Here is a 110,707-nt window from a genome sequence, read left to right as displayed (position 1 = left end):
AAGGAAATATTAACCATATGATGAGGGTGCCACGGGGCAGCCATTTTGTTGACGGATCAAAGGGATGGTAGTGAGAGTGTGAACTGGTGAAAGACGTGGCAGAACGACCCTTGGGGATCCCTTCCGGGATGGGTCGGGACGTCCGGAGTTTGGGACCCAGAAGGGGCCTGGTGGGGATCGTGCGGTAGCGCATGGGGTCGATCGACAGGTATATTTTCCGCACGACGCTGGCGTCGTTTGCGCTGGTCCTGGTCAGCCTCACCGGCGTGATCTGGATTACGCAGGCGTTGCGCGGCATCGACCTGATGACGAGTCAGGGGCAGACCATCCTGACCTTCCTCGGCATCACCAGCCTCGTGATTCCCGCGCTGGTGCTGATCATCTCGCCGATCGCGCTGATGATCGCGATCTCGCACACGCTGAACAAGCTAGCGACCGATTCCGAGATCATCGTGATGAATGCCGCCGGCTTCTCGCCGTTCCGGCTATTCTATCCGTTCTTCTACGCCACCTGCGTGGTGGCGCTGCTGGTCGCCTTCATCGCCGCCTATCTCGCCCCCGACGGCATGCGGCGGATCAAGCAATGGGACGCCGAGATCACAGCGGACGTCCTCACCAACATCCTCCAGCCCGGCCGCTTCGCCCAGCTCGACCAGAACCTCACGATCCGGATTCGCGAGCGCCAGCCCGGCGGCATCATGGCCGGCATCTTCATCGACGACCGCCGCGATCCGAAGGAGCGCAACTCGATCGTCGCCGAGCGCGGCACGGTGGTGAAGAGCGGCGGCGAGACGATTCTGGTGCTGGAGGACGGCAACCTGCAGCGCTTCGAGGCCGGCAAGCGCGATCCTGCGCTCGTGACCTTCGCCCGCCACGGCTTCGACATGTCGAAATTCTCCAACCAGGGGCGCGACGTCACGCTCGGGATTCGCGAACGCTATCTCTGGGAGCTGTTCTCGCCGTCCGAGGACGATCCGGTCTACAAATCGGTGCCCGGCCAGTTCCGCTCCGAGCTGCATGACCGCATCATGGCGCCGCTCTATCCCTTCGCCTTTGCGGCGCTGACATTCGCCTTCCTCGGCGCGCCGCGCACCACGCGCCAGAGCCGCAATTTCTCGATCGGCAGCTCGATCCTCGCGGTGTTCGGCCTGCGCATGGCGGGCTTCGCCTGCTCGGTGATGGCGGTGAAGTCGCCGGCCGCCCCGATCGTGCAATATGCCATGCTGGCGGTCGCCATCGGCCTCGGCGTCTGGATGATTGTCGGCGGCGTGGTGGTGGAAGCGCCGCCTGCGCTGCTGGAAGCCATCAACAGATCCAATGCGCGCATTGCGCGGCTGTTCCGACGTCCGGTCGCCGCATGAGCATGCTCACCAACACCCTCGGGCGCTATTTCGCGGGCCGCTTCGTCGTCGCCGCCCTCGGCGTGTTCGCGAGCATTTTCCTGCTGCTGGTGCTGGTCGACTATATCGAGATGGTGCGCAAGACCTCTGGCCTGGCGTCCGCCTCCGCGATCATGGTGGCCGAAACCTCGCTGTTCCGCGTACCGCAGCTTTTGGAAAAGCTGACGCCGTTCTGCATGCTGATCGGCGCCATGACCTGCTACCTTGCCCTCTCCCGCCGGCTCGAGCTTGTCGTGGCACGCGCCGCCGGCATTTCCGCCTGGCAGTTCATCTCGCCCGCGCTCGGCAGCGCGCTGCTGATCGGCGTGATCGCGACGGTCGCCTACAATCCGATGTCGGCAAACCTGCGCGAGCTGTCCAAGCGCATGGAAGCGGAGCTGTTCGGCTCGGCGCCCGGTGGCGGCATCCAGGACGCCTCCGGCTTCTGGCTCAACCAGGTCACCAGCGAAGGCCAGATCATCATCAACGCCGCGCGCAGCGAGCAGCAGGGCATCCGGCTGACCGGCCTGACGCTGTTCCGGTTTGATACGGAATTTCACTTCAAGGAGCGCATCGAGGCGCGCGAGGCGACGCTGGAAGACGGCCGCTGGGTGTTCAGGACCGTGCGGCGCTTCTCGCTCGACGCCCCCCCTGTCGATCAGGACCGCCTGGAGATTCCCACGACGCTGACCGAAGCGCAGGTTCGCAACAGCTTTTCCACACCCGAGACTGTGTCCTTTTGGCAACTACCGAGCTACATCCGTTCGTCCGAAAGCTCGGGCTTCGCGACAGCCGGATATCGACTCCAGTACCATAAGCTTCTGGCACAGCCGTTTCTGCTTGCAGCGATGGTGATGCTGGCGGCTTCCGTATCGTTGCGCTTCTTCCGGATGGGCGGCGTACAGAAGATGGTTTTGAGTGGCGTGGGCGCAGGCTTTCTGCTCTACGTGCTGTCCAAAGTTACTGAGGATTTGAGCAAGGCTGAGTTGATGCATCCGATCGCTGCGGCGTGGCTGCCCGTTGTGGTGGGCGGCCTCACCGGCTTTTTGGCCTTGCTCTATCAGGAGGACGGATAGTGACTGCCGTCCGCCGAGGGCATGTGTCTGAATTGGCGCTGCGCACCGTGGTGCGCGCGAACGGACGCGGCTTGCCTGCCCGCAGCCTCCTGCTAGCCTTCCTGGCCGCGCTCGCGCTGGGTGGATTGCTCGACCTTGCCGCGACCGCGCCTGCGGCCGCGCAGAGCTTCACCTACAATCCGCTGCCGCCGCGTCCGAAGCCGCCGAAGGCCGCCAACGACAACCAGATGCTCGTGCAGGCGACCGAGGTCGACTACGACTACAACAATTCGCGCGTCTCGGCGGTCGGCAACGTCCAGCTGTTCTACAACGGCACCAGCGTCGAGGCTGACAAGGTCATCTACGACCAGAAGACCAAGCGGCTCCATGCCGAAGGCAACATCCGCATGACGGATGCCGACGGCAAGATCACCTATGCCGAGATCATGGATCTGTCGGACGACTACCGCGACGGTTTCGTCGATTCGCTGCGCGTGGACACCGCCGACCAGACCCGCATGGCCGCGAGCCGCGCCGACCGCTCCAGCGGCAACTACACCGTATTCGAGAACGGCGTCTACACGGCCTGCGCGCCGTGCAAGGACGATCCGAAGAAGCCGCCGCTGTGGCAGGTCAAGGGTGCCCGCATCATCCACGACCAGCAGGAGAAGATGCTATACTTCGAGACGGCGCAGCTCGAATTCTTCGGCGTGCCGCTCGCCTACATGCCGTACTTCTCGACGCCCGACCCGACGGTGAAGCGCAAGACCGGCTTCCTGATGCCGGGCTTCACGTCGAACACGCCGTTCGGCTACGGCGTTGAAATTCCGTTCTACTGGGCGATCGCGCCCGATATGGACGCGACCTTCAGCCCGCGCATCACCTCCAGGCAGGGCGTGCTGTTCCAGGCCGAGTTCCGCCAGCGCCTGATGGACGGCGCCTACCAGATCCGCGTCTACGGCATCGACCAGCTCGATCCGGGCGCGCTCGCCGGGCAGCCCGGTGACCGCCAGTTCCGCGGCGCCATCGACACCAAGGGCCAGTTCGCGCTGAACGACAAATGGGTCTGGGGTTGGGACGGCGTCCTGATGTCCGACTACTATTTCTTCTCGGACTACCGGCTGTCGGCGTACCGCGATCCCTTCTCCTCGTTCCTGAGCCTGCCGACCGAAGCGATCTCCCAGCTCTATCTGACCGGGGTGGGCAACCGCAGCTTCTTCGACGCGCGCACGATGTATTTCCTGAGCTTCTCGGGCAATCAGCAGCAGGTGCCGGTCGTCTACCCCGTGATCGACTACTCGAACGTGATCAACTATCCGATCTTCGGTGGCGAGGTCTCCTACAAGACGAATTTCGTCAACCTGACGCGTAACGACGCGGTGTTCGATCCGATCACCACGACCGCCAACACCCTCGGCCTCTGCACCACCACCTCGGCCGATCCGCTCGCGCGCACGCCCTCGCAATGTCTGTTGCGCGGCTTCCCCGGCACCTACACGCGCATGACGGCTGAGGCGCAGTGGCGGAAGTCCTTCACCGATCCCTTCGGTGAAATCTGGACCCCGTTCGCCATCCTGCGCGCGGACGCGATCAACTCCTCGGTCTCGAACCAGCCGGGCGTGTCGAACTTCCTGCCTGTCGGCGACACCCAGGCGCTGCGCCTGATGCCGATGGTCGGCCTCGAGTACCGCTATCCCTTCATCAACGTGCAGCCGTGGGGCTCGACGATCGTCGAGCCGATCGCGCAGGTCATCATCCGTCCGAACGAGACCTATGCCGGCAAGTTTCCCAACGAGGACGCGCAGAGCATGGTGTTCGACGCGAGCAATCTGTTCAGCGTCGACAAGTTCTCGGGCTACGATCGCGTCGAGGGCGGCGGCCGCGCCAATGTCGGCGTGCAGGCCACCACCCAGTTCGACAGGGGCGGCGCCGTCAAGGTTCTGTTCGGGCAGTCCTACCAGCTGTTCGGCCTGAACTCCTTCGCGGTCAAGGATGAGATCAATACCGGCCTGGATTCCGGTCTCGACAAGCCGCGGTCCGACTATGTCGCGAGCGTCGGCTATTCGCCGAACCGGACCTACACCTTCAGCGTCCGCGGCCGCTTCGACGAGCAGACCTGGAACGTCCAGCGCTTCGAGGCTGAAGGCCGCGCCAATTTCGATCGCTGGTCGGTCAGCATGATCTACGGCAATTATGCGCCGCAGCCGGAACTCGGCTACCTGACCCGCCGCGAGGGCATCCTCACCAGCGGCTCGGTGAAGGTCGCGGCCAACTGGGTGGTCCAGGGCTCGGCGCGCTGGGACCTCGAAGCCAACAAGATCAATCAATACGTGGTCGGCGCAGGCTATGTCGACGATTGCTTCGTGCTGGCGGCGAACTATGTAACGTCCTATAGCTACTCGGCGGGCAGCAACCCGCCTGTTCTGAGCCACGCGTTCATGTTCCAGATCGGCCTGCGAACGCTGGCGAACTCCTCGGGAACCAGCAGCTCCGCCGGCTTGCAGTAAACAGATTTGACGCTGCGGGGCTTGTTCGGATCGCAAGCATGCGAGCGACGACATCCATGACGACCACTTTGCGAGTCCATCGCCTTCTCCTCACCGCACTCGGCACGGCCCTGCTCCTGATCGGCGGCGCCGCCCCGTCACAGGCGCAGACCGTCGTCGTCATGGTCAATGGCGAGCCCATCACCGATTTCGACATCGAGCAGCGCGGCAAGCTCGACGTCCTGACGACCCAGAAGAACCCTGGCCGGCAGGAGGTCATCAACGAGCTGATCGACGAGAAGGTGAAGATCAAGGAAGGCAAGAAATACGGCGTCGAGCCTACCAGCTCGGACATCGACCAGTCCTTCTCCGGCATGGCGCAGCGCATGCGCATTACTCCGGACCAGCTCGCGAAATCACTCGAGGTGAAGGGCGTGCGGCCGGAGACGTTGAAGAACCGCATGCGCGCCGAAATGGTCTGGACCAGCCTGGTCCGGGGCCGCTTCAAGGAACAGCTGCAGGTCGGCGAGCGCGACGTCGCGGCCGCCGTGCAGGCCCAGAACGGCGAAAAGCTGCAGGTCGAGGGCTTCGAATACAAGATGCAGCCGATCGTCCTCATCGTGCCGCGCGGCTCGTCGCAGGCCGCGACCGAGGCACGGCACAAGGAAGCCGAATTGTACCGCAGCCGGATCACGAGCTGCGATGAAGCCAATACGCTGTTCCGCTCGACGCCCAACGCGGCGATCCGCGAAAGCGTCACCAAGACCAGCGCTGATCTCCCCGAGGCGCTTCGCAAGGTGCTCGACGATACGCAGGTTGGCCATCTCACCCCGCCGGAGGTCACCAAGCAGGGCATCGAAATGGTCGTGCTGTGTGCGCGCAATTCGACCATGATCGACACGCCGAAGCGGCGCGAGGTCCGCGAGAAGATGTACGTCGAGAAGTACGAGAAGACCTCGAAGCGGTATCTGGCCGAAATCCGCAAAGCGGCGATGATCGAATATCGTTGATGGCAAGGCCCCTCGCACTGACCCTGGGCGAGCCTGCCGGCATTGGCCCCGACATCACGATCGCGGCCTGGCTGCGCCGCAACGAGCTGAAGCTGCCCGCGTTCTACCTGCTCGGCGATGACGCCCTGATCGCGCGGCGCGCCAAGGCGCTCGGCGCCGATATCAGGATCGCGCGTGTGCGCGCCGAGGAAGCAGTCGCCACCTTCGCCGACGCCCTGCCGGTGGTCGCAACCGGCGAGGTCGCAACGGCCGAGCCGGGCCGGCCCGACGAGAGCAGCGCGCCCGCGGCGCTCGCCTCCATTCGCCAGGCCGTCGCCGACGTCCGCGAAGGCCGCGCCGGCGCCGTCGTCACCAATCCGATCGCCAAGAGCGTGCTCTACCGCGCGGGCTTCCGCCATCCCGGTCACACCGAATTTCTCGCCGAGCTCGCCGAACAGGACGGACGCGTGCCGCAACCGGTGATGATGCTGTGGTCGCCGCGCCTTGCGGTGGTGCCGGTGACCATTCACCTTTCGCTGCGCGATGCGCTGGCGCAGCTCTCGCGCGAGCTGATCGTCTCGACGGTGCGCATCGTCGCAGCCGAGCTGAAATCACGTTTCGGCATCAGCCGGCCGCGCATCGCGATCTCCGGCCTCAACCCGCATGCCGGCGAGAACGGCTCGCTCGGCCACGAGGAGCAGACCATCGTCGCGCCGGCGATCAAGATCTTGCGCAACGACGGCATCGAGGCCAGGGGCCCCTTGCCCGCCGACACCATGTTCCACGACGCCGCGCGACAAACCTATGACTGCGCGGTCTGCATGTATCACGACCAGGCGCTGATCCCGATCAAGACGCTGGCCTTCGACGACGCGGTCAACGTCACGCTCGGCCTTCCCTTCATCAGGACATCGCCGGATCACGGCACGGCATTCGACATCGCAGGCACGGGCAAGGCCAATCCCGCAAGCCTGATCGCGGCGCTGCAACTCGCAAGCCGCATGGCCGCGCAACCGGCATGAGCGCGATCGACGACCTCCCGCCGCTTCGCGAGGTCATTCGCCAGCATTCGCTATCGGCCCGCAAGTCGCTGGGCCAGAACTTCCTCCTCGACCTCAACCTGACAGCGCGCATCGCGCGTGCCGCCGCGCCGCTCGAGAATTTGACGATCGTCGAGATCGGTCCCGGCCCGGGCGGATTGACGCGCGCCCTGCTCGCGCTTGGTGCTGCGCGCGTCATCGCGATCGAGCATGACGAACGCGCGATCCCCGCCTTGCAGGATATTTCCGTGCGCTATCCCGGGCGCCTCGAGATCGTGCATGGCGATGCCATGACCTTCGATCCGAGACCCCTGCTCGGCGGCGCCAAGGCAAAGATCGTCGCCAACCTGCCCTACAACATCGCGACCCAGCTCCTGATCGGCTGGCTCACCGGCGAGCCGTGGCCGCCGTGGTACGAGATGATGGTGCTGATGTTCCAGCGCGAGGTTGCCGAGCGGATCGTGGCGCGCGAGAACGAGGAGGCCTATGGCCGGCTCGGCGTGCTCGCCAACTGGCGGGCAGAGACCAAGATCCTGTTCGACATCTCGCCCTCCGCCTTCGTTCCGCCGCCGAAGGTCACCTCCTCCGTCGTGCGCCTCGTGCCGCGCGCGGCGCCTCTGCCCTGCGACCGCCGGCTGCTCGAACAGGTCGCGGCGGCCGCCTTCGGCCAGCGCCGCAAGATGCTGCGCCAGAGCCTGAAATCACTTCAGGCCGATCCGGCGCGCCTCGCCGCTGCCGCCGGCGTCGATGCGACGCGGCGCGCCGAGACCATTCCGGTCGCGGGCTTTGTTGCCATGGCGCGTGAATTGGCCGATATACGCAGCCAAGCCTGAAGCATGATCCGGACTCGGAGGGCCGCGCCGGCGCAAAGTGCGCAGCGGCTTTCCGAAGAGATCATGCTCGAACAATAAGCTTAAGCGCGATGATCGCGCTTAAGCGAAAATTTCGGAGGAAGGAAAATGGCGTTGATGCGTCGGCAGTCCCTGGTCAAGTTCGATGCGCCGCTGTGCGAGACCATCATCGACACGCCCAAGCCACAAGGACGCGAGGTGCTGGTGCGCATCGAGCGCTGCGGCCTGTGCCATTCCGACCTGCACATCCAGGACGGCTACGCCGATCTCGGCGGCGGCAAGAAGCTCGACACCACGCGCGGTATGACGCTTCCCTTCACGCTCGGCCACGAGATCGCGGGTGTCGTGGAGGAAGTCGGCGGCGATGTGCCGGCTGGCCTCATCGGCGCGAAGAAGGCGGTCTTCCCCTGGATCGGCTGCGGCCAGTGCCGCGACTGCGCCAATGGCGATGAGAATCTCTGCGCCAAGCAGCGCTTCCTCGGCGTCTCCATCGACGGCGGCTTTGCCAGCCATGTGCTGGTGCCGGATGCAAGATACCTGCTCGACTACGATCCCCTGCCGGTCAATCAGGCCGCGACATTGATGTGCTCGGGCGTCACCGCCTACGGCGCGCTCAAGCGCCTCGTCGACCGTCCGCGCCAGCGCAACCTGCTGCTGATTGGTCTCGGCGGTGTCGGCATGATGGGCCTGTCGTTCGCGCAGGCCATGTTCAGGCAGCCGATTGCAGTCGCCGATCTCAGCCCGGCGGCGCGCGAGACCGCGCTGAAGAATGGCGCGGCGACCGCCTACGATCCGGCCGAGCCGGAGGTCGTCAGGCGCATCCTGAAAGAGACTGACGGCGGTTTCGACGAGGTCGTCGATTTCGCCGGCAACGAGAAGTCGATGGCGTTCGCCGTTTCCGTGCTCGCGCGCGGCGGCAAGGTCGTGGTCTCCGGCCTGATGGGCGGCCAGTTCACCCTGCCCATGGTGCAATGGGTGTACAAGCGCATGACCATCGAGGGATTCATGGTCGGCACGCTTGCCGAGGCCCACGAGTTGATGGCGCTCGCCAGCGCCGGCAAGATCAAGCCGACGCCGATGCAGGAAGAGCCGATGGGCGATGTCCAGAAGTGGATCGACTCTCTGCGCGCCGGAAAGGTCGTCGGCCGGATCGTGCTGAAGAACTGATCCGCCGGCGTCGAGGCCGCGCGCGTCCGAAGCTATTTCAAGCTGACGAACCGCGACGGTCCAGGCACCACAGTCTTTGCAAGGTCCGCGACGAGCGGCGCCGCGTCGGGTAACGCGAGATCGGCGCCACCAGCGGCGAGCAGGCGCATGATCTCCCAGTCCTGTCGCGCCAGCGCGTACCGCAGCGGCGCGATGCGCTCCGCGTAAAACTGCAAGAACAGCGGCCGCGCCACCGGCTCGTTGAGGTGGTGACCCGGCACCACTGCATTGACGTCGATCAGGCCTGCGGCAAGCGCCCTGCGCAGGAGCTCGAGCGCCTGGGAGCTCGGGGGATTGGCTCCCTCGTCCCGATAGCCTGCAGTGGCGATGCAATCGAGAAACGCCCAGGCTTGCGCGGGTTCGAGCGGCTGGGCCGCAGCAGCGCGTCTATCGACATCAGCGGTCCACTGAAAGAGCTCGCGCGCGAACGCATCATCCCGTTGCTGTTGTTCGGCTTTGCGCGTGGCCTGCTCCACGGCCCTGACGCGGGATTCGATCATCCCGGGCACGACACCGCAGAGAGCAGTCAATCCGATCAGCACAAGCCCAAGTCCCGCACGCGGCGGAGTCAGTGCCGTCACGCGCCAGCAGAGAACGAGCACGGCGGCTGTCGACACGGCAGCCACGGCCAGCCCCGCGAGGGTCAGACGGTCGAGCTCAGCCGCCCGCTCCAGCAGCAGGTTGTCGAGCCGGAAACGGATTATGTTGAAGGCACTCGCCAGAGCGACGAGGAGTTGCAAGATCGTAAGTAGCCACCGCATGCGGATTTGGTCGGCGGAAACGACCTGTCGGTTCAGTATTCGGGAAAACGCGCCCCGCGAGGCCGCCCATCAGGCGCCAAGACCGAAAACGAACTCAGATAGCGATGGACATGAACCGGATCACGCCCGCCGCGCTTTCGTTTATCCTTCCGATCCTTCGTAGTGCCCCGGCTGGTAGATCGCTCCGCTCGGGGCTCGTGGCTCCTGCGCCAGCCGCGTGAGGATGAAGTCGCGGTGCGCGACGTGCTGAACCTGAGACTGCCGAAACGTGTCGAGCAGTGCGAGCGCGTTCCTGACATCGTGGCCATCGCGGTCCAGTTCGGCGACAATCCGCTCCTGCTTTGCGATGTGATGCTCGCCCAAGGCGATCCGCTCCTCTGCGTCAGCAAGGTGCGCCAGCTCCATTGCCCGGTCCACGTCCGACCTCCGCTGAGTTTTCTCCCCTTATCCTCGCACGATAAGCCGGCCGGCAGTTGACGCAGATCAACCCGCGTGAACGCCGATCTTCGGCCCCTGTCGAACGCCGCGGCTGGGTTCAGCTCGTTCGCCCCTGGCGACCCATGAGGAGGCCATAGAGGACGAGCAGGATCACTGCGCCGACGATGGCGCCGATGAAGCCCGCGGATTCGCCCGCCCGGTACCAGCCCACCGACTGGCCCAGGAACGTCGCGACGAACGCGCCGACGACTCCCAGGATCGTGGTCAGGATGAAGCCCTTCGGCTCATTGCTCCCCGGCATGATGAATTTTGCGATCAGGCCGACGATAAAGCCGATGATGATAGTCCAGAGGATCCCCATCTCGCTGCTCCTGTCATGAGCCGGCACCTGCGGCAATCGGCATCCTGAGAGAGATCGCACGGCAGCGCCTTTGACATAGATCAACGTAGGCCGGCGTTCTCGGGGCGGCCCTGACTGCGCAGGACCGTCATCAGGTCGCGCGAGGGAGGTCGGCATGGCCATGCTGGGCGAGATCACGCACACCACCACCTACAAATATGCAAAGCCTGTTTCGTTCGGGACGCATCGGGCGATGTTCCTGCCGAGGCGCGGTGCGTCTGCGCGACTGCTCGGTTGGTCGGCGAAAACCGACCCATCTTCGAAGATCCACTGGATTACTGATTCCCGCTCCAACACCGTTACGGTGATGGAGTTCGCGGAGCCGAGCAGCGAGTTGACCTTCACCTTCCAGGTCCGCGGCGTGTTCTTCGGCATCAAGGGCATCGAGTCCTTTCCCCTGGCGTCGCGGGCGGACGAGATTCCCGTGCAGTATTCGCCGGACGAATGGACCGACCTCGCCGGCTATCTGCGCCCGCATGCCGAGGACCCCGACGGCACCCTCGCAGCATGGACGAAAAACTTCGTCGCCGGCGACCAGGACCAGACGATCGACGTGCTGCGCCGGATCCTGCGCACGTTCCGTGAAGGCTTCAGCTACCGATCCCGGGAGTCCGAGGGTACCCAGACGCCCAGCGAAACCTTGCGTACCAGGTCCGGGACCTGCCGCGACTATGCCTGGCTGATGATCGAGGCGCTGCGCCGTCTCGGCCTCGCCTCGCGCTTCGTCAGCGGCTACCTCTATGACCAGGCGCTGGATGGCGGCGCCGTGGGCATGACCGGCTCCGGCGCCACGCACGCCTGGCTCCAGGTGTTTCTCCCCGGCGCCGGATGGCTGGATTACGATCCGACCAACCAGATCAATGCAGGGTTCGATCTCATTCCGGTCGCGGTCGCCCGGCATCCCGGCCAGGCCATTCCACTGGAGGGATCATGGTTCGGGGATGCAGGGGACTACAAGGGCATGTCGATCAAGGTCGCGGTTCACAAGATCGGCGAGATCCGCGATCCCTCCGAGGGCTGAGCGGGCCCGGAACGGATCAGTCGTCGGACCGTGGTGCGCTTCTTGGAAAGATCAGCCGCACGTACGTCCCTGCCCCCGGCTCGCTGTCCAGCCTGATCCGGCCGCCAAGGCGTTCGGTGACGACGGCATGGACGACGTGCAGTCCAAGACCCGTCGCCCCATGATGACGCCGCGTGGTGAAAAACGGATCGAAAGCGGAGAGCTTGACGTCCGGGGGCATTCCACAGCCATCGTCGGACACGACGAGCTCGACCTGATCATCACCCGCAGATCTCAGATCGACACGGATCCGACCTCCCGCGCCATCCGGCCATGCATGGGTCATGGCATTCATGACCAGATGGGTCAGAACCTGCCCGAAGGGACCGGGATAGCTGTCCATTTCGAGAGCTCGCGCGAGCCGCAGCTCGAGCGCGATACCGCGACGACGGCATTCGCGATCAAGATGCAACAGCAATTGTTCCGAGAGCTCGGCAGCGTTGAAGCGACGCAGCGTGGACTGGCCCGGATCGAGCGCGCCCTGCTTGAAGGATTGGATCCGCTCCGCCGCGCGTGACAGGTTGGCGATGAGTTGAGCGGACGCATCGCCGGCGAGGCTGACGAACTCGTTGAGGCTCGAGCGTCGAACCTTGCCGCCTGAAACTTCCGAGGCGAAGGCCTCCGACTTGCGCTGGAGCGTCGAGGCGATCGTCAGGCTGTTGCCCACGGGACCGTTGACCTCGTGTGCAACGCCGGCAACCATCCGGCCGAGTGCCGCGAGCTTTTCAGCTTCCACCAGCGACTCCTGGGTTTCCCGCAAGCGACGCAGCGCGGTTTCGGCAGCATCTCTCGCCTCTCGCAGCTCCAGTTCAGCGCGCTTGCGTTCGGTGATCTCCTCGGCAGCCACGTTGACCGCAACGATCTTGCCGCCGGGCGCACGCAACGGATGCCAATAGGTCACCCAGTAGCGCTCCTCGGCCTGATCGGCGCGCTGGCCGGCAACCTCTATGCCGACAACCGGTTCTCCGGTTTCCATGATCGAGCGGACGATCTGTGCGACGGAATCCGCCAGGGCCGGAACGCAATCCCGCACGAAGCGGCCGAGATGGTTCTCGACAGAGATACCGCAGATCTCGGTGAGGCGCTGGTTGATTTGCAGATAGCGGCAATCCGGAGAGAGACAGGCAAGTCCAATCGGCGCGGTGTCGTAGATCGCTTTCAGGGCGGGCTGCTCCGGAAACAGCAACACCTCGGATGCGAGCGCTGATTTTGACGCCTGTGCCATGACCGCCTCGACATTGTTTTTGTAGGTTCGGGTCGCATCCTCTTTGGCTGAGCCGGCCCCCTCGCTGCTATCGTCCCAGGACGACACACAACGTCTTTCCGGCTTCGGCAAAACCGCGGCATACTGTCCAAATCCTGCAAAATTGAGATTGCGGCCGTTTAGCCTCAATGCGCGTGTCCATCCCTGCCCGTCAGCCTCGCCAACTCGCGCGCCGTCTCCAGGATCATGTCGATCCGCTGCTGCAAGCGCTGCTGCAAATCGGGGATGTTGACCTTGTCGGTGACACGGTAGGCATTACCGATCCGCTCCGCGTACCCCTGCTTGATCATCTCCTCGAGCCTGCGCAGCACGGTTGCGCGCGGTAGCTTCAGCGCGGCCGCAACCGTGCTCGCTCGCACCGGCGAACACATCGCGGTTCGCAGGAACAGGTAGATGCCGATGGTGCGGAACGTGGCGCTGTCATTCTGCCTGACGAAGTCTGCGCCGTAATCGTCGTTGAGGCTGCGGATCAGGCCGAGATAGAGCCGGCTGAGCAGCATGCGCTCCCTTGCCATCGCGATGCGGGCCGGCGGCTGGACGGTGTCGAGCAGAACGAACTCGTCGCCCGCGGCGGCCCAGGTGGACAGGTCGGCGGGAGTGTTCTTGGCGGGCGTGCTCTTGTCGGAATGATCCTGAAGGGCCATGGGCATGCTCCCTCAAACGACATCGACAGGACAAGTTTACCGCGCATGTGCGCCGTCCGCATCGGCGTTCTGTGCCCGCGCCAGCAGACTGCCGGAATCGTGATGTTGGGCGCGGCTGAACCTCATTATCCCCAGCGCCGACCCCAACAACCCGTGCCGCAGCGGCTCGGGAACCTTCCACCGCTCCGACGGATATTAGCGGATTTCGGGCTTGCGGCAGTCGCAGCCGAAAATCGTTCATTTTCGCGGCGGAACGAACGCTGCGCGGGCCCGATTTAAGCCTCATCCTCTCCGGATTTGCGGCTCATTGCCACCCAACTCTTTGACGAGAAAGGCGACAGTGACGTGTTGCGTAAGGCGTAGCCGGGAGACCAGGATGGGCAACCGAACCGCGAAATTCATATCCGCCCTGTTTGCAAGCGTACTCGCCGGCATACCCTTGAGTGCGGAATCGCAAAACGCGGCGAACGTCCCGGCCGCAGCAGACGCGCAGAATGCGTCGCAAGATTCGCCGAACGCTACCGATGATTGTCTTAGCGCTCCGAAGGGCACAACGCCCGAGGGGCAGCATTGGTATTACCGTGTCGAACGCGGCACCAAGCGGCAGTGCTGGTATCTGCGCGAAGAAGGCGCAAAAACGGCCCAGAGCGCGCAGGCGACGCAAAGCGCGCCGGCGACCCAGGGCGCGCCGGCGACCCAGGGCGCGCCGGCGACCCCGAGCGCGCGGGCGACCTCGCCCGCGCAGAAGGTCGACAAACCTGCGCCGCTCTCGGTGCAGAACGCGCACGCCGAACTCACGGCACAGAGCCCCGCGCCCGACACGACCGCATCGATCCCAGCGCCGAGCGCACCTGGCACCCCGCCCGCGACGCTTCAGCGTCCGGTCGCGGTGGCCGATGCCGGCGCAGGTCAGCCGACCGTCGATGCGCGCTGGCCCGACCCGAACGTCTCGCCCTCGCCCGCCCCGCAAGCCGCGCCTGCGCCAAAACTCGCCGATGCGCGGCCCGCACCGAAACCTCAGGCTTCAGCGTCCGCCGGCACGATGACGCTCGCCGCGGCCGATGCCCCGGCCGAAAAGCCGACCGGCTCGCTCCAGACTCTGCTGCTTGTCATCGGCGGTGCGCTGGCGCTCGCCGGCATCACCGGCAGCGTCATCTATCGCTTCGCCGGCTCGCGCAGGCGCGTCCAGGTTGAAGGCGGACGCCGCCGCATCAACTGGGAGCACGCGCAGGACGACAAGAGCCACGCGCCGTGGATCGATGCGGCCGCAACTGCCGCCCCGCGCGCGCAGCGGCCGCGCCCGGTCGATTTCGGTGCTGCGCTGGCCACGGCGGCCAACGCCAACGGCAAGACCGCCAATGGCAAGACCAATGGCACCTCCACGCCGCACGTTGATCAGCGTCTCGAGGATGCAACGAGCGAGTTCGAAGAGCTGGTCCCTGAGGATCTGGACCGCAACGACCTGCACATCGCCTCGGCCGCGGAAACCGCCGAACCGCATGTCGCGGCTGTCGATGCAGCGGCGGATGACGGCGACGACCGCGATGCCGACGCAATCGATATCGATGCGATCACCGCGATCCTGGAACGGCTGGCGAAGGAAGGTCCGCGGCTGGCGCCGTCTAGCCCTGAAGCTGACCTTGCAGACCTCGTACAAAGCCAACGACGCCAATCCGCCGCTCGCGCTTGAGGCGCTCGGCCTTCAGGATCGACTGCACCTCGGCAAAGGCCTCATCGACGTCGTGGTTGATGACGATGTAGTCGTACTCGGCCCAGTGGCTCATCTCGTGGCTGGCGCGGCTCATCCGCTTGCGGATCACCTCGTCGGAATCCTGCGCGCGCGAGCGCAGGCGCTTCTCGAGATCGGCCGCCGAGGGCGGCAGGATGAAAACGCTGACGACGTCGGCGCGCGCCTTTTCACGCAATTGCTGCGTGCCCTGCCAGTCGATGTCGAAGAGCACGTCCTGCCCTGCCGACAGCGCGGCCTCGACCGGAGCGCGCGGCGTGCCGTAGCGGTTGTCGAACACGGTCGCCCATTCCAGCAGTTCGTTACCCTTCACCATCGCCTCGAAGCGCGGCTTGTCGACGAACAGATAGTCGCGGCCGTCGACCTCGCCGGGCCGCTTCGCGCGCGTGGTCGCGGAGACCGACATCTTCAGCCCGGGCATCCGCTCGATCAACAGGCGCGACAGCGTCGTCTTGCCCGCACCGGAGGGTGAGGACAGCACGAACATCAGTCCGCGCCGCTCGACACCATCAGTTCCGTGCCCGTCCGTCGTCATCGATTACTCCAGATTCTGGACCTGCTCGCGGAATTGCTCGACCACGTTCTTCATGGCGAGCCCGGTATTGGTCAGCTCGATGTCGTTGGACTTCGAGCAGCAGGTATTGACCTCGCGGTGAAACTCCTGCGCCAGGAAATCGAGCTTGCGCCCGATCGAGCCGCCCTTGCCGATCAACTCGCGCGCCTGCGCGACATGGGAGGCGATGCGGTCGAGCTCCTCGCGGATGTCGGCCCTGGTCGCGATCAGGATCGCTTCCTGCATCAGGCGATCGGAATCGAAGCGATCGGAGGTGTCGAGCAGCGTCGCGATCTGTTCGGCGAGTTTTGCCTTGATCGCCTCGGGCTTGCGCCCGGGCGCGGCTTCCGCCTTCTTCGCCAGCGCCTCGATCTCGTCCACGCGCTGGGTCAGGATCTGGCCAAGCGAGGTGCCCTCGCGCTTGCGCATGTCGACGAGCTCGGCGAGCGCCCTGTCAAAGGCTTCGGCCGCGGCGGTGCGCGCCGCCTTGTCCTCTTCCTCGTTGCCTTCGGGCTCGGCGACCTCGATCACGCCCTTGATGGCCAAAAGGCCGTCGATGCTCGGCGCCACCGCATCGACCTTGCCGGCGATCTGCGAGGCAGCCTTCAGCACGGCTGAGAGCACGTCCTCGTTGATCCGCACCGTGGCCGCCGCGTTGGTGCGCTTGACGTTGAGATTGGCGTAGACGGTACCGCGCGACAAAACCTCGCCGGCGCGTTTCTTGGCGTGGGCCTCGAGCTCGTCAAAGCCCTGCGGCAGCCGCACGCGCAGGTCAAAGCCCTTGGCGTTGACCGACTTCAATTCCCATTCGAACGTATACGGCCCGCTAGCGCCGTGGCTTCGGGCAAAGCCGGTCATGGACGACAGCGCCATCGGGTGAACTTCTCCAGACAGATGAGATTCGCAAGAGCCATCAAGGCACGCGAATCTTAAGACTATTTTGCCGCAAAGTGGAATCCGTAACCACCGCAGGTGAGCCTTGCGGCTTTAGCGCACGGATCTGCTCTAGCGCTGGATAACCTGCGGCGAGGGTTGCACGGCCCCCTGGCGGGCCGGGGCAGGATTGGCCGGGCGCGTCGCAGGCGGCTTCTTCTGCTGGGCCGGCGGCTTGGTGGTCGCGGTCGGAGCCGGGTCGGCGGGCGCGGCGGCGGCCGGCGCCTGGGCGTCATCGGCCGGCTCCACCGTGTCGTTCTGAATCTGCTTCTCCATCGCGCGCAGCTTTGCGACGTTCTTCTGGTGCGCGTCGTAGGTTTCGGTGAAGGCGTGGCCGCCGGTGCCGTCGGCGACGAAATAGAGGTCGCGGGTGCGGGCCGGATTGGCGGCAGCCTCCAGCGAGGCGCGGCCGGGATTGGAGATCGGCCCCGGCGGCAGGCCGTCGATGACATAGGTGTTGTAGGGCGAGGGCTGGGTGATCTCGCTGCGCTTGATCGGGCGGCCCAGTGTGCCCTTGCCGCCGACAAGACCGTAGATGATGGTCGGATCGGACTGCAGCTTGATCTTTTGCTTCAAGCGATTGACGAACACGGCAGCGACACGGCTGCGCTCGTCGGGCTTGCCGGTCTCCTTCTCCACGATCGAGGCGAGCGTAACCAGTTGCTCAGGCGTCTTGATCGGAATGTCCTGGCTGCGGCGTTCCCAGATTTCAGCGAGCACGCGCTTGTGTGCCTGCTGCATGCGCTGGACCACCTGCTCGCGCGTGGTGCCACGCGGGAACTTGTAGGTCTCCGGCAGCAGCGTGCCCTCACGTGGCACTTCGCGCACGCTGCCGGTGAAGATATCGTTGTCCGACAGCCGCGCCACGATCTGCTCGGAGGTCAGGCCTTCGGGGATCGTCACCGCATGCTGCACCACCTTGCCTTCGACGATGGTGGCGATGACGTCGCGCAGCGAAGCGTTCTTCTGGAACGAATATTCGCCGGGCTTCAGGTCCGAGCTCGCTTTCAGCGCAGCCACGCTGGCGATGAAGATCCAGGGATTGACGTCGGTGACGCCTTCCCTGTTCAGGGTATCGGCGATGTCGCGCTTGCCCGCACGCGAGGGGATGTTGACGATCTTGTCTTCCTGGAGAGGCCCCGGCGCCTCGAGCACCTGCCGGCCGTAATAATAGACCGCACCGGCCCCGAGCATTGCGATCAGGAGGATGGTGATAATGGCGTTGCCGATTACCACGAAGGGATTGCGCGCGCGGTCCGACCGCTTCGGCGGCGGCGGCACCTGTTCAGGCTCCAGCGCAGCACGCGGACTTCGGGGCGAAATGGGCGGCCTTTCACTCATCGAAAACCTGAATCCTGCCGGTTCAATCGCAGCCTGACAATCGTCTGCCCGGCTAATAGCACACGCCCGCAACTATGACTTAGGCAAAACGGTGAATTCGTCTCAAACGCAAGCTAATCGGCCAGACGCCTGACGATCACCGATGCGTTGGTACCGCCAAAACCGAAAGAATTCGACAACGCTACGTTGATCTCGCGCTTCTTCGCCGCCTGCGGCACGAGATCGATCGCGGTTTCGACCGACGGGTGCTCGAGGTTGATGGTCGGCGGCGCGATGTTATCGCGAATCGCGAGCATGGCGAAAATCGCCTCGATCGCGCCCGCTGCGCCGAGGAGATGCCCGGTCGAGGATTTGGTCGAGGACATCGCGACCTTGGACGCCGCGTTGCCGAGCAACCGCTCCACCGCGCCGAGCTCGATCTCGTCGCCGAGTGGCGTCGAGGTGCCATGCGCGTTGATATAGTCGAGATCGGCCGGCGTCAGCCCGGCGCGCTTCAACGCGGCCGACATGCTGCGGAAGCCGCCATCTCCATCCGGAGATGGTGAGGTGATGTGATAGGCATCGCCTGACAGGCCGTAGCCGATCACCTCGGCATAGATCTTCGCGCCGCGGCGCCTCGCGTGCTCGAGCTCTTCGAGGATCACGACGCCGGCGCCCTCGCCCATCACGAAGCCGTCGCGATCCTTGTCATAGGGACGCGAGGCCTTCTCGGGCGTCTCGTTGAAACCGGTCGACAACGCGCGCGCCGCGTTGAAGCCGGCGATGCCGATGCGGCTGATCGGCGATTCCGCGCCGCCGGCGACCATCACGTCCGCATCGCCCAGCGCAATCAGACGGGCGGCATCACCGATCGCGTGCGCGCCTGTCGAACAGGCTGTGACCACGGAATGGTTCGGCCCCTTCAGCCCATGCTCGATCGAGACGTAGCCGGAGGTGAGATTGATCAATCGCCCCGGAATGAAGAAGGGCGAGACCCGGCGCGGCCCGCGCTCCTTTAGCAGGATTGCAGTCTCCGCAATGCCGTTGAGGCCGCCGATGCCGGAGCCGATCAGGGTGCCGGTCGCACACTTGTCCTCTTCGCTCTCGGGATGCCAGTTGGCATCGTTGAGCGCCTGCGTCGCCGCAGCCATGGCGAAGATGATGAAGTCGTCGACCTTGCGCTGGTCCTTCGGCTCCATCCACTGGTCGGGATTGAAAGTGCCGTTCGAGCCGTCGCCGCGCGGCACGACGCAGGCGATCTTGGTCTGCAGATCGGACACATCGAACGTCTCGATCTTGCGCGCCCCGCTCTCGCCGTTCAGGATACGCTGCCAGGTCGGCTCGACACCGCAGCCGAGTGGCGACACCATGCCGAGGCCCGTGACGACAACTCGTCTCATATCCCAAAACTCCGGTTCTCAAGGAATCGCGGCCGATAATAAGAAACCGGTGGACCGCTGGCACGATCCGTCCGGTTTCGTCGTTCGACCGCGGATTTTGGAGCCTTAGCTCTTCGCGTTCTTCTCGAGAAACTTGGTCGCGTCGCCGACGGTGAGAATCGTCTCCGCGGCGTCGTCCGGAATCTCGCAACCGAACTCTTCTTCGAACGCCATCACCAGCTCGACGGTGTCCAGACTGTCGGCGCCGAGGTCGTCAATGAAGCTCGCGCTGTCGATAACCTTCTCGGGCTCAACACCAAGGTGTTCGACCACGATCTTCTTAACCCGTTCGCCAATGTCACTCATTGCTTAACCTCGTGTTGTTCCCTGTAGACCCGACCCCCCGGGACGATACGAGCCGTCGTGGTCGTTTTACTGCCTTTGCGTACGAACTTGATTTGGCCCCATCCTAGCCGATGCAGGGCCCGGCGAACGACGGCCAAGGCTCCGCATCGCCAATATACAGGGTTTCAAAAACCTGCAATGGCGTTCTTTGCCCATCCGTTGAAGGTCCGGTTATCATACTTCAACTGCCTTGACTACAAGCCTCAATTCGCTTTGGAAACGGCCGTTTGCCGCATCCGGTCCGCCCGGCCCTCGGCCGGACGGATTACGTTCAGATCATGGCCATGCCGCCGTTGACGTGGATGGTCTGGCCGGTGACGTAGCCTGCTTCGTTGGAGCTGAGATAGACCGCAGCTGCAGCAATATCCTCCGGCGTGCCCAGCCGGGCGGCCGGAACCTTGGTCAGGATCGTCTCGCGCTGCTTGTCGTTGAGCGCATCCGTCATCGGCGTCTTGATGAAGCCGGGCGCGATGCAGTTCGCGGTCACGCCGCGCTTGGCGTATTCGGCGCCAAGCGTCTTGATCATGCCGATCAGGCCCGCCTTCGACGCGGTGTAGTTGCCCTGCCCCGGATTGCCGGTGACGCCGACCACCGAAGTGATCGCGATGATGCGGCCGAAGCGCTTGCGCATCATCAGCTTGGTCGCGGCGCGCGCGAGGCGGAAGGTCGCGGTCAGGTTGACGTTGATGACCTCTTCCCAGTCCTCGTCGCGGAGTTGCACGAAGAGATTGTCGCGCGTGATGCCGGCGTTGGCGACGAGGATGTCGACCTGTCCCATCGCGGCTTCCGCTGCGGGCACCAGCGCCTCGACCTCGTCGGCCTTGGAGAGATTGCACGGCAGCACGTGCACGCGCTCGCCGAGCTTGCCGGCAAGCTCGTCCAGCACCTCTTTCCGCGTCCCCGAAATCGCAACCGTGGCGCCCTGCGCATGCAGCGCCAGCGCGATCGCGCCGCCGATACCGCCGGTCGCGCCGGTAACGAGCGCCTTCCTGCCAGTCAGATCGAACATCGATAGCTCCTCAACCCTGCTTCGCGGCAGCCAAGGCGTCCTTGGCCGCGGCAATATCGTTCGGCCCGCCGACGGCCACGCCCACCGCGCCGTCCGCAATGCGCTTGACGAGACCCGTCAGCACCTTGCCCGCGCCGATCTCGAAGAAACGCGTCACGCCCTGACCAGCCATATAGGAGACCGACTCGCGCCAGCGCACCGTGCCGGTGACCTGCTCGACCAGGCGGCGGCGGATCTCGTCGGGGTCGGTGATGGCGCTCGCCAGCACGTTGGAGACCAGGGGCGCCGCGGGCGCCTTGATCGTGACCTTGGACAGCGCCTCGGCCATGGCGTCGGCGGCGGGTTGCATCAGCTTGCAATGGAACGGCGCGGATACCGGCAGCAGCATCGCGCGCTTGGCGCCCTTGCCCTTGGCGATCTCGACCGCGCGATCGACCGCCGCCTTGTCGCCGGAGACCACCACCTGACCGCCGCCATTGTCGTTGGCGGCCTGGCAGACCTGCCCCTGCGCCGCCTCACGGGCGACCTCCATGGCCGCCTCGTAGTCGAGGCCGAGCAGCGCGGCCATCGCGCCGGCACCGACCGGCACGGCCTTTTGCATTGCGAGACCACGGGTGCGCAGCAACCGCGCGGTATCGGAAATCGTCAGGCTCCCGGCCGCGGCCAGCGCCGAATATTCGCCGAGCGAGTGCCCGGCGACGAAGGCGGCATCCCGCCCCACGGAAAAACCGGCCTCGGCCTCCAGCACGCGCAGGGTGGCGAGCGAGACCGCCATCAGCGCCGGCTGGGCGTTTTCGGTGAGCTGGAGGGTCTCCGCCGGGCCATCCCAGATGGTCGCCGTGAGCTTTTCCCCAAGCGCGGCATCGACTTCGTCGAACACGGCGCGGGCCGCAGGAAAGGCTTCGGCCAGAGCCTTGCCCATGCCGACCGCCTGGGACCCCTGCCCCGGAAATGTGAATGCTGCCGTCATCGGCGCTCCCTGGCTTGCTAGGATCGGGCGGCCATTCTACGCCGGGGCGCGGGCCGTTGTTCCCCATCATGCTCCAAAGGGGGCCGTAGACACTGACCGGGGCCGGAATGTCAAGCCGCGACCACGTTCGGGACGGGGGATCGCCGACGGATTATGCCCCACCGGTGGGCCCCGATACAGCCCGCCTCAAGAGAGCCTCCCGGCCCGCAGCGCGGTCGTGGGCTGACGGTGCAGTCAGCAGGCAGTCAAACGTTTACGCTGTCTGGAACTCGCCGGTTCGCTTTAAGGCGCCTTAAATACCGGCTCTCGAAATTGCGGCCATGGCATCCCTAGTTACCCCCACTTCGACAGCTTCCACCGCTGCCGCGCGACCGCGGCTGTGGTGGCACGGCTGCGTCAACTGGTTGCTTGCCAGCCCGACCTCGCAGCCCGACGACATTCATAACGAGTTTCTTCAGCAAAGGACGAACAAGACGAAGACGCTCGCGGTGGCGGTGCTCGCATCCCTGCTGATCGCATCACTCGCCGCTGCCCTGACCGGCGCCACATGGGCCTATGCCTGGGTGCTGGCAGAACTGGTCCTGGGCAGCACCCGAATCTACCTGATGATGAAAGCCTCCGCGCGGGCAAAGGCCGACGGGCCGAGTGCAGCGAGCGGCACGCCAGTCTGGGTCGGCCTGCTATCCGTGATCCTGATTTCCGCGGGCTGCTACCAATGCGTCGCATCGGGACAGCTGCCGCTGGTCCTTTCCGCAGGCGTCGGCCTCGCCAACCTGATCGGTGGAATTGCCTCGCGCAACGCCGGAACGCCGCGTTATGGAATTCTCATGATCTGCATCCTGACGCTGCCTTTTGCGGTGGCCACGATGCTGTCGCCGATCCCCTTCCTGTTCATCGTCGGCCTGCAAACCCCGGTCTACACCGCGGGGATGATTTTCCTGCTACTTGAAAATCACAAGATCCTCCTCAACCTGCATCAAACCGAGCGCAACAATCGCCAGATGGCGCACCACGACCTGCTCACCGGTCTTCCCAATCGCGCCCTGAACCGGAAGCTGTTTTCGGAGCTACTCGACGGTCCATGGCCGGAAGCTGCATCACCATCAGCCGCGAAGCTCACCGTGTTTTGCGTCGATCTCGACAACTTCAAGAGCGTCAATGACCGGCTCGGACATGCGGTCGGCGACGCCGTCCTGGTCGCCGTCGCGGACCGCCTGCGCGCCAGCGTGCGCGAGGCCGATGTCGTGTGCCGCGTTGGCGGCGACGAATTCGTGATCCTGTTGCCCGACATCACGGACACCGAGGCCGCCGACATTGCCCGGCGGATCACCGCGCGGGTTGCTGAACCGTTTGAATTTGCGCCGGCGGCGCGCGTCGGCGCAAGCATCGGCCTTGCAACAGCGCCCCAGGACGGCATGACCGCCGACGAGCTGCTGAGCGCCGCCGATCGCGCGATGTACGAGGCCAAGCGCCGCGGCAAGGGCAGCTTTGTGATCCACACCCTCGGCGTCGAAGAGGTCACCGAGGTGGTGCCGCTCGTCCCCACGGTGAAAGCTCCGGCGCTGGCCGACTAGAACCCGCCGGCCTTCTGATCTGCGCCGACCTCGGCACCCGCGTGTGCGCGGCGAACGCTGCTGACCAATTGCCCGGGACGATCATCGCGGTTTGGCTTGGCGGTCGCGAGCCGCAGCACGGCGAGATAATTCGGCTGCACCTCCATGCGGCCAGCATGTCGGCTCTCGCTCAGCAGGCGATGCACCTTCGGCAAATTGTAGCAGGGCACGTAGAACAGCAGATGATGTTCGAGGTGGTAGTTCACGTAATACGGCGCGATGAACAGCCGCTCGATAAAATTGGCATGCGTGGTGCGGGTGTTGCGCAAGGGATCGTGACTGTCGGGAACGACCGCATGCTCGGCGATGTTGCGGATACGTGTGATGACCATCTGCCAGGTCAGAAGCGGCACCAGCCATAGCAACGGATAGGCCCACCACACGCCGGCGGCCGCGAGCACCGCAAACAGCAGCGCGTTCGTGACGCATTGCGGCCCGAGCTTCTCCCAGAAATGCGCGGCGCGCTGCGACGACGGCCAATCCTTCGGACCGAGCGCATTGAGCAGTTGTGCCTTGCGCTGCTGGTAGCCAGTCTGCCCGGTGAGATCGCGGATGAACTTGCGGCGGTAGCTCAGCCTGGTGATCGGGAACGGCGCCGACAGCACGAGGTCGGGATCGTCCTCCTGCTGCGTGCGCGCGTGATGTTGCAGATGATAGCGACGGTAGCTGCGCGTCTCCGCGAAGATCGGATAGGCGCAGAACCACTGGCTCAGCGCCAGATTGGTCTTTTCATCCGGCGACAGGCAGCCATGCGCGCCGTCATGCATGAGGATCGCTAAGCCCAGCTGGCGCGAGCCGATGATCGCGACCGCGAGAATGTAGGTCAGCGGATTCGGCCACCACGCCACCAGTGCGATCGCAGCCGCGATCAGCGCCCAGGCGTGCGCGATCAGTGCTATGCCCTTCCACGTGACGCGCTCGCGCACGTCGACGAGCTGGTCCTCGGTCAGGAAATCGCGGGCACGCATGCGAAGCGCGGTCATGACCTAGCTCTCCTCATCCGATTGTGTTGATGCGTCGCGATCCCCGACGAGCCGCAGGCGCGCCGCATCGCCTGCCGATTTCGCCTGCTCGCCCAGCACGCGCAGCATCTCGGCGCACAGCTCATCCGGCGAGCGGCCCATCGCATAGCCTTCCACGATGACGCCGATCGCCACCGCCCAGAACCTGCGCGAGCTCTCGTCAGGCGCGCGCAACGTCCGCCAGCCGTGGCGCTCGACCTGGGCAGCATAGGCGCGCGCGCCCTCGGCGTGCAGGCGCTCGATGGTACGCTCGACCAGCGGCGCGAGATCCTGCCGCCGCCGCGTCAGCGTCAGCGCTTCGGCGAAGAAAGCCACCGAATCGGTCGCCGTGACCGTCTGCGCGAGCGCATATGTGTAGGCCTGTGGCGTGTGCGCCTTCAGCGCCGCCTGCTCGGTGGTGCGCGCCAGATACAGGAGATCGCGGCAAGCGCATTCGACGAACAGCGCCTCCTTGGTGCGGAAGTAATAGGTGATCTGGCTCGGAAACGCGTTCGCGGCAGTCGCGATGTCGGAGATCGAAGTCCCGGAAAGCCCCTGCTCCTTGAACAAGGGACTTGCCGCATCGAGGAGCAGCGAGCGCATCTTGCGCCCCGCCGAGCGGGTCGCCCGGGCAGCATGCTTTGGGTCGCCCCGAAGCGCTTCCACCGGACCCTTGACGGATTTGGCCATCAGCTCCTCCCGTCATTTATTTGTATGACATACAAACAAATAAATCAAGACCGAAAGGACGTGTGGCTTTGGCTTGCTCTGGAATCGAAAGGGGCCGCTCCTGAGAGCGGCCCCTTGCCGGTAAAAATGGTTTCGAGATGAAATTCAGCCCCGGCAGTCAGAAGCCTACAACTTTTCATAAATTCTGGGGATTCCGTACAAGCGCGGTGTTCCCGCACCGGAACCGCCACAACCGGTTCGCCGACGCGACGTCCTCAAAACCCCTCTGCCAACCTTGCCAAGCCGGCCAAAATCCGTATAAAGCGCGCCATCCGCAGACCCCGGCCGGGAGCTGAACGGACGGTCTCAGCAAATTCACTTGTTGATTTTGATGTGGCAGGGCCAGTCGGCCCGTCGTCCCGTGTTTCCGCCTTCTGAGCTTAACCCCAGAGTCCTTTCCGAAGGCCTCGAAGGGCTTGACGCCGGGTGAAGCGCCAACATGAGGAAAGGACTTCCATGCCTCTTTACGAGCATGTTTTTCTCGCGCGTCAGGACGCGAGCCCGCAGCAGGTTGAAGAGCTGACGACCCAGATGACCGGTATCGTCGAGGGTCTCGGCGGCAAGGTCACCAAGACCGAGAACTGGGGCGTGCGCTCCCTCACCTACCGCATGAACAAGAACCGCAAGGCGCACTTCGTGCTGCTCAACATCGACGCGCCGTCCGCGGCGATCGCCGAGATCGAGCGCCAGGAGCGCATCAGCGAAGACGTGATCCGCTATCTCAGCGTCCGCGTCGAGGAGCTGGAGGAAGGTCCCTCCGCAATGATGCGCAAGGCCGATCGCGATCGCGAGCGCGATGACCGCGGCGGTGGATTCCGCGGCGAGCGTGAAGGCGGCTTCCGTGGCGACCGCGAAGGCGGCTTCCGCGGTGACCGCGGCCCGCGCCGTCCGCGCGAAGAAGCTGAAACGACGGATGGGGAGTAAGAACAATGGCTGAAGCTGGTGCACGCCGTCCGTTTTTCCGTCGCCGCAAGAGCTGCCCGTTCACGGGCGCCAACGCGCCGAAGATCGACTACAAGGACTCCAAGCTCCTGATGCGTTACGTCTCCGAGCGCGGCAAGATCGTGCCGAGCCGCATCACGGCCGTGTCCGCCAAGAAGCAGCGTGAGCTCGCCCGCGCCATCAAGCGCGCGCGGTTCCTCGGCCTCTTGCCCTACGTGATCCGCTAAACGACGTTCCGACCGGCGGCCCCAGAGACCGCCGGTCGAATCATTCAAACTCATAAGGCTTCCGGGTCGTCCGGTTGCCGATGGTTGGGGCGAAATGCCTCTAACCGCTCGAAGGGAGCGGGACAGCTGATGATGGCACTTGTACTCATTGCCCTGATCGCCGGCGCTGCGTCGGCCCTGATGTTCGCCTCGATCATCTCGGGCGCGCTGATCTCGCTCGTCCTGTTCTACCTCTCGCCCCTGCCGCTGATGGTCGCCGCGATCGGCTGGGGACCGCTGTATGCGAGCCTTGGCGGCATCGCCGCCGCGATCGGCCTCGGCGCCATTTTCGGCCTGCCCTACTGCCTCGCCTTTGCCGTCACGGTCGCGCTGCCGGCCTGGTGGCTCGGCCATCTCGTGCTGCTCGGACGCCATACCACTCCTGCCGTGATCGCCGCGGGCGGAGAGCCGCCGGCCGAACCTGAGATCGAATGGTATCCGGTCGGGCGAATCCTGCTCTGGATCGCGGGCTTTGCCGCGCTGATCACGATCGCGGCGCTGCTCACGCTCGGCAGCGATGCCGAGGGCATCACGACCTCGCTGCGCCGCGGCTTGATGCGCATCCTCCGCGCAGCCGATCCGCAAGTCTCCGGCGATACCGACCAGTTCATCGATGCGCTGGCGACCGTCGCACCGGCCGTTGCCACCATCGTCTCGATGATGACGCTCACCCTCAACCTCTGGCTCTCGGCCAAGGTGGCGGCGACGTCGGGACGGCTACGCCGTCCCTGGCCCGCGCTGATGACCGCCGAGCTGCCGTCGATGACGCTCGCCGTGCTGTGCATCGCCATCGCCTTCTGCTTCGCCGGCGGGCTGATCGCGATCGCCGCGCAGATCATCACGGCGGCGCTGATGATGGCCTATGCGCTGACCGGCTTCGCCGTGCTGCATACGCTCACGCTTGCACTGAAGAGCCGCGCGTTCTGGCTCGGCTCGACCTACGCCGTCGTCGTCGTGCTCGGATGGCCCGTGATCGCGATGATCGCGCTCGGGCTTGCCGATGCCGTCTTCGGTTTCCGCGAGCGCTTCCTGCGCAACCGGCCGCCGCCACTGCCAACCCCTTAAGTCCAACCCAAAAGCCAACTCACAACACTTCAAAAGGAGAACGATTATGGAAGTCATTTTGCTGGAACGCGTCGCCAAGCTCGGCCAGATGGGCGAAGTCGTGAAGGTTCGCGACGGCTATGCCCGCAATTTCCTGCTCAAGCGCGGCAAGGCGCTGCGCGCCACCAACGACAACCGCGCCAAGTATGACGGCATGAAGGCCGAGCTCGAGGCGCGCAACCTCAAGGCCAAGGGCGAGGCGTCCAAGGTCGCCGAGAAGATCGAGGGCAAGAACATCACCGTGATCCGTCAGGCCTCCGAAGCCGGCCAGCTGTTCGGCTCGGTCACGGTGCGCGATATCGTCGTCGCCTTCGAGGCCGACGGCATCTCGCTCGCCCGCCCGCAGGTGCAGCTCGACGCGCCGATCAAGACCATCGGCAAGCACACCATCACGATCGCCGTCCACCCGGAGGTCGAGATCGAAGTCACTGTGACGGTTGCGCGCAGCCAGGAAGAAGCCGAACGCATCAACCGCGGCGAGGACATCTCGACCCGCAACGAGGACCGCGACGCGGCCGCCGAGGCGATCGCCGCCGCCGGCGAGTTCTTCGATCCGGAAGCCCAGCACGACGACGTGCAGCCGGCGCCTGCCGCGACCGAAGAGTAACGCGCGCTCGCTAACCTGTTCGACGAACGGAAGCCCGGCCCTCAGGCCGGGCTTCTTTGCTTATGGCCGTCGTCTTCGCCGCCGCCGAGCTTGAATACCCGCTTCGCGTTTTCGCCGAGGAACAAATTCGCGACACTGTCGTCGAGATCAAGCTGGTCGAAGCCTTCAAGAGCCTTCGCCGGCGTTATCATGGGATAGTTGGTGCCGAACATCACCTTGGTACGGCCATGCGTGCGGATGTAGTCGATCAAGACGGACGGATAGCGTTTGACCGTATAGGCGGAGGTGTCGATGAAGACGTTTTCGTGTTTGGTGGTGACCGCGATTGCCTCCTCGGTCCAGGGATAACCGATGTGGCCGGCGACGATGCTGAGCTCGGGGAAATCCAGCGCAACACGATCGAGATAGATCGGGCGCCCTACTTCCGATGACATCAGGGGGCCGGTATGTCCGATCTGCGTGCAGAACGGCACGTTCAATTCGCAGCACGCCGTATAGACCGGATAGAAACGACGATCGGTCGGCGGCAAATCCCAGAGCCAGGGAAGGACGCGAATTGCCTTGAAACCGAGTTCGCTGACACAGCGGCGGATTTCCCTGACGGCATCCATCGGCCTCGATATATCGACCGACCCGACGCCGACCAGGCGGTCGGGCGCTTGCGCCACGAATCCAGCCACCTCGTCGTTCGAGATCATGACATTTCGCGGGGCAACCCACGCCGAAATCAGCATCTTGTCGATTCCGCGCTCCTCCATCGCGCGGACCGTGGCCGCGACAGGAAGCTCGTGAGTTGGACTATCGCGTTTGGTCCAGCGTCGCAGCGACGCGAAGATGTCGTCCTGACTGTGACGCAGCGTCGGGTGCTGCCCCCATGCGTCGATGATCATGGCCCATCTGTTCCCGCGCTAGAGACGTTCGGCGTGACCACTGCGCGGATGGCGCATGCGATCAGCATGTCGGTCTGGTCTCTCGGATCGGAGCGATCGCGGCCCGACAGCCAGGCGCGACAGAAAATCTGCGCCGGTCCGATGATCTGGCTGAAGAACAGCGCGGCCGTCATCGGCAGCAACTCGCCGCGCGCGACCAGCGGCGCGCGCCAGCGTTCGACGGCTTCCGCAAGACGCGAATTCTGCGCACGCTGCGCGTCGCGGACATCTTCGGTCCATTCGCTGCGGGAGATCTCGAACAGGTAACGCGCTTCTCGCCTGGAGTTCACCACCCAGTCCAGATGAGCGCGTATCAATCGCGCCACACCTTCCCGCGCGCCGCAGGACTCATCGACCGAATTCAGCACTGCTGCGTGATACCGGGCGAGAATTTCCAGAAACAGCGCGCCGGCGAGCTCCTTCTTCGAGGCGAAAAAATGAAAGAAGCTGCCATTGGAGGCACGCGCCCGCGCGCGGATCGCGGCCACCGTCGCGCCCTCGAAGCCCGCACGATCGAAGATCGCCAGCCCCGCGGCTAACAGATCGTCACGCACGCCAGCCGACATCGGCACCTCCTAGAGTAATACTCTAGAGCAGTACTCTAGCTGGTCAAGACGACGCGGAGGCCGCGATGAGCGGCCTCCGGTGCAATGACGAGATGGAAGTCTCGTTAGCGGGAGATCGGCGGGGCCGGCGAGCCGGACGGCTCGGCCGGAGCCGGCGGGGCGGCCGCGGCCGCAGGCGGCGCCGCGTCCTGCGGCTTGGCCGCCGCCGGCGCAGAGGCGCCGCTGCCGTTTGAAGAGGCATCGGCGGGCTTGCCCGCGGTGTCTGCTGGCTTCTGCACGGGCGCATCTGCCGGCTTGGCAGCAGCCGACGGGGCCGGCGTCACGTCCGGCACCGGATCGGGCCGCAGCGCTGGGGTCTGGCTGGTCGAAGGCTCGATCTTGGCGCTCTCGGGCTTGTCGGCCGGCTTCTCCGCCGGCTTGTCCTTCGCGCTGTCGGGCTTGGCCTCGGTATCGACCTTGGCGCTGTCGTTCTTCGTATCGTTTTTGGGTTCGCTCTTCTCGACCGGCGGCTCGGCTGCGGCGGGCATGTCTTTGGGCGTTTCGCCCTTGGGGGTGTCAGCCTTCGGAGCTTCCTCGGGCTCGGGCTTGCCGCGCTTGCTCAGGCGCTGCTTGGACTTGCGGCCCTCGGGACCGCGCTCATTGGTCGCTTGCCCCTCGGGCTTGGCGCCTTCCTTTGCACCCTCTTCGCTCGGCCGCGCCATCCGCCTCGAACCGGCCCGGCCGGTCTCGGATGCCGGAGCGCCCTCACCTTCCGGCTTCGCCGCGTCCTGGCGCTGGCGCCGGCTGGAAGGCTCGGGCTGTTGCGTGGCGCTGGAATTGGCTTCTTTTTCCTTCTCCTTGGCGCCGTCCTTCTTGTCCTTGCCGTCCTTGGCCTGGTAGCGCGTGTCGGTCGCACCATTGGAGACGAGGTAGGAGGAGAGCACGCCCGCCATGTCCGAGCTCGTGGTGTAGTGCTGGCGCAGGAAGCTAGGCAGCGAGCCCGGCGGCACCGACTTGAGCAGCCCCCGCGGCGACTTGTGGCAGGCATTGCAGGTCTGGGCGAAGATCTGGGACGGACTCTTGCCGGCCTCGAGGTTCGTCGCCTGCGCAAACGCAGCCTCCGGAGCGCCAAGGCCGATCAGAAGCAACACCGTCGCGAGGCTGAGCGCTCGGCTCGACATCCCGTCATCTCCATTGAAAAACGCAAGAAGGCCAGCCCGCACGCGTGGGCGGCGCTGGCGGCGGGTCACCTTTTAGCCGATTGCGCTGCAATTGGAAGCACGCTCATGACGCAAGGATGTGATCGCGCGTTTTGCGAATATCGGCTTTGAACACAACGCAATAGCAGGTCCGGAACCAGCTGATTACATTCCCATGCAGATGCATAGGAACCAACGCAGTTCCGAAGCGTCGGTGTGATGGCGGGGGTTAGTCTCATCTTTTCGGGTTCGCTCGACAGGGTGGTTCTATGGACCGTTTGTTGCGTAGCTTCCTGACCAAGTTCATCCGGCGCGGATGGATGACGGTGACGACCGTAAGCGGCGCAAAATTCACATGCGGTGACGGCTCTGGCCAACGTGTGGCGGTCCGCTTCGCGACAACCGATGCGCAGCGAAAGATCCTGCTCAATCCCGAGCTCGGGCTCGGCGAGGCCTATATGGACGGCGAGTTCGTCGTCGAGCAAGGCTCGATCGCTGATGCCCTGGCGATCCTCCTGGATCAACCCGGAACATTGCCACAGTGGGCCAAACCCCAGTGGCACTTGCGCTACCTGACGCGACATTTGAAGCAGTTCAACCTGCGTGCCCGCGCGAAGACCAACGTCGCCCATCACTATGATCTGGACGGCCGGCTCTATGCGCTCTTCCTCGACGCCGACAGGCAATATAGCTGCGCCTATTTCGAGACGCCGGACACTTCGCTCGACGACGCCCAGCTCGCCAAGAAGCGGCATATCGCAGCGAAGCTCGCCATCAAACGTGGCCACCGGTTGCTCGATATCGGCTCCGGCTGGGGCGGGCTCGGCCTCTACCTCGCCGAGATCGCAGACGCCGACGTCACCGGCATCACGCTGTCGACCGAGCAGTTGCAGCTTGCCAATGCCCGCGCGGCCGAGAAGAACCTGACCCGGTCAGCCCGGTTCCTGCTCCAGGACTATCGCGACATCGACGGTCCGTTCGACCGTATCGTCTCGGTCGGCATGTTCGAGCATGTCGGCGTCAAGTTCTACGAGACCTATTTCCAGCGCTGCGCTGAGCTCCTCAGCGAGGACGGCGTCATGCTGCTGCATTCGATCGGCCGTTCGCAGGGGCCGGACTCCACCAATCCCTGGATCGCCAAATACATCTTCCCCGGCGGTTATATCCCGGCGCTGTCCGAGGTACTGCCCGCAATCGAGCGCGCAGGGCTGCTCGTCTGCGACATCGAGATCCTCCGCCTGCACTATGCCGAGACGCTGAAGGCCTGGCGCGAGCGCTTCATGGCGCGGCGCGAGGAAGCGGTGCAGCTCTATGACGAGCGATTTGCGCTGATGTGGGAATTTTATCTGGCCGCCTGCGAGATGACCTTCCGCAAGCAGGGCATGATGAACTTCCAGATCCAGCTCACCAAACGGCAGGGCGTGGTCCCCGTGACCCGCGACTATATCGGCCATGAGGAAGCGCGGCTGCGCGGCCTGGAGGGCAGCAGCAGGCCCAGGCTGAAGCTGGCGGGCGAATAATATTACAAATGAAGGCTAGTGACGCAGGCGCGGGGCTGAGTAGAGCAGCGAAGCCGGTAGCGCGAGCCGTGCACGGAACTGCGCCAGCGTCTCGGCCGGCAGCTTGGAGCGCTCACCTTCCGGCCGGGAGGCGTCCTCCATGGCAGCGATCAGCGCCAACAGCCAGATCCGGCTGCCCGCCTCGCTTTTCCATATCTGCAGCTCCTGCCGCATTTTCGCCTCGTCTCCTGACGGTCGCGGACCGGATCAATTCCCTTACCCGGCGGCCCGTTCCGAGCCTCACACGAAAGATTCCGGGGTTCTGTGATCTGCTTCACAAAGCGGTGGTCGGAATTGTCCTAGACCGTCGCCATGAGCAAGAAGATCCAAACCTCCTTCGACGTGCAGGACGATCTCCGCACAGACTATGCCTTGATCGCCACCGGCGTTGCCGCCGCCCTGGTTGCGCTGGTCTACCTCCTGATCGTCTGAACAGTCGGCCGGCCAGTGCGCCGCATGATGCGCGCCTGCAAAATAGGTCTGCGCGCCGACATATAAGGTTCATATCATCCGGATTTTTCCGCGGCCCGGCCTGAGCGGGATCAAGACGCCGAGGCGAATTCCGCAAAACATCAGTCAAGCATCGCGCATGCTGCGGCTGCTAACCATCCACCATTTTAAAGACCGGTTGATAGCGACCAGCTTTCGCTTCCGCTTTGCCTGCCGTCGGCGCTTTATCGCCGCCCCGCATCCCGCCGGAAAAGTTGCTAAGCACCTCCGACCATGGCCCTGACTGATTCGACCGTCCTGAAACTCGCGCCCGATGCCGGAACCCCCGCCTATCGGAGCGCACCGCACAACATCGAGGCGGAACAGAGCCTTCTGGGCGCCATTTTGGTCAATAACGACGCTTTCTACCGCGTTTCCGACTTCCTCGAGCCAAAACACTTCTTCGAACCGCTGCACCAGACGATCTTCGAGACCGGCGGCAGCCTGATCCGGATGGGCAAGATCGCCACCCCGGTGACGCTGAAGACGTTCCTGCCCGCCGATACCGACGTCGGCGGCATGACCATCGGGCAGTATCTGGCGCGGCTGGCGGCCGAAGCGACAACCATCATCAACGCTCAGGACTATGGCCGCACCATCTATGATCTTGCGTTGCGGCGCGACCTCATCGGCATCGGCGAGGACATGGTCAATGTCGCCTATGACGCCCCGGTCGACTTTGCGCCGCGGGCGCAGATCGAGGACGCCGAGCGCCGCCTCTATGAGCTCGCCGAGTCGGGCCGCTATGACGGCGGCTTCCAGAAATTCTCGCAGGCGCTGACGGTCGCCGTCGATCTCGCGGCAAAAGCGTTCCAGCGCGACGGAAAGCTGTCGGGCATCTCGACGGGGCTGCGCGACCTCGACACAAAGATGGGCGGCCTGCAGCACTCCGACCTCATCATCGTCGCGGGACGTCCCGGCATGGGCAAGACGTCGCTTGCGACCAATATCGCCTACAACGTCGCGCAAGCCTACGTTCCAGAACTCCAGGCCGACGGCACCACGAAGGCCGCCAATGGCGGCGTGATCGGCTTCTTCTCCTGTGAAATGTCGGCCGACCAGCTCGCCACGCGTATCGTGGCCGAGCGCACCGGCATCCCCTCCTCGCACATCCGCCGTGGCGGAATCTCGGAAGCCGATTTCGAGAAAATCCGCCAGGTTTCGATCGAGCTGCAGTCGCTGCCTTTCTATGTCGACGCAACCGGCGGTCTGTCGATCGCCCAGCTGATGGCGCGCGCGCGCCGGCTGAAGCGCCAGAAGGGTCTCGATCTCCTCGTGATCGACTACATCCAGCTGCTGTCCGGCTCGGGCAAGCGCGCCAGCGACAGCCGCGTCCAGGAAATCACGGAGATCACGACCAGCCTGAAGGCGCTGGCAAAGGAGCTCAACGTCCCCGTGATCGCACTGTCGCAGCTCTCGCGTCAGGTCGAATCGCGCGACGACAAACGGCCGCAGCTCTCGGACCTGCGTGAATCCGGCTCGATCGAGCAGGACGCCGACGTCGTGCTGTTCGTGTTCCGCGAAGAATATTACCTCGCCATGAAGGAGCCGCGTCCCGGCACCGAGGAACACGCCAAATGGCAGGCAGACATGGAGCGCACGGTCGGCCGGGCCGAAGTCATCATCGGCAAGCAGCGCCATGGTCCGACCGGCACGGTCGAGCTGCACTTCGATGCCTCGGTCACCCGCTTCGGCGATCTCGCCCATGACGGCCAGTTGCCGGATCGCAGCGACTACTAAGGCATGATCCGGAAAAGTGTGCAGCGGTCTTCCCTCGCGACAAACGCGGAACGCGTTTGCGCGGAGATCACGCTCAAGCAAGGAGGCAGAACGCGATGATCTCATCGCGCTCTGAGTTGCTCGGGTTGAACCGCGCACACCTCTTGCGTAAAACGATGCCATGACAATGGCGTCCGACCCGAACCTCATCCCGCAAACCGGCCTCCTCTCCGAGGAGGCCAACCAGGCCGCAGCGCTTGCCGCCTATGGTGGCGTGCTCACCGTCGACCTCGACGCGATCGTCGCCAACTGGCGCAAGCTCGAGAAGACCGCGGTGCCGGCCGAATGCGCCGCCGTGATCAAGGCCGACGCCTATGGCTGCGGCACCGAACCGGTGGCGCGCGTGCTTCACAAAGCCGGCTGCAAGACCTTCTTCGTCGCGACGATCGAGGAAGCGCGCATCGCCCGCGCGGCGGTGCCGACCGCGACGATCTACGTGCTCGGCGGCTTTTTCCAGAATACCGGCGAGCATTACGCCAAGATCGATTGCCGCCCCGTGATCGGCGATCTCAACGAGCTCGCCGAATGGGACGTGTTCTGCCGCCGCACGGGCTGGACCGGGGGCGCGGCCATCCATATCGACACCGGCATGAACCGGCTCGGGCTGACGCTCCAGGAGGCGCAGGCCATCATCCCGCGCATCAATGCCGGCGATCACGGCATCACGCTGGTGATGAGCCATCTGGTCTCCGCCGAGCAGCTCAATAGTTCGGTCAACGCCAGGCAGCTCGCAGCTTTCCGCTCCATCGCGAGCGAATTCGCGGGTGTGCCCGCCGCGCTCGCCAATTCCTCCGGCATCTTCCTTGGCGCCCCCTTCCAGTTCGACCTGGTGCGGCCGGGCGCGGCGCTCTACGGCGTCAACCCGACGCCGGAGGCCGACAATCCGATGCAGCCGGTGGTCGATCTCAAGGCCCGCATCGTGCAGATTCGCACCATCGAGCGTGGCGAGAGCGTCGGCTATGGCGGCACCTGGACGGCGCGGCGCCCCACGAAACTCGCGATCATCGCGGTCGGCTATGCCGACGGCTATTTCCGCGCCGCCAGCTCCAATGACGGCACCCGCGGCGCCGAGGTGATCGTCGCGGGCAAGCGCTGTCCGGTCGCGGGCCGCGTCTCCATGGATCTGATCGCGATCGACATCACCGATCTGCCGCCGAATTCGGTGCGGCGCGGCCACATGGTGACGCTGCTCGGTGAAGGCATCACCGTCGACGAGCTCGCGCATCATTTCGGCACCATCGGATACGAGGTGCTGACGAGCCTCGGCCACCGTTATGCCCGGGTCTACAAGGGCGGCAATGCGCAAGCGCCGGTCGAACAGCCACCTCTCGCGCAGCCCGCCGCGACGTCCGCCGCCGAGCCACCCGCGCCGCCGCCACTGGAGCAGCCGGCAAGCCCGCCGCCGCTGCCGACCTAACCGACCCGACACGCTCTCGTGCCCCGGACGCAGCGCAGCGCTACTTCAGCGGTGCGCTGCAGAGCCGGGGCCCATCTATCCGCTTTGTACCGTGCCGCCTTCTGGGTCCCGGCTCTGCGTCGCACCGCTTTCGCGCTGCGCCTCGTCCGGGACACGAGGGTGATCGTGAACGCTTACTTCTTCCTGGTGTCCAGCGCCTTCTTGCAGGTGTCGCTGAGCTGGTCGCGCTTGGCATTGAGGCACGCGACGATGCGGCCGCCGCCAGGCGCGATGCCGGCGCAGAATTTGTCATAATCCGCCTTGCAGGCGCCGCGCGGATCGGACGATTGTGCCAGCGCGGACCCGGAGAGCGCGACGGCGACTGCGATAGCTGCAAAATTCAACTTGGACATTGTCTCTCCGGTTTGGGGCGTGAGGAGCCTTGCTCTACATGAAGATTGCGACATTCAACATCAACAACATCAACCACCGCCTGCCCAACCTGTTGCGCTGGCTGCGCGCGGCGAATCCCGATGTCGTCGCACTCCAGGAACTGAAGGCCATCGATGGCGAATTTCCGGCCGCTGCGATCGAGAAGGCCGGCTACGGCGCGGTCTGGCGCGGACAAAAGACCTGGAACGGCGTCGCCATTCTCGCACGCAACGCCGAGCCCGTGTTGACCCGCGACCGCCTGCCCGGCGACGCCGACGACATCGAGGCGCGCTATATCGAGGCCGCCGTGCGCGGCATCATCGTCACCAGCATCTATTTGCCGAACGGCAACCCGCAGCCCGGACCGAAATTCGACTACAAGCTCGACTGGTTCGCGCGCCTGAAGCGCCACGCGAAGACCTTTCTCAAGCAGGACCTGCCGGTCGTGCTCGCCGGCGACTACAACGTCGCGCCGACCGCGCTCGACATCTATCCGACGAAATCCTGGGACAAGGACGCCCTGATCCAGCCCAAGAGCCGCGCCGCATTCAAATCACTCGTCGCGCAAGGCTGGTGCGATGCGCTCCGCGCGCTGCATCCCGAGAAGCGCATCTACACCTTCTGGGACTACAAGCGTAACCGCTGGCCGCGCGATGCCGGTCTTCGCCTCGATCACCTTTTGCTCAGCCCCGCCCTCGCCCCGCGCCTGACCAAGGCCGGCGTTGACAAGACGATCCGCGGCGAAGACGGCGCGAGCGACCATGCGCCGGTGTGGGTGGTGCTGCGCTAGGCGCACGCTCTCAAGTCCACTGCCTACGGTAGATACAGCTACTCGTCGGCTTCGTCTCTTGAAGCAGACGTCGGCAGTGGCTTCGATGATTTCCGCCATGGGCCAGATTCGGACGTGCGCGGAATGACGGTTTCATGCCAAAGTAGCGCACCAGCAGCGAGTTCGGGGAGAGGGACCTGCGTGAAGCGTTTTGCTATTTGGGTCTTGGCAACACTCGCCCTTGTTGTGGCCATTCTCTCGGGCTTGTTTGTTTTTAGCCCGACAGCGCGTTTGGTCATGGTTATCGTCATCGCGGCGATTTTCAACTCCGGGCCGCCGCCAATCGCGAAGGGGGTCATTACCAAAGAAGACTGGCCCCACTTTGCAGCAGCCAGCAAAAAGTTGACTGAGGTCCTGCAGTCACAATTTCCGGTTGGGTCAACAGAGGGCGCACTGAAAGCGATTTTGGCGGGCCAGGGATTTCGACCCGCCGATCCCGTACCGTCCAATTGCGTTCCGCCTGGCCAGCAGGTGCCGATCGGGGAGGTCTACCACCAGTGCTTAACTCCGGAGCAGGAAGAGAGGAGGAAGAGAACGTTGGTTTATAAGTGGGGCGGCGGTGTTTGCATGGAATCCATTTCAGTCATGTGGTCAAGCGATGAACATGGCGATTTGACCCATGTCGAGGGGGGCTACTACGGCGCGTGCCTTTGAAAATTCCGGTCGGATATGACCTCAAGGCACGTCCAAATCCGCTTCGGGGTCAAACGGCGATATTCCCCGTCACCACAAATTCTTGCCGTCGATCACGTTCACCGGCACAGCATCGAGATCGAAATCGTCGAACAGGCGGGCATTGATGCCCACTCTCGGATTGTCGAAGTCGGGCTTTCCGCTCGACCAGTCCGGCGACTCCGAATAGGTGCCGCAGCCGCAGCTCGCGCAGTAGTGATGTTTGACGGTTCGACTTCCCCATTGATAGGTCGCGACGTTCTCCGGCGGAGAGAGCAAGCGGAACTGCGCCGGCGTGTAATAGGCCCACAACGCGCCGCGCTTGGCGCAGAGCGAGCAAGTGCAGCGCGTAACGCTGGCCGGCGGCTCGGTGACCTCGAACACCGTCTCACCGCAATGGCAGCTTCCTTCGACCGGCATGGCCCGCTCCCTGTCTCGAAAATGTCAGGAGATGGTCGTAGCCGAGGCCTGCTGCCAACATGCTGTCAGCATGTGCTGCGGCGCACCGCCTCGTTTGCAGGCAGCCGCCTCAGCGGGCGCCGCCATCGCGACACCGACGTGTGCCCGTCTCAAGCCGTTCGCAGACCGCAGGATGCCGGCAGCCCCGGCTACTTTGGATGGGGTTGTTTTCGAGGTTTTTTGTCGCGCAGGCGAAACGGTCCGATCTGCGGCAAGAATTGGCTACACTCCCCCGATTCCCGGAGCCCTCCTCTTTGGCATTCCTGTTCGTCCTCATCGTCGGCCTGATCGCCGGCACCATTTCCGGCATCGTCGGCACGGGTTCGTCGATCATGCTGATGCCGGTGCTGGTCTATGAATACGGGCCGAAGGAGGCGGTGCCGATCATGGCCGTGGCGCCGTGATGGCGAACCTGTCGCGGATCCTCGCCTGGTGGCGCGAGGTCGACTGGAAGGCATGCGCAGCCTATTCCATCACCGGCATCCCGGCCGCAGCGCTCGGCGCGCGGACGCTGCTGGCGCTGCCCTCGCACGCGGTCGATCTTGCGATCGGCATCTTCCTGATCGCGATGGTGCCGGCGCGGCACTGGCTGGCGCGGCACGATCTGAAGGCCAATCTTTGGCATCTGGCGATCGGCGGCGCGGTCATCGGCTATATCACCGGCATCGTGGTCTCGACGGGCCCGCTCAGCGTGCCGCTGTTCCTGTTCTACGGCCTGACCAAGGGCGCCTTCCTCGCGACCGAGGCCGCCTCCTCGCTCGGCCTCTATCTGTCGAAATCCGTGACCTTCGAACGCTTCGGCGCGCTGACCGGCGACGTCGCAATCAAGGGCCTCATCGCAGGCTCCTCGCTCATGTTTGGCGCCTTCATCGCCAAGCGCTTCGTGCTGCAGATGAAGCCAGACGTGTTCCGCCTGGTGATGGACGCCATCATGGTCGCGGCGGGGCTCAGCATGCTATGGAACGCCACGCTCTCCCCCTGACACCGATTCACCAGTCCCATGGCCAAATCCACGCTCTCCTTCGTCTGCCAGAACTGCGGCGCGTCCTATAATCGCTGGCAAGGCAAGTGCGAGGCCTGCGGCGAGTGGAACACGCTGGCCGAGGAGGACGCGACCGGCAACGTGCCTGTGTCGATCCGCCCCAAACGCAAGGGGCGCACCTTCGCGCTGGAGAGCCTGGCGGGGAAAAGCCCTGACGCCCCTCGCCTGTCCTCAGGGATGACCGAGCTCGACCGCGTCACCGGCGGCGGCTTCGTCCGCGGCTCGGTGCTCCTGGTCGGCGGCGATCCCGGCATCGGCAAATCGACGCTGCTGACGCAGGCTACCAGCTTGCTGGCGCGCGCCGGCCACCGCATCGTCTACATCTCCGGCGAAGAGGCGATCGCGCAGGTGCGCTTGCGCGCCGAGCGGCTCGGGCTATCCGACGCGCCGGTGCAGCTCGCTGCGGAGACGTCGGTCGAGGACATCATCTCGACGCTGTCTGAAGGCTCGGTCCCCCGCCTGATCGTGATCGACTCGATCCAGACCATGTGGACCGACACGGTGGAGTCTGCGCCCGGCACGGTGACGCAGGTGCGCGCCTCGGCGCAGGCGCTGATCCGCTTCGCCAAGAAGACGGGAGCCGCCATCATCCTGGTCGGCCACGTCACCAAGGACGGCCAGATCGCCGGCCCCCGCGTGGTCGAACACATGGTCGACGCCGTGCTGTCCTTCGAGGGCGAAGGTTCCCAGCAATTCCGCATCCTGCGCGCCGTGAAGAACCGCTTCGGCCCCACCGACGAGATCGGCGTCTTCGAGATGACCGGACTCGGCCTGCGCGAAGTCACCAACCCGTCCGAGCTGTTCCTGTCCGAGCGCGACCTCGGCACCCCCGGCACTGCCGTGTTCGCAGGTATCGAGGGCACCCGCCCCGTGCTGGTCGAATTGCAGGCCCTGGTGGCGCCGACCTCGCTCGGCACCCCGCGCCGCGCCGTGGTCGGCTGGGACCCGAGCCGGCTCTCCATGGTGCTGGCGGTGCTGGAAGCCCATTGCGGGGTCAAGCTGTCCGGCCACGACGTCTATCTGAACGTTGCGGGCGGCCTTCGCATCCACGAGCCAGCCGCCGACCTTGCCGCGGCGGCGGCGCTGGTGTCGTCACTGGTTAACGCGCAGTTACCCACCGATGCCGTTTATTTCGGCGAGATTTCGCTCTCCGGCGTGGTGCGACCCGTGGCCCAGACCCCCGCGCGGCTCAAGGAGGCCGCAAAGCTCGGCTTCAGCCGCGCCGTGCTGCCCGAATCGGCCCGTGGCGAGGCCGGCGGCGACGCCGGGCTGTCGCTCAACGCCGTGAACAGCCTCACCACGCTGGTCGCCGAGATCGCCGCCCGCGGCTCGCGCCGGGGCGAATCCGCGTCCGCGCCCGAGAAAAATGCCACACCCGCCAGATTCCGCCGTGGAGAGGGCTAGCTGGAGGTGACGATCCCCGGCCCCGCCGCTATACAGCCGTCACAAAGCAGCATGGGATTGCGTGGTTCCGGACTTGCTGGGAACACCGTCTGCCCCTCACTTAGGGCGGCGGCCAAAACACCGATTCGCTGAGCACCTTTGAGAGTACGAGCGGACCAGACCAGCCGATGCCGATTACACTCCTCGATCTGATCCTGCTCGGTGTGATGCTGATCTCGGGCCTGCTTGCCATGGTCCGCGGCTTCATGCGCGAAATCCTGTCGATCGCGGCCTGGGGCGCAGCGGCGATCGTGACGCTTTATTCATTCTCGAAGCTGCTGCCGACCGCCAAGACCTATTTCAACAACGACACGGTCGCCAGCGTCGTGGTTGTGGCCGGTGTGTTCGTGGGCACGCTGATCGTGGTGTCCGTGATCACGGTCCGGATCTCCGACATGATCCTGGATTCCCGGATCGGCGCCCTGGACCGCACCCTGGGCTTCCTGTTCGGCCTTGCCCGCGGCCTCCTGATCGTCGTGGTCGCCTTCCTGTTCTTCACCTGGCTGGTCCCGGACAAGCAGCGCCCGGACTGGGTCACGGGAGCCAAATCCCGGGTGGTGCTCCAGGGAACCGGGGATTGGCTGATGTCGCTCTTGCCGGACGACCCCGAGAACACCATCTTGAAGAGATTCAAGAAAAACAAACCAGATGATGATCAAGCTGATACCGAGCAGCAGCCTGCGGGCGGCAGCGACGGCTACAGTAAACCGGCTCGTGACAGCCTTAAAAAGCTGATCGAGAAACCCGCGGCACGTTGAATTGAGCCCGAAGAGAGGCGCGATGGACGAGATGCAAAACCCCGACTGGAACGCCCAGCTTGATCTCGACCTCCCCCCGGCCGGGCTCGAGCTTCAGGACGATCTCGAGGGGGATACGCTACGCGAGGAATGCGGCGTGTTCGGCATCTACGGCCATCCCGACGCCGCCGCCATCACCGCCCTCGGCCTCCACGCCCTTCAGCACCGCGGCCAGGAAGCCGCCGGCATCGTCTCCTACGATGGCAACCGCTTCCACTCCGAACGCCGCCTCGGTCTCGTCGGCGACACCTTTTCTCGCCGCGAGGTGATCGACCGCCTGCCCGGCAGTGTCGCGGTCGGCCATGTCCGCTACTCCACGACCGGCGCCACGATCCTGCGCAACGTGCAGCCGTTGTTCGCCGAGCTGAATGCCGGCGGCCTTGCGGTCGCCCATAACGGCAACCTCACCAACGGCCTGACGCTGCGCCGCGAGCTCGTCAGGAACGGCGCGATGATGCAGTCGACCACCGACACCGAGGTGATCCTGCACCTGGTCGCACGATCCAAGCGTGCCCGCTTCATCGAACGCTATATCGACGCGCTGCGCGAGATCGAAGGCGCCTATGCGCTGGTGTCGCTCACCAACAAAAAGCTGGTCGGCGCGCGCGATCCGCGCGGCATCCGGCCGCTGGTGCTCGGCGAGCTCGACGGCTGCCCGATCCTGACGTCGGAGACCTGCGCGCTCGACATCATCGGCGCGCGCTTCGTGCGCGACATCGAGCCCGGCGAAGTCATCGTGTTCGACGAGAACGGCGAGGACGTCCACAAGCCGTTCCCGCCGATGGCCCCGCGGCCCTGCATCTTCGAATACATCTATTTCTCCCGTCCGGATTCCATCGTCCACGGCCGCTCGGTCTACGAGGTTCGCAAGGCCTTTGGCGCGCAGCTCGCCAGGGAGAGCCACGTGCCGGTCGACGTGGTGGTACCGGTGCCGGATTCGGGCGTGCCCGCCGCGGTCGGCTACAGCCAGTTCTCCGGCGTGCCATTCGAGCTCGGCATCATCCGCAACCATTATGTCGGCCGCACCTTCATCCAGCCGACGCAGGCGATCCGCGAATCCGGCGTGCGCATGAAGCATTCGGCGAACCGCGCCGCGATCGAAGGCAAGCGCATCATCCTGATCGACGACTCCCTGGTGCGCGGCACCACCTCGAAGAAGATCGTGCGCATGATGCGCGATGCGGGCGCGACCGAGGTGCACTTCCGTCTCGCCTCGCCCCCGATCCTCTATCCCGATTACTACGGCATCGACCTGCCCGATCGCGGCGGCCTGCTCGCAGCGACGCACTCGCTCGAAGAGATGCGCGAGATCATCGGCGCAGACTCGCTCGCCTTCCTGTCGATCGACGGCATGTACCGCGCCATGGGCGAGCCCGGCCGCGACCCGGCCAATCCGAAGTTTTCGGATCACTGTTTTACCGGCGCCTATCCGACGCATCTCACCGACCAGACCCAGACCGAGGCGCAGCCGCGGCAATTGTCGTTGCTGGCGGAGGCGAGCTGACGGCGTAGCTGTCATCCCGGGGCGGTCCGCAGGACCGAACCCCAATATGCAATTGCGCATTGTGGGATCTCGAGATTCCGGGTTCGATGCTTCGCATCGCCCCGGAAATGACGACCAAGCGGGGGCTTGTCCCGGCCATCCACGCCTGTAAAACCCCGCCATGACAAAACCCCTAGCCAACCGCATCGCTCTCGTCACCGGCGCCTCACGCGGCATCGGCTACGCCACCGCAATCGCGCTGGCGAAAGCCGGTGCGCACATCGTCGCGGTGGCGCGCACGCAGGGCGGGCTGGAAGAGCTCGACGACGAGATCCGGAAATCAGGCGGCAACGCCACGCTGGTGCCGCTCAACCTCACCGACTTCGATGGTATCGCGCGGCTCGGCGCCGCGCTGCACGAGCGCCACGGCAAGCTCGACATTCTCGTCGGCAATGCCGGCGTGCTCGGTCCCTCCTCACCGCTTGGCCATATCGAGCTCAAGACCTTCACCGACGTGATGGCGATCAACGTGTCGGCGAATTTCCAGCTGATCCGCTGCATGGAGCCGCTGCTGAAACAATCCGACGCCGGCCGCGCGGTGTTCATCACCTCGGGCGCAGCCAACAAGGCGACCGCCTATGTCGGCCCCTACGCCGCCTCCAAGGCCGCGCTGGAGACGCTGGCACGTGCCTGGGCGCAGGAGACCGCGAGCACGAAGCTGCGCGTCAACCTGTTCAATCCCGGGCCGATCCGCACCCGCATGCGCGCGACCCTGATGCCGGGCGAGGATCCCTCGACGCTCGACACGCCCGAGCAGGCGGCGGAGTTCATCGTGCCGATGTGCGCACCCGACTGGACAGAAACCGGCAAATTCTACGACTACAAGTCGCGCACGCTGATGAGCTTCCGACCGCCGGCCTGAAAGCCGCCCTGCGGTGGCGCGACCTTTGATGAAATTTAAGTCAGCGCGGGACGATCGGATTAACCGATCGCCCGGACCGCTACGATTAGCGCATTGCCGCAAGCATCAGGACAGGCTATCGGGAACATCAAGATCATGACCGATCGCGCCGATGGTCAAAAGCCCCACCGAAGAGGGCCGTCCCGGCATCAACAGTTGGAGGGAATACAATGAAAAACATGCGCGCGTGGCGCTATGCCGCGCTGTTGACCTGTGCCGGCCTCGGCTTCGCCACCTCGGCTTCCGCCCAAGACAAGACCATCAAGATCGGCGTGCTCAACGACATGTCGAGCCTCTATGCCGACATCGGCGGGCCGAACTCGGTCGCCGCCGTGAAGCTGGCGGTCGAGGATTCCGGCCTGAAAGCCAAGGGCTGGACGATCGAGGTCGTCTCGGGCGATCACCAGAACAAGCCCGACATCGGCGTCAACATCGCTCGGCAGTGGATCGACAACGACAAGGTCGACGTCATCTCGGACACGCCGAGCTCGGGCGTTGCGCTCGCGGTGAGCAACCTCGTCAAGGAAAAGAACTCGGTGCTGCTCAATTCGGGCGCGGCCACCGCTGACCTCACCGGCAAAGCCTGCACGCCGAATACGATCTCCTACACCTACGACACCTACATGCTCGCCAACGGCACCGGAAAGGCGTTGACCAAGGCCGGCGGCGACAGCTGGTTCTTCCTGACCGCCGACTACGCCTTCGGCCATGCGCTGGAGCGCGACACCTCGTCGGTCGTCATCGCCAATGGCGGCAAGGTGCTCGGCAGCGTCAAGCATCCGCTCAACTCCTCCGACTTCTCGTCGTTCCTGCTGCAGGCGCAATCGTCCAAGGCCAAGATCATCGGCCTCGCCAATGCCGGCGGCGACACCACCAACGCGATCAAGCAGGCATCCGAATTCGGCATCGTGGCGGGTGGTCAGAAGCTCGCAGCGCTGCTGCTGTTCATCAACGACGTGCACTCGCTGGGCCTCAAGACCGCGCAGGGCCTGACCTTCACCGAGTCCTTCTACTGGGACCTCAACGACCAGACGCGCGAATGGTCGAAGCGCTTCCAGAAGGTCTCGCCGAAGGGCTCGATGCCGTCGATGACGGTCGCCGGTCTCTATGCCGGCATCCTGCATTATCTGAAGGCGATGGACGCGCTCGGCAGCAACCCGCATGACGGCGCCAAGGTCGTCGCCAAGATGAAGGAACTGCCGACGGATGATCCGCTGTTCGGCAAGGGCCCGCTGCGCGCCGACGGCCGCCGCCTCATCCCGGCCTATCTGTTCGAGGTGAAGAAGCCGGAAGAGTCGAAGGGCCCGTGGGACTATTACAAGCTGGTCGCCACCATCGCACCGGAAGACGCCGCCAAGCCGCTCGAAGCGAGCGAGTGTCCGCTGGTGAAGAAGTAAGCGATGCTGCCGGGTGGGCAAAGGCGCGAAAGCGCCTTTGCCCACCGTCTTACCCATCCATCGCGACAGAAGTGGTGGGCACGCTTCCGCCGTCGCTCTTCGAGCTACGGCGGACAAGTCGCTTTGCCCACCATGCGAAGTTATCGCCCCACTCGCCTCGCCACTCAGGACGGACGCTTGCGCTTATGCGCAAACGGATTGGCCTTCTCGCGCAAGGTGATGCGCACCGGCGTGCCCGGCAGCTCGAAGGCGTCGCGCATGGAGTTGGTGAGATAGCGCAAATAGGCCTGCGGAACGGCGTCGGCGCGCGAGCAGAACAGCACGAAGCTCGGCGGGCGCGCCTTGGTCTGGGTGATGTAGTTGAGCTTCAGCCTGCGGCCCGAGACCGCCGGCGGCGGGTTGGCCTGGATCGCCTGCTCGAACCAGCGGTTCAGCGCCGAGGTCGGCACGCGCCTGTTCCAGACCGCATAGGCGTCCTGGATCGCCTGCATCAGGCGGTCGATACCTTCCCCCATCAGGCCGGAGACGGCGACGATCGGCACACCCTTGACCTGCGGCAGCCAGTGATCGGCATCGCGGCGCAGATTGGAGATTGCGCCGCCGCCCCTGCTCTCCATCAGGTCCCATTTGTTGACCGCCAGCACGACGGCGCGGCCCTCGCGCTCGATCAGGTCGGCGATGCGCAGATCCTGCTCCTCGAAGCGGTGCTGCGCATCCATCATCAGCACGACGACTTCGGCAAAGCGCACGGCACGCAAGGCATCGGCGACCGAGAGCTTCTCCAGCTTCTCCTCGATGCGCGAGCGGCGGCGCAGGCCCGCGGTATCGAACACGCGGAAATCGCGCCCTTTCCAGTTGATCTCGACCGCGATGGAGTCGCGCGTTGTGCCCGCCTCCGGGCTGGTCAAAAGGCGCTCCTCGCCGAGCAGATGGTTGATCAGCGTCGACTTGCCGGCGTTGGGGCGGCCGACGATCGCAACCCGGATCGGACGCCTGGCGGCCTCCTCCTCGGACAGCTCCTCCTCGTCCTCGACCTCATCCTCATCGGGCGGCTCCGGCATCAGCCTGCTCAGGGCATCGTAGAGCTCGCCCATGCCCTCGCCGTGCTCGGCGGAAACCTGGATGGGATCGCCGAGGCCCAGCGCAAAGGCTTCCATCGCGCCGGCATCGCCATGCTTGCCCTCGCTTTTGTTGGCAACCAGCAGCACCGGTTTGTTGGCGCGGCGCGCGAAATCGGCAAAGGCGCGATCGGTCGGCGTGAGGCCGACGCGCGCGTCGATGACGAAGAACAGTGCGTCGGCTTGCGCGATCGCAGTCTCGGTCTGCTCCTGCATCCGCGCGGTCAGCGAACCCTTGGCGCCTTCGTCGAGACCGGCCGTGTCGATGATGGTGAATGCGAGATCGCCGAGCTTGGCATCGCCCTCGCGGCGGTCGCGGGTCACACCGGGCAGGTCATCGACGAGCGCGAGCTTCTGTCCCACCAGGCGGTTGAACAGCGTCGATTTTCCGACATTGGGCCGGCCGATGATGGCGATCGTAAAAGACATTGGTCATTCGTGCGCTGCCGGGGCTGCGCCTGTCAATGCAGTGAAAAATATCAGCGCGTGAAGCTGCCGCTTGGCATCGGCGCGGGGAAAGCTCCCTGCGACTGCTGCTGCGTGGCCTGGCTCGATTGCGCCGGCTGGGTGGTTTGATCCTGATCGGGCGGCGGCGCGGTGGTGCGCTTGCGGACGATCTTCTGCTTCGGCGGCGGTGCAGCGGCGGGCGGCGCCGCTTCGGGCTGAGCCTCACCGTCGACTTCGCCAGCCGGCGCAGCGGCGGCGGCCGCCGGCTGCTTGGTCTTCTTCGACTTCGCGGCCTTCGCGGATTTCGGCGGCTCAGGCGGCGGTGCTGCGGCAGCCGCCGCGGCGTCCGCATTCTGCTGGTCTTGCTGCTGCTGTGAGCCCTTGTAGAGGTCCCTCGGCACGCCCTGCTCCAGGCCCGGCACGCCTTCGGGGAAGACCGGCTTGCGATCGCCCGGCAGCTTCTTCTTGGTGTCGAGCCAGTCCATGAGATCGCTCGGATCGAACCCGCCGCTCGAACAGCCGCCAAGGAGGCTTGAGAAGGCTATCAGAACAGCAGCTGCGATCAAACGTTGGGTACGGCGCATCTCAGGTCTCGTCCAACTGTTCTCGGGCCGTTAGCTTTTGGCGACCGGCGGCAGCAGAGCCTGCAAGGCCTCGGCGCGCGAGCGCAGGCCCTGCGGGGTTTCACCATCCTCGGCAATTGCATCCAGCCATTTACGTGCGGCAGCCGCGTCGCCATTGCGCCAGGCCGACAGGGCCAGCATTTCACGTGCGCTATGGCGGAAGGTGGAGCCGGCCGCGGCGGATGCCTCCAGCCGCTGCTGGATGTCGGCATAGGCCGCCGTGTCGATCAGAAGCCCTGCGGCGCGGAGTTTTGCGAGCGCCTGCTGCTCGGCGCCAGCGCTGCTGTCGGCCGCGATATCGTCATACATCTTCACGGCAGCCTTGGGGTCGCGTGCAGCGGCCTCAGCCGCGGCGCGCAGGCGCGCCAGCGTGCGATAGCCCCGGGGTGCCTTGGCCGCGAGCTCGGTGAAGGCCGCTTCGGCCTCGGCGTGCTTGTTCTGCTCGGACAGCTCTACAGCCTTCTCGAAGGCGGCGCCGGCCTCGGCGGCCTTCTTGGCCTCCAGGTACTGATAACCGCGCCAGCCGCCGACGGCGGCAACGATCAGAACCATCAAGGCGATGAAGTAGATCGAATACTTGTCCCACAGCTTCTTGAGCTGATCGCGACGTACTTCCTCGTCGACTTCGTCAAATAATTCAGACACTTATGCTAATCCCATGCCCGGCCGGGAGCGCGCGCCATAGCGTTCGCGTCAGGAATCCCGTCCCCGCGTCGCGGCTGCGATACGCTATCGATATGGCGGTGGCAAGGCAAAGCGAGCCCGATCAAGGCGTTAACCCTTCGCCCAGGCCCTTGCGGTTCCGGCCGGCCTCAGGAGGCGGCCAGCGTCTCCCGCAACTGCCGCTTGAGCACCTTGCCATTGGCGTTACGCGGCAGCGGCTCGGCGGTGAGGACAATCGTTTCCGGCACCTTGTAGTCGGACAGCCGCTCGGCGCACCAGGAACGCAGCGCCTCGCCCGCGACCGCCTCACGCGTGACGACCACCGCATGGACGCGCTCGCCGAGCACAGGACATGGTTTTGCAATGATCGCACTCTCGACCACCGCCGGATGGCCGGCCAGCACGGATTCCACCTCGGCGGAATAGATCTTCAGGCCGCCGCGGTTGATCATGTCCTTCTGGCGGTCGAACACGCGGACGAAGCCTTCGGCATCGACCGAGCCAAGGTCGCCGGAGTGCCAGAAGCCGCCGGTAAAGCTCTCGGCGGTCGCTTTCGGATTATTCCAGTAACCCTTGATCACGGACGCGCTTCCAATCCAGAGCTCGCCGATCTCGCCACGCGGCAGCTCGCGCCCCTCTGTGTCAACCGCGACGATCCGCGCGCCGGGACAGGGCAAGCCGACACTGTCGATGTGGCTCGCGGTAAGCTCGCCCGGCATGATCGTCGACGGTGATGTGGTCTCGGTCGCGCCGTAGCAGTTCATCAGCTTCAGGCCGGGAATTTTTTCGTCCAGCTTCTCGATGGTCGCGATCGGCATCGGCGCGCCGCCGAAACCGCCGATGCGCCAGCTCGAGAGATCATAGCTGTCGAAGCCCGGCTGGAGCAGACACAGATTGTACATTGCCGGCACCATCACCGTGTAGGTGACGCGCTCGCGCGCGGCGAGCTTGAGATAGTCGGCCGCCTTGAACTCCGGCATGATGATCAGCGCGCCTGCGCAGCGAACCATGGTGGTGATGTTGGCGACGATGCCGGTGACATGGCCGAGCGGAACCGCCGCGATCGAACGATCGGCCGCCGTGAGTTTCAGGCACGATACGAAGACCATCGAGGAATGGATGATGTTGCAATGGGCGAGCATTGCGCCCTTCGGCCTGCCCGTGGTGCCGGAGGTATAGAGGATCATCGCGGTATCCTCTTCACCGACATCAGCCGGCGCATCCGCAGGCGCGTGATCGCTGAGCTCGGAGAAGCGCGATAAACGCACGTCATCGTCGACCGCGATACGATGCACGACATCGGGGACATCGCGCGGCTCCGGGAGACGGTCGGCGAGCGCCGCCTCGTGGATCAGGACCTTGGCGCCGCAATCGCCGAGCACATAGGCGATCTCGGGCTTCTGCTGGCGCGTGCTCAGCAGCACGGTGACGAGGCCCTCATGCGCGGCCGCGGACAGGATCAACGGAAATTCGATGCGGTTGCCGAGCAGGAGCGCGACGCGATCACCGCGTTGCAGGCCCAGCCTGCGAAGTCCGGCGGCGATCCGCGCCGACTGCTCGACAGCCTGCCGCCAGGTCAGCCTGGCATTGCCGCAAATCAGCGCTTCACCGTCGGGATTGCGGCTCGCGGCTTCCGCGATCATCGCCCAGACGCTCGCCGGCCGCTCGCAGAATGCGCTTACCACGCGGTCGGCAAAGCGCGCCTCGAGCCGCATCGGGGGAAGCTGAATTTGCGACCAGTCCATCGGGAAGCTCCCGGCTTGTTATTCTTGTCACCTTCCCCGCACGGACAGCCGGTCTTGTCTTGCGCTGATCGGCTAACCTCCCATCACGGGAACGCCGATCACGACGGGATGGAAGGCGAAGGCCAGCGCCAGATAGGCGACGACACCGACGGCGACGGCGATCAGATCGTTGGTGACGCCGCCAACCGGAATCGGCGGGCCGCCAGCATCCTTGCGATGCTTCAGCGAAATCCGGTCATACACCGCCCAGCCCAGGAACGAGCCGAACAGGATGATGGAGCCGAGATCGCCATTGGCCAGAAGATGCGCCGCCGCCCACAGCTTGATGCCGGCCAGCATCGGATGCTTCAGTGTCGCGTAGATGCGCCCGCGGATGTAGGACGCCACCACCAGGATCACCGCCGGCAGCATCAGCGCGACGGTGATGTGCTTCATCGCCTTCGGCGGATACCAGACGTCGATCCAGCCGGTCGCGCGGTACTGGGAAAAGCCCCAGACGATCAGCGCAAGGCCCGCCAGCGAAAACAGCGCGTAGAGGATTTTGTAGGTGCCCTCGCCCAGCCGCGCGATCGCCTGCGCGCGCGCCTCGCGTTTCGTCGTAAATGTGTGGGCCGCGAAAAACAAAGCGAGCCCCAGGATCATCACCAGCAGACCCATGACATCCTCCCCTTAAATGGCGCCCCCGCTATCGGGTATCACTTCGAGCCCGTCGCCCGCAATGCGTCATTCGCCAGTCACTGCTGCGTCCCACGTTTCTTCAGCTCGCGATTGTCGACGTAGCGGATCGCGATCGGCCGTCCGGCCAGCGCGCCGGCAAAGCCGTCGGTGAGTTTTAGCGGCAGGCAGGCATTCAGCGACGCGTTGATGGCATCGAGGTAGGTGGTTCGCGTGTCCGCCGGCGCCCCCGGCGTCGCAAAGGTCAGGCGCGGCGGGCCGATCAGGCTGCCCGATCTGTTGAGGCTGAAACGCACCGACATCTGCATGCCCTCGCGCGCACTATCGACTGAGGGAGGCGACCAGCACGAGCGCAGCTCGGCACGGAGGTCACTGAGCGTGTCGAGATCATGATCCGGCTTTTGGTACTTCGCGCTGTCGGCTTGCGATGGAACGGTCTCGACCGTGACCTGGAACGTCTCGCCGAACGGAAAGGGTATCTCGGTGATGCAGGGCCCCTGGAACGGTCCGCCGCACGGCTCGTAGGGGAAAGGCTCGTAGGGGAAAGGCTCGTAGAAGTACGGAATCGAATGGAAGTGTCGATACCGTGCATCGGCAGAGACCGATGTTACCGTCACCAAGAGCAGAATAAGGATGCAGCGCCACATGACCGCCAGACCGCAATGCCACATGCTTCAAACGTGACACCGGCCGTGGACGCGTCAAGCCCACCGGCGTTCACATGCGCGCGTTCAGCTCGTGCTCGTTGCCTGGCAACCCAGTATCCAGAGACGGCCGTGCAGGAGCCGAGAAGCCCCGGCGTACTGGACGCCCGCTTTCGAGCGGGCATGTCAGTGAGATTGGGGCAGCTCTACCCCTTCTTCTTCACGTCCTTGACGTTGGCGAACTCGATGCCCTCGGCACGCTCCTTGGTGTAGCCGAGGTAGAACTCGTTCTTGGCCAGATACACGGGATCGCCGTCAACGTCGTCGGCGATGCTGGAGGTGTTTGCGGCGACAAACGTGTCGAGTTTCTTACGGTCATCCGAGGAGACCCAACGCGCAAGCTGGAATTCGCTTACCTCGAACTCGACTGGCAACGAATATTCCGCCTCGAGCCGCGCCTTCAGCACGTCGAGCTGCAGCGCGCCGACGACGCCCACGAGCGCCGGCGCACCGTCGCGCGGGCGGAACACCTGCACCACGCCCTCTTCCGACATCTGCTGGAGTGCTTCCTTCAGCTTCTTCGCCTTCATGGCGTCCGTCAGCCGGACGCGACGGACGATTTCCGGCGCAAAGCTCGGCACGCCGACGAAGGTGAAATCCTCGCCTTCCGTCAGCGTGTCGCCGATGCGCAGGGTGCCGTGATTGGGGATGCCAACGACGTCGCCGGCGAAGGCTTCGTCCGCGACCGAGCGGTCCTGCGCGAAGAAGAATTGCGGGCTCGACAGCGGCATGCTCTTGCCGGTGCGCACGAGCTTGGCCTTCATGCCCCGGCTGAGCTTGCCCGAGCACAGCCGCGCAAAGGCGATACGGTCGCGGTGGTTCGGATCCATGTTCGCCTGGATCTTGAACACGAAGGCGCTCATGCGTGGGTCGGTTGCTTCGACCTTGCGCTGGTCGCTTTCCTGCGCGCGCGGCTCGGGTGCGAACTTGCCGAGGCCTTCCAGAAGGTCGCCGACGCCGAAATTGCGCAGCGCGCTGCCGAAATAAACCGGCGTCAGATGGCCCTCGCGAAACGCACCCAGTTCGAACGACTTGGAAGCTTCGGTGACGAGCTCGAGCTCGTCCTTCACCGCCGATACATCGAGATTGGCATTGAGCTTGGCCAGTTCGGCGATCTCGATCTGCTGCGCCGCGCCGGTCTTGGCGCCACCGCCTTCGAGCAGGCGCACGCCGCCATTGACGACGTCATAGGTACCGAGGAAGTCGCGGCCGCGCCCGACCGGCCAGGTCATCGGCGTGGTGTCGAGCGCCAGCGTCTTCTCGATCTCATCCAGGAGCTCGAAAACGTCGCGGCTCTCGCGGTCCATCTTGTTGATGAAGGTGATGATCGGGATGTCGCGCAGGCGACAGACCTCGAACAGCTTGCGCGTCCGCGCCTCGATGCCCTTGGCGGCGTCGATCACCATCACGGCGGAGTCGACCGCCGTCAGCGTGCGATAGGTGTCTTCCGAAAAGTCCTCGTGGCCCGGCGTGTCCAGCAGGTTGAACACCAGGCCCTCGAACTCGAAGGTCATGACCGAGGTGACGACGGAAATGCCGCGCTCGCGCTCGATCTTCATCCAGTCCGAGCGCGTGTTGCGCCGCTCGCCCTTGGCTTTGACCTGGCCTGCAAGATTGATGGCGCCGCCGAACAGCAGGAGCTTTTCGGTCAGCGTGGTCTTGCCGGCGTCCGGGTGGGAGATGATCGCAAAGGTCCGCCGCCGCGCCACTTCGGCAGCAAGCGGGGAACGGGCCGGCGATTCTGCTGTGATGGCGATGTCGGACATGGCGGGAGCGTTTGGCAGGGAAAACGGGGCTAATCAAGGGTCATTTGGTGATTGCGGGGCGCCTCGGCCAGCCCCATATCCGCCCCGGGAAGGACATCCACCCCGGGAAGGACGACCTTCCTTTAATCAGCACATCAGTCGCGGGGACGGCCCTGCCTTGAACGGAGGGGCGTCATGGCTTGGACTATCCTGTTCGTCGCCGGTCTTTTGGAGGTCGGCTGGGCGATCGGCCTCAAATACACCGAGGGTTTCTCGCGGCTCGTTCCATCCGTGCTCACGCTCGCCGCCTTGGCGGGCAGCGTCATCCTGCTCGGATTGGCCTTGAAGTGGCTGCCGATTGGAACCGCCTATGCGGTCTGGACCGGGATCGGCGCGGTCGGCACCGCCGTCCTGGGGATCATCCTGTTCGGCGAGCCGGCCACGGCACTTCGCCTCGCCAGCATTGGTCTGATCGTCGGCGGCATCGTCGGGCTGAAACTCGTTACTTGAAAAACTGCACCGCCCACCAAGAGAGGCCGGCGACGATCGCGGACGCCGGTATCGTGATCACCCAGGCATAGACGATCGAGCTCGCCACGTTCCAGCGCACCGCGGAGACGCGGCGGGCGGCGCCGACACCGACGATCGCGCCGGTGATGGTGTGAGTGGTCGAGACGGGAACGCCGAGGAAAGTCGCCATGAACAAGGTTGCGGCACCGCCGGTCTCGGCACAGAAACCCTGCATCGGCGTCAGCTTGGTGATGCGCAGGCCCATGGTGCGGACGATCCGCCATCCACCCATCAGGGTGCCCATCGCCATCGCCGCCTGGCACGACAGCACCACCCAGAACGGTACATAAAATTCCCCGCCGAGTTGGCCCTGCGAAAAGAGCAGCACGGCGATGATACCCATGGTCTTCTGGGCGTCGTTGCCGCCATGGCCGAGCGAATAGAGCGAGGCTGAGGCGAATTGCAGGATGCGGAAGGCGCGGTCGACGGCGAACGGCGTCGACCGCATCGAGGCCCAGGAGACGATCGCAACCAGCATCATCGCGAGCAGGAAGCCGACCAGCGGCGAGAGCACGATCGCCAACACGGTCTTGGACAATCCGCTCCAGACTGCGGCCGAAATCCCGGCCTTGGCCACGCCGCCGCCGACGAGTCCGCCGATCAACGCATGTGACGACGACGACGGAATGCCGAGCGCCCACGTCACGATGTTCCAGACGATAGCGCCGACAAGAGCCGCAAAGATCACCTGAGCGTCGACGATCGAGGGATCGATGATCCCCGTGCCGATGGTCTGGGCGACGTGCAGGCCGAACACCAGGAAGGCGACGAAATTGAAGAACGCGGCCCAGAACACCGCAAATTGCGGCCGCAGCACGCGGGTCGAGACGATGGTGGCGATCGAATTGGCGGCGTCGTGCAGGCCGTTCAGGAAGTCGAACAGCAGCGCGACCGCGATCAGTCCGACGAGGACGGGAAGACCCAACACAGCATCCACGGCGCAGCCCCTGCTTTAAAGTTTGCGCATGATCTCCGCGCAAACGCGTTCCGCGTTTGTCGCGAGGGAAAACCGCTGCACACTTTTCCGGATCATGCGCTAGACCTGTTCGATGACGATGCTGTTGATCTCGTTCGCGACGTCGTCGAAGCGGTCCGCGACTTTCTCGAGATGATCGTAGATCTCGACACCCACGATGAAATCCATCGCGTTGCCCTCGCGGTGCTTCAGGAACAGCTCCTTCAGGCCGATATCGTGGAGGTCGTCGACACGTCCCTCCAGCTTGGTCAGCTCTTCCGTGATCGCGGTCAGCATGGCGACGTTCTTGCCGATCTCTTGAAGCAGCGGCAGCGCGCGGCCCACCAGGTTGGCGCACTCGATCAGAAGCCCGCCGATCTCGCGCATCGGCGGCTCGAAGGCGCGGACCTCGAACAGCATCACCGCCTTGGCGGTCTGCTGCATCTGGTCGATGGCGTCGTCCATCGAGGTGATCAGGTTCTTGATGTCGCCGCGGTCGAACGGCGTGATGAAGGTGCGGCGCACCGCGGTCAGCACCTCGCGCGTGATGTTGTCGGCATCGTTCTCGAACTGGTTGACGCGCTGGCAATAGACCGGCGTCTCCTCGCCGCCGTTCAGCATGCCCTGGAGCGCGATCGAGCCCTGGATCACGGTCTGGGCGTGGCGGTCGAACAGATCGAAGAACCTTTCCTCCTTGGGGAGAAAGGCGCGAAACCAACGCATCATGGGAATAACTGCCGGGTTGAGATTGGCCGGTCCGGAGGGACTGTCACCCGACTGTCATAGACCATTTTGGGGCCGCGCGCGTGCCACGTCACGCCGCCCGAAGCAGTTCATCCACCACTTTCAAAAATCAGGGAAACTGTCTTTGGCTCAGAGACTTACAGGGATCTCCGGAAGTAATGCGCGATTTCGCCGACGACGCCGCGGCGGAAGGTGAGCACGCAGATCACGAAGATCGCGCCCTGAATCACCGTCACCCACTGGCCGTAGCTCGCCAGGTACTGCTGCATGGCGATGATCACGAAGGCGCCCGCCACGGGTCCGAAAATGGTGCCGAGACCGCCGACCAGCGTCATCAGCACGACCTCGCCGGACATCGACCAGTGCACGTCGGTGAGCGAGGCGTTCTGCGCTACGAACACCTTCAGTGAGCCGGCAAAGCCCGCCAGCGTGCCCGAGAGGATGAAGGCCAGCAGCTTGTACTGATCGGTGCGGTAGCCGAGCGATATCGCGCGCTGCTCGTTCTCGCGGATCGATTTCAAGACTTCGCCGAATGGCGAGTTGATGATGCGGTAGATCAGCAGGAAGCCAGCGAGGAAGCCGACCAGCACGACGTAGTAAAGCACCGTCGGCTTGGAGAGATCGAAGATCCCGAACAGATGGCCCTGCGGAATACCCTGAATGCCGTCTTCGCCATGCGTGAACGGCGCCTGCAAGTAGATGAAATAGAGCAGTTGCGACAGCGCCAGCGTGATCATCGAGAAGTAGATGCCCTGGCGACGGATCGAAATGTAGCCAGTCACGATCGAGAGCACGAAGGCCGCGGCAACGCCGGCGAGAATACCGAGTTCCGGCGGCAGCGCCCACACCTTCAGCGCATGGGCGCTGCAATAGCCGGCGGTGCCGAGGAACATCGCGTGGCCGAACGACAAGAGACCGCCATAGCCGATCAGCAGGTTGAAGGCGCAGGCGAGGAGCGCGAAGCACAGCGCCTGCATCACGAAGAACGGATAGATGCCGGTGAACGGCACGGCGGCCAAGGCCAGCGCCATGAACACGAACACGATCATCTCGTCGCGCATCGCGCGCGCCGTCACGGGCAGGGTATCGTCCGTCAAGGCTGTCATATCAGGCCGCCCTTCCCGTCAGTCCCGTCGGCTTCACGAGCAGCACCAGCACCATCAGCACGAACACGACGGTGTTGGAGGCCTCGGGGTAAAAATACTTGGTGAGGCCTTCGATCACCCCGAGCGCGAAGCCGGTGATGATCGAGCCCATGATTGATCCCATGCCGCCGATCACCACCACCGCGAACACCACGATGATGAGGTCGGCGCCCATCAGCGGCCGCACCTGGTTGATCGGCGCGGAAAGCACACCGGCGAGCGCGGCAAGGCCGACGCCGAGACCGTAAGTCAGCGTGATCATGCGCGGCACGTTGATGCCGAAGGCGCGCACCAGCGTCGGGTTTTCGGTCGCTGCGCGCAAGTACGCGCCGAGCTGGGTCTTCTCGATCAGGAACCAGGTCGCAAGGCACACCACCAGCGAGAAGACGACGACCCAGCCGCGGTAGATGGGCAGGAACATGAAGCCGAGATTCATGCCACCCTTGAGCTGGTCGGGAATGGCATAGGGCAGACCGGACGAGCCGAAGTAGTTCTGGAACACGCCCTGGATGATCAAGGCCATACCGAACGTCAACAGCAGGCCGTAGAGATGATCGAGCCCGGTCAGCCATTGCAGCATGGTCCGCTCCAGGATCATGCCGAAGATGCCGACCACGATTGGCGCGATGATCAACGCTGGCCAGTAACCGATACTGAGGTAATCGTTGTTGAGCAGGAAATACGCGACGAACGCGCCCATCATGTAGAGCGCGCCATGGGCGAAATTGATGATGTTGAGCATGCCGAAGATCACGGCGAGCCCGAGACTGAGCAGCGCGTAGAACGAGCCGTTGATCAGTCCCACCAGTAGCTGTGCATAGAGAGCCTGCATCGATCCCGCACCCAGTCCCTTCAGCGTTCCTCATGCGGTTCGCCGGCGCTCGCCGGCGAACCGTTGTTGCTTCTTACTTCTTCAACAGTGCGCACTTGCTTTCGGACAGCGGCGTGAAGGCCTGATCGCCCGGCACCGTGCCGACCAGCTTGTAGAAGTCCCACGGCGCCTTGGATTCGGAGGGCTTCTTCACCTCGAACAGATAGGCGTTGTGGATGGTGCGGCCGTTCGGCTGGATCTCGCCCTTGCCGAACAGATCATCCTCGGTCGGCATCGACTTCATCTTCTCGACGACCTTGACGCCGTCATGCGGATTGCCGCCGAGCGCTTCCAGCGCCTTGAAGTAATGACGCAGGCCCGAATAGACGCCGGCCTGCACCATGGTGGGCGGTGCGCCGTTCTTCATCTTGGCAGCGAAGCGCTTCGAGAACGCGCGGGTCTGGTCGTTCATGTCCCAGTAGAAGGTCTCGGTGAAGTTGAGGCCCTGCGCGGTCTCGAGACCGAGCGCCTTGACGTCGGTGAGGAACAGCAGCAGCGCCGCGAGCTTCTGGCTACCCTTGGCGATGCCGAACTCAGCCGCCTGCTTGATCGTGTTGGTGGTGTCACCGCCGGCGTTGGCAAGGCCGATGACCTTGGCCTTGGACGACTGCGCCTGGAGCAGGAAGGAGGAGAAGTCCGGCGTGTTGAGCGGATGCTTGACGCCGCCGACGACCTTGCCGCCATTGGCCAGCACCACCGCCGTGGTGTCGCGCTCGAGCGCCGCTCCGAAGGCGTAGTCCGCGGTCAGGAAGAACCAGGTGTCGCCGCCGGCCTTCACCAGCGCCTGGCCGGTGGTGTGGGCGAGCATGTAGGTGTCGTAGGTCCAGTGCACGGTATTCGGCGAGCACTGCGCGTTGGTGAGATCGGAGGTCGCAGCGCCCGAATTGATGTAGACGCCGTTCTTCTCCTTGACGACGTTGTTGACGGCAAGCGCCACGCCGGAATTCGGCACGTCGACGATCACATCGACCTTGTCGACGTCGAACCATTGCCGCGCGATCGCGGTGCCGATGTCGGGCTTGTTCTGGTGATCGCCGGAGATGATGTCGATCTTCCAGCCCTTGGCGGCAAGGCCGGAATCTTCGACTGCCATTTGCGCCGCCAGCGTCGAGCCGGGGCCACCGAGATCGGCGTAGAGACCGGACTGATCGGACAGCGCGCCGATCTTGACGGTCTTGTCCTGTGCGCAAGCCGCGCTCACCGCGGTGAGCGACAGCGCGGTGCCGAGCAGAAATGACGCAATCGACCTGGTCTTCATGCAACTTTCCTTTTTTGAGTTTCTCGTTGGCAGTTCTAGACGCCGAGATAGGCGTGGAGCTTGTCCATATTGGCGGCAAGCTCCGCATTGGAGAATCCGTCAATGATCTTGCCGTGCTCGACGACATAATAGCGGTCGGCGACGGTGGAAGCGAAGCGGAAGTTCTGCTCGACCAGCAGGATGGTAAAACCCTCCTTCTTCAGCCGCGCGATGGTGTGGCCGATCTGCTGGATGATGACCGGCGCAAGACCTTCGGTCGGCTCGTCCAGCATCAGGAAGCTGGCGCCGGTGCGCAGGATACGCGCAATCGCCAGCATCTGCTGCTCACCGCCGGAGAGTTTTGTTCCCTGGCTGCTCAGGCGTTCCTTCAGGTTCGGAAACAGCTCGAAGATCTGGTCGAGCGACAGCCCCCCGGCCCGCACGATCGGCGGCAACATCAGGTTTTCGCGCACGTCGAGGCTCGCGAAGATGCCGCGCTCCTCGGGGCAGAAGGCGATCCCCATGCGCGCGATCCTGTCGGAGGTCGCGCGGATGATCTCCTCGTTGTTGAACCGCACCGAGCCGGTGCGCTTGCCGATGACGCCCATGATCGACTTCAGGGTGGTCGTCTTGCCGGCACCGTTGCGCCCGAGCAACGTGACGACCTCGCCCGCATTCACGTCGAAATTGATCCCGTGCAGGATGTGGGACTCGCCGTACCAGGCCTCCAAGTTGCGCACCTGCAGGATGTTGCCGCCGGTCGTTGCAGCCTTCGCCCGCGCCTCGGCGATCGCAGTGTCAGGCATGACCGGCTCCCAGATAGGCTTCCTTGACGCGCTCGTCCTTGGTGAGCTCGCTGTAATGGCCTTGCGCAAGCACCTGCCCGCGCGTCAACACGGTGATGATGTCGGAAAGATTGGCCACGACGCTCAAATTATGCTCGACCATCAGGATGGTATATTTCGCGGAGATGCGCTTGATCAGCGCCGCGATCTTGTCGATGTCCTCGTGGCCCATACCGGCCATCGGCTCGTCCAGCAGCATCATCTCGGGGTCGAGCGCGAGCGTGGTTGCGATCTCGAGCGCGCGCTTGCGCCCGTAGGGCATCTCGACCGCGGGCGTGTTGGCAAACTCGCTGAGGCCGACGTCGTTCAACAGCTCGCGCGCGCGATCATTGAAGCGGTTGAGCACGGATTTGGAGCGCCAGAAGTCGAACGAGCTGCCGTGCTGGCGCTGAAGCGCAACACGGACGTTTTCCAGCGCAGTGAGATGCGGAAATACCGCCGAGATCTGGAACGAGCGCACCAATCCCATGCGCGCGACGTCGGCCGGCGCCATCGCGGTGATGTCCTGCCCCTTGTAGAGGATTTTTCCGGCAGACGGTTTGAGGAACTTGGTCAGGAGATTGAAGCACGTCGTCTTCCCGGCCCCGTTCGGACCGATCAACGCGTGAATACTCCCGCGGCGGACCTTGAGGGCGACATCGCGGACGGCGAAGAATCCCGCGAACTCCTTGGTCAGCCCTTCCGTTTCGAGAATGAACTCATCGGCCAAACAAATTTCCCCCCGCCCGCGCGACGCGCTGGCCGCGCGTGGCTTTGCTTATTGCTATCGGCTTTCCGGAAGCCTTGGAGCCCTTTCCGGAACGCCGCCTCCGGCGGCGGAATATGCCGGAGGTGACGGGGGTTAGGCAAGGCGGAAAGCTGAGCAGGCAGAGCCGTCGACTACGGGATAGATGCTCCCTTAGTCGAAGGCGTTGATGTCGCACCTGCCCGATGCCTCGCGCGCAAAGCATTGGTCATCAAGCCGTCGTTAACGGTCTTTCGCAGGCTCGGCCAGCCCTTCATGGAAGATTTTACCGCGCGGTGGATCATCCGCGGGTTTGTATTCGCCGGGACTATTGTTTTGGATTTCGAAAACGCCACTCCATCGGTCGTCAAGTCGATCAGACAACGTGATCTTCGCACCGATGACAAAATCTCCCACGTCATCGCATCAGTGAAGACGACCAGCGAGGACGGCGGCTTCCGTTTCTTGTTAGCGTTTCTTGTTAGCGTTTCTTGGCGCCGACTTCCTTGGCATAGATGTCCGGCTTGAATCCGACCAGGAGCTTGCCGCCCATCTCGAGCAAGGGACGCTTGATCATCGAGGGTTGCGCCAGCATCAAAGCGAGTGCCTTCTTCTCGTTGAGGCCTTCCTTGTCGGCCTCGGGCAGCTTCTTGAAGGTGGTGCCGGCACGGTTGAGCAGCGCCTCCCAGCCGACCTTGTCGCTCCACGCCTTGAGCTTTTCCTTCTCGACGCCCGCGGCCTTGTAGTCGTGGAAATCATAGGCCACCCCGCTGGAATCCAGCCAGGCGCGCGCCTTCTTCATGGTGTCGCAGTTCTTGATGCCATAAATGGTGGTGGGCAAGGCCGCTCCTCATGCATGGGTCACGTGACGATGATCGGCGTTGTACGAAACTACGGCGCACCCCACAATATTCGCCACCCAAGTTCGCCACACGGATTTCACCATGCACGTCAATCACGATTCCACCGCCGCTGCGGCGCCCACCATCGACTTCGACACGTTTCTGAAGGTCGACATCCGCGTCGGCACTATCATCGACGCAAAACCGTTCCCCGAAGCGCGCAAGCCGGCATGGCGGTTGTGGATCGACTTCGGCCCCGTGATCGGCGTGCGCAAGAGTTCGGCGCAGATCACCGAAAACCATCCGCTGGAAACGCTGGTGGGACAGCAGGTCGCAGCCGTCGTCAATTTTCCTCCGCGCCAGATCGGGCCGGTTGTTTCCGAGGTGTTGACACTTGGCTTCCCCGACGCCGAGGGCAAGGTCGTGCTGATGCAGCCGAGCAAGCCGGTGCCGAACGGCGGCCGGCTGTTCTAGCCACCTCAGTCCACCAGCTAACGTGACGTCGGTCGACTTCTGGCATGCCAGCGATGGCCGGCCGATCACTTGACGCTCTGGTTCTTTCGCACTAAAACTGACTGACTGATCGTTTTTTATTATTGAGATCGTCAGCGCTTTTATGCGCGAAATCTCACAAAACGATCATCTGGTCAGTTATTTAGCGGGGCTAGCCGCGATGCCGAAGATCAGCGAAAGACAGCGTGAAAGCCGGCGCCAGCAGATTCTCGAGGCCGCCCTCGCCTGCTTCTCCGAAGACGGCTTCCACCAGACCGGCATGGCCGACATCGTCAAGCGCTCCGGGCTCAGCCACGGCGCGGTCTACCTCTACTTCCAGAGCAAGGACGATCTCATCGAGGCGCTGGCCGACGACCGGCATCGCCGCGAGGCCGTGCTCAACTCGGTCGCGCAAGGGTCCGGCGATCCGCTGGAGCGACTCCACGCGCTGGTTCGCGTCTACGCGCAATGGCTCACCGATCCCGCCGGCGAGGCGCGCCGGCGCGTCGGAATCCACGGCTGGGCCGAGGCCCTGCGCAACCGCCGCGTCCGCACCAGCGTCGTCGAAGGCATCGACATGCCGCGCGCGCTGATCGTCGCGCTGGTCGAGCGTGCCCAGCACGATGGCCTCATCAAGCGCGATCTCGGCGCCGATGCGATCGCGCGTACGCTGATCGCGATCTTTCAGGGCTTTGTGCTGCAAAAATGCTGGGGCGAGGAGTTCGACAGCAAAGCCTGCATGGCGGCCGTCACCGGCGTGATCGACGGCTTCCGCATCACCAGACACGACGTCAAACGAAGGACCAGGGCCTGAATGATGTCCTGGATCCATGACCTGCTGGCAGGTGTCGGCGTTGGCCTCGTCGGAGGGGTGACATCGGGCTTCATGGGCACAAGCCCCGGCGGCGGTCTCGTGATCTTCTGCGTGCTGCTACTCGGCGCGGAGCAGCACGTCGCCCAGGGGACTTCGCTCATCGCCCAGGTCCCTCCGACGGGCCTCGCCGGCGTGCGCCGCTATTGGCAGAGTGGCAATCGCAGCCCGTTGCAATGGATCGCCTGGATCGGCATCGGATTTCTCGTCGGTGGTGCGAGCGGCGGCTATGCCGCGGCCGCGGTATCCGACTCGGTCCTGCAATGGACCTACGTCGTCTACCTCGCTGCGCTGATCGCAGCTCTGGTTCTGCGGCGCGACCGCAAGGACGCCAGTAGCGAGGTCGGCAATGCCGACAAATTGCCCGGGCTCCCTCTGTTTCTCATCGGCACGCTGGCCGGCTTTTCCTCCGGCTTCATGGGTATCGGCGGCGGCCTCGCGATCACGGTCGGCCTCGCCGCTGGCCTGCGCGTGCCGCAACATCGGGCGCAACTCGTCAGCCTCATCTTCTCGGTTATTCCGACCAACATTCCGGCCGCCTGGATCTACTGGAGCAAGGGGCTCATGGTCGGCTGGCCGGCCATCATCGGCATTCTTGCCGGCCTCTGGATCGGCACTGATCTCGGCGCACGCATGGCCAATGGCGTGAGCAAATCGGTGCTGCGCCGGATCATGGTCGGGCTCGTCTCGCTGATGGCGCTCTACATGACCTGGAAGGCGCTGAGCTAAAGCGCGATGAGATCAGGATGAACCGTCATCACGCTTTAGATTTTTGTTTGAGCATGATCTCCGCGCAAACGCGTTCCGCGTTTGTCGCGAGGGAAAACCACTCCACACTTTTCCGGATCACGCTTTAATTCACGGCCGCTTCGGAATGTTCAACCCGCGCTGTACGGCCGGGCGCGCAAGGCCCCGTTCGAGCCAGGCCGCGACCGACTTGAACTGGCTGAATTCGACGAGATCGCCAGCGCCGTAGAAGCCGACGAGATTGCGTACCCAGCCAAGCATGGAGATGTCGGCGATGGTGTAATCGTCATCCATGAACCACTGCCGGCCGACGAGATGCGTTTCCATGACACCGAGCAGGCGCCTGGACTCGCCCACGTAGCGCTCAAGCGGCCGCTTGTCCTCAAACTCCTTGCCGGCGAATTTGTGGAAGAAGCCGACCTGGCCGAACATCGGCCCGATGCCGCCCATCTGGAAGTGCACCCACTGGATGGTCTGGTAGCGGCGCGCCGCCTCCTGCGGCAGAAGCTTGCCGGTCTTCTCGGCGAGGTATTGCAGGATCGCGCCGGATTCGAACAGCGGCAACGGCTTGCCGCCGGGACCGTTGGGATCGAGAATCGCCGGGATCTTGCCGTTCGGATTGAGCGAGAGGAATTCCACCGTCTTCTGGTCGTCCTTGCCGAAATCGACGAGATGGACCTCGTAAGGCAGCCCGATCTCCTCCAACATGATCGAGACCTTGACGCCGTTCGGCGTCGGAAGGGAGTAGAGTTGAAGGAGTTCGGGATTCTTCGCGGGCCAGCGCTTGGTGATGGGGAAGGCTGAGAGATCGGACATCAGGACCTTGGATGCGTGTGTTGGAGCGCATCTAATCTAGGCGCGGCGCGGAACAACACAAGATCACAGGCCATGCCGCCTGCACGTTCCGGTCACGAGGATGAAGTCCAGCACGAGCCCGCCCGACGCGCCTATGGCGGCAGCGTCATCATCGCCGCGAGCGGAGTCTCTGCCTCATGTTGCAGCCGATACTCCATGAACCATTGCCCCGTCACCAGCAGCATCGCCGTAAAGGCGATCGCAAGCATCGCGGTCGCCAATTGGCTGACATCGTTCATTGCATTTGTCCCTCAGCATAACTTGATCTCTAAACGTCGGCTCGTTCGTCATGTTCCTTGGTCGCGCGAAAAGATTGCCACTCTTTCCCGCTCTGTTCCAAAACCAGAGCGAGGGACCATTGAGCCACGCCCGCGTTGTCGAGGGATGAACATCGAGAAGCGCGCCTTGCTCGATCACGCCGAGCGGTGTCGCCGGGTCGCGAACGACCTTGCCCATAACGAAGCCGCGCGACGGCTGCGGGCGATGGCCGCGGATTATGAAGATAGGGCTTTGAGGCTGGAGCACCAGGAAGATCAACTTCGGCAGCATCTCATGCAGCGCCGTGCTCATGCCGGCCGCACCTGAGGCGGAAGCGATCGGGCACCTGATCGCTCTCAATAGTTGATCTCCATCCGCAAGCCGCGCGGATCTGGATCCTCGCCATCGAGGCAACTGGTGCTGTCGCGCGCGGCAATCGCGCAGGCACAGGCGTCGATCAGATCGTCACGCCCGATGCCGGTGCCGTGACGCTGCGTCAGCCATTTCCGGAGCTTGGCAAAACCCTGTTTCTCCAGCAGCCGAATGCGCTGTTCGCGGCCGGTCGCCGACGTCTTTCGTTCCAGCCTTCGCTCGCCCGCAAGACTCCAGAAAATCAACTCCGGATGCGCTTCGCCGATCGTCTTCTGGCGCTCCGGCGTCATGACATCGTCGAGCTCCCTGATCTTGTCCCTGATGTTCCAGAGCTGGCACGACACGCCCTTGTCGCCCCGCTGCCAATAATGCCGGTTCGCAGCTGCCATGTCCGGAAACGTCCAGAGATCGCGACGCGCGCCGAGGAAGACCGCAGCGCCGACCAGTTCGCGGGCGCGAAGATCGCAGACCCGATAGCCCGTCGTCTTCAATCCGATCGGCATGTCGATCATCGCCCGCCTGTGCGACATCGCAAGCAAGCGCGTGAGACCAGGCGCATAGTCGAACCCATGATCGCCGCGCTGATCGATCCAGGCAGCGACCCAGCCGAACCGAAAGCCGTCGAGGCCGAGATAGATTGGCATCCCCTCTTCCGTCTGCTGCATGTCTTCGAGCACGCTTGACATCCGCAAGTTGCGGGCGTATGTCCCGCGCCCTCGCGAACACTTCCGTTCGAGAAAAGACCATGAACCGAGTGATGAACCATCGCTACGAAAGATTTGCGCGACTGTCGAACGGTCTCGGACCGATCGATAGCGCATGCCCGGCTCATGGGAGCGATCTCGCTTGAGAGCGAGATCGAAAGTCCGCTTCTCACGGACCCTCCCGAGCCAGCCGCTCCGGAGGGCTTTTTGTTGCCCGCCGCGCGGCCCGTTCGAATACCCCGGCATGACGCCGGAACGGGAGACCCGGATCCCGGGGCTCGCGCTGGAGAAGCGCGTGCCCAAGCGCGCGGGGCCTGCCGGAGGGAACGAGGCGATGAGCCGGACACCGATGGCAGAGCGAACCTCGAAAGGGTTCGCAAACGGCGGCGCGTCGACAGCGCCGCGATAGAGTTTTCGTAAATCGGTTTGCCGCGATGTTCGCGGCTCAACCGACGCTGGTGGTGAAGATGTCGGATACTTCCTCCCCGGCAAAGCGGGTATGCCTCCCGCCTTTGACACACGCACCGGGATGCGGCCTCGGAAAAGGCTTGCACGCGGCCCGGCGCAGGGTCCCTCCGCAAGGACAATCCTGTGTTGTCGTCACTGAAAGCCGATATCGCCCGTTCCCCAGCGTACCCATCAAGGCCGATGCGAATGCTTCGGCCTGGCGGTGGTGAAGATGTCTGTTACTTCGGTAGAGCGCCGTCCCGGCTTGCCAACGTTTGGCTTGCCGGAGCGGAGGTCGCGGGTTCGTATCCCGCCGGCTGAAATGCCGTAGCTCAGTCCGCTCACAGAGCAGAACAGCATCGCCCGTTCCCCGCCACCCCCATCACGATCCGTGGTGAAGATAGCTGTTACTTCGACTGATAATCGAGAGGTCGCGGGTTCGAATCCCGCCCGGTGTACCATGCACCGGTAGCTCAGTGGCCAGAGCGCTACCCGGCTTGCAGGTAAGCTGCAAGCTGGGGTCTCAGCATCGCCTGTTCCCGGATCGTGTCATTCTCGTCACCACCGCCGGTGGTGAAGAGCGCTGTTACTTCGTGATCGCAACGGCGGTGCCTCGTCTCTTCCGAGATTGAGCCCGCTCTGTGAAGCCCGCAAGGGCAGTACAGCCTCGCTTGTTCCCCGGCACCGTTTTCATTCCATCATCAACTTAAGAGGAGGCCGTCATGGTCAGGCTCAACAAGATCGTTCGCGCCTTCACGCGTGAGGGCGCGCGCGCCGTGCGCTTCACGCCCGAGATGGAGCTGAAGCGCACGCTGATGAACTGCCTTCTCTGGGAGGACCAGTTCTACGAGGATGGCGTTTCGATCGCCGATCGCATCAAGGCACTCGTGCCCAAGGTCGCCCCTGCCCGCGTTGCGCAGCTTGCGATCGAGGCGCGCGAAATCATGAAGCTGCGGCACGCACCGCTCCTCGTGGTCCGCGAGATGGCGCGTAGCGAGAAGCATCGTGCGCTGGTTGCCGATACGCTCGCACAGGTGATCCAGCGCCCCGACGAGATGACGGAGCTGCTCGCGATCTACTGGGCAGACGCGCTCGGCCCTCAGCAGCAGCGCAAGCGTCAGCCGGTGTCGGCGCAGGTCAAGAAGGGTCTTGCCCGCGCGCTGACCAAGTTCGACGCCTATCAGCTCGCGAAGTACGACCGCGACGGCGCGGTGCGGATCAGGGACGTGCTGTTCCTGGTGCACGCCAAGCCGAAGGACGCAGCGCAGGAGAAGGTGTGGAAGCAGCTCGTCGACGGCGAGCTCGCCTCCCCCGACACCTGGGAGGTCTCGCTCTCGGCCGGCAAGAGCAAGCGCGAGAGCTTCGAGCGGCTGATCGCCGAGAAGAAGCTCGGCGGCATGGCGCTGCTGCGCAATCTGCGCCTGATGCAGAACGCGCAGGTGCCGCGCGATGTGATCGCGGGCGCGATCGAGGCGATGCGGACGGATCGTATCCTGCCCTATCGGTTCATCACGGCCGCGCGCTACGCGCCGGATTTCGAGCCCGAACTCGAAGGTGCGATGCTGAAGTCGGTCAAGGACCATGTGCGGCTGCCTGGCCGCACGCGGCTCCTGATCGACGTGTCAGGCTCGATGTTCACGCCCCTCTCCGCGCAGTCGGAAATGACGCGCGCGGAGGCCGCGTGCGGTCTTGCGATCCTCGCCCGCGAGGTCTGCGACGAGGTCGAGATCTTCACCTTCAGCAATGAGGTGGTGAAGGTCCCTCCCCGCCGCGGCTTTGCGCTCAGGGATGCGATCATCAACTCGCAGGCCCATGGCGGGACCTATCTCGGCAAGGCGGTGTCCGAGATCGACCGCAAGGGTGACCGGCTGATCGTCTTCACCGACGAGCAGAGCCACGACCGGGTGCCGGACCCTGCGGCGCGCGGAACGCTGGTCAACATCGCCTCGTATCAGCATGGCGTCGGCCACGGCGGCTGGACCCGCGTCAACGGCTTCTCGGAGGCCGTGGTCGCGTGGATCGCGGCGTCGGAGACCACGCTGCACTGATACGTCACACCAACGAACCGGGCGCGGCCTCCCGCGCCCGGCTCACTCGGTTTTACGCCGGGCCTTCAGCCGCACGGGGCAGCCCGGCGCGGCTGCCGATCAGCTTCAGCCAGGGCGCCAGATGGAAGGCGCTCATCAGCAGGTACATCGGGACCATTCCACCGAACGGCGACGCTCCCGCTGTCGAACACAACGCATCCAGCGATCCGCCGCCCAGAACGGCCGTCAGCAGCGCCATGATCGCGAAGGTCGGCGCGGCCGCGAGGCGTAGCCAATTGGCCGCACCGATCGCCGCGGTCTTGCTCACGACTTTGCGCTCTGTTTCCGGAACGCCGCCTCTCCGGCGTCCGACACCTCGACCCATCTCTTGTCGGGCGCTGCGCCCGCCTCGTAATTGTCATGCCAGTTCCACCACTTGTAGGTCGGCGTCTGGGGATAGCCCTCGGGCGAGTCTTCCCACACCTCCTGCCGGCCGAGCGGTGTGATGTCGAGGTAGTTCCAGGTACTTCCCATCTGCTCATCGCCGCGGTTGTTGATGAAATAGGTGCGGAAGATTTTGCTGCCGTCGCGGAAAAACACGTTGGTGCCGTGCCACTCGTCGACGCCCAAGTCGGCGTCGAAGCCGTCCGTGATCGTGTACCAGGGTATCTCCCATCCCATCCGTGCCTTCAGGCGTGCGATGTCCGCCTGCGGCGCACGCGAGACGAAGACGAGCGTTGTGTCGCGCGCGTTCAGATGAGCGAGATGGGCGACCTGGTCGGCCACCATGGAGCAGCCACGGCAAGCGTGGTCGGGCCAGCCAAACACGCCCGGCTCGAAAAAAGCCCGGTAGACGATGAGCTGATGGCGGCCCGCGAACAAGTCGAGCAAGCTCGCTTTGCCCTCGGGTCCGTCGAAAGCGTAACTCTTCTCCACCGCAAGCCACGGCATCCGCCGCCGCTCAGCGGCCAGTGCGTCACGGGCTCGGGTTGAAGCCTTCTCCTTGACCAGCAACCGCTGACGCGCAGCTTCCCACTCCTGCGCCGAAACGACATGAGTCTGCATAGCTAACCTCCTGTTTGTTGTTCGGTGCGTTCCGTCAGCCCGGCAGCCGCCGGTCGTAGTCCTGCTGAAGCTGAGCCCAGCCATCCCAGAACGGCGCCGGCTCCTCGCCAGAGATCCGCGCGACCAGAATGTCGAGATGCATGTGCCAGCCGGCGCCGACCTTGAGCATGGTCGAGCGGTCGGGCAGACGACGATGGATCACGGTGAGCACCACGCCCTTTCCCTTCGGCTCCAGTTCGAAGGTCACGTCGCCGCTGTTGCTCCAGGCAATCGAAAGCTTTCGTGGCGGATCGCACTCGGTGATCCGGCTCTGCATCCGATGCTCTTCGGGAAAGCCGACCGGGCGCTTGCTTGGGGGATCGTTGAGCTCATCGTTGCGCCAGATGAACTCGAAGGGCGCTCCGACCCTCGTCTCCATCACGCCCGCCGCCAGCCATTTGCGGCGGAGGTCGCTATCGGTGAGATAGGCCCAGACACGCTCGATCGGTCCGGGCAGCAGGCGCTGAAGCCTCAGCGTCGTCGGTTCGATCAGTTCGCCATAGGCATCGGGCTTGGTCTTTGCATCCATCGTTCTGCTCCTCACTTCTTTTTTGCCTTCGCCTCGTCTTCGGCGCGCAGCAACGCCTCCAACGAGTCGAGCCTGTCATTCCAGAAGCGTTCGTAACGTCGCAGCCAGGCATCGGCTTCGGCGAGCCGAGCGGCCTGCAGCCGACACAGATGGGTACGGCCGCGGATCGTGCGCGTGACGAGGCCTGCATTCTCCAGCACCCGAACGTGCTTCGAGGCGCCCGCGAAACTCATGCTGAACGGTGTCGCAAGCTCCCCGATCGTGAGCTCCCGTTCCGCCAGATGACCAAGCATTGCCCGCCGCGTTGGATCCGCGAGGGCATGAAAAACGGCGTCGAGATGCGCGAATTGTTCAACCATGTGGTTAAACATAGTCGACCGGTCTCGATTGTCAACCGATCGGTTTAATTATTTTTCACCGGAGTTCCGGCGGCTCCGAGCAGCTCGAGCTAGCCGGCAATGACCCGCGCGAGCCAGACGGCACGCGCGGAATGAAGTAGGAGAGCAAGACCATGCGACGACCCGATCCCTATCAGGAACGTGCCCGCGAACTGTGCCGCGCCGCCGGCGTCGATCCGGATTCGCGCGTCGGCGAAGGACGCCGCCAGCCTGCCTGGTGTCTCTATCGAGATGCCGCGCGCAAGGAACAACTGGCCCGTGAGACCAGTGCGGCCGCGAGCGAGATCGCCAACCTTCGCCCGCAGGAGGCGCGCTTCCAGAATGCGCCGCTGAAGATCTTCGGCGAGCATGATGAGGCGACCGTGGCGCAGATGCGCAACTGCATGGCGGTCGGCAATGTCGTATCCGGCGTGCTATGCGCCGACGGCCATCTCGGCTACGCCCAGCCGGTCGGCGGAGTCATCGCCTATGAGAAGCAGATCAGCATCTCCGGCGTCGGCTTCGACATCGGCTGCGGCAACATGGCCGCGCGTCTCGACACGCGCTTCGAGGACATCTCGGCGATCGTGCCCACGATCATCCGCGACGTGGCGAAGACGATCTCTTTCGGGATCGGCCGGGCCAACGCCGAGCGGGCCGAGCACGAGCTGTTCGACGATGGCGATGCGTGGCGCGAGAGCGATATGGAGGCCTATCGCCAGAAGGCTATAAGCCAACTCGGGACGGTTGGGTCCGGCAACCACTATGTCGACCTGATGCGCGACGAGGAAGGCTTTGTCTGGATCGGCGTCCATTTCGGCAGCCGCGGTCTCGGGCATACCTCGGCGACGCGCTACCTCAAGGCCGCCGGTGGCAAGGACGGCATGAACGTCCCGCCCGCCGTCGTCGACGAGGACTCCGAGCTCGGCCGCCGCTACATCGCGGCGATGCAGCTCGCCGGGCGTTACGCCTACGCGGGCCGCGAGTGGGTCGTGGAGCGCGTCCGCCAGATCATCGGCGGCAGCGTCACCGAGCGCATCCACAACCACCACAACTATGCCTGGCGCGAGACGCACGACGGCCGGGATTTGTGGGTGGTGCGCAAGGGCGCGACACCGGCTTTCCCTGGCCAAAAGGGATTCGTCGGCGGCTCCATGGGTGACGACGCCGTGATCCTCGAAGGCGTCGACAGTCCCGAGGCGAAGGCTTCGCTCTACTCGACCGTGCACGGCGCCGGCCGCCTGTTCGGACGCAAGGAGGCGAAGCGGCGCTTCACGCGCGTCGAGATGGACCGCTGGCTGAACGAGCGCGGCGTCACCCTCATCGGTGCCGACCTCGACGAAAGCCCGATGGCCTATCGGCGCCTGCCCGAGGTGCTCGCGCAGCACGCCGGCACCGTCAAGGTGCTGCACACGCTGCGGCCCTTCGCCGTAGCCATGGCCGGCGAAGGCGAGTTCGATCCCTGGAAGGACTGAAGCAAACAGTGAGTGGGAGGCGATGCCTCCCACTTTGTTTGCGCCGTTCACCTCCGGCGATCTTCGCGGAGCGCGTCAGCCTGCTCCCAATGCCTCGTAAGCGAGGCGCTTGAACTCAAAGAAGAACGGATTCCAGAAGCCCATCGCGCGCTGCGCCATCAGCACGCCGGCCGTATCGGCCGCCGGACATATCCACCAATGCGTGCCGGCAACGCCGCCCCACTGGAATTCGCCAGTCGAATTTGGGGGATCAAAAGGCGTCGGCGCGAAGGTGACGGCGCCGCCGAGCCCAAAGCCCTTGCCGGGAATGGCCCCGAGGGTCGCAAAACGGATGGTCTGGCCGCCGCCAAGCTGGTTCGTCATCATCTGCCGCAGCGTCTCGGGCTTCAAAAGCTCGCCCGATCCCGGGAGCAGCGCCCGCACCAGCGCGAGCATGTCCGGCAGAGTCGAGACTAGGCCGCCGCCGCCCGACAGCCGCGGGAACGGCCGGCGATAGGCTTGCGGAAAGGGCTGATCGTCGATCCGCCACAGGCCCGGCTTCATCGGATCGAGCACGTCGGCGCCACGATAATAGGCGACCAGCCTGCCCTGCGCGGCTTCCGGCACGGAAAAGCCGGTGTCGACCATGCCGAGCGGATCGAAGATGCGTGCCTTGAGGAAAGCATCGAGCGCCTCGCCGGATGCGACCTCCACGACGCGGCCGAGCACATCGGTTGCAACCGAATATTCCCAGCCCGTGCCGGGATGATAGGACAGCGGCAGATCGGCGAGCTTGTCGATCATGTCGGCGAGCGTCGTCAGCGGATTGAGCACCTTTGCTTCATTGTACCCCCTGAACAGCACGGTACCGGGATCGAAGATGCCGTAGCTGAGGCCGGAGGTGTGCGTGAGCAATTGGCGGATCGTGATCGGACCCTGCGCCGGCTCGACATCGGCAAGGCTCGTCGCGCCCTGCTTCAGCACCTTGCGATTGCCGAGCTGCGGCAGGAATTTCTCGATCGCGTCGTCAAGGCCGACACGACCTTCCTCGACCAGCAGCATGATCGCGCAGGTGACGACGATCTTGGTGTTGGAAAAAGCGCGGAAGATGTGATCGGGCCGGAGCGCCACGTTCGCCTCGCGATCGGCCAGCCCGACGCATTGCTGGTCGACGACCTCCCGCCCGCGCAGCACCGCCCAGGACACGCCGGCGACGATCTCCTGATCGACGTAGCGCTGCATCGCCGTCCGTGCGACGGAAAATTTCGGTGTCCTGGCGTCCATCTGCTGCTGTCTCCCTGAACTGGTTGACATCGATATAACGCCGAATCCCTGGCAGGAAAGCCTTTCCTTCGCGCCGGTGCCGGCGCACGCCAGCGCCGACATTTTTGTTTCGCCGCGTGTTCATCCGGATGCGAGCAACACAACGAAAAGCTCTGCAACCTTCCAGGCAAGAGCGCGTTAAGGGCGCGACCTTTAGCCTCACACCCATGTTAGGCGTATCTCAATCCAATCACGGGTGACCGGCAATGACCTCGATCTCTGCAACCTCCACCAGTTCCTATTCTCCTCTCGACCTCCTCAAGAGCGAGCTCACCAAGGAAGTCTCCGCGGGCACGATCAGCTCGAGCGACGAGTCTGCACTCTCGTCCGCGCTCGACGACATCGACTCGGCGCTCAAGAGCGGCAGCTCCAGCTCGAGCTCCTCCACGCCTCCTTCCCCCGACGAGATGCAGTCGAAAATTGACGACCTCATCCAGAACGAGGTGTCGAGCGGCAAGCTCACCAGCGATCAGGCGGATGAGCTGAAAAATGTGTTCGCCAACACGTTCTCCAATGGTGCCGGCGCTCCGCCACCGCCGCCGGATGCAAGCAGCGACTCATCGAGCACGAGCAGCACTGACTCCAGCTCCTCGTCCAGCTCGTCCTCCACCAGCACCGCTGACCTCATGAAGGAGCTGATCGCGCTGCTTCAGAATGCGACCAGCCAGTCGACCTCCTACAGCTCCAGCGGCAACGCGTCGTCCTCCTCCGCGTCGAGCTCGCTGCTCGTCGACTACAAGACCTGAGCCAAGGGGCTCGGTCGCTCGCGCCACCGGGCCTCACCCCTGCTTCTGCAGCACGGTGACATGCAGGCGGCAGCGGATGCTCATCCCCTGCCGCTGGTAGAGCGCGATCGCCGACGCGTTGTTGGAAAATACGTGCAGGAAGGGAGTTTCGCCCCGCGCCACGATCTGGCGCGCGATCGCTCCAAGCAGCGCCTGCGCATAACCGCGTCCGCGGTGATCGGGATGCACGCAGATTGCCGTCATCTCCGTGAAATTGCCGGGCTTCATCCGCTCGCCCGCCATCGCAACCAGTTCGCCACCGACGCGGATGCCGAGAAAGGTTCCGAGCTCGTGCGTCCGTTTGTTGAACGGACCGGGCTTGGTCAACTCGGTCAGCGCGACCATCGCCGGAACGTCATCGATCCCAAGCGTCACGATCTCGGCATCATGGAGCGGGCTTTCGACGGGCGTGCCGATCATCTGCTCGCCGGTCTCGGCCAGCAGCACCTTGTGTCCGGCCGGCGCGGCCACCGCGTCATGCGTGAACAGCACGACATATTCGGACGGCGACATCAACTCGCCCAGCTCCGCATAGCTTGCTGGCGACAGATCGACCATGTCGGCGAAAGGTCCGATCGCGGAGGGATAGCGCAACGCCCGCGCACCGCCTTGCGACAGATCCCGCTGTCGTGTCGTCAGTGCGCTCCAGATCGGCCGGTCGAGCAGCGCCAAATCGGAATCGGACACGGGCTCTATTCCTTATCGAGACTCACGATCACGGCCGCATTGGCGATGATGATGGCGTCGCTGCCCTGCTCGGCCGGAATTTCGAGGCCGCCCTTGACTGCATTGACGGTCACGGTGCCGTAAGGCAGCTCCTTGGCCACCGCGTCCTTGTCGACGGTTTCCGGATTCGGCACCGCAATCGTGACGTCGACGAACATGTCGTTGGCGGTCTTGCCGAGCATGCGAAAGAATCCGAGGCTCGAATGCCTGATCGCATCCGACACCGCGCGCCTGGCCGCCTTGGTCGCGTCCTTGCCATGGACGTCGACGCCCATGCCCATCTCGGTGATACAGCGTACGCGGGGCATTTCCAATCCTGTTGTTGGTGGGAATGTTGGGTTAAGCAGCCTGAGACGTCGAGCATGCCTATCGCGATACTCGACGTCAGTCCTTCGCAAAGTGGGGCAAGATTCGGCGAATGTCCTCGAGCTTGTCTTCCGCCAAGCCTGCCAGAAGATTTTCTTCAAGATACCCTTCTCGAATTAGCCGGGCAAACACCCGAGGAAGCTGCGAGTAGCGACAGTCGAACATCTCGTCGATCTCCCGCCCCTTCTGACGAAGATAGTCTTCGACGGCCCACATCTCAGCAGGTGTTGTTACAGCGTTCGCCTTCGCTTTGAATTCGGCCATGACCTTGGCCAGCGCCGCGTCCCGTGCCGTATCGTAAGCCTTCCGTGCTGCCTTCTCTTCGGAGGCTGACCATTTGAGATCGTGGTACATTGTAGGCTCTTTCAAGATTTCGCCGTCTTGTCGCGGGCCCTGAGCTCATCGACCAGCACCCGGACATTCTCTGAATAGTCGATCGGGATCGAGATCAGGTGCACGCCGCCCTCTTTGAAGGCGGCATCCAGCGTCGGCACGAAACTGTCGATCGTCTCGATGCGATGGCCCTTGGCGCCATAGGATTTCGCGTACAGGACGAAGTCGGGATTGCCGAAAGTAAGGCCAAAATCGGCAAAATGATCGACCGCCTGCTTCCACCGGATCATGCCATAGGCATTGTCCTGAAGGATGAGCACAACCAGATTGAGCTTGAGCCTGACGGCGGTCTCCATCTCCTGGCTGTTCATCATGAAGCCACCGTCTCCCGCGACCGCGAGCACGCGTCGCTCGGGACACAGCATCGCCGCCATCATCGCCGATGGCAGGCCTGCGCCCATCGTCGCCAGCGCATTGTCGAGCAGCAGCGTGTTGGCGACCCTGGTGCGGTAGTTGCGTGCGAACCAGATCTTGTACATGCCGTTGTCGAGCGCGACGATGCCGTTCTCCGGCATCACCTGCCGGATGTCGTGCACGATTCGTTGCGGCGTCGGCGGCCAGCGCGATTCAGTCGCGCGATCGGCGATATGCTCAAGAATTTGCTCGCGCAGCGGCAGCAGCGCGCCTGCATCCGGCAGCCGGCCTTCGAGGCGGTCGGCCAGCAATTCGAGGCTCGGCCCGACGTCGCCGACGACCTCCGCATCGGGGAAATAGACCTGCTCGACGCTCGCCGGCGTGTAGCTGACGTGGATCACCTTGGGGCCCGACGGCCCCATGATGAATGGTGGCTTCTCGATCGCGTCGTGGCCGATCGCGATGATCAGGTCGGCGGCGTCGATGGCCTCGTGGACATAGTCACGCTCGGACAGTGCCGCGGTGCCCATATAGAGATTGGTGCCGCCGGGGACGGTACCCTTGCCCATCTGTGTGGTGAAGAACGGGATCTGCGTCCGCCGCACGAAATTCGCGATGCCATGGGTCGACCGCGGCCGGCTGGTCGCCGCGCCCATCATGACCAGCGGGCGCTTCGCCGCCAGGATCATCTCGGCGGCACGATCGAGCGCGGCGCGATGGGCGACGGGAATCTCGATCGGATGCACCGGGACCACCGGCACGGACGCCACCTCCTCGCCCGCGACGTCCTCAGGCAGTTCGAGATGCACCGGTCCCGGCCGCTCCTCCATCGCAACACGGAAGGCGTCGCGGACCACGGTCGGGATGCTCGACGCACTGACGATCTGCCGCGCCAGCTTTGTCAGCGGCTTCATGCTGGCCACAACGTCAACGATCTGGAAGCGCGCCTGCCGGCTGCTCATGATCGCCTTCTGCCCGGTGATCATGATCATCGGCATCGCGCCGAGATGCGCATAGGCCGCGCCCGTCGACAGGTTGAGCGCGCCCGGGCCGAGCGTGGAGAGACAGACGCCGGGCTTGCCGGTCAGCCGTCCATGGGTTGCAGCCATGAAGGCCGCAGCCTGCTCGTGGCGGGTCAGGATCAATTCGATCTTGGAGTTGCGCAAGGACTCGACCAGGTCGAGATTTTCCTCTCCGGGGACGCCGAAGATGCGGTCGACGCCCTCATTCTCCAGGGCTGCGACAAAGAGATCCGATCCCTTCACTATCCGTGCCTGGCCGCTCATGTCGCCTCCCCTCAACGATGCTCCGGCATTCCGCCGGAGAACTTGAACGGCATGGTAGCCGCCCGTGATGACAACTCAACTCACGATGCGGCGCGCCGCGCTAGCGGCAGCGTCCGCTTGAGCGGTCGCCCGACGTCACGATCCCCGCCGATAGCGTGACGAGGCACAAGAGCGCTCCGAGCATGGCAAACGCCATCGGCAGGCTCGCGATCCGCGCTACGAACCCGACACCGGCAGGTCCGACCAGAACGCCGGCATAGCCAGCCGTGGTAATCGCAGCAACGGCAAGGCCCGTGGGCATCGCTTGTTGCGAGCCCGCACGGCGAAACAGCACCGGCACCAGGTTCGAGGCGCCGAGGCCGATGAGCACGAACCCGGCCATCGCAATGGCAGCAACCGGTGCGACCAGCAGCACGACGAAGCCTGCAATCGCCAGCAGGCTGCCGACGATCAACGTGGCGCGATCGCCGACCCGCGCCACCACGGCATCGCCGCCCAGCCGGCCCGCGGTCATCGCGATCGAGAACAGCATGTAACCGAGCCCGCCTTGCGTGTCCGGCACGAGGCCCGCGCCGACGATGAGCAGCGCGCCCCAATCGAGCATGGCGCCTTCGACGAGGAACGTGACCGCGGCCAGCGCCGCAAGCACCAACACGATGCCGTGTGGCAAGACGAACAGCGGTCCGTCCTGCGCCTGTGCGCTCCGCAGCAACAGCGGCCAGGCCATGATCATCGCCGCCAGCATCAGAGCCGACGCGATCAGCGTGCTCGCGAGCGGGCCGAGATGGATCGACAGCAGCAGCGTCATCAGGCTCGATCCAGCAAATCCGCCAATGCTGAACAACGCGTGGAAGCCCGACATCAGCGGACGCGTTGCAGCGCGCTCCACCTCAACCGCGTGAATATTCATGGCGACGTCGATCGAGCCCAGCGCCGCGCCGAACACGAACAGGGCGAGGCCTAGCGTGGCCGGCGTGCTCGTGACGACGAGCCACGGCAGGACTATTGCGAGGCCAAAGCCGCCGGCGAGAATGATCGGCTTGGTGCCGTAGCGCGCGCTCAAGGCGCCCGTCAGCAGCATCGCGGCAACCGAACCGATGCCGAGGCAGAGCAGGAGCAGGCCGAGGATGCCGTCGTCAACCGCGAGCCGTTCCTTGGCAAACGGCACCAGCGGCGCCCAACAGGCGATGCCGAAGCCCGCAATGAGGAAGGACAGCCGTGTCGCGAGCCGGGTGGCCGGCCGGTCGGCTGACAACGTGTGCATGGGAACTCCGCAAGGGCTGAGGATTCGAAGACCTGCTGGTAATGCGTGCCTCGGGCAAAACTGTGAAGCAGCACGGAAGTTTCGGCTTGTCGGCCTTCGCTCACTCAGCCAAAGATCTTGCCGCACCTTTTTCGCTTGTTGCCCTGACATGACTCCCAAACGCTTCGAAGCCCACTGCCTGCGACTACCTGCCGCAACCAAGATTGTGCAATGGGAAGGCACGTCGGTGTTCAAGGTCGGCGGCAAGATGTTCGCGCTGGCGCGCGGCTTCGTCGAGCAGTCAGGCGGCTTCATGTTCAAGACGTCGAACATGGCTTACGCGATGCTGATCGAGCAGGGTCTTGCACGGCCTGCTCCGTATCTGGCGCGGGCCAAATGGGTGCAGCTCATCGACAACGACGCGCTGCCCGACCCCGAGCTCGCAGCCTATCTCGACCAGGCCCATGCGCTCATCGTCGCGAAGCTGACGCGCAAGCTGCGTAAGGAGTTGCGCCTGTCGTGACGATCGCGATTGGCCCAAAGTCGTAAAGGCGATTTGCTCGACGGCACAAACGATTCCTTTTTTGTCGAAAACAACCCCATGCAAAGTAGAAATATGGCCTGGATCGTCCGGGATGTTGCATGCGGATCTCCCGCTCCCGGTCACAGCCGCGCCTGCGCAAAAATGCCGGCGATCCAGTCGAGGAAGACACGCAGCCGCAGCGTGAGCTGGCGGTTCTGCGGATAGAGCGCGAAGAGCGGGGTCGGCGACGGCGGGAAGCCGGCCAGCACCTCGACGAGCGCGCCGGCGGCGAGATCCTCAGCGAAGCGATAGCGCGGCGCCTGCAAGAGGCCGAAGCCGAGCCGCACGAGATCGGCCATGGAATCGGAATTGTTCACCCGGACCCGGCTCGGCAGCACGATGTGCCGAAGCGTACCCACGACGGAAAATTCCAGCGGCAGCACGTCACCGGTGCGCGAGGAGACGAAGGCCACCATCTGGTGCCCGTCGAGCGCATCCGGCGTCGCCGGCACGCCGTGGGCGGCAAGATAGGCCGGGCTTGCCACTGTGATCTCGGCGATGGTGCCGAGACGGCGCTGGATCATCCCGCTGTCGTCGGGCTCCCCCGAGCGGATCACGCAATCGACGCCCTCGCGCACGAGATCGACCAGACGGTCGCCCTGCCCGATCTGCAACTCGAGCAGCGGATAGCGCGCCAGGAATGCCGGCAGATGGGGCAGGATGAAGGTGCGGGTGAGCAGCGGATGCGCGTCGATGCGCAACAGGCCCCGCGGCCGCGCATCGCGCATCGCCGTCTCGGCCTCCTCGACCTCCGCGAGAATGGCGACGCAGCGCCGGTAAAAATCCGCGCCGTCGAGCGTCGGGGTGACATGTCGCGTCGTGCGTTCGAGCAGACGCGCGCCAAGGCGCGCCTCGAGGCCGCGCAACACCTCGCTCGCGGTCGAACGGGGAAGGCCGAGGTCGGCGGCCGCAGCAGTAAAGCTGCGCCTTTCTACGAGGCGGACGAACAGGCGCATGGCCTCGAAACGATCCATGGCCGATTGTTCACCATATCCGACAAGTGATGGCAAGCGGCGGGTAATTATCCGGCCAAAGCGATCAGATATCTCCTGTCCAGGGAAAGACAGGAGCGGACCATGACCAATCAAACTCAGCGTGTTGCCATCGTGACCGGCGGCTCCCGCGGCATCGGCGCCGGGATCGCCCGCCGCTTTGCGCGGGACGGCATCGCCGTTGCGATCAATTATGCGAGCGGCCGCGCCGCCGCGGACGAACTTGTCGCGGCCATCGAAGCCGCCGGCGGCCGCGCCATCGCCGTACAGGCCGATCTGGCCGATCCCGCGACGCCGGCGCGCCTGTTCGAGGCGGCCGAGCGCGCCTTCGGCGGGGTCGACATCGTCGTCAACAATGCCGGCATCATGGAGCTCGCATCGCTCGCCGAGGTGACCGACGCCGCGTTTGCGCGGCAGATCTCGATCAATCTGGAGAGCGTGTTCCGCTCCATGCGCGAAGCGGCGCGCCGGCTGCGCGACGGCGGCCGCATCATCAACTTCTCCTCCAGCGTCGTCGGCCTCTACCAGCCTGGCTACGCCGTCTACGCCGCGACAAAGGCAGCGGTCGAGGCGATGACGCACATCCTTGCCAAGGAGCTCGGCAGCCGGCGCATCACCGTCAATGCGGTGGCGCCGGGACCGGTCGAGACGCGGCTGTTCCTCGAGGGCAAGACCGAGCAGCAGGTGCGCGCCATCGCCGGCATGAATCCATTCGGCCGGCTCGGCCAGCCCGACGACATCGCCGGCCTCGTCGCCTTCCTCGCCAGCGCCGACAGCGGCTGGGTCAACGGCCAGATCATCCGCGCCAATGGCGGCGTGATCTGACGCGCGCCACGACGCGTTGCAGGGAGTTACCCGACATGCCATTCGTCAACATCAAGATCCCGCAGGCCGCGCTGTCACGGACGCAGAAGGCCGAGATCGTGCACCGCCTCACCGCGCTGTTCGTCGACTATTTCGGCGAAGCGGCGCGGCCGCACACGATGGTGCTGATCGAGGAGGTGCCCGACGGCGGCTACGGCCGCGCCGACGGGGTGTTCGTGATCCCGGACGCCTATCGCGCGAGCGATGGCGGCAGAGTGGTCATGCCACTTTCAGGCTGAGCTCCGTCCCGCCCTTGAGCGGCAGCGTCATCGAGACGAAGCCGTTTTTGGGATCGCGGATGAACTCGAGGAAATCGGGTTCGGCATTGTCGTTCATGACGTAGCCGCCGATGCGAAGCTGCGGCGCGACGATCTCGATCACCTGGCGCGCGAGCGAAGGACCCTCCTCGCCTGGCCAACCGTCGATCAGGATGAAGTCGACGGGGCCGCCGAGATCGCCCACCGTCTTGCGCGCATCGCCCTCGCGGATCTCGGCGTAGGCGGATAGCCCTGCGTCGTCGAGATTGCGCCGGGCGGTTGCGACCTTGGCCGGCACGATCTCCGAGCCGATCACGGTGCCGCCGCCATTGTCGCGCATCGCAGCCGCAAAATACAGCGTCGACATGCCGACGGAGGTTGCGAACTCGGCAACGCGCGTCGCGCGCATGCCCCTGCACAACAGGTAGATCAGCTCGCCCTGCTCGGGATGGATCGAAAAACCCTGCTCGGCATAGGCATGCGGATCGCGGCTGCTGAATCCGCCGCGCGGTCCGCCGCCCGGTGGACGGCGGCGCGCGGCCTGCATGCGTTCGATCACGGCGTTGACGCGCGCATCCTGGATCGGGCTGTGCGGTTGATCTTGCGACATGATCGTATTCCCTCAGCTCCGCAGAATTTCGGCCGCCGCACGGTCGAGAATCTTGGCGATGCGTCGCGCCTCATCGGCATCGCAGCCGTGCTTGGAACGCAGTGCTCGCTTGAGGCCATGGCGGGCGCGATGCAGCTCGTCGGAGGCATCCGCATCGAGATCGCTGACGCCAGCAAAGGCCTCGCGTACCTCGTCCATGCGGCGTCCGATCCGCGACAGCGCCTGAAGGATCGCATCCGCGGTGGCGCGATACTCGGCGAGATGGGCCTGGCCCTGCGCGGTGATGCTGTAGCGCTTGCGGCCGGCGTCCTGCTCGACGCTGGCGTGCCCAACCTCTTCGAGATAGGTCAGCGCCGGATAGATCACACCGGGGCTCGGGCTGTAAAAGCCATCCGAGCGCTCCTCGATGGTCTTGATCAGCTCGTAGCCGTGCGCCGGCTGATCGGCGAGCAGTGCGAGGATGACGAGCTGGAGGTCCTGCGACGAAAGCCGCCGTGCGCCCGGAAAGTCGGCGCCACCGCCGCGTCCGAAGAAGCCATGCCCGCCACGGCCGAAGCGACGCCCGCCATGCCGGCCCATGGCGAATGCGAAACGGAATTCCCGGTCTTCTCTCTCGTGTCGATTGTGGTGCTTGTCTCGAAACATATCTTAGGTCTCCATTGTTAGATATATCGTAAGATATGTTTTGCGATTTAAAGTGCAAGGCACAAGACCGTGATCGCCCCCAACCGGGACAATCCAGGTTCGTGGGAAGGCAAGGCGCTGCACAGGTCCAGGGGCCAGATCGCTGAAGCCGTCACATTTGGCGCGCAAGATGCGGGGCGCCGTTTTACGGACATCAAGGGAGGACCCCATGGCCACCGCGGAGAACAGCAAGGCTGCCGGCACCCCGAAACTGCGCAGTGTCGATTTCAAGCTCGAGATCGTCGTCGTCCCGGTATCCGACGTCGATCGCGCCAAGGCGTTTTACGCAAAACTCGGCTGGCGACTCGATGCCGACTTCGCCTCCGGCAACGACTGGCGCGTGATCCAGTTCACCCCGCCGGGCTCGAACGCCTCGGTCATCTTCGGCAGGAACGTCACGCCGGCGGAGCCCGGCTCCGCGCAGGGCCTATACCTGATCGTCTCCGACATCGAGGCCGCCCGCGATGCGCTCGTTGCCCACGGTATCGAGGTGAGCGAGGTCTTTCACGGCAGCGGCGATACGCATAGCGGCCCGGACGAGCCCTACATCTCAGGCTCGCGCCGCGTCAGCGGCCCGGATCCGGCGCGCGGCAGCTATCGCTCCTTCGCCTCGTTCCGCGATCCCGACGGCAATGGCTGGCTGCTCCAGGAGATCACGACTCGCCTGCCCGGCCGCGTCGAGGCCGACACGACGTTCAACTCGACAGCCGAGCTCGCAAGCGCGCTGCGGCGCGCGGCCACAGCCCATGGCGAGCACGAGAAGCGGACCGGCGGCAAGCACGATGAGAACTGGCCGGACTGGTACGCCGACTACATCGTGAAGGAACAGACCGGCCAGCCGCTGCCGAATTGACCGAGACCGGCGCAGCCGCGCTCGGGACCTAAGGCTTTCGCTCTGTCGCTTGCCGTTCCGACCTCGTGCCGCCTTTGGGAATGCTCTCGTCAACGGTGGGCAGATCAAGAGCCGAACGCAGCCGCCCTTTGCCGCGCTCGTACAGCATTGCATGGTCTGCCGGCCCCAGAAGATCGGCGCGGGCGCTGAAATCGGGAATGATCCGGTTGAACGGGATCGCGCCGCAGCCCGGCACGGCACAATCGCGTTTGTCGTTCGGGCAGGCTTTGAAGTGACAGAGCCGGCCGAGATAGCGATCGCTGCCCGGCTCGATCAGGAAGATATCGAGCTGGTGGCTGACCACACTTGTACCGGCGCCTCGTTCGTAGGCTGCTCGCAGCGCCCCGGCTGCCGCCCGGCGAAGCGCATTGAGATGCTCCTGGGACTCGATCCAGAGTGCCAGATCGAGATCGCGGCACTCGTGCCAGACCTCGATGCCTTCGCGCCGAAACTCCGAAAACCGCGGCACTTCGTTCCAAAGCGCCTTCGCCACCGAGCCGATCACGGCTACGGCACACACATCGGGGAACGACATCCACGCATCGGTAACGACATCGGCGGCAATTCTGAATTCACGCTGATGAAGCAGCATGAATCGATTCTGTTCCGCGATAAGCGAACGCCTCATCGTTACACTTTCTCGAGTTCCGGATCAGCCGCGCAAGCGCTCGGCCAACGCGCTGAGCACGTCGGCCAGTTGCTTGGCGGTCTCCGGTGACGGAAGCGGAATCTTGAGATTCTGTCCGCCGGTGCTGGGGTCGCGCTCGATCCGGGGATAGTCAATCGAGCCGGCACCATTGGCTGCAGCCATGGCACCGAGGAATTGCGCGCCCATCTCAACCAGTGCTTGCCAGGGATTGGAAGAGAGGTCGCGCGAGGCCGCCGGGATTTCATCGCCGGTTTGCGCCTGCGACGCGCTGCCGGAGTCGCTGCCCACCGGCGCCTTGTCACGGACGTCATCGCCCCACCCTGCCTCCTCCGCCGCGGTTGCAGTCTCGCCGGCCCTCGTGCTTCCGGTAACATTCTCCACGTCCTTCATGAAGCGGTTGAGCCGCGAGCCGCCCAGCGAAACCTCGTTGTTGCCCCCATCCAGAATGCCTTCGGACAGCGAGCGCTTGAAGGCCAGGATTGAAAGCATGCCCTCCTCGATCGTACCCTTCGCTACGAAGTTGATGATCTGGACCGGCCGCGCCTGGCCGAGACGATGGATACGCGCAATACGCTGCTCGAGCACGGCCGGATTCCACGGCAGGTCCATATTCACCAGCGTCGAGGCGTGCTGCAGATTGAGACCCGTGCTGCCGGCATCGGTCGACAGAAACACACGGCAGGCCGGATCGTCCCGAAAACGCTGAACCAGCTGCGGCCGCTTCTCCGACGGCACGCCGCCATGGAAACTGACATAGCCGATGCCACGGGCTTCGAGGCGGCGGATGACGATGTCGTGGGTCCGTGTCCACTGCGAAAACACCACGGCCTTGGCGTCGGGCGTGGCGAAGAGCTGGTCGAGCAGCGCAGCCAGTTCGTCGGCTTTGACGCCGTGATCGGTCTCCTGATCCAACAGATAGGTGCTGTTACAGGACATCCGCATGTTTTGCAGAGCACAGGTCAGTCGCCGCTGGTCCTTGTCCGAGAGAAATTTGGTCTTGCGCCAGCGGTTCACGACCTGGGCGACCGTGTCCGCGTTCTCCTTATGCAGGTCCATTTGCGGCTCAGTCATCGGCACGAGCACGTTCTGATCGGTCCTGTCAGGCAATTGCCGCAGCACCTCGGACTTTCGCCGGCGGATCATGATTGGCGCCAAGGTCTCACCGATCCTGTCCAGAGCTCTATAACCTGTAACGCGGCCACCCTCATCCTTGACCTGATGCTCGTGCAGGAGCTTCCAGGTCGGACCCAGCCGGTGCTGATCGACGAATTGGACGATTGAAATCAATTCTTCGAGCTTGTTCTCCAACGGAGTTCCCGTCAGCACGATCGCGTATGGGCTGTCGATGCGTTTCAGCGCCCGCGCTGCGATCGTGTTCCAGTTCTTGACGCGCCGAGCCTCATCGACGATGACGAGCTCGGGCGACCATGCAGCGATCAGATCGAGATCGGGCTGGAGCTTCTCGTAGTTCGTGATCTTGCAGAAGTCATCGACCGCGTAGTCCTGCTTCCGCTGCGCGCGACCTCCAACAATGACGCGCGCGCCACGCTTGTCTCGCCGCCCCGAGAACCGCGCCAACTCGCTTTGCCACTGATACTTGAGCGACGTCGGGCAGATCACCAGGACTCTCGATACGCCGAAGTGGCGTGCGAGGATCTCCGTCGCGGCAATCGCCTGGATCGTCTTGCCGAGCCCCATGTCGTCGCCGATCAAAGCACGACCGGCCCGCACGGCAAACAGCGCACCTTCGGCCTGATACGGATATAGCGGTGCCTTCAGCAATCGCTGCAGCTTGGAGTCCGCTGCGCCGCACGGAAACAGCCGCCGGAGTTGCGCAGCGCGACGATCCGCGTCCCGTCGTCCGGCAACGAAGTCGAGCGCATCGTCATAGGCGCGCAGCTCATGACCGCTCTTCGACACCAGGCTGATGAATTCGTCGAGTTGGCTGAGGCGATCGTCCCGCAGCATCCCGTCGCGCTCCAGATCGAACAAAGTGGCGGACGCCTTCGTCACGTCGGGCGGGCAATCGGTCCCGGCACGAAAATGCAAGCCGCGCTTGCCCTGCTTGCGCAGATAGAGCTCGGAAAACGGCGGCCGGTAACCGCGTGCAAACGCCGCCTTGGCGCCACGCTTTTTCTCGAGCTGAACGAGGGTGAACTCGAGATGCTTGCAGGTCCCGAGCTCGTTGGTAGCGTAGTCCGGACAAGAACAGAAATTGCCGCCGGGCCCGGGGCCGCGGATCGGCCACGCGATAGCTCGATTTCGAGGCGGGATTGGTGACCTTGAACTCCGAGAAGAACGGATCGGCGCCCATATTGTCGAGAAGGAAGGATTGCTCCCGACCGAACTGGCGGCGCAAACCTCGTTGCCATTCGACCGGCGACAGGTCGGTTGGCACGTGGGTGCGGGACAGCTTGGCTTGTTTGCGCGGCAAAGCGGTGCGGACTGTTGCGGATTTCATTCGCGGGCTTTCGGTCTGGCGGGAAACGCTTCGTTGCGACCGATCCTAGCTCGCGCGTCGCGGCGGCATAACCGGCTTCGGGCCGAAATCCACTGTCATGGGGATGAGCGAGTTCCGACAGCCGGGTCTGCGCGCCGTGGCTGCGTGGTGCATCGTCCCAATCTCGATTGACTTCAGAATATTCTCTGACTAAAGTCAGATATATGCTCGATCCAATTTCCCGCATCCGTCGCTTCAACCGTGCCGTCACCTCCGCAGTCGGCGCGCTCGATACCTCCTTTCTCGGCCGTGGCCGGCCCTTGGGGGCTGCGCGCGTGCTCAATGCGATCGGGCATGGGCGCGAGGACGTCGCCGAGATCCGCGACTATCTCGGCCTCGATTCCGGGCTGATGAGCCGCCTGCTCCGCAGTCTCGAGGACGAAGGGATGATCGAGACGAGCCCGCATGAGGAAGACGCGCGGCGCCGCGTCGTCCGGCTGACGCGCGCGGGCCGGCGCGAGTTCAATGCCTATGAGGCGCTGTCAAACGCGCAAGCCGAGGCCCTGCTCGCCCGCCATTCGCAAAAAGACGCGCTGCTGGCGGCAATGGACATGATTGGTTCTGCGCTCGGGCAGAGCCGCACCAAGCTGTCTGAAATGAGCCCGCGCAGCGACGAGCCACGCTATTGCCTCGGCGAGTATTACGCCGAGCTCGGACGCCGCTTCAAACAGGGCTTTGACGTCAAGCTGTCGCGCGATCCCGACGCCAAGGACATGGTGCGCCCGCGCGGCATCTTCATCGTGGCGATGTCGGACAGCTTGCCGATCGGCTGCGTCGGACTGAAGGGAACCGACCACGGCTATGCCGAGATCAAGCGGCTGTGGGTCTCTCCGGCCGCGCGCGGTCTGGGCCTCGGCCGGCGCCTGATGGAAGCGGCCGAGAGCGCCGCGCGCGAGCTCGGCATCAGCGTGCTGCGGCTCGACACCAACAGCGCGCTGCCGGAAGCGGGCCAGCTCTACCGCAGGACCGGCTGGAGCGAGATCCCGCGCTTCAACGACGACCCCTACCCGGATTTGTTCTTCGAAAAGCACCTCTGAGCGGACCGCCGAATCCAGCTCCTGCTGCGTTATCGTTGGAGCCGCAGGAGTATCGCCATGACCAAGGTCGACCTCGCCGACTTCTACCGCAGCTACATCGCCTGCCTGAACCGGCAGGATTGGCCGGCGCTCGGCCAGTTCGTCCACGACGACGCCTCCCACAACGCGAAGGCGCTTGGGCTCGCCGGCTACCGCGCGATGCTGGAGAAGGATTTTCGGGATATTCCCGATCTCGGCTTCAATATCGAGCTACTGATATCCGATCCGCCCCGCATCGCCTGTCGGCTGACATTCGATTGCACGCCGGCGGGGACTTTTCTTGGGCTCGGCGTCAACGGCAAGCGCGTGTCCTTCTGCGAGAACGTCTTCTACGAATTCAGAGACCAGAAGATTTGGCAGGTGTGGTCTGTGATCGACAAGGCGGCAATCGAGGCGCAGCTCTAGCGCCGCGCCTCGGCGGCCTCGCTCACGCCGTCGCCGGCGCGGGCTCTCCTTGCGGCTTGGCAAACGGGCGGAACGTCATCGCCATCAGGAACGCGCCGAGCCCCATCGCCCAGGAGCCGATATAGAGCCAGGCGTAGCTGGAGAACGCATCATAGATCAGGCCGCCGGCGAGCGGGCCGGTCGCCATGCCGAGGCTGCCGGCCATCGCCGTGCCGCCGATTACCGTCCCCATCATCCGCAGCGGAAAATTGTCGCGCGCCAGCGAGGCGTAGAGCGGCATGGTGCCGGCATAGATGAAGCCGAACACGGCGGCGACCGCGTAGAAGGTCGCGAGCTGGTGCGCGAAGACGTAAGCCAGCGCGCCGAACGCTTGCGCAAGCAGGCCCGAGACCAGCACGCGCTTGGCGCCGAAGCGATCCCCCATGAGACCGAACGCGATCCGCCCGCCCATGCCCGCAAACCCCTCGACGCTGTAGATCGTCACCGCCGAGATCAGCGGAATGCCGCAGCTCACGGCGTAGCTGACGGTGTGGATGATCGGGCCCGAGTGCGTCGCGCAGCAGAAGAAGTTCGTCGCGACCAGGATCAGGAATTGCGGCGAGCGCAGCGCCTCCGACAGCGACATCTCGGCCTGCGGCGCGCCGGCATCGGATGCTGCGGCCTGCGAGTTTGCCAGCGCAGGCGGACGGCGCACCAGAAGCGAGGCCGGGATCATGATGGCGCCGACCACCAGCGCTACGAGCTGCATCGAGGTGCGCCAGTCATGGCTGGAGACGAGCCAGGCCGCGAACGGTGCCATCGTCATCGGCGCCATGCCCATGCCGGCCGACACCAGCGAGACCGCAAGGCTGCGGTGGGTGTCGAACCAGCCGGTCACTGTCGCCATCATCGGCGCGAAGATCGCAGCGCAGGAGGCACCGACCAAGAGGCCGAAGAGGAACTGGAACGCGATCAGCGAGGTCGCGTGGCTCGCGAGCGTCAGGCTCAGCGTAAGCACGACCGATCCCGTCAGTACCACCGGCAGCGGTCCGAACCGGTCGGTCAGCGTGCCCCAGGCCATGCTGGTGAAGGCCATCGCGAGAAAACCGATCGTCATCGCGCTGGAGATGCCCGTCACCGACCACCCGGTGTCCTTGGCGATCGGCTGCAGGAACACCGGCAACGAAAACATGCCGCCGATCGCGACACAGCCAAGCAGTCCGCCGGCGGCGACGATCACCCAGCGATAGTTGGAAGGGTTCATTTTGGGTCTCCCATACAGATGTCTCTGGATGAAGACGAGCAGGCCTCGCGCGATCCGACAGGACCACCATCATACTAGCGAAATTTCTTGCGGGGCTGGAACCGCTTTACGCGGTCAACGCTTGCTGCTCCTGCTGCCGCCTGTTGCCATGCGCAACACCAGGACGCTGCCGCCTTGTGCGGCTACGCGCTTGCCCCTACGTCACTGCAAACGTCTTGCGAAAGGCCGTGATGATGGAGGGACGCAGGGGATTTTCGGGCGGCTGTTCGTGCCGCGCGGTTCGCTACAACATCGATGCGGAGCCCGTACGCGGCTTCCAATGCCAGTGCCGGGATTGCCAGATGGACTCCGGTGGCGGGCACAGCTCGGTGTTCGTGTTTCCGCGGAACGCACTGACGGTTTCAGGCGAGGTTCGCGAGATCGCGCGCACGAGTGACCGCGGCGCCACCAAGCGCAAGGGCTTTTGTCCCATTTGCGGGGTTGCGATCTACAACAAGCCGGACGAGAAGCCCGAGTTCATCGGCATCTATGTCGGCAGCCTCGACGACGCCACGACGTTCAGGCCGGCCGCAATCTTCTACGCGGCGCGCGGATATGCCTGGGATTTCCTCGACCCCGACGTGCCGAAGCCGCCGGAATGGCATGCGAGCTAGAGAGTTCGTAACTCGTAAGTCTGGTCGAGCTCACCTATCCTGCGCTGCTGAAATCCGGCCGCCCTTTTTGGAGGAGGACAAAAGGATGGGAATGAGCTTCGAGCTAGTGGTGCTGGCAGCTGCGAGCCTTTGGGGCTTCCTTCAGCTTGTCGCTGCCGCGCAAGCCGCAAACGCGCAGTACGGCCTCAGATGGGCTGCGAGCCCGCGCGACCTTGAGATGCCGGCGCTCAAGCCCATCCCCGGGCGGATCGACCGCAATTTCCGCAACTACATGGAGACGTTTCCGTTCTTTGCAGCGGCAGTTCTCGCCGCTCAGGCGACTGGCGTTCACAACGAGCTGACCCATTGGGGATCGCTTGCCTATCTCGGCGGGCGCATCGCTTACACCGCGCTCTACATCTGCGGAATACCGCTGATCCGCTCGCTGTTCTGGAACATCGCCGCCTTTGGCATGCTCGCGGTTCTAGCCGCGCCCTTCGTGTCGCACTGAAGCGCGCGGCGATGGAGCATGCCTTCGATTTCTTCTATCCGGCCGCCACGGCGGACACTTGGCGGCCCCGACGATACACCATCAAATAGAACGCGGCCACGTGCGTGATCATCAGCAACGGCACATAGATGATCGGGATCGCGTAAACGGCCCCCAGCTCCCCTGCCAGCGGCGCAAGGCCGAGCTGATTGCCGTGATAGTAGTCGACGAGGATGTCAACTGCCCCGACGAGATTGAAGGTAACGACGAACAGCCAGAAGAGCGCACGCACCCGCACGGTGAGAAGCGCCAGCATGGCCAGCAATCCTGTCGCGAAGTCGGCATAGGCGGCAAAGGAGGCGAAGCCCGCGGGCAGATTCGGCCCGACTACACCGGGGACCAGGAAGGCGAGTCCGAAGAAGCGGAAGCTGTGCAAGGTGGCGATGGCGCGTTGCGCCTCGAGCGGGTCCATCGACTTGAGCCAGGGCCAGCCATACGCAGCGAAGAGAAGCAGCCACGGGACGTAGCCAAGAACCAGATGGATCTGGAAGATTGTGGCCGGCGACATCTGGCGTCCTCTCGGTGAAAGCTCCGGGTTCTCGCCGACCCAAATAGGACTGCTTCCGGCGCGCGACTATCCGGGATAATCTCAACAGGCTATGAAGCAGAACTTCACAGTCAGGCAGAGTGCGCTCGACGGCGTGGAGGCGGCACTTGCCGTTGCCCAGCACCGCAATTTTCGTCGCGCGGCCGCCGAGCTCGGCGTGACCCCGTCGGCGGTCAGCCAGGCCGTGCGCACACTCGAGGCGCGCATTGGCGCCGCGCTGTTCGCCCGCACGACGCGCAGTGTCGGACTGACCGAGGCCGGCGAACGATTCCTGTCGCGCGCAAAACCCGCCTTCGAGGAGATCGTCGCAGCCGGCGAAGCCGCGCGCGATCTTGGGCAGCGACCGGCCGGGTTGCTCCGCCTCGCCGTTCCCCGCTCGGTCGTCCCGCTGATCCTCGAGCCTGTCATCGCCGGCTTCTGCCAGGCCTATCCCGAGATCGAGGTGGAGATCGCCGCAAGCGAGGAGATGGTCGATCTTGCCGCAGGCGGCTTCGATGCCGGCATCCGTCTCGGCCAGCTTATTGCGCCGGATATGATCGCCGTGCGACTGACGCAGCCGTTCCCGTTCATGGTCGTCGGCAGCCCAGACTATTTGCGCGGGCGGAAGCGGCCGCAGCGCATCGACGATCTTCGTCAGCACGCTTGCCTCCGCCTGCGACGCGCCAACGGATCGATCGCGCCCTGGCCTTTCGTCGACGGCAACAAGGCCGTCGAGGCCATCGTCTCGGGGCCGCTCATCGCTCACGACTATGCCACTCTGCTCGGTGCGGCGATCAGAGGCGTCGGACTTGCGCAGGTGCCCACCCCGCTCGCCAGAGCGCCGATTGCCGACGGCCGATTGCAAGCGATGCTCACTCCCTTCGCCGTCATGGGACCTGGGGTCTTTCTGTACTATCCGGGAAAACGTCAGGTCCTGCCAAAACTGCGCGCCTTCATCGAGCACGTCAAATACCGCGGCGCCGATACGCCGCGAGGCGCAACGAACGCCTCTGGAGCTCGCACGCCCAAGCGTGCAAGGAGCCCTTGACGGCAACACTCAGGCCTTCGTCCGCGCCTGCCGGAGCCATTCGTCGAGACTGATGCGGCCGAGGCGCGCTTCGCCCAACGGCACCAGAGAATGCTGCTCGACCAGGCCGCCAAAATATCGCGCCTCCGGATCGCGCACGACGGCACGCCCGTCACCTGTCGCCTTCAGGTAGCGGGCGACGATTTCGTCGAACGGCGCGCGGTCGGGCCCGGCGATCTCGACAATGCCGTTTCGCGGCGGTTCGAGCGCCACATCGGCAACGAACCTGGCGACATCCTCCGCCGCGATCGGCTGAAACAGGCCGGGTGAAACCCTGAGCGTATTTCCTTGCACACTCGATGCGGCGATTGCGCCGAGAAATTCCATGAACTGGGTCGCGCGAACGATGGTGTAGGCGATGCCGGACGCCTCGATCAGCTTCTCCTGGGCGACCTTCGCGCGGAAATAGCCGTTCTCGGGTGTCCGGTCGGTTCCAACGATGGAGAGCGCGACATGGTGCCGGACGCCGGCCGCGGCCTCCGCCGCGAGCACATTGCGGCCGGCGACCTCAAAGAACTCCAGCACGGCCTTGTCTTCGAACGAGGGCGAATTGGCAAGGTCGACCACGGTTTCCGCGCCGGTCATGGCCTCCTTGAGCCCCTCGCCGCTGATGATGTTGACGCCGCTCCTAAGCGATGCAGCGACGGCTTCGTGGCCACCCTGGCGCAGAATGGCGACCACTTTCGAGCCGATCAGGCCGGTGCCGCCGATGACGACGATCTTCATGGGACCTCCATTGTCGAGGTTTGATGCAATTGAGGTTTGTCCGGGCCTCAATGCGGTGCATCCTGCAGCGCGCATCAGACCATTTGATGTCGCATTTGCCGCGCAGCCCAGACGGGAATTTCGCGTAAAACGAATCTCGTTGCTGGATTACCGTTCAAAGCCGCGGATAAAATAGGTCCGACTTGAAGCTTTGTTCCCCTCGACAAAAACACTCGAAAACAACCCCATGCAAAGTAGCCGGGGGCTGCCTTGCCGATGCCCTGGCTGGCGCCGGTGATGAGAGCGACTGGTCTCGGCCTCTGAATCCTCCTCCGAACACGTCAGTGTCGGTCGTGGACCACGACCATTTTTCCGCGCGCCTCATTGGCCTCCATGACGCGGTGCGCCTCTCGGATCTCGTCGAAGCGGAAGACGCGGGCCGGCTTGACGTCGAGCCGACCGTCGGCTGCGTCCTGCGCGATCTGCTGAAGCGGCACGTCCGACAGCGGGAAGCCCGGCGTGCCGAACACGAAACTGCCGAAGAAGGTGAGGTAGACGCCGCTCGCCATCTGCAGCAGCGGGTTGAAGTCGGGGATCGGATCGAGGCCGCCGAGCCAGCCGGCCAGGCACGAACGGCCGCCACGGCGAAGCATGGCGAGTGAGTCCAGCACGACGCTGTTGCCGACGAGGTCCAGCACCGCATCGATCTCTTTTGCTTCGGCAATATGCTTCGAGAGGTCGGAGCGTTCGATTTCGCAGCGTTCGGCGCCGAGTTTCTCCAAAAGCGCGAAGCGTTCGCGGCTGCGGGTCGTCGCGATCACGCGAACCCCGGCATTGACCGCCATCTTGAGAGCGGCCTGACCGAAGGACGACGTCGCGCCGCGAATGACGAGGAGCTGCCCTTTCCTGATCTCCAGATTGCGGAACAGGCAGGTCCAGGCCGTGGCGTAGGTTTCGGGAATGGCCGCCAGCTCAGCCCACGGCAGGTCCGCCTCGATCAGCGCGACATTCGAGACGGGGACGCGGGTGCATTCGGCGTAGCTGCCATTGATGGTGCGGCCAAGACCGCCCATCAGAGCTGCGACTTTCGCGCCGACCGGAAACTCTCCGCCGGGGCAGGACTTCACGAGGCCCACGCATTCGATGCCGCTCACTGGCGCGGCCTCCGCCCACTCGCCCCGACGCATGTGCAGTTCCGCGTGGTTGAGGCCGAACGCCTTGATCTCGATGACGGCATGACCGGCCTTGGGCTCCGGCTCCGGGATATCCCTGTAGACGAGGCTGTCGAGGCCGCCAAATTTCTCGAGGACGATGGCACGCATGTTGAGGTCTCCGTGCGTCGGACGCCGTGCCCGCTCGCACGGCGTGGCAGGCGCGATTTGTTGATGTCAGCGGGAAAGGAAGTCGCGGATCACAGCAGCGATCTCGAAGGCGTGTGTCTCCAGCGCGAAATGGCCGGTGTCGAAGAAACGCACCGTCGCATTCGGTATGTCGCGCCTGAACGCCTCCGCCCCCGCTGGCAGAAAGAACGGATCGTTCTTGCCCCACACCGCCAGGAGCGGCGGCTTGTAGGTCCGAAAATAATTTTGGAAGGCCGGGTACAACGCAACGTTGCTCTTGTAGTCGCCGAACAGATCGAGCTGCACCTCGTCGGCGCCGGGCCGCGAAAGATAGTAGTTGTCGAGCGAATAGCCGTCCGGCGAAACCCTGGTCGCGTCGGGGACGCCGTGAGTGTATTGCCAGATCGTCGTCTCCGGCTTGAGGAATGCGCGCAACGCCTGCCGGTTTTTGTCCGATGCATCCTGCCAATAGGTGCGGATCGGATTCCAGCCGTCGCTCAAGCCTTCCTCGTAGGCGTTACCGTTCTGCGAGATGATCGCCGTGATCCGCTTCGGATGTTTTGCAGCGATCCGAAAGCCCGTGGGCGCACCGTAGTCGAAGACATAGATCGCAAAGCGCTCCAGACCGATCACCTCGGTGAAGCGGTCGATGACCTCGGCAATATGATCGAAGGTGGTGGCGAACATGCCGCGCGCCAGCTTGTCCGACTGTCCGAAGCCCGGCAGATCGGGGGCCACGATGTGAAAGCGATCGGCGAGCAACGGGATGAGATCGCGGAACATGTGGCCGGCGCTCGGGAAGCCGTGCAGCAGCAGCAGCGTCGGCGCATCCGCACGCCCGGCTTCACGATAGAAGATTCTCCAGCCGTCGACGTCGGCGGTGCGATAGTTGATGGCAACCATGAGCTTTCTCCTCCGTTGGGTAACTTTTTAAGATCTCGAAATCAGGTTACGTCCTGAATGCGCGGTCCATTTCGCCGCGGCGACCTCTACAGCATGAAACGCGGCCACGGAGCCGCCGAGTTTTGCCCAACCCCATCGCCAGGCCCATGATCCACGGGCGATCAGCATGCTTAAATCGTTCAAGGACATCACTCCTCTCGGATCAGAGCGGCCTGCGTCAGTAACCTCTTTATTAGCTATAAGACGGTTACTCTTGTTGGACGTAACTTGTCAACAACCAACAAAGCGGTTATCTACGGAACAACGTTCACTGTTGGGTGAAGGAATTGGGCAGCGCCCGGAACAGGAGCCTTCGATGAACCAACATCCTCCCGCGATCTTCGTCGGCGATGCGCCCGGTTTGGATTTCCTGAATTCAATCGCCACTCCGGTCGATACGCCCTTCGACTGGATCGATGATGGCGAGGGCCTGCTGAACTGGCTCGAGCAGGCGCAGCTCGTGCCTGCAGATGCGCTTGTCAGCATTCGCTCACAGGCGCTGCCCGGCGAACTGGACAAGGTTGCAGATCAGGCAAGGAGCCTGCGCGAGTGGTTCCGAGGTTTTGTGCGCAAGCACAAGGGCCGTCCCCTGACGGCAAAGACTCTCGCCGAACTCGAGTCGCTCAATCGCCTGCTGGAGCGGGATGATTCCTTCGACCGCATCGTGGCTGCGCCGAAGGGCGCACCGTCGCCTCTCCAGCGGCAGTCGATCCGCCGATGGCGCACGCCCGAAGCTCTTCTCGCTCCCATTGGAGAGGCACTGGCACAATTCGTCTGCGTGGAAGATTTTTCGAACGTGAAGGCCTGCGAAGGACCGGCCTGCACGCTGCTCTTCGCCGACCACACGCGCGGTCATCGACGACGCTGGTGCAGCATGGCGATCTGCGGCAATCGCGCCAAACAGGCCGCGCACCGTCAGCGGATCAGGGCGCAGTAGGCCGCACGGAGACCGGCGCGCGCCGACTGGGGCTCCGCCTGAGGCATCCACACCTCGGAACCGCGATGGGATCAACTGCCCCCAAAATATGCAAATTCTCAATGCATCGCCTAAAAAGATGCATTTTATATTTTCGTCATCTGTGCGACGATGTGGGGGTTTCGTGGCCATCCCAGCAAAAGGGGACCCCTAAAATGAAGTTCGCGCTTGCCAGCCTGACCGCCGCCGCGGCCGTCGCGGCAACCCTGGCCCTCGGCCAGCCCGCTCGTGCCGGCGACCTGATCGTCGCAACAGACACGGCCTTCGTTCCGTTCGAGTTCAAGGAGGGCGACAAGTATGTCGGCTTCGACATCGACCTGTGGGCCGCCATCGCCAAGGATATCGGCGTGACCTACACGCTGCAGCCGATGGACTTCAACGGCATCATCCCGGCGCTGCAGACCAAGCAGGTCGACGTCGGGCTGGCCGGCATCACCATCAAGGACGAGCGCAAGAAGGTCATCGACTTTTCGGACGGCTATTACGACAGCGGCTTCCTGCTGATGGTGCCGGTCAACAGCACGATCAAGGGCCCGGAAGACCTTCCCGGCAAGACGCTCGCCGTGAAGACCGGCACGTCGGCGACCGACTACGCCAAGGAGCACTTCAAGGGGACGGAGCTCCGCCTCTTCCCCAACAGCGACAACGCCTATCTCGAAGTCGCGACCGGACGCGCGGACGCCGCCATGCACGACACCCCCAACGTCCTCTACTACATCAAGACCAACGGTCAGGGGAAAGTGAAGACCGTAGGCCCGCAGATGATGGCCCAGCAATATGGCATGGCCTTCCCGAAGGGCAGCGAGCTCATCGCCAAGGTCAACGCCTCGCTGGTCAAGCTGAAGGGCGACGGCACCTACACCGCCATCTACAAGAAGTGGTTCGGCGCCGAGCCGCCGAAGAGCTGATCCACGTTCCGTGGCGTGCGCCGGCCTAGCCGGCGCGCCTTCCCGAGAGGAAAGCTCTCATGGATTTCGAGTGGTCGGTTATCTGGCAGGCCCTGCCTGAGCTCTTGAAAGGTGCCCGCCTCACCGTGCTGATCGCGCTGGCCGGGCTCGCCGGTGGCCTAGTGATCGGCTTCGCGGCCGGCCTGGCGCGCGCCTACGGCAATGCCGTCCTCAACGCCATAGCCTTCGCCTATGTCGAGCTCATACGCGGCACGCCGATCATCGTGCAGGTGATGTTCATCTATTTCGCGTTGCCGATCCTCGCGAATGTCCGCATTTACCCGCTCGCGGCGGCAATCATGGCCATCATCGTCAACGCCGGAGCCTATATCGCCGAGATCGTGCGCGGCTCGTTTCTCTCCGTCCATAAAGGATTGCGGGAAGCCGGTCTGGCGCTCGGCCTGCCGCTCTGGAAGGTGCTTCTCTACATCATCGGCCCGCTCGCCTTCCGCCGCATGATTCCGGCGCTCGGCAACCAGTTCATCGTCAGCCTGAAGGATACGTCGCTCTTCATCGTCATCGGTGTCGGCGAACTCACGCGGCAAGGCCAGGAAATCATGGCGGCCAACTTTCGCGCCGTCGAAATCTGGTCCGCCGTGGCGATGTTCTACCTGATCATGACCGGCGCGCTCACGCTTATCCTCAGGATGACCGAAAAGAGGATGCGCATCCTGTGAGCATCGTGGAGTTCAAGAAAGTCACCAAGCGGTTCGGCCAGGTCACGATCCTCAACGAGGTCGACCTGTCGATAGAGCCTGGCGAGAAGGTCGTGCTGATCGGTCCCTCCGGTTCCGGCAAGTCGACGCTGCTCCGCTGCATCAACGCGCTGGAGGAGATCAATGGCGGTGATCTCGTCGTCGACGGCATCAGCGTCAAGGCCGGCGGCCGCATGGTCCGCTTGATCCGCCAGGAAGCCGGCATGGTCTTCCAGCAATTCAACCTGTTTCCGCAAATGACGGCGCTCGAGAACGTCGCCTTTGGCCCGCGCCGCGTGCGCGGCGAGTCACGGCAGAATGCGCAAAAGCTGGCGCTGGAAATGCTCGCCAAGGTCGGCCTCGCCGACCGGGCTCACCACTATCCGAGCGAGCTTTCCGGCGGCCAGCAGCAACGTGTCGCGATCGCCCGCGCGCTTGCCGTCAAGCCGAAGCTGATGCTGTTCGACGAGCCCACGTCCGCACTCGATCCAGAACTGAGGCATGAAGTGCTGCGCGTCATGCAGGCGCTGGCCGAGGAAGGCATGACCATGATCGTGGTCACGCACGAGATGGCCTTTGCCCGCAAGGTCGGCACCAGGCTGATCTTCATGGAAGGCGGCAAGATCGCCGTCGACGGCGAGCCACTGGAGCTGCTGGCCAATCCGCAAAACCCGCGCTTGAAAGAGTTTCTGCAACATGTCGTCTGACGCCGGCCGCCGGCTTTCCTTCATCGATGTCGCAGGTTCACCATTCGATGTCGGAGCTGCTCTTGGGCGCTTCGGCCAAGCGGCCCTGCAGGACCATTTCCGTAGCTCTGCTGCGTGGCGCGAACTCACCGCGCGCCGCGGCGATCCCTTGATCGGCGAGATGGCGTCCATCGTTCGGGAACGGTTTCCAAGATACTGGGCTGAGCTGCAGGGCCTCGCTGTCGGGCTGGCGCTGCCTTTCGACGACGTTTTCCTGTGGAACTGCCGCGGCGATATCTGGGCGATGGCGCCGGATGGCTGCACGACCGTGCAATTGCCCGGCTCTGCGCATGTGATCGGCCACAACGAGGATGGCGACCCCGACTTTGCCGGCCACTGCGCCCTCGCCCATCTTGCATCCGAAGGAGGCACACCGTTCACCGCCTTTGTGTACCCAGGCTCGCTGCCGGGACACACATTTGCGGCGACATCGAAGGGAGTGGTCCAGACCGTCAACAACATCAGGCCGCTGGCCGGCGGCGCCGGCACGCCGCGCATGGTGCTCGCCCGTGCGATCCTCGACGCACCGGACCTCGACGAGGCGCTCACCGTGCTCAAATCCACGCCGCGCGCCGGCGCATTTCACCTGACTCTGGCGCAGGCCGGGGACGAGCGGCTTCTCAGCGTCGAGTTCACCGCCCGGGCCCTGTCGGTCGATCGGGTCGAGGCGCCGCGTGTCCATTCGAATCATCTGATCCATGCCGACACCGGGCGCATGTCGCAGATCGTCACCGGTTCTTCCGGCGTGCGACAACGGCGCGGCGAGATGCTGCTCGACCAAACGCACCAGTCGGAGCCGCAAGGCCGCGCGCTCGGCATATTGTGGGACGCAGCCGACGCGGAATTGCCGATCTACCGCACAGACCCGGCCGATAGCGACGTCGAGAACACGCTCGCAAGCGCCGTCTTCCGGGTCGGGGCTGACAAGGTCGAGTGGTCTGTCTACGATGGATCGCGCGAAGCAGCTCGCTTCGATATGCGGGATGGGCTGGTGCCCTTCGCGGCGTGAACAGGAACTGGGTGATGCCAGAGGAAACCATCGCGGAGCCGCCGCGCACCATCGAGGATCTCAGGGCACTCGCGCTCTCGATCGGCCGCGACGAGGCAGGCTTTTCGCTCGGCTCCAAAGCGCATGATGTATTCGCGAAGCTGGTGGAAGCGCCGGAACTGTCGGCGGTTCGCTCGATCTCGGAGCTTGCCGATCAGTTCGGCATCAATCCGTCGACGCTGACCCGACTGGCGAAACGTCTCGGCTTCGAAGGCTTCAGCGATTTCCAGGCGGTCTTCCGCAAGGCCATCGCCAACGAGCAGCAGTATTTCTATAGCCGCCAGGCCGGCCGGCTCATGGCCACGCCGTCCGTCGGCAATGCCGAAGTCGAGGCGTTCGCGCAGCTGGCGCGGGAAACGGCAGCGAATGTCGACGGATTCCTCGGACAGCTGGACGGAGCCGCTCTGCAAGGGGCTGTGAGGCTCCTGGCAAGCGCCCGCCGCATTCGCGTTCATGGCGTTCGCCAATTCCATTCGCTGGCGAGCTTTCTAACCTACTGCCTGGGAATGGTGCGCTCGGACGTCGCGCTTCTCGACGCGCCGCGCCTCGGCGTCGCCGAGGCATTGTCACAGCTCGACCCGGGCGACGTCGTCATCGTCGCCAGCTGCGCGCCTTATACGCGCAGCGTCGCGGAGGTCGGCCGCGTCGCGGCTTCGAACGGCCAGACGGTCATCGCGATTACGGATTCCCGGTCGTCACCGCTCGTTCCTCCCGCCAAGCATGCCTTTTTCATCCCCCACGCGAGCAGCTTCTATTCGAACAGCATGGGCGCCTACGTCGTCTTCTGTGAAGCGCTGCTCAACCTTGTTGCGAGGGAATTGGGTGACAAGGCGCTGAACTCCCTGGCGGGTCGCGAGCGGCTGATCGCGGAGATGAACATCGAGGTCGGCTGACCGCGCGGCGGCCTGCTTATGGCAGCAATGCCACCCGCGCTACGCTGCTTCGGAATCGTCACCGTCGAACACCAGAGATCATGACCATCCGCCCGATCGTCCGCTATCCCGACCGCCGGCTTGCGATCCCGGCACGGCCCGTGACCGTGTTCGACGACGCGTTGCGAGAGCTTGCACAGGATCTGCTCGAGACGATGCGCGCCGCACCCGGTATCGGCATCACGGCGCCGCATATCGGCATCCCCTTGCGCGTCGTGGTGCTCGAGCTCGAGGCAAAGGACGGCGCGCGCACCTACGTCAATCCGCAGATCGAATGGGCCTCGCCCGAGATGATCCTGCACCGCGAAGGCAGCGTCTCGATGCCCGGCGTCAATGACGAGGTCCAGCGCCACGCCCGCGTGCGGATCAGCTATCAGGATGTCGACGGCAACATGCTGACCGAGGAGACGGACGGTCTCCGGGCGGTGTGCCACCAGCACGAGATCGATCAGCTCGATGGGGTGTTCTGGATCCAGCGGCTGTCGCGGTTGAAGCGGGAGCGGCTGGTGAAGAAATACGAGAAGATGGCGCGGGGGTGACGTTGTGATCACAAGCAGCAGGTCTTTCGATCGGTCGCAGCGGGGGCCTATCAGGACGACGGCAACTCACTGAAGGGATCAAGCACAGCTACGCCGAGGGGCTCGAAGTGCCTGGAATTGCGCGACAGGACCGTCAACGCATGCTGACGCGCAGTGGCAGCAATGATGATATCGGCAAATCCCGGCGCATGCCCCTGCCCGCGTGCCCGGTCCGATAGCTGCCCAGCGATCCGCGCAGTCGGCGTATCGAACCCCAAGATTCGATCGCCATAGAGGTGCAGCACGGCTTCCAACCATTGCGCTAGGTCTCTGCTCCTTCGCGTGGCTCTCTGGCGTCGCAGCTTGGCTATTCCGTCCTCGATCTCTGCGATCGTCACGACGGACAGAAACAAGGAGGCGGATTGTGAATCCATCCATTCGGCGAACGCCGCAGGCGCCGGTCGGCTCGGTGAGACGGCGGATATCACATTGGTATCGACGAGATACACGGCGTCAGAAATCGGTTTTGCGCAGCTTGCCGCGATTGCGCGCCGGCAGATCGCCTGCTCTCACGGGAGCCGCCAGCAGCAGACGCCCGAAGCTTGGCACCTGTGACAGCCGCCGCCACTCCTCGTAGCTCAAGACCACCGCCTGCTTCTTCCCGTGACGGGTGATCACCGCAGGCTTCCCGCCAACTGCCTCGTCGACGACCGCAGAAAGATTGGCCTTCGCATCACGAAGCTGGATTTCGCGCATGGGACACCCATATGACTACTGTAGTCATATAAGAAAATAGTCGACAATTCAAGCGAAACTAACAACGCTCGTGAGCGGATTGACGAAGCGTAACCCGCCGATCCTGCGCGATCATTGCTTGAAACAATGCTCGCGGTGCCACTTCAAGAAATGTGGATGCGGCCGATCCGATGGCCTCTTCGGCTCAAGGGCGCGACCGGTCTTGTTGATCATCGATCGGACACCGTCCAGATCGTTTGTCTGGCGCGAAATCAAAATCTCCAAATTGTCCGCTAGGCTGATGAGGCCGCGATCGAACATCCAATGCGCGGTGCCTGAAAGAGCGATGCCATTGCTGATGATGTCTGGGCCGTTTGCCTCGACCGGCCGTATGTGAGCGGCCGCGACTTCGGCGCGCCCCATCCCATTGATGAGCTTTAGCCCGGTAATTGCGCAGCGCTCATCATAGGCTCGGAGCACGATGCGGCGAAAAACTCGATCGCGCAAGACTCTCGATACCGTGAGGCTAACACGGTCGCGCTGCTGCTCGAAGGTGAACGGCTCCTGCTTCTCGTTAAGATCGAGCGGACGGACGTCGTCATCGCGCCGCGGTAGCAGCGGCGTATTCTCCGCCAAACCAAGTTCGCATATGCTATTGAAATCGTCGGGAGAGATTGGACGGACTGCCGACTGAGCGCGTCCTGAAATTCGTCCCTGCTTATTCAGGACGCCCCGCTCAACAGGGCCAGTCCGCCCGTTGAAAGGGACCGGATTGGCAAAATCGAGATAACTTCTGGGCTCGATCAGAGCGAGATACATTCCAGAAGTACCGGGGTCGGGGATAACCCGCTGAACCCTGGCCATCGCAAAATAGCCGCGCGCCTCAGCAACCTTGCTTGGTTCGTAATAGATGATCCAATCGCCTATACAGGCTTCAACACGACGCAAATACTGACTGGGAAACTGATACCGTTCAGCGGGGCTGTCATCGTAGATCGAGTCCGATCGATGGATGAATACCCCAAACCCCATGACTTATGCGGCGCTGCCTCTCCGGCAGGTCGCTCCGCGATGGAGCGATGCTCGACATTGAATAGGCACTCCCCCTACTCCCACTCAAACATATCGGACGACGTTTCGTCGTTGATTTGCATGCATAAATTTTGACGCCTGACGGACAAATGCCGACGGTATACCTGCCGCAATTTTTTGGTCTTGAATTCACAGAAAAAATTGCTCCTCGCGAAGCACTGGCAATTCCGCTACCTATCGGAGTCTATCGACAGGATGGCGCGCCGCGCGCGTAATCAAGACTGACGCAGCTCGCACTGTCCGATGCCGTCAGAGATCAGGAACACACCTTCGGTCGCGGCGCCGTTCCCCCTGGTGCGCGCCGGCCATACAGTTCGCTTCGCATTCAAAATGCCGCCCTCTCCGTCAGTTCGCTTCGTGACCCAAAGCCACCGTTAACGAAAGAGCGGAGCGTGTTCGCTCCGCCGGGCAATTCAGACCTTGACTCGTTCCGCGATGAGAAGCGCGTCGTCCACGTCGCTACCTAAATATCGAGTGGTACTCCCAACTTCTATGTTGCCGAACAAGAGCTCGGCGTTAACCACCGCTGACGGTTCCAGCCTGAGCGAAATCGCTTCGAAGTTTCTTAAATTTTGCTGGGTACCTCTTCCAGGCATGGTGACCTGGGGGAGGACATGAGTAAGCGGGCCAAACGTGGAAAGGCAGAGACGCACGCACTACCAATGGTCGCGAGAGTTGCAATTGGCGCCGTGGCCGTCGCCGCGCTGGGGTACAGTTTGCTGTCTCGCCCGGCGAGCGTGCAACCGATACGGAAGCCGTCCGCGCCCCAGGCCATGGCATCGTCAACTCCAGTTTACGTGTCAGCTCCAGTCCATGCATCAGCTCCGGCTCCGATTCTGGCCCCGGCGCCTCTGGCCGAACCGCCGAAAGCCGCTGATGGTCCCGGAGCATTTGTCCGGCAGGTGGTTGACTACGCCAGCCATCAGGCGCCGGGCACCGTGATCATCGATACCAAAAACACATTCCTTTATTTCGTTCTGAACGACGCGCAGGCGATGCGCTACGGCATCGGTGTCGGCCGCGAAGGTTTCACATGGTCCGGTGAGCAGACTGTGGCCCGTAAAGCAGAATGGCCGGATTGGCATCCGCCTGCGGAGATGGTCTCGCGTCAGCCTTATCTGCCGCGGTTTATGGCAGGTGGCCCCGGCAACCCGCTCGGCGCTCGGGCGATGTATCTAGGCGAGACCGAATATAGAATTCACGGCACCAACAAGCCCGATACGATCGGGAAGCGGGTTTCGTCCGGCTGTATCCGGCTGATCAATGAGGACGTCGTGGACCTTTATGAGCGGGTGAAAGTCGGAGCGAAAGTGATCGTGCTTCCGGCAACCGCTGTCCGTCGACCATCCCAGGGAGGAGCGCCGCCCGACGCCGCTTTCCGATCGCCGGACCCGGCATCGCCGTCGAACCGGCCCTCGGCAACTAACGCGCAGATGCTGTCATCTGGACCGAAGATCGCCGAGGTCCAGTAACTCAGTCCTCCGTCCCCTCGGTCTGCAACTGTGGACAAGGAGGCAATTCAAGTCGTCGCTTTTAAGTCAGCTTCTGGCCCGTTTGAGACATGCCAACCGGTTCTGAAGATGTCCGTTAATCGGGGTATACCCGAAGTGGCCGGGCCACGGTCAAAGAGACGCGACTAACCCTGAGCGGTCATTCGGCACGCGGCTCGTTCGATCATCCATCCGAACAGCATGTGAAGCGCTCAATCGGCCGGATCGCGCGCAATGGGCGTGTCGACGAAGACGCGGTACTGCTGCGACTTGGGCTTCGCCTTGTCATCCTCGTTGACGTATTCGATCGAGCTCTTTCCGAGGAGCGTGCGCGGCAGGATCAACACGCGGATGAAGCGGCTCGGCCGATCGGCAGCCGCCTGGGCGAATACCGGGGCCGTGCCGGACTCATACCAGGCGCCGCCCGGGCCATACGAGGTAGAGCGGCCGTCGGTGTCGATGCGGATGCCGCCCTCGATTAGGCAGCGGATACCGGGTCCCTGGTGGCGGTGCAGGTAGGCGCAGCCGCCGGGCGGGAAGGCGACGCTGTCGCCGCGCATCAGCAGCTCGCCTGCCCGCAGGGTATCGAGCCGCGTCGCGAGCTTGAGTTGCGAGCGGATGCCGACAGCGAGCAGCGGGGCATCGCCGGCGCCCTCCGGTGCGAGCTCGAAGCGCCAGACGGTGACTCCGCCGACTCCCGGCGCGAGCATCGCGTTGGCCTCGCCGTGCCAAGCCTCGCCGTCGCTCACCGCGCTGCCGCCGATGGTCGCCACGCCGTGCACGACGAAGATCGTGCGCGGCACCGGCGGCAGCCCCACCGCCTCGGCCAAGTTGGACAGCGTATCCTCGTAGAGCCGCAGCACCGGGGCCATGACCGTCTCGATTGCATATTGAAGCATGACCGTACTCCGGCCAGCCGTGGAGGCAAGAAGCAAACGAGCCAATTCAGCCCGAGTTCTATGTGTGCGGCGCCTGGCGCAGGGCGCGGTAGGGCTCGTATCGATCATCCAAGAAACTCGGCGACGATCCCACGAGCAACACGATCCGGCAGATCACGGCACCGTCTGACGAATACCAGTCTGCGCCGATCTGGCAATTTGCAGCCGGACGCGTTTTCGGCGTGACCAGTTTTGGTGCCGAAATGGCGCGCACGAAGAGATTAGAACTCCTGACTTCCAACGCAGTGACGGCTGCGTCATGCCGCTAGAGGGGATGTCGCCTATTGGGCCCATCGCGACACTTCGGTGCGAAGAGGAATTAATCGCGACCGGGGCATTGCGGACGTCGATCAACGCGCCCTCGTGTGTAGAACGTAGTCTCCGCAGCTGCCGCAGAATTTGAACTCCAGCACTTGAAGCCGATGCAGGGGGCGACCACAAAGGGGCCCCTGGGGAGCAAATAGGGGCCCGTAAGATGCCCGAGGTGCCCACCGCCTGCTCATGGGATGCACCTGGGCGAGGCAGCAATGGGATGATGTGTTCTGGTATGAGCTGGAATAGCCCGATGACGCGTTGGGCTGGCTCTACGGCTCCCTCGAATGACCGCTACGGGTTTTCGTGGACCTAACGTTCAGTAAGACGTGTTACTAAACATAGCTTTTCAAGCTCGAAGTCGTTCTCGCTGCGCGCTGGGGCGGTGCGCTGTTGCTATCAGACGAATTTCCTGGAAGCCGTGGTCGCCTTGAACGTTCGTTGCCGTGAGGAGAGCGAACTAGTCCGCCCGCACATAGATCAAGATCACTGTCGCTAATCTGTCAATTATCTAGAGATTGGAGGAAATTCCGAGCGGCTCCTCATTTTTTCGCGCCGCTGCTTCGCAACGATCGAATCACACCAAGCTTTGGTGATGTACTGCGGCGAGTGTCAGTACGCGCGCCAACATCAACAATTTTCATCGGTCTCGAAGAAAGCCACTTGACGCCCTTTCGAATTTAGTATTTTGTTTATTGAAACAAAAAAACTAAACACGTTCGTCGAAACGATGCTTGGGTAGACCGTCCGGACCCGTTTCCGGAGCGGCCCGTCTAAGAAACCCAGGAGGAGACAACAATGCCCCACTGCTCCGAGAGTTTTGGTTCTGGCAGAACCGTCCGATGCGCAGTGTGTGATGGCAAGTTTGGTCTCGTCCGGTACTACTCGTGGCAAACCCCCCTTTGTTCCAAGAAGTGCGTCGATCGCTTCAGAACTCGCCGGGCAAGTGACTGCAATTGGCTGGGCGGGCTCCAAATCGCCTTATGCCGGGCGCGAGGCTTCACAATGTTGTCCCGTGGCCATTAGCGAGGGTGTTTCCGTCGAGCTTCTCCAACAGTGCCGTAGCGACCTTGCTCCGTGTTCCAGCTTGCGGGATGATGATCGTCGTACACAGGTCGCATCGGGGCACCAAATTCCAGACCTTGGCGAGGTCAGCCGAAAGCTGGTCGCGTTCTTTCGCGGCTGACGTGCCCGCCTGATGGGCGCCTATGGGTCGGATGCTTAGTAGGCTCACTGAGCGCTACGCGATATTGGACACGCTCTTTGGGGACCATACCGGCCGCATGGCGAACACCGGGGCAGCAATTTAACTTTTTTAAAATTGCTTCCGCTTCGGCAGCATAGCGGACTTCATCGGAATTTCCGCCGTCTAGCTCAGTCGCGAATGCCCCAAAGGCGACCTCGGCTGGCTGACCGGTTCGCCTCACAATGCACATCTCCTTTGCCGAAGCTCAGGCTCCCCATTGAGGGCAGAGGTTGTTTAGTCTAGTCGTCACCAGGCGAATGTCCGTGCCGGTTTGACCCGCGTCGGCCTTTCAGCGATGCGCCACTAGCGCCCGCCGCGGCGATCGACCAGAACAGCGTTTAGAAGCATTGCCGTCAGGCCGCCATCTCAAGCGTGCCCAGCATGGGCGATCGAATGGGTTCAGGTCATCGGGCCTAAGCCACCTTTGCGATTACAAACCTTCTGCTTGGCGTTCGAGCATTAATCGAGGCCCCTTCCCCGCTACGAGTATCTCACGCGGACGTAGGAACCCGGTGCGTTCTCGATAATCGGCAGCCCACCGCTGCCGGGTTCGCGAGCCGGAACGCGGCCTTCGTCAAATAACGTGACCCATTCCTCCCAAAGCGACCACCACGACCCTTGACGAGGCGCAGCATCGGCAAACCATTCGTCCGGAGTGGGCGGCAAATTGTCGTTCACCCAGTGGCCGTATTTGGTGCCTGGTGGGCTGATAACGCCAGCCATATGGCCCGCATCGGATAAAACGAACTTAACCGGCCCCGAGTACAAGCGTGTCGCCGCATAGGTCGATTTCCACGGTGCGATGTGGTCTTCGCGCGTAGCCAGAATAAAACTCGGAGTCCTGACTTTCGACAGATCTATCGGCGTATCCGCCAGCGTGATACCGTCGGGTTTTGCCAGTAGATTATCGTGATACATCTTACGCAAGTAGAATGAATGCATCGCCGCGGGCATGCGCGTCGAATCGGAGTTCCAAAACAAAAGGTCAACGGGCACTTGCTCTTTGCCGAGCAGATAATTGCTGACGACAAACGACCAGATCAGGTCATTGGCGCGCAACATATTGAACGTCGTCGCCATGTGATGCGCTTCCAGATATCCACGCTCGAGCATCCGTCTTTCGAGAGATGCCAATTGCTCTTCGTCTATGAAGACAGCCATATCTCCAACTTCGGTAAAATCGACAAGCGTCGCGAAATAGGTGGCGCTTGTAATCCGGTCCTCGCCCTTCGCGGCCAAATAGGCCAGCGTTGAGGCAAGCAATGTTCCGCCGAGGCAATAGCCAATCGCGTTGACGCTATGCTCTCCGGTCGCACGCTCGATAGCGTCGAGGGCCGCCAAGGGACCCTGGAGCATGTAGTTTTCAAAGCCTTTGTCAGCGAGCTTCTCGTCGGGATTTACCCAGGAGATGACGAGGACAGTATGTCCCTGATCGACGGCCCATTTTATGAAAGAGTTCTTCGGCTGCAGATCGAGAACATAGAACTTGTTGATCCATGGGGGCACGATGAGGAGTGGCCGCCTGCGAACTTCTTTTGTCGACGGAGCATATTGGATTAATTGCATGAGCTCGTTTTGGTAGACGATTTTTCCGTGAGTCGTTGCGATGTTTTCGCCGAGGCGGAAAGCCTTCATGTCGGTCATCGTAATCGCAAGACGGCCATTGCCACGCTCCAGATCGGAAAGAAGGTTCTCCAAACCACGCAGTAGGTTCTGTCCGCCTGATGCCAGCGTTGCGTTGAGGACCTCTGGATTGGTGGCGACGAAATTGGAAGGCGACAAGGCATCAATGAACTGGCGGGCATAGAAGTCGACCTTGCGAGCAGCGGCCTCGTCCATGCCTTTGACTTCGCGGATTGCAGAAAGAACCGACGCTGCCGCAATGAGATAACTGTCTTTCACAAAATTAAAGACAGCATTCTCGCTCCACTCCGGATGCTTGAACCGCTTATCTTTTGGGATATCGGCCTCGCGTGCACGCAGCATGAGCATGCGTTCCGCGGTTTTCTGCCAGATGCCTAGCATGTTGTGGAACAGGGCGATCTGGGCGCTGGCGACTACCACCGGATCGGACATCATCCTCGTCATCAGCTCGAAAAACTCAAAACCGAGCGGTGACCTTTCGCCCATGCCGAACCTGATCGCGTCCGGCTCATGAGACACGAAGTGCCGCATCAGTATTTGGCTTTGTTTTGAGATGTTATGCAGCTGCGCTGCAAGGGCAATCGGATCCCAGATGGGCTGCACCCGGTTGTCGGCCATAGGTCTCTCCATGCTGAAAGGCCGCACCAGCGCCGCTCAGTCACTTCGAAAAACAATAAATACGGCACCAGGGAAACACTAACTCGATACCAGATGTTCGGTTTCTAATAAGTAGAGGTAAACCTTTGGCGATGCTTTTGATCGGAGGGCACGGCGGAGGTAACCCGCCTGGATCGTCTCAAATGGGAGGCGAGCGGAGCTTCCGCCGCTATACGGCGGACGTCGCGTCAACTGGGGTCGCGTCGCAGGCATTTACGACAAGTTCGACGGCGAGTTCACGTCGCGCTCGCAGTCCTACTGCCAGCACAGGGCCCGTGCTTTATCAATGGTGAGACGTCTGTTATTGGGCCCGTATGGGACATGCCAACCGGACGGAAACTGTCCGCTTGTCGAGGTAAACGGGAAGTGGCTCGCCTGCGGTCAAAATGGCGTCTTGACCCCAACCGGACGTTGGGCGCCCCAAGACGGGAACTGTGGTATCCTCCGTCAACGCGATGGGACGGTTCAATGAAAGCGGCTGCCCCTCGAACGGCATTTGCTGCGCGTCCTCGTGTCCTCGCCGGGCTGCGGCACAGCACAAGATGGCCTGGCGTCCCACCTCTTAGGCGCTACTCGGCCCGCGCCGACGACGCGCTGATCTGGGACCTGCGAGATGGCTGGGGCGGCGCGATTCCCGAGTATCTTGATTTGTTCAACACGCGAGCGCCGACAGGTCACTGATCGCAATAGCGCCAGCGAGCTCGAGAACGTGAAGTGGCGCAAGCCTGTCGCCATGCTGGTCAACGGTGGAACCCGCAGCGGCAAGGAGATCCTTGCCTATGGCTTCAAGAAATATTGGCTTGGCGAGGTCATCGGTAGCCGGACCGAGGGAGCTGTCCTCGCTGCGACGGCATTTCTCATTGACGGCGGCTTGCTGTTGCTCGCGGTCGGGCACGTGCAGGTCGACGGCGAGCGGCTGGAAGGCGATGGCGTCGCCCCCACGATCGAGGTCCAAGCTGACCCGGCCTCTATGGGTCTAGGTGATCCTCAACTCAATCGTGCAATCGCAGTCCTATCCGTGGCCTGATCCTCGGGAGGCAACCCTGCCAACTCTGCCCGTGATCCGCGAGGACCGGACGCCACAAGTGAAATGCTGCGTTTCTTGCTAGAGCATTTCGCTCCCACGGCAGCCAGGCAAGAGTTAGTCCGCTCATGGCCCCTGTGAGACGTTCCGGGCCGGCCGAATGTTCAGCTTGCGCCCGCCAAGAGCTGCCATATGAGAATGGCCTGCCCGGTTCGCCATACAGGTCATTGCCAAGGTAAGCACGGGTCGGACGAACGATCGTGATCTACCACGCCTGATGTCGAACAACACGCCGGGCAGTGCTAACATGGAGGGCTAATCGCTCGGCATTTTGATTCCGATCTGCACCGCGATCGGAGGAATCTATCGGCCTCAGTCGCAAGCCGTTAGCCTTCAAAGGCGACTAGAGGTTGTAAGTCAATGTTCACCTGAAACACGGGGGTTGAGAATGAAGACGATCTTGGTCCCGATCCAAAACATTGCGCTCATGACGTCCGTACTCGAGGCCGCTGCACGTCTTGCGGAACGTACCGGCGCCTACATCGAAGGCTTTCCGCTCCGGTTCGGCATCCCTCAATATTTAGTCGCAGAATTGGCTACCGGCATCTCTTTGGATTCTTACCATGCGAAGAGCCAAGAAGAATTGGCCGAAATGCACCGTTTGTTCGAAGCGTTCATGCTGAAGCACGATATTCCTCCAGTCACTGCAGGCTCGAGCCGACCATGCTTCGGCTGGTTGGAAACCGCGCCTGAGGGTGAAGACTTCGTTGGAAGTTATGGGCGTGCTTTCGACGTCATTGTGATGCCACGATCCGACGTTGATGCTGCCGGCCCTCACCGGCGCGCCATTGAGTCCGCACTGTTTGAGAGCGGCAGACCCCTCCTACTGGCGCCACTAGATGCGCCAGGAAGCATCGCGACAAACATTGTGATCCACTGGAACGGTAGTACCGAGCAGGCCCGGGTCAACGCTTTTGCTATGCCGCTTCTTCGTCTGGCAGAAAGGGTAACGGTGCTAACCGTGATTGGCGGACAAGAGGTACCAGGCCCATCTGCCGATCAGATAGTCCGGCAAATGCTGTACAACGACGTTGCGGCCAAGCTAGTCACGTGAATCTAAAGTTCGCCACATAAAGTCTGCTGAGCTTTGTGACAGAAGCGTTTAACAGAAGCCAAGATCTGGTCTGCGGACTTGGTCCATTTGAAGGGCTTCGGGTTGTTGTTGTGCAGTTCGATGAACGT

General features: G+C 63.7%; 114 protein-coding genes and 2 pseudogenes. 52 read left to right on the top strand and 64 right to left on the bottom strand.

The window, feature by feature from the left end; all coding sequences use genetic code 11:
• Positions 1–191 precede the first annotated feature (191 nt).
• The 7 genes from lptF to Q2941_RS09570 all read left to right on the top strand — a co-directional run bounded on the left by lptF (position 192) and on the right by Q2941_RS09570 (position 8,967).
• Positions 192–1,361 (top strand): LPS export ABC transporter permease LptF, encoded by a 1,170-nt coding sequence (lptF, locus tag Q2941_RS09600; RefSeq protein ID WP_027522593.1) that lies wholly within the window; start codon positions 192–194, stop codon positions 1,359–1,361.
• The gene (gene lptG / locus Q2941_RS09595) at positions 1,358–2,455 is read left to right on the top strand and encodes an LPS export ABC transporter permease LptG (RefSeq protein ID WP_027522592.1); all 1,098 of its coding nucleotides are present in this window, start codon (positions 1,358–1,360) and stop codon (positions 2,453–2,455) included. Before lptF ends, lptG begins: the two co-directional genes overlap by 4 nt.
• The gene (locus tag Q2941_RS09590) at positions 2,455–4,941 is read left to right on the top strand and encodes an LPS-assembly protein LptD (RefSeq protein ID WP_458192295.1); all 2,487 of its coding nucleotides are present in this window, start codon (positions 2,455–2,457) and stop codon (positions 4,939–4,941) included. The genes lptG and Q2941_RS09590 overlap by 1 nt, the downstream gene beginning before the upstream one ends.
• A gap of 56 nt (positions 4,942–4,997) precedes the next feature.
• Positions 4,998–5,930, top strand: a complete 933-nt coding sequence (locus tag Q2941_RS09585) for a SurA N-terminal domain-containing protein (RefSeq protein WP_458192294.1) — start codon at positions 4,998–5,000, stop codon at positions 5,928–5,930.
• A complete protein-coding gene (gene pdxA / locus Q2941_RS09580; RefSeq protein WP_458192293.1) occupies positions 5,930–6,931 on the top strand; it encodes a 4-hydroxythreonine-4-phosphate dehydrogenase PdxA in 1,002 nt (333 codons plus the stop codon). Before Q2941_RS09585 ends, pdxA begins: the two co-directional genes overlap by 1 nt.
• The gene (gene rsmA / locus Q2941_RS09575) at positions 6,928–7,782 is read left to right on the top strand and encodes a 16S rRNA (adenine(1518)-N(6)/adenine(1519)-N(6))-dimethyltransferase RsmA (protein ID WP_027522588.1); all 855 of its coding nucleotides are present in this window, start codon (positions 6,928–6,930) and stop codon (positions 7,780–7,782) included. The genes pdxA and rsmA overlap by 4 nt, the downstream gene beginning before the upstream one ends.
• Positions 7,783–7,908: 126 nt before the next feature.
• Positions 7,909–8,967 (top strand): alcohol dehydrogenase, encoded by a 1,059-nt coding sequence (locus Q2941_RS09570; protein ID WP_458192292.1) that lies wholly within the window; start codon positions 7,909–7,911, stop codon positions 8,965–8,967.
• A 32-nt stretch (positions 8,968–8,999) separates the two neighbouring features.
• Here the strand turns inward: Q2941_RS09570 and Q2941_RS09565 are convergent, their stop codons facing one another.
• The 3 genes from Q2941_RS09565 to Q2941_RS09555 all read right to left on the bottom strand — a co-directional run bounded on the left by Q2941_RS09565 (position 9,000) and on the right by Q2941_RS09555 (position 10,566).
• Positions 9,000–9,767, bottom strand: a complete 768-nt coding sequence (locus Q2941_RS09565; RefSeq protein WP_254112604.1) for a hypothetical protein — start codon at positions 9,765–9,767, stop codon at positions 9,000–9,002.
• 141 nt (positions 9,768–9,908) lie between these two features.
• Complete coding sequence (locus Q2941_RS09560; protein WP_254112606.1) at positions 9,909–10,184, bottom strand: hypothetical protein; 276 nt, start codon at positions 10,182–10,184, stop codon at positions 9,909–9,911.
• 118 nt (positions 10,185–10,302) lie between these two features.
• On the bottom strand, positions 10,303–10,566 hold the full coding sequence (locus tag Q2941_RS09555; protein WP_027522585.1) for a GlsB/YeaQ/YmgE family stress response membrane protein: 264 nt from the start codon (positions 10,564–10,566) through the stop codon (positions 10,303–10,305).
• A 154-nt stretch (positions 10,567–10,720) separates the two neighbouring features.
• On the opposite strand from Q2941_RS09555, the gene Q2941_RS09550 reads away from it, so the two are divergent.
• Positions 10,721–11,626: a transglutaminase family protein gene (locus tag Q2941_RS09550; protein WP_027522584.1), complete on the top strand. Its 906-nt coding sequence runs from the start codon at positions 10,721–10,723 to the stop codon at positions 11,624–11,626.
• Positions 11,627–11,642: 16 nt separating this feature from the next.
• On the opposite strand, the gene Q2941_RS09545 is transcribed toward Q2941_RS09550, so the two are convergent.
• Complete coding sequence (locus tag Q2941_RS09545) at positions 11,643–12,890, bottom strand: sensor histidine kinase (RefSeq protein WP_458192291.1); 1,248 nt, start codon at positions 12,888–12,890, stop codon at positions 11,643–11,645.
• Between the two features lie 164 nt (positions 12,891–13,054).
• Positions 13,055–13,573: an IclR family transcriptional regulator gene (locus Q2941_RS09540; RefSeq protein ID WP_027522582.1), complete on the bottom strand. Its 519-nt coding sequence runs from the start codon at positions 13,571–13,573 to the stop codon at positions 13,055–13,057.
• Positions 13,574–13,949: 376 nt separating this feature from the next.
• On the opposite strand from Q2941_RS09540, the gene Q2941_RS09535 reads away from it, so the two are divergent.
• Entirely contained in the window at positions 13,950–15,263 is a 1,314-nt protein-coding gene (locus Q2941_RS09535; RefSeq protein ID WP_458192290.1) for a hypothetical protein, read from the top strand.
• On the opposite strand, the gene gmk is transcribed toward Q2941_RS09535, so the two are convergent.
• The 7 genes from gmk to fabD form a co-directional block, all read right to left on the bottom strand.
• On the bottom strand, positions 15,196–15,855 hold the full coding sequence (gmk, locus tag Q2941_RS09530) for a guanylate kinase (protein WP_254112611.1): 660 nt from the start codon (positions 15,853–15,855) through the stop codon (positions 15,196–15,198). The two genes, Q2941_RS09535 and gmk, sit on opposite strands and share 68 nt — an antisense overlap.
• A gap of 3 nt (positions 15,856–15,858) precedes the next feature.
• Positions 15,859–16,746 (bottom strand): YicC/YloC family endoribonuclease, encoded by an 888-nt coding sequence (locus Q2941_RS09525; RefSeq protein ID WP_458192289.1) that lies wholly within the window; start codon positions 16,744–16,746, stop codon positions 15,859–15,861.
• A 132-nt stretch (positions 16,747–16,878) separates the two neighbouring features.
• Positions 16,879–18,147 (bottom strand): endolytic transglycosylase MltG, encoded by a 1,269-nt coding sequence (gene mltG / locus Q2941_RS09520; RefSeq protein ID WP_027522578.1) that lies wholly within the window; start codon positions 18,145–18,147, stop codon positions 16,879–16,881.
• Positions 18,148–18,260: 113 nt separating this feature from the next.
• Positions 18,261–19,526: a beta-ketoacyl-ACP synthase II gene (gene fabF, locus Q2941_RS09515; protein WP_458192288.1), complete on the bottom strand. Its 1,266-nt coding sequence runs from the start codon at positions 19,524–19,526 to the stop codon at positions 18,261–18,263.
• A 105-nt stretch (positions 19,527–19,631) separates the two neighbouring features.
• Positions 19,632–19,871 (bottom strand): acyl carrier protein, encoded by a 240-nt coding sequence (locus tag Q2941_RS09510; RefSeq protein WP_027522576.1) that lies wholly within the window; start codon positions 19,869–19,871, stop codon positions 19,632–19,634.
• A 310-nt stretch (positions 19,872–20,181) separates the two neighbouring features.
• Complete coding sequence (fabG, locus tag Q2941_RS09505; RefSeq protein ID WP_027522575.1) at positions 20,182–20,919, bottom strand: 3-oxoacyl-[acyl-carrier-protein] reductase; 738 nt, start codon at positions 20,917–20,919, stop codon at positions 20,182–20,184.
• Between the two features lie 10 nt (positions 20,920–20,929).
• A complete protein-coding gene (gene fabD / locus Q2941_RS09500) occupies positions 20,930–21,889 on the bottom strand; it encodes an ACP S-malonyltransferase (protein WP_027522574.1) in 960 nt (319 codons plus the stop codon).
• Between the two features lie 320 nt (positions 21,890–22,209).
• Here fabD and Q2941_RS09495 point away from each other — a divergent pair, with 320 nt between their 5' ends.
• Entirely contained in the window at positions 22,210–23,463 is a 1,254-nt protein-coding gene (locus tag Q2941_RS09495) for a diguanylate cyclase (RefSeq protein WP_458192287.1), read from the top strand.
• Here Q2941_RS09495 and Q2941_RS09490 read toward each other — a convergent pair.
• Together Q2941_RS09490 and Q2941_RS09485 are read right to left on the bottom strand one after the other, a co-directional pair.
• Positions 23,460–24,485, bottom strand: coding sequence for a fatty acid desaturase family protein (locus Q2941_RS09490; RefSeq protein ID WP_458192286.1), 1,026 nt, complete (start codon positions 24,483–24,485; stop codon positions 23,460–23,462). The genes Q2941_RS09495 and Q2941_RS09490 overlap by 4 nt on opposite strands.
• A gap of 3 nt (positions 24,486–24,488) precedes the next feature.
• Positions 24,489–25,193 (bottom strand): TetR/AcrR family transcriptional regulator C-terminal domain-containing protein, encoded by a 705-nt coding sequence (locus tag Q2941_RS09485; protein ID WP_254112628.1) that lies wholly within the window; start codon positions 25,191–25,193, stop codon positions 24,489–24,491.
• 495 nt (positions 25,194–25,688) lie between these two features.
• On the opposite strand from Q2941_RS09485, the gene rpsF reads away from it, so the two are divergent.
• The 4 genes from rpsF to rplI all read left to right on the top strand — a co-directional run bounded on the left by rpsF (position 25,689) and on the right by rplI (position 28,151).
• Entirely contained in the window at positions 25,689–26,156 is a 468-nt protein-coding gene (gene rpsF / locus Q2941_RS09480) for a 30S ribosomal protein S6 (protein WP_027522571.1), read from the top strand.
• Between the two features lie 5 nt (positions 26,157–26,161).
• Positions 26,162–26,401 carry a 30S ribosomal protein S18 gene (gene rpsR / locus Q2941_RS09475; RefSeq protein WP_007592020.1) on the top strand — a complete coding sequence of 80 codons (240 nt, stop codon included), beginning with the start codon at positions 26,162–26,164 and terminating at the stop codon, positions 26,399–26,401.
• Positions 26,402–26,530: 129 nt separating this feature from the next.
• Entirely contained in the window at positions 26,531–27,505 is a 975-nt protein-coding gene (locus Q2941_RS09470) for a DUF2232 domain-containing protein (protein WP_458192285.1), read from the top strand.
• Positions 27,506–27,551: 46 nt separating this feature from the next.
• On the top strand, positions 27,552–28,151 hold the full coding sequence (rplI, locus tag Q2941_RS09465) for a 50S ribosomal protein L9 (RefSeq protein WP_027522569.1): 600 nt from the start codon (positions 27,552–27,554) through the stop codon (positions 28,149–28,151).
• 41 nt (positions 28,152–28,192) lie between these two features.
• Here the strand turns inward: rplI and Q2941_RS09460 are convergent, their stop codons facing one another.
• The 3 genes from Q2941_RS09460 to Q2941_RS09450 all read right to left on the bottom strand — a co-directional run bounded on the left by Q2941_RS09460 (position 28,193) and on the right by Q2941_RS09450 (position 30,806).
• Positions 28,193–29,041, bottom strand: a complete 849-nt coding sequence (locus Q2941_RS09460; RefSeq protein WP_458192284.1) for an amidohydrolase family protein — start codon at positions 29,039–29,041, stop codon at positions 28,193–28,195.
• Positions 29,038–29,646: a TetR/AcrR family transcriptional regulator gene (locus Q2941_RS09455; protein WP_027522568.1), complete on the bottom strand. Its 609-nt coding sequence runs from the start codon at positions 29,644–29,646 to the stop codon at positions 29,038–29,040. Before Q2941_RS09455 ends, Q2941_RS09460 begins: the two co-directional genes overlap by 4 nt.
• A gap of 104 nt (positions 29,647–29,750) precedes the next feature.
• A complete protein-coding gene (locus Q2941_RS09450; protein ID WP_458192283.1) occupies positions 29,751–30,806 on the bottom strand; it encodes a hypothetical protein in 1,056 nt (351 codons plus the stop codon).
• 287 nt (positions 30,807–31,093) lie between these two features.
• Here Q2941_RS09450 and Q2941_RS09445 point away from each other — a divergent pair, with 287 nt between their 5' ends.
• Positions 31,094–32,344, top strand: coding sequence for an SAM-dependent methyltransferase (locus Q2941_RS09445; RefSeq protein WP_027522566.1), 1,251 nt, complete (start codon positions 31,094–31,096; stop codon positions 32,342–32,344).
• Between the two features lie 15 nt (positions 32,345–32,359).
• Here Q2941_RS09445 and Q2941_RS09440 read toward each other — a convergent pair whose 3' ends face one another.
• Positions 32,360–32,557 carry a transcriptional regulator gene (locus tag Q2941_RS09440; RefSeq protein ID WP_458192282.1) on the bottom strand — a complete coding sequence of 66 codons (198 nt, stop codon included), beginning with the start codon at positions 32,555–32,557 and terminating at the stop codon, positions 32,360–32,362.
• Positions 32,558–33,106: 549 nt separating this feature from the next.
• Between Q2941_RS09440 and Q2941_RS09435 the strand changes: the two genes are divergently transcribed.
• Both Q2941_RS09435 and alr read left to right on the top strand, forming a co-directional pair.
• Positions 33,107–34,612, top strand: a complete 1,506-nt coding sequence (locus Q2941_RS09435; protein WP_027522563.1) for a replicative DNA helicase — start codon at positions 33,107–33,109, stop codon at positions 34,610–34,612.
• 166 nt (positions 34,613–34,778) lie between these two features.
• On the top strand, positions 34,779–36,068 hold the full coding sequence (alr, locus tag Q2941_RS09430; protein ID WP_458192281.1) for an alanine racemase: 1,290 nt from the start codon (positions 34,779–34,781) through the stop codon (positions 36,066–36,068).
• A 173-nt stretch (positions 36,069–36,241) separates the two neighbouring features.
• Here alr and Q2941_RS09425 read toward each other — a convergent pair whose 3' ends face one another.
• On the bottom strand, positions 36,242–36,460 hold the full coding sequence (locus Q2941_RS09425; protein ID WP_458192280.1) for a cysteine rich repeat-containing protein: 219 nt from the start codon (positions 36,458–36,460) through the stop codon (positions 36,242–36,244).
• 38 nt (positions 36,461–36,498) lie between these two features.
• Here Q2941_RS09425 and Q2941_RS09420 point away from each other — a divergent pair, with 38 nt between their 5' ends.
• Both Q2941_RS09420 and Q2941_RS09415 read left to right on the top strand, forming a co-directional pair.
• On the top strand, positions 36,499–37,269 hold the full coding sequence (locus Q2941_RS09420; RefSeq protein WP_458192279.1) for an exodeoxyribonuclease III: 771 nt from the start codon (positions 36,499–36,501) through the stop codon (positions 37,267–37,269).
• A 180-nt stretch (positions 37,270–37,449) separates the two neighbouring features.
• Positions 37,450–37,962, top strand: coding sequence for a hypothetical protein (locus Q2941_RS09415; protein WP_254112640.1), 513 nt, complete (start codon positions 37,450–37,452; stop codon positions 37,960–37,962).
• A gap of 69 nt (positions 37,963–38,031) precedes the next feature.
• Here Q2941_RS09415 and Q2941_RS09410 read toward each other — a convergent pair whose 3' ends face one another.
• Entirely contained in the window at positions 38,032–38,400 is a 369-nt protein-coding gene (locus Q2941_RS09410) for a GFA family protein (RefSeq protein WP_254112642.1), read from the bottom strand.
• A gap of 293 nt (positions 38,401–38,693) precedes the next feature.
• Here Q2941_RS09410 and Q2941_RS09405 point away from each other — a divergent pair.
• The 6 genes and pseudogenes from Q2941_RS09405 (at position 38,694) to Q2941_RS09380 (ending at position 45,562) form a co-directional block, all read left to right on the top strand.
• Positions 38,694–39,421 (top strand): annotated as a pseudogene (locus Q2941_RS09405) (sulfite exporter TauE/SafE family protein).
• 18 nt (positions 39,422–39,439) lie between these two features.
• Positions 39,440–40,885 carry a DNA repair protein RadA gene (gene radA / locus Q2941_RS09400; RefSeq protein ID WP_458192278.1) on the top strand — a complete coding sequence of 482 codons (1,446 nt, stop codon included), beginning with the start codon at positions 39,440–39,442 and terminating at the stop codon, positions 40,883–40,885.
• A 167-nt stretch (positions 40,886–41,052) separates the two neighbouring features.
• On the top strand, positions 41,053–41,682 hold the full coding sequence (locus Q2941_RS09395; RefSeq protein WP_027522555.1) for a CvpA family protein: 630 nt from the start codon (positions 41,053–41,055) through the stop codon (positions 41,680–41,682).
• 31 nt (positions 41,683–41,713) lie between these two features.
• Entirely contained in the window at positions 41,714–43,225 is a 1,512-nt protein-coding gene (gene purF, locus Q2941_RS09390; protein WP_254113848.1) for an amidophosphoribosyltransferase, read from the top strand.
• A 160-nt stretch (positions 43,226–43,385) separates the two neighbouring features.
• Positions 43,386–44,126 carry an SDR family NAD(P)-dependent oxidoreductase gene (locus Q2941_RS09385; RefSeq protein ID WP_458192277.1) on the top strand — a complete coding sequence of 247 codons (741 nt, stop codon included), beginning with the start codon at positions 43,386–43,388 and terminating at the stop codon, positions 44,124–44,126.
• A gap of 209 nt (positions 44,127–44,335) precedes the next feature.
• Positions 44,336–45,562 carry an ABC transporter substrate-binding protein gene (locus tag Q2941_RS09380; RefSeq protein WP_027522552.1) on the top strand — a complete coding sequence of 409 codons (1,227 nt, stop codon included), beginning with the start codon at positions 44,336–44,338 and terminating at the stop codon, positions 45,560–45,562.
• Between the two features lie 164 nt (positions 45,563–45,726).
• Here the strand turns inward: Q2941_RS09380 and der are convergent, their stop codons facing one another.
• The 7 genes from der to Q2941_RS09345 all read right to left on the bottom strand — a co-directional run bounded on the left by der (position 45,727) and on the right by Q2941_RS09345 (position 53,303).
• Positions 45,727–47,109 carry a ribosome biogenesis GTPase Der gene (gene der, locus Q2941_RS09375; RefSeq protein WP_027522551.1) on the bottom strand — a complete coding sequence of 461 codons (1,383 nt, stop codon included), beginning with the start codon at positions 47,107–47,109 and terminating at the stop codon, positions 45,727–45,729.
• Between the two features lie 50 nt (positions 47,110–47,159).
• Positions 47,160–47,711 (bottom strand): hypothetical protein, encoded by a 552-nt coding sequence (locus tag Q2941_RS09370; protein WP_027522550.1) that lies wholly within the window; start codon positions 47,709–47,711, stop codon positions 47,160–47,162.
• Positions 47,712–47,741: 30 nt separating this feature from the next.
• A complete protein-coding gene (locus Q2941_RS09365) occupies positions 47,742–48,395 on the bottom strand; it encodes a tetratricopeptide repeat protein (RefSeq protein ID WP_027522549.1) in 654 nt (217 codons plus the stop codon).
• 167 nt (positions 48,396–48,562) lie between these two features.
• Entirely contained in the window at positions 48,563–50,158 is a 1,596-nt protein-coding gene (locus tag Q2941_RS09360) for a class I adenylate-forming enzyme family protein (RefSeq protein ID WP_458192276.1), read from the bottom strand.
• A 72-nt stretch (positions 50,159–50,230) separates the two neighbouring features.
• Entirely contained in the window at positions 50,231–50,815 is a 585-nt protein-coding gene (locus Q2941_RS09355; protein ID WP_027522547.1) for an NnrU family protein, read from the bottom strand.
• Positions 50,816–50,892: 77 nt separating this feature from the next.
• Positions 50,893–51,480, bottom strand: coding sequence for a hypothetical protein (locus tag Q2941_RS09350; RefSeq protein ID WP_458192275.1), 588 nt, complete (start codon positions 51,478–51,480; stop codon positions 50,893–50,895).
• Positions 51,481–51,683: 203 nt separating this feature from the next.
• Positions 51,684–53,303 carry a peptide chain release factor 3 gene (locus Q2941_RS09345; protein ID WP_458192274.1) on the bottom strand — a complete coding sequence of 540 codons (1,620 nt, stop codon included), beginning with the start codon at positions 53,301–53,303 and terminating at the stop codon, positions 51,684–51,686.
• Positions 53,304–53,477: 174 nt separating this feature from the next.
• Here Q2941_RS09345 and sugE point away from each other — a divergent pair, with 174 nt between their 5' ends.
• Positions 53,478–53,792 (top strand): quaternary ammonium compound efflux SMR transporter SugE, encoded by a 315-nt coding sequence (sugE, locus tag Q2941_RS09340; protein WP_458192273.1) that lies wholly within the window; start codon positions 53,478–53,480, stop codon positions 53,790–53,792.
• Here sugE and Q2941_RS09335 read toward each other — a convergent pair.
• From Q2941_RS09335 to Q2941_RS09300, 8 genes are all read right to left on the bottom strand, one after another.
• Positions 53,785–54,789, bottom strand: coding sequence for an inorganic phosphate transporter (locus tag Q2941_RS09335; protein ID WP_027522543.1), 1,005 nt, complete (start codon positions 54,787–54,789; stop codon positions 53,785–53,787). The genes sugE and Q2941_RS09335 overlap by 8 nt on opposite strands.
• Before the next feature lie 99 nt (positions 54,790–54,888).
• Positions 54,889–55,533: a DUF47 domain-containing protein gene (locus Q2941_RS09330; protein WP_027522542.1), complete on the bottom strand. Its 645-nt coding sequence runs from the start codon at positions 55,531–55,533 to the stop codon at positions 54,889–54,891.
• 155 nt (positions 55,534–55,688) lie between these two features.
• On the bottom strand, positions 55,689–56,657 hold the full coding sequence (locus Q2941_RS09325) for a branched-chain amino acid ABC transporter permease (protein ID WP_027522541.1): 969 nt from the start codon (positions 56,655–56,657) through the stop codon (positions 55,689–55,691).
• Position 56,658: 1 nt separating this feature from the next.
• Positions 56,659–57,528, bottom strand: a complete 870-nt coding sequence (locus Q2941_RS09320) for a branched-chain amino acid ABC transporter permease (protein WP_027522540.1) — start codon at positions 57,526–57,528, stop codon at positions 56,659–56,661.
• 73 nt (positions 57,529–57,601) lie between these two features.
• Positions 57,602–58,825 carry an ABC transporter substrate-binding protein gene (locus tag Q2941_RS09315; RefSeq protein ID WP_458192272.1) on the bottom strand — a complete coding sequence of 408 codons (1,224 nt, stop codon included), beginning with the start codon at positions 58,823–58,825 and terminating at the stop codon, positions 57,602–57,604.
• A 35-nt stretch (positions 58,826–58,860) separates the two neighbouring features.
• Positions 58,861–59,610, bottom strand: coding sequence for an ABC transporter ATP-binding protein (locus tag Q2941_RS09310; protein WP_027522538.1), 750 nt, complete (start codon positions 59,608–59,610; stop codon positions 58,861–58,863).
• On the bottom strand, positions 59,603–60,358 hold the full coding sequence (locus Q2941_RS09305) for an ABC transporter ATP-binding protein (protein ID WP_008551999.1): 756 nt from the start codon (positions 60,356–60,358) through the stop codon (positions 59,603–59,605). Before Q2941_RS09305 ends, Q2941_RS09310 begins: the two co-directional genes overlap by 8 nt.
• A gap of 496 nt (positions 60,359–60,854) precedes the next feature.
• Positions 60,855–61,214 (bottom strand): ArsC family reductase, encoded by a 360-nt coding sequence (locus Q2941_RS09300; RefSeq protein ID WP_458192271.1) that lies wholly within the window; start codon positions 61,212–61,214, stop codon positions 60,855–60,857.
• 103 nt (positions 61,215–61,317) lie between these two features.
• On the opposite strand from Q2941_RS09300, the gene Q2941_RS09295 reads away from it, so the two are divergent.
• From Q2941_RS09295 to Q2941_RS09285, 3 genes are all read left to right on the top strand, one after another.
• Positions 61,318–61,689, top strand: coding sequence for a tRNA-binding protein (locus Q2941_RS09295; protein ID WP_027522536.1), 372 nt, complete (start codon positions 61,318–61,320; stop codon positions 61,687–61,689).
• Between the two features lie 199 nt (positions 61,690–61,888).
• Complete coding sequence (locus tag Q2941_RS09290) at positions 61,889–62,521, top strand: TetR/AcrR family transcriptional regulator (RefSeq protein ID WP_027522535.1); 633 nt, start codon at positions 61,889–61,891, stop codon at positions 62,519–62,521.
• Between the two features lie 3 nt (positions 62,522–62,524).
• Positions 62,525–63,307, top strand: coding sequence for a sulfite exporter TauE/SafE family protein (locus Q2941_RS09285; protein WP_458192309.1), 783 nt, complete (start codon positions 62,525–62,527; stop codon positions 63,305–63,307).
• 129 nt (positions 63,308–63,436) lie between these two features.
• Here the strand turns inward: Q2941_RS09285 and Q2941_RS09280 are convergent, their stop codons facing one another.
• Positions 63,437–64,141, bottom strand: a complete 705-nt coding sequence (locus Q2941_RS09280; protein ID WP_027522533.1) for a glutathione S-transferase family protein — start codon at positions 64,139–64,141, stop codon at positions 63,437–63,439.
• Positions 64,142–64,272: 131 nt separating this feature from the next.
• The gene (locus tag Q2941_RS09275; RefSeq protein ID WP_198031736.1) at positions 64,273–64,419 is read right to left on the bottom strand and encodes a hypothetical protein; all 147 of its coding nucleotides are present in this window, start codon (positions 64,417–64,419) and stop codon (positions 64,273–64,275) included.
• A gap of 145 nt (positions 64,420–64,564) precedes the next feature.
• On the opposite strand from Q2941_RS09275, the gene Q2941_RS09270 reads away from it, so the two are divergent.
• The gene (locus Q2941_RS09270) at positions 64,565–64,765 is read left to right on the top strand and encodes a hypothetical protein (protein ID WP_458192270.1); all 201 of its coding nucleotides are present in this window, start codon (positions 64,565–64,567) and stop codon (positions 64,763–64,765) included.
• Positions 64,766–64,794: 29 nt separating this feature from the next.
• On the opposite strand, the gene Q2941_RS09265 is transcribed toward Q2941_RS09270, so the two are convergent.
• Positions 64,795–65,454, bottom strand: coding sequence for a DUF429 domain-containing protein (locus Q2941_RS09265; RefSeq protein WP_027522531.1), 660 nt, complete (start codon positions 65,452–65,454; stop codon positions 64,795–64,797).
• 1,229 nt (positions 65,455–66,683) lie between these two features.
• On the opposite strand from Q2941_RS09265, the gene Q2941_RS09260 reads away from it, so the two are divergent.
• Positions 66,684–68,009, top strand: coding sequence for a TROVE domain-containing protein (locus Q2941_RS09260; protein ID WP_027522530.1), 1,326 nt, complete (start codon positions 66,684–66,686; stop codon positions 68,007–68,009).
• Between the two features lie 52 nt (positions 68,010–68,061).
• Here the strand turns inward: Q2941_RS09260 and Q2941_RS09255 are convergent, their stop codons facing one another.
• The 4 genes from Q2941_RS09255 to Q2941_RS09240 are packed head-to-tail and all read right to left on the bottom strand — an operon-like array spanning position 68,062 to position 69,980.
• Complete coding sequence (locus Q2941_RS09255; protein ID WP_371260483.1) at positions 68,062–68,373, bottom strand: hypothetical protein; 312 nt, start codon at positions 68,371–68,373, stop codon at positions 68,062–68,064.
• A complete protein-coding gene (locus Q2941_RS09250; RefSeq protein WP_458192269.1) occupies positions 68,313–69,053 on the bottom strand; it encodes a DUF899 domain-containing protein in 741 nt (246 codons plus the stop codon). Before Q2941_RS09250 ends, Q2941_RS09255 begins: the two co-directional genes overlap by 61 nt.
• A gap of 34 nt (positions 69,054–69,087) precedes the next feature.
• Complete coding sequence (locus tag Q2941_RS09245; protein WP_027522528.1) at positions 69,088–69,621, bottom strand: SRPBCC family protein; 534 nt, start codon at positions 69,619–69,621, stop codon at positions 69,088–69,090.
• 11 nt (positions 69,622–69,632) lie between these two features.
• Entirely contained in the window at positions 69,633–69,980 is a 348-nt protein-coding gene (locus tag Q2941_RS09240) for an ArsR/SmtB family transcription factor (RefSeq protein WP_198031735.1), read from the bottom strand.
• 152 nt (positions 69,981–70,132) lie between these two features.
• On the opposite strand from Q2941_RS09240, the gene Q2941_RS09235 reads away from it, so the two are divergent.
• The gene (locus Q2941_RS09235; RefSeq protein WP_458192268.1) at positions 70,133–71,473 is read left to right on the top strand and encodes an RtcB family protein; all 1,341 of its coding nucleotides are present in this window, start codon (positions 70,133–70,135) and stop codon (positions 71,471–71,473) included.
• 75 nt (positions 71,474–71,548) lie between these two features.
• Here the strand turns inward: Q2941_RS09235 and Q2941_RS09230 are convergent, their stop codons facing one another.
• Entirely contained in the window at positions 71,549–72,736 is a 1,188-nt protein-coding gene (locus Q2941_RS09230; RefSeq protein ID WP_027522525.1) for a serine hydrolase domain-containing protein, read from the bottom strand.
• 245 nt (positions 72,737–72,981) lie between these two features.
• On the opposite strand from Q2941_RS09230, the gene Q2941_RS09225 reads away from it, so the two are divergent.
• Positions 72,982–73,521, top strand: coding sequence for a hypothetical protein (locus Q2941_RS09225; protein WP_458192267.1), 540 nt, complete (start codon positions 72,982–72,984; stop codon positions 73,519–73,521).
• Positions 73,522–73,554: 33 nt separating this feature from the next.
• Here the strand turns inward: Q2941_RS09225 and Q2941_RS09220 are convergent, their stop codons facing one another.
• The 5 genes from Q2941_RS09220 to Q2941_RS09200 form a co-directional block, all read right to left on the bottom strand.
• Positions 73,555–74,247: a GNAT family N-acetyltransferase gene (locus Q2941_RS09220; RefSeq protein WP_254112674.1), complete on the bottom strand. Its 693-nt coding sequence runs from the start codon at positions 74,245–74,247 to the stop codon at positions 73,555–73,557.
• A gap of 5 nt (positions 74,248–74,252) precedes the next feature.
• Positions 74,253–74,594, bottom strand: coding sequence for a Lin0512 family protein (locus tag Q2941_RS09215; protein ID WP_254112676.1), 342 nt, complete (start codon positions 74,592–74,594; stop codon positions 74,253–74,255).
• Between the two features lie 76 nt (positions 74,595–74,670).
• On the bottom strand, positions 74,671–75,006 hold the full coding sequence (locus tag Q2941_RS09210; RefSeq protein WP_458192266.1) for a hypothetical protein: 336 nt from the start codon (positions 75,004–75,006) through the stop codon (positions 74,671–74,673).
• Between the two features lie 11 nt (positions 75,007–75,017).
• Positions 75,018–76,685, bottom strand: a complete 1,668-nt coding sequence (locus Q2941_RS09205; RefSeq protein ID WP_254112680.1) for an acetolactate synthase large subunit — start codon at positions 76,683–76,685, stop codon at positions 75,018–75,020.
• A gap of 100 nt (positions 76,686–76,785) precedes the next feature.
• Positions 76,786–77,949, bottom strand: a complete 1,164-nt coding sequence (locus Q2941_RS09200; RefSeq protein ID WP_458192265.1) for an MFS transporter — start codon at positions 77,947–77,949, stop codon at positions 76,786–76,788.
• Between the two features lie 148 nt (positions 77,950–78,097).
• On the opposite strand from Q2941_RS09200, the gene Q2941_RS09195 reads away from it, so the two are divergent.
• On the top strand, positions 78,098–78,451 hold the full coding sequence (locus Q2941_RS09195; protein WP_027522518.1) for an MmcQ/YjbR family DNA-binding protein: 354 nt from the start codon (positions 78,098–78,100) through the stop codon (positions 78,449–78,451).
• Positions 78,452–78,591: 140 nt separating this feature from the next.
• On the opposite strand, the gene Q2941_RS09190 is transcribed toward Q2941_RS09195, so the two are convergent.
• Positions 78,592–79,485: a LysR family transcriptional regulator gene (locus tag Q2941_RS09190; protein ID WP_458192264.1), complete on the bottom strand. Its 894-nt coding sequence runs from the start codon at positions 79,483–79,485 to the stop codon at positions 78,592–78,594.
• A 102-nt stretch (positions 79,486–79,587) separates the two neighbouring features.
• Here Q2941_RS09190 and Q2941_RS09185 point away from each other — a divergent pair, with 102 nt between their 5' ends.
• Positions 79,588–80,328 (top strand): SDR family oxidoreductase, encoded by a 741-nt coding sequence (locus Q2941_RS09185; protein WP_458192263.1) that lies wholly within the window; start codon positions 79,588–79,590, stop codon positions 80,326–80,328.
• A gap of 35 nt (positions 80,329–80,363) precedes the next feature.
• Positions 80,364–80,606 carry a tautomerase family protein gene (locus tag Q2941_RS09180; protein ID WP_027522515.1) on the top strand — a complete coding sequence of 81 codons (243 nt, stop codon included), beginning with the start codon at positions 80,364–80,366 and terminating at the stop codon, positions 80,604–80,606.
• On the opposite strand, the gene Q2941_RS09175 is transcribed toward Q2941_RS09180, so the two are convergent.
• Complete coding sequence (locus Q2941_RS09175; protein ID WP_458192262.1) at positions 80,587–81,234, bottom strand: O-methyltransferase; 648 nt, start codon at positions 81,232–81,234, stop codon at positions 80,587–80,589. The two genes, Q2941_RS09180 and Q2941_RS09175, sit on opposite strands and share 20 nt — an antisense overlap.
• A 12-nt stretch (positions 81,235–81,246) precedes the next feature.
• On the bottom strand, positions 81,247–81,879 hold the full coding sequence (locus Q2941_RS09170) for a PadR family transcriptional regulator (RefSeq protein WP_027522513.1): 633 nt from the start codon (positions 81,877–81,879) through the stop codon (positions 81,247–81,249).
• Between the two features lie 208 nt (positions 81,880–82,087).
• Between Q2941_RS09170 and Q2941_RS09165 the strand changes: the two genes are divergently transcribed.
• On the top strand, positions 82,088–82,771 hold the full coding sequence (locus Q2941_RS09165; protein WP_027522512.1) for a VOC family protein: 684 nt from the start codon (positions 82,088–82,090) through the stop codon (positions 82,769–82,771).
• A 28-nt stretch (positions 82,772–82,799) separates the two neighbouring features.
• Here Q2941_RS09165 and Q2941_RS09160 read toward each other — a convergent pair whose 3' ends face one another.
• Both Q2941_RS09160 and Q2941_RS09155 read right to left on the bottom strand, forming a co-directional pair.
• Positions 82,800–83,438: a hypothetical protein gene (locus tag Q2941_RS09160; RefSeq protein WP_458192261.1), complete on the bottom strand. Its 639-nt coding sequence runs from the start codon at positions 83,436–83,438 to the stop codon at positions 82,800–82,802.
• Between the two features lie 24 nt (positions 83,439–83,462).
• Positions 83,463–85,472: a DEAD/DEAH box helicase gene (locus tag Q2941_RS09155; RefSeq protein WP_458192260.1), complete on the bottom strand. Its 2,010-nt coding sequence runs from the start codon at positions 85,470–85,472 to the stop codon at positions 83,463–83,465.
• Between the two features lie 651 nt (positions 85,473–86,123).
• On the opposite strand from Q2941_RS09155, the gene Q2941_RS09150 reads away from it, so the two are divergent.
• Both Q2941_RS09150 and Q2941_RS09145 read left to right on the top strand, forming a co-directional pair.
• Positions 86,124–86,996 (top strand): GNAT family N-acetyltransferase, encoded by an 873-nt coding sequence (locus Q2941_RS09150; protein WP_458192259.1) that lies wholly within the window; start codon positions 86,124–86,126, stop codon positions 86,994–86,996.
• 57 nt (positions 86,997–87,053) lie between these two features.
• On the top strand, positions 87,054–87,440 hold the full coding sequence (locus Q2941_RS09145; RefSeq protein ID WP_458192258.1) for an ester cyclase: 387 nt from the start codon (positions 87,054–87,056) through the stop codon (positions 87,438–87,440).
• Positions 87,441–87,462: 22 nt separating this feature from the next.
• Here Q2941_RS09145 and Q2941_RS09140 read toward each other — a convergent pair whose 3' ends face one another.
• A complete protein-coding gene (locus Q2941_RS09140; protein WP_458192257.1) occupies positions 87,463–88,683 on the bottom strand; it encodes an MFS transporter in 1,221 nt (406 codons plus the stop codon).
• A 230-nt stretch (positions 88,684–88,913) separates the two neighbouring features.
• Between Q2941_RS09140 and Q2941_RS09135 the strand changes: the two genes are divergently transcribed.
• Positions 88,914–89,336, top strand: a complete 423-nt coding sequence (locus Q2941_RS09135) for a GFA family protein (RefSeq protein WP_458192256.1) — start codon at positions 88,914–88,916, stop codon at positions 89,334–89,336.
• A 91-nt stretch (positions 89,337–89,427) separates the two neighbouring features.
• Entirely contained in the window at positions 89,428–89,826 is a 399-nt protein-coding gene (locus Q2941_RS09130) for an MAPEG family protein (RefSeq protein WP_245287996.1), read from the top strand.
• Between the two features lie 34 nt (positions 89,827–89,860).
• On the opposite strand, the gene Q2941_RS09125 is transcribed toward Q2941_RS09130, so the two are convergent.
• Entirely contained in the window at positions 89,861–90,373 is a 513-nt protein-coding gene (locus Q2941_RS09125; protein ID WP_254112699.1) for a hypothetical protein, read from the bottom strand.
• A gap of 91 nt (positions 90,374–90,464) precedes the next feature.
• On the opposite strand from Q2941_RS09125, the gene Q2941_RS09120 reads away from it, so the two are divergent.
• Complete coding sequence (locus Q2941_RS09120; RefSeq protein WP_458192255.1) at positions 90,465–91,439, top strand: LysR family transcriptional regulator; 975 nt, start codon at positions 90,465–90,467, stop codon at positions 91,437–91,439.
• A gap of 9 nt (positions 91,440–91,448) precedes the next feature.
• Here the strand turns inward: Q2941_RS09120 and Q2941_RS09115 are convergent, their stop codons facing one another.
• From Q2941_RS09115 to Q2941_RS09105, 3 genes are all read right to left on the bottom strand, one after another.
• On the bottom strand, positions 91,449–92,204 hold the full coding sequence (locus Q2941_RS09115; RefSeq protein ID WP_027522505.1) for an SDR family oxidoreductase: 756 nt from the start codon (positions 92,202–92,204) through the stop codon (positions 91,449–91,451).
• A 320-nt stretch (positions 92,205–92,524) separates the two neighbouring features.
• The gene (locus Q2941_RS09110; protein WP_027522504.1) at positions 92,525–93,505 is read right to left on the bottom strand and encodes a zinc-binding alcohol dehydrogenase family protein; all 981 of its coding nucleotides are present in this window, start codon (positions 93,503–93,505) and stop codon (positions 92,525–92,527) included.
• A gap of 66 nt (positions 93,506–93,571) precedes the next feature.
• Positions 93,572–94,426 (bottom strand): alpha/beta fold hydrolase, encoded by an 855-nt coding sequence (locus tag Q2941_RS09105; RefSeq protein ID WP_458192254.1) that lies wholly within the window; start codon positions 94,424–94,426, stop codon positions 93,572–93,574.
• Between the two features lie 355 nt (positions 94,427–94,781).
• Here Q2941_RS09105 and Q2941_RS09100 point away from each other — a divergent pair, with 355 nt between their 5' ends.
• The 7 genes from Q2941_RS09100 (at position 94,782) to Q2941_RS09070 (ending at position 100,348) form a co-directional block, all read left to right on the top strand.
• Complete coding sequence (locus Q2941_RS09100; RefSeq protein ID WP_458192308.1) at positions 94,782–95,402, top strand: CGNR zinc finger domain-containing protein; 621 nt, start codon at positions 94,782–94,784, stop codon at positions 95,400–95,402.
• Between the two features lie 194 nt (positions 95,403–95,596).
• A complete protein-coding gene (glnH, locus tag Q2941_RS09095; protein WP_027522501.1) occupies positions 95,597–96,349 on the top strand; it encodes a glutamine ABC transporter substrate-binding protein GlnH in 753 nt (250 codons plus the stop codon).
• Between the two features lie 59 nt (positions 96,350–96,408).
• The gene (gene glnP / locus Q2941_RS09090; protein ID WP_027522500.1) at positions 96,409–97,065 is read left to right on the top strand and encodes a glutamine ABC transporter permease GlnP; all 657 of its coding nucleotides are present in this window, start codon (positions 96,409–96,411) and stop codon (positions 97,063–97,065) included.
• Positions 97,062–97,790: a glutamine ABC transporter ATP-binding protein GlnQ gene (glnQ, locus tag Q2941_RS09085; RefSeq protein WP_458192253.1), complete on the top strand. Its 729-nt coding sequence runs from the start codon at positions 97,062–97,064 to the stop codon at positions 97,788–97,790. The genes glnP and glnQ overlap by 4 nt, the downstream gene beginning before the upstream one ends.
• A complete protein-coding gene (locus Q2941_RS09080; RefSeq protein WP_458192252.1) occupies positions 97,780–98,838 on the top strand; it encodes a C45 family autoproteolytic acyltransferase/hydrolase in 1,059 nt (352 codons plus the stop codon). The genes glnQ and Q2941_RS09080 overlap by 11 nt, the downstream gene beginning before the upstream one ends.
• Positions 98,839–98,852: 14 nt before the next feature.
• On the top strand, positions 98,853–99,770 hold the full coding sequence (locus tag Q2941_RS09075) for a MurR/RpiR family transcriptional regulator (protein ID WP_458192251.1): 918 nt from the start codon (positions 98,853–98,855) through the stop codon (positions 99,768–99,770).
• A gap of 80 nt (positions 99,771–99,850) precedes the next feature.
• Positions 99,851–100,348 carry a peptide deformylase gene (locus tag Q2941_RS09070; protein WP_458192250.1) on the top strand — a complete coding sequence of 166 codons (498 nt, stop codon included), beginning with the start codon at positions 99,851–99,853 and terminating at the stop codon, positions 100,346–100,348.
• A gap of 50 nt (positions 100,349–100,398) precedes the next feature.
• Here the strand turns inward: Q2941_RS09070 and Q2941_RS09065 are convergent, their stop codons facing one another.
• The 3 genes from Q2941_RS09065 to Q2941_RS09055 form a co-directional block, all read right to left on the bottom strand.
• Positions 100,399–100,836 carry a type II toxin-antitoxin system VapC family toxin gene (locus Q2941_RS09065; RefSeq protein WP_458192249.1) on the bottom strand — a complete coding sequence of 146 codons (438 nt, stop codon included), beginning with the start codon at positions 100,834–100,836 and terminating at the stop codon, positions 100,399–100,401.
• A gap of 4 nt (positions 100,837–100,840) precedes the next feature.
• A complete protein-coding gene (locus Q2941_RS09060) occupies positions 100,841–101,083 on the bottom strand; it encodes a type II toxin-antitoxin system Phd/YefM family antitoxin (RefSeq protein ID WP_458192248.1) in 243 nt (80 codons plus the stop codon).
• 111 nt (positions 101,084–101,194) lie between these two features.
• Positions 101,195–102,094 carry an HNH endonuclease gene (locus Q2941_RS09055; protein ID WP_458192247.1) on the bottom strand — a complete coding sequence of 300 codons (900 nt, stop codon included), beginning with the start codon at positions 102,092–102,094 and terminating at the stop codon, positions 101,195–101,197.
• A 674-nt stretch (positions 102,095–102,768) separates the two neighbouring features.
• Here Q2941_RS09055 and Q2941_RS09050 point away from each other — a divergent pair.
• Positions 102,769–103,626 carry a L,D-transpeptidase gene (locus tag Q2941_RS09050; RefSeq protein WP_458192246.1) on the top strand — a complete coding sequence of 286 codons (858 nt, stop codon included), beginning with the start codon at positions 102,769–102,771 and terminating at the stop codon, positions 103,624–103,626.
• A gap of 230 nt (positions 103,627–103,856) precedes the next feature.
• Here Q2941_RS09050 and Q2941_RS09045 read toward each other — a convergent pair whose 3' ends face one another.
• Positions 103,857–104,543, bottom strand: a complete 687-nt coding sequence (locus Q2941_RS09045) for a cupin domain-containing protein (protein WP_458192245.1) — start codon at positions 104,541–104,543, stop codon at positions 103,857–103,859.
• Positions 104,544–106,620: 2,077 nt separating this feature from the next.
• The gene (locus tag Q2941_RS09040) at positions 106,621–108,402 is read right to left on the bottom strand and encodes a PHA/PHB synthase family protein (protein WP_254112715.1); all 1,782 of its coding nucleotides are present in this window, start codon (positions 108,400–108,402) and stop codon (positions 106,621–106,623) included.
• 652 nt (positions 108,403–109,054) lie between these two features.
• Here Q2941_RS09040 and Q2941_RS09035 point away from each other — a divergent pair.
• Entirely contained in the window at positions 109,055–109,468 is a 414-nt protein-coding gene (locus Q2941_RS09035) for a S41 family peptidase (RefSeq protein WP_458192244.1), read from the top strand.
• A 445-nt stretch (positions 109,469–109,913) separates the two neighbouring features.
• Positions 109,914–110,579 (top strand): universal stress protein, encoded by a 666-nt coding sequence (locus Q2941_RS09030; RefSeq protein ID WP_458192243.1) that lies wholly within the window; start codon positions 109,914–109,916, stop codon positions 110,577–110,579.
• Between the two features lie 2 nt (positions 110,580–110,581).
• On the opposite strand, the pseudogene Q2941_RS09025 reads toward Q2941_RS09030, so the two are convergent.
• A pseudogene (locus tag Q2941_RS09025) lies at positions 110,582–110,707 on the bottom strand (IS630 family transposase); the annotation flags it as partial.

It is taken from the genome of Bradyrhizobium sp. UFLA05-153 (assembly GCF_054185185.1).
This window is presented reverse-complemented; position numbering and strand designations above follow the sequence as displayed.

Bases quoted from the DNA above. Each gene is read 5' to 3' on its own strand.
- Q2941_RS09535 (WP_458192290.1), top strand. From the start codon at position 13,950: ATGGGCAACCGAACCGCGAAATTCATATCCGCCCTGTTTGCAAGCGTA.
- Q2941_RS09315 (WP_458192272.1), bottom strand. From the start codon at position 58,825: ATGAAGACCAGGTCGATTGCGTCATTTCTGCTCGGCACCGCGCTGTCG.
- fabF (WP_458192288.1), bottom strand. From the start codon at position 19,526: ATGAGACGAGTTGTCGTCACGGGCCTCGGCATGGTGTCGCCACTCGGC.
- Q2941_RS09495 (WP_458192287.1), top strand. From the start codon at position 22,210: ATGGCATCCCTAGTTACCCCCACTTCGACAGCTTCCACCGCTGCCGCG.
- Q2941_RS09380 (WP_027522552.1), top strand. From the start codon at position 44,336: ATGAAAAACATGCGCGCGTGGCGCTATGCCGCGCTGTTGACCTGTGCC.
- Q2941_RS09445 (WP_027522566.1), top strand. From the start codon at position 31,094: ATGGACCGTTTGTTGCGTAGCTTCCTGACCAAGTTCATCCGGCGCGGA.
- Q2941_RS09250 (WP_458192269.1), bottom strand. From the start codon at position 69,053: ATGCAGACTCATGTCGTTTCGGCGCAGGAGTGGGAAGCTGCGCGTCAG.
- Q2941_RS09420 (WP_458192279.1), top strand. From the start codon at position 36,499: ATGAAGATTGCGACATTCAACATCAACAACATCAACCACCGCCTGCCC.
- Q2941_RS09460 (WP_458192284.1), bottom strand. From the start codon at position 29,041: ATGATCATCGACGCATGGGGGCAGCACCCGACGCTGCGTCACAGTCAG.
- Q2941_RS09545 (WP_458192291.1), bottom strand. From the start codon at position 12,890: ATGGCACAGGCGTCAAAATCAGCGCTCGCATCCGAGGTGTTGCTGTTT.
- der (WP_027522551.1), bottom strand. From the start codon at position 47,109: ATGTCTTTTACGATCGCCATCATCGGCCGGCCCAATGTCGGAAAATCG.
- Q2941_RS09145 (WP_458192258.1), top strand. From the start codon at position 87,054: ATGACCAAGGTCGACCTCGCCGACTTCTACCGCAGCTACATCGCCTGC.
- Q2941_RS09345 (WP_458192274.1), bottom strand. From the start codon at position 53,303: ATGTCCGACATCGCCATCACAGCAGAATCGCCGGCCCGTTCCCCGCTT.
- glnP (WP_027522500.1), top strand. From the start codon at position 96,409: ATGGATTTCGAGTGGTCGGTTATCTGGCAGGCCCTGCCTGAGCTCTTG.
- Q2941_RS09295 (WP_027522536.1), top strand. From the start codon at position 61,318: ATGCACGTCAATCACGATTCCACCGCCGCTGCGGCGCCCACCATCGAC.
- Q2941_RS09170 (WP_027522513.1), bottom strand. From the start codon at position 81,879: ATGTTTCGAGACAAGCACCACAATCGACACGAGAGAGAAGACCGGGAA.
- Q2941_RS09120 (WP_458192255.1), top strand. From the start codon at position 90,465: ATGAAGCAGAACTTCACAGTCAGGCAGAGTGCGCTCGACGGCGTGGAG.
- lptF (WP_027522593.1), top strand. From the start codon at position 192: ATGGGGTCGATCGACAGGTATATTTTCCGCACGACGCTGGCGTCGTTT.
- Q2941_RS09110 (WP_027522504.1), bottom strand. From the start codon at position 93,505: ATGCGTGCCATCGTCCTCGAGAAATTTGGCGGCCTCGACAGCCTCGTC.
- mltG (WP_027522578.1), bottom strand. From the start codon at position 18,147: ATGAGTGAAAGGCCGCCCATTTCGCCCCGAAGTCCGCGTGCTGCGCTG.
- Q2941_RS09270 (WP_458192270.1), top strand. From the start codon at position 64,565: ATGAACATCGAGAAGCGCGCCTTGCTCGATCACGCCGAGCGGTGTCGC.
- Q2941_RS09280 (WP_027522533.1), bottom strand. From the start codon at position 64,141: ATGTCCGATCTCTCAGCCTTCCCCATCACCAAGCGCTGGCCCGCGAAG.
- Q2941_RS09180 (WP_027522515.1), top strand. From the start codon at position 80,364: ATGCCATTCGTCAACATCAAGATCCCGCAGGCCGCGCTGTCACGGACG.
- Q2941_RS09055 (WP_458192247.1), bottom strand. From the start codon at position 102,094: ATGGGGTTTGGGGTATTCATCCATCGATCGGACTCGATCTACGATGAC.
- lptG (WP_027522592.1), top strand. From the start codon at position 1,358: ATGAGCATGCTCACCAACACCCTCGGGCGCTATTTCGCGGGCCGCTTC.
- Q2941_RS09565 (WP_254112604.1), bottom strand. From the start codon at position 9,767: ATGCGGTGGCTACTTACGATCTTGCAACTCCTCGTCGCTCTGGCGAGT.
- Q2941_RS09325 (WP_027522541.1), bottom strand. From the start codon at position 56,657: ATGACAGCCTTGACGGACGATACCCTGCCCGTGACGGCGCGCGCGATG.
- Q2941_RS09385 (WP_458192277.1), top strand. From the start codon at position 43,386: ATGACAAAACCCCTAGCCAACCGCATCGCTCTCGTCACCGGCGCCTCA.
- Q2941_RS09205 (WP_254112680.1), bottom strand. From the start codon at position 76,685: ATGAGCGGCCAGGCACGGATAGTGAAGGGATCGGATCTCTTTGTCGCA.
- Q2941_RS09370 (WP_027522550.1), bottom strand. From the start codon at position 47,711: ATGCGCCGTACCCAACGTTTGATCGCAGCTGCTGTTCTGATAGCCTTC.
- Q2941_RS09570 (WP_458192292.1), top strand. From the start codon at position 7,909: ATGGCGTTGATGCGTCGGCAGTCCCTGGTCAAGTTCGATGCGCCGCTG.
- Q2941_RS09080 (WP_458192252.1), top strand. From the start codon at position 97,780: ATGTCGTCTGACGCCGGCCGCCGGCTTTCCTTCATCGATGTCGCAGGT.
- Q2941_RS09435 (WP_027522563.1), top strand. From the start codon at position 33,107: ATGGCCCTGACTGATTCGACCGTCCTGAAACTCGCGCCCGATGCCGGA.
- Q2941_RS09040 (WP_254112715.1), bottom strand. From the start codon at position 108,402: ATGGCCGACAACCGGGTGCAGCCCATCTGGGATCCGATTGCCCTTGCA.
- Q2941_RS09070 (WP_458192250.1), top strand. From the start codon at position 99,851: ATGACCATCCGCCCGATCGTCCGCTATCCCGACCGCCGGCTTGCGATC.
- purF (WP_254113848.1), top strand. From the start codon at position 41,714: ATGCAAAACCCCGACTGGAACGCCCAGCTTGATCTCGACCTCCCCCCG.
- radA (WP_458192278.1), top strand. From the start codon at position 39,440: ATGGCCAAATCCACGCTCTCCTTCGTCTGCCAGAACTGCGGCGCGTCC.
- Q2941_RS09035 (WP_458192244.1), top strand. From the start codon at position 109,055: ATGGCTGGGGCGGCGCGATTCCCGAGTATCTTGATTTGTTCAACACGC.
- Q2941_RS09135 (WP_458192256.1), top strand. From the start codon at position 88,914: ATGATGGAGGGACGCAGGGGATTTTCGGGCGGCTGTTCGTGCCGCGCG.
- Q2941_RS09195 (WP_027522518.1), top strand. From the start codon at position 78,098: ATGACTCCCAAACGCTTCGAAGCCCACTGCCTGCGACTACCTGCCGCA.
- Q2941_RS09485 (WP_254112628.1), bottom strand. From the start codon at position 25,193: ATGGCCAAATCCGTCAAGGGTCCGGTGGAAGCGCTTCGGGGCGACCCA.
- Q2941_RS09230 (WP_027522525.1), bottom strand. From the start codon at position 72,736: ATGGACGCCAGGACACCGAAATTTTCCGTCGCACGGACGGCGATGCAG.
- Q2941_RS09210 (WP_458192266.1), bottom strand. From the start codon at position 75,006: ATGTACCACGATCTCAAATGGTCAGCCTCCGAAGAGAAGGCAGCACGG.
- glnH (WP_027522501.1), top strand. From the start codon at position 95,597: ATGAAGTTCGCGCTTGCCAGCCTGACCGCCGCCGCGGCCGTCGCGGCA.
- fabG (WP_027522575.1), bottom strand. From the start codon at position 20,919: ATGTTCGATCTGACTGGCAGGAAGGCGCTCGTTACCGGCGCGACCGGC.
- Q2941_RS09215 (WP_254112676.1), bottom strand. From the start codon at position 74,594: ATGCCCCGCGTACGCTGTATCACCGAGATGGGCATGGGCGTCGACGTC.
- Q2941_RS09125 (WP_254112699.1), bottom strand. From the start codon at position 90,373: ATGTCGCCGGCCACAATCTTCCAGATCCATCTGGTTCTTGGCTACGTC.
- Q2941_RS09265 (WP_027522531.1), bottom strand. From the start codon at position 65,454: ATGCCAATCTATCTCGGCCTCGACGGCTTTCGGTTCGGCTGGGTCGCT.
- Q2941_RS09310 (WP_027522538.1), bottom strand. From the start codon at position 59,610: ATGCCTGACACTGCGATCGCCGAGGCGCGGGCGAAGGCTGCAACGACC.
- Q2941_RS09100 (WP_458192308.1), top strand. From the start codon at position 94,782: ATGAACCAACATCCTCCCGCGATCTTCGTCGGCGATGCGCCCGGTTTG.
- Q2941_RS09200 (WP_458192265.1), bottom strand. From the start codon at position 77,949: ATGCACACGTTGTCAGCCGACCGGCCGGCCACCCGGCTCGCGACACGG.
- Q2941_RS09455 (WP_027522568.1), bottom strand. From the start codon at position 29,646: ATGTCGGCTGGCGTGCGTGACGATCTGTTAGCCGCGGGGCTGGCGATC.
- Q2941_RS09490 (WP_458192286.1), bottom strand. From the start codon at position 24,485: ATGACCGCGCTTCGCATGCGTGCCCGCGATTTCCTGACCGAGGACCAG.
- Q2941_RS09330 (WP_027522542.1), bottom strand. From the start codon at position 55,533: ATGATGCGTTGGTTTCGCGCCTTTCTCCCCAAGGAGGAAAGGTTCTTC.
- Q2941_RS09555 (WP_027522585.1), bottom strand. From the start codon at position 10,566: ATGGGGATCCTCTGGACTATCATCATCGGCTTTATCGTCGGCCTGATC.
- Q2941_RS09290 (WP_027522535.1), top strand. From the start codon at position 61,889: ATGCCGAAGATCAGCGAAAGACAGCGTGAAAGCCGGCGCCAGCAGATT.
- Q2941_RS09245 (WP_027522528.1), bottom strand. From the start codon at position 69,621: ATGGATGCAAAGACCAAGCCCGATGCCTATGGCGAACTGATCGAACCG.
- Q2941_RS09585 (WP_458192294.1), top strand. From the start codon at position 4,998: ATGACGACCACTTTGCGAGTCCATCGCCTTCTCCTCACCGCACTCGGC.
- Q2941_RS09185 (WP_458192263.1), top strand. From the start codon at position 79,588: ATGACCAATCAAACTCAGCGTGTTGCCATCGTGACCGGCGGCTCCCGC.
- Q2941_RS09165 (WP_027522512.1), top strand. From the start codon at position 82,088: ATGGCCACCGCGGAGAACAGCAAGGCTGCCGGCACCCCGAAACTGCGC.
- Q2941_RS09175 (WP_458192262.1), bottom strand. From the start codon at position 81,234: ATGTCGCAAGATCAACCGCACAGCCCGATCCAGGATGCGCGCGTCAAC.
- Q2941_RS09060 (WP_458192248.1), bottom strand. From the start codon at position 101,083: ATGCGCGAAATCCAGCTTCGTGATGCGAAGGCCAATCTTTCTGCGGTC.
- Q2941_RS09550 (WP_027522584.1), top strand. From the start codon at position 10,721: ATGGCCATGCTGGGCGAGATCACGCACACCACCACCTACAAATATGCA.
- fabD (WP_027522574.1), bottom strand. From the start codon at position 21,889: ATGACGGCAGCATTCACATTTCCGGGGCAGGGGTCCCAGGCGGTCGGC.
- rpsR (WP_007592020.1), top strand. From the start codon at position 26,162: ATGGCTGAAGCTGGTGCACGCCGTCCGTTTTTCCGTCGCCGCAAGAGC.
- Q2941_RS09360 (WP_458192276.1), bottom strand. From the start codon at position 50,158: ATGGACTGGTCGCAAATTCAGCTTCCCCCGATGCGGCTCGAGGCGCGC.
- Q2941_RS09150 (WP_458192259.1), top strand. From the start codon at position 86,124: ATGCTCGATCCAATTTCCCGCATCCGTCGCTTCAACCGTGCCGTCACC.
- alr (WP_458192281.1), top strand. From the start codon at position 34,779: ATGGCGTCCGACCCGAACCTCATCCCGCAAACCGGCCTCCTCTCCGAG.
- Q2941_RS09030 (WP_458192243.1), top strand. From the start codon at position 109,914: ATGAAGACGATCTTGGTCCCGATCCAAAACATTGCGCTCATGACGTCC.
- pdxA (WP_458192293.1), top strand. From the start codon at position 5,930: ATGGCAAGGCCCCTCGCACTGACCCTGGGCGAGCCTGCCGGCATTGGC.
- Q2941_RS09130 (WP_245287996.1), top strand. From the start codon at position 89,428: ATGAGCTTCGAGCTAGTGGTGCTGGCAGCTGCGAGCCTTTGGGGCTTC.
- rsmA (WP_027522588.1), top strand. From the start codon at position 6,928: ATGAGCGCGATCGACGACCTCCCGCCGCTTCGCGAGGTCATTCGCCAG.
- Q2941_RS09425 (WP_458192280.1), bottom strand. From the start codon at position 36,460: ATGTCCAAGTTGAATTTTGCAGCTATCGCAGTCGCCGTCGCGCTCTCC.
- Q2941_RS09075 (WP_458192251.1), top strand. From the start codon at position 98,853: ATGCCAGAGGAAACCATCGCGGAGCCGCCGCGCACCATCGAGGATCTC.
- Q2941_RS09115 (WP_027522505.1), bottom strand. From the start codon at position 92,204: ATGAAGATCGTCGTCATCGGCGGCACCGGCCTGATCGGCTCGAAAGTG.
- Q2941_RS09355 (WP_027522547.1), bottom strand. From the start codon at position 50,815: ATGGGTCTGCTGGTGATGATCCTGGGGCTCGCTTTGTTTTTCGCGGCC.
- rplI (WP_027522569.1), top strand. From the start codon at position 27,552: ATGGAAGTCATTTTGCTGGAACGCGTCGCCAAGCTCGGCCAGATGGGC.
- Q2941_RS09275 (WP_198031736.1), bottom strand. From the start codon at position 64,419: ATGAACGATGTCAGCCAATTGGCGACCGCGATGCTTGCGATCGCCTTT.
- Q2941_RS09440 (WP_458192282.1), bottom strand. From the start codon at position 32,557: ATGCGGCAGGAGCTGCAGATATGGAAAAGCGAGGCGGGCAGCCGGATC.
- Q2941_RS09050 (WP_458192246.1), top strand. From the start codon at position 102,769: ATGAGTAAGCGGGCCAAACGTGGAAAGGCAGAGACGCACGCACTACCA.
- Q2941_RS09140 (WP_458192257.1), bottom strand. From the start codon at position 88,683: ATGAACCCTTCCAACTATCGCTGGGTGATCGTCGCCGCCGGCGGACTG.
- Q2941_RS09105 (WP_458192254.1), bottom strand. From the start codon at position 94,426: ATGGTTGCCATCAACTATCGCACCGCCGACGTCGACGGCTGGAGAATC.
- Q2941_RS09320 (WP_027522540.1), bottom strand. From the start codon at position 57,528: ATGCAGGCTCTCTATGCACAGCTACTGGTGGGACTGATCAACGGCTCG.
- Q2941_RS09285 (WP_458192309.1), top strand. From the start codon at position 62,525: ATGTCCTGGATCCATGACCTGCTGGCAGGTGTCGGCGTTGGCCTCGTC.
- Q2941_RS09395 (WP_027522555.1), top strand. From the start codon at position 41,053: ATGCCGATTACACTCCTCGATCTGATCCTGCTCGGTGTGATGCTGATC.
- Q2941_RS09235 (WP_458192268.1), top strand. From the start codon at position 70,133: ATGCGACGACCCGATCCCTATCAGGAACGTGCCCGCGAACTGTGCCGC.
- Q2941_RS09470 (WP_458192285.1), top strand. From the start codon at position 26,531: ATGATGGCACTTGTACTCATTGCCCTGATCGCCGGCGCTGCGTCGGCC.
- sugE (WP_458192273.1), top strand. From the start codon at position 53,478: ATGGCTTGGACTATCCTGTTCGTCGCCGGTCTTTTGGAGGTCGGCTGG.
- Q2941_RS09450 (WP_458192283.1), bottom strand. From the start codon at position 30,806: ATGTCGAGCCGAGCGCTCAGCCTCGCGACGGTGTTGCTTCTGATCGGC.
- Q2941_RS09225 (WP_458192267.1), top strand. From the start codon at position 72,982: ATGACCTCGATCTCTGCAACCTCCACCAGTTCCTATTCTCCTCTCGAC.
- Q2941_RS09255 (WP_371260483.1), bottom strand. From the start codon at position 68,373: ATGGGTCGAGGTGTCGGACGCCGGAGAGGCGGCGTTCCGGAAACAGAG.
- Q2941_RS09525 (WP_458192289.1), bottom strand. From the start codon at position 16,746: ATGGCGCTGTCGTCCATGACCGGCTTTGCCCGAAGCCACGGCGCTAGC.
- Q2941_RS09410 (WP_254112642.1), bottom strand. From the start codon at position 38,400: ATGCCGGTCGAAGGAAGCTGCCATTGCGGTGAGACGGTGTTCGAGGTC.
- gmk (WP_254112611.1), bottom strand. From the start codon at position 15,855: ATGACGACGGACGGGCACGGAACTGATGGTGTCGAGCGGCGCGGACTG.
- Q2941_RS09510 (WP_027522576.1), bottom strand. From the start codon at position 19,871: ATGAGTGACATTGGCGAACGGGTTAAGAAGATCGTGGTCGAACACCTT.
- Q2941_RS09240 (WP_198031735.1), bottom strand. From the start codon at position 69,980: ATGGTTGAACAATTCGCGCATCTCGACGCCGTTTTTCATGCCCTCGCG.
- Q2941_RS09045 (WP_458192245.1), bottom strand. From the start codon at position 104,543: ATGCTTCAATATGCAATCGAGACGGTCATGGCCCCGGTGCTGCGGCTC.
- Q2941_RS09190 (WP_458192264.1), bottom strand. From the start codon at position 79,485: ATGGATCGTTTCGAGGCCATGCGCCTGTTCGTCCGCCTCGTAGAAAGG.
- Q2941_RS09350 (WP_458192275.1), bottom strand. From the start codon at position 51,480: ATGTGGCGCTGCATCCTTATTCTGCTCTTGGTGACGGTAACATCGGTC.
- Q2941_RS09540 (WP_027522582.1), bottom strand. From the start codon at position 13,573: ATGGCCCTTCAGGATCATTCCGACAAGAGCACGCCCGCCAAGAACACT.
- Q2941_RS09260 (WP_027522530.1), top strand. From the start codon at position 66,684: ATGGTCAGGCTCAACAAGATCGTTCGCGCCTTCACGCGTGAGGGCGCG.
- Q2941_RS09160 (WP_458192261.1), bottom strand. From the start codon at position 83,438: ATGAGGCGTTCGCTTATCGCGGAACAGAATCGATTCATGCTGCTTCAT.
- rpsF (WP_027522571.1), top strand. From the start codon at position 25,689: ATGCCTCTTTACGAGCATGTTTTTCTCGCGCGTCAGGACGCGAGCCCG.